The organism is Devosia sp. ZW T5_3 (assembly GCF_044987315.1).
GTDB lineage: Bacteria > Pseudomonadota > Alphaproteobacteria > Rhizobiales > Devosiaceae > Devosia.
Window position 1 is genome coordinate 167,980 of record NZ_JBJDRE010000003.1, and the last position, 113,226, is coordinate 281,205.

Here is a 113,226-nt window from a genome sequence, read left to right on the forward strand (position 1 = left end):
GCTGATCCTCCCGCTGATCCTGGTCTGCATCCAGAGCGTCAACAATGTACCCCAGGGCACGTCGGCCGCCTGGAAGGGCTTTACCCTACGCTGGTACGAACTGGTCTTCACCCAAGGCGGCTATACCGAAAGCTTTGTGGTTTCGGTGCAATTGGCCCTCGCGGCGACCGGTTTTGCCCTCGCCATCTCGCTGCCCGCCGCCTTCGCACTGACCCGCTTCCGCTTCCCCGGAATTTCGGCGCTATCCATGTTCTGGACCCTGCCTTTGTCGCTGCCCGGCGTCGCCATCGGCATCGGCATGCTGCGCCTGCTGCAATTGTTCTACACCGTGCCGACCTTTGTCGGCCTGATGGCCCTGCATGTCGTGCTGGTCATCCCCTTCAGCATCAGCCTGCTGGTTGCCTCGGTGCAGCAACTCGACCGCGCCCAGGAAGAAGCCGCTCAAAGCCTGGGCGCCGATGGCATCAGGCGCTTCGTGCTCATCGTCATCCCCGGGCTCATGCCGGGCCTCGTGGCCTCGGGCATCATGGCCTTCCTGATGAGCTTTGGCGAAGTCACCGTCACCAGCTTCCTCACCAATGCCCGCACCACCACCCTGCCAGTCCGCATCTATGCCGAAGCAACCTTCGTGCTCGAGCCCACCGTCTATGCGGTATCGGCCAGCATGATGCTGGTAACGCTCCTGGCGCTGGTGGTGATGAACCGCGTCTTCAGCGTCGATCGCCTGCATGTGCGCTGACGCCCGCTATTCGTAATAGATGCCGATACGGCGCTCCCCGATCAGCTCGACGCGGACCGGGGTCTGGTAGATTGCGGTGAGCACATCGCTGGTGATGATGGTTTCCGGCGGGCCTTCATGGGCGATCCTACCGTCCTTCATGCAGACGATGTGGTCCGAATAGACCGAGGCGAAATTGATATCGTGCAGCACCACCACGATGGTCTTCTTCAACTCGCGAGCGGCGCGGCGCAGCTGCTGCATCATGCTGACGGCATGCTTCAAATCGAGATTGTTGAGCGGCTCATCGAGCAACACATAATCGGTGTCCTGGCAGAGCACCATGGCAACGAAGGCGCGCTGGCGCTGGCCGCCCGACAGCTCGTCGAGGAAGCGGTCGGAAAGTTCGGTGAGATTGAGATAGCCGATAGCCGCGTCGATATGGGTCCTGTCCTCATGCGTCAGCCGGCCTTTGGTGTATGGATAGCGGCCGAAACTCACCAGGTCGCGCACAGTGAGGCGCGCGGTCATGTGATTGTCCTGCCTCAGGATCGAGAGCCTGCGCGCCAGCACGTCGCTCGCAGTGGTGATGACATCGAGCCCATCCACCGTCACGGTACCCCGATCCATGCTCATCAGTCGGCTGATCATCGAGAGAAGCGTCGATTTGCCGGCCCCGTTCGGTCCGATGATCGAGGTGATGCCGCTCCTGGGTAAGGTGAGCGAGACGCCGTCGACGACGCTGGTGTTGCCGTATTTTTTGGTGACCTCATCGGCGACGATCATCGTGCGGCCCTTCGCAGAACGAGAATGATGAAAACGATGCCACCCAGGAACTCGATGATGATCGAGAGCGCGGTGTCGAAGGCGAAGATGCGTTCCAGAATGGTCTGGCCACCGACAAGGCACGTGATAGCCAGCAGCGCCGCCGTCGGCAGCACATAGCGGTGGCGGCTATTGCCGACCAGCGAGTGGGCCAGTGTCGCGACCAGCAAGCCGAAAAAGGTGATCGGCCCGACCAGCGCCGTCGACACGGCAACCAGCACGGAAACCAGCATCAGGATGATGACCACCGTGCGCCGGTAATCGATCCCAAGGTTGATGGCATGGGACCGGCCCAGCGCCAGCACATCGAAAGTGTGTGCCAGCCGCATTGCGACCAGGCTCGCCAGCAGCACTATGCCGCTGGCAATGAACAGCAGCGTGGTATCGACAGTAGCAAAGCTCGCAAAGAAGGAATCCTGCAACACCTGGAAGGCGTTCGGATCGAGCATCCTTTGCATGAACTGGCTGAGGCTGCGGAACAGGATGCCGAAGACAATGCCAACCAGCACCAACAGGGTCAGATTGCGCTCCTCGCCCAGAAACAGCCAGCGGAACAGCAGGCCGGAGAACACCAGCATGACGACGATCTCGATGCCGAACCGCAATTGCGGATCAATGCCGGTCAGCGCACCGACCCCGAGAAAGAACACCGTCGCCGTGGTCAGCAACACATAGAGCGCATCAAACCCCATGATTGAGGGGGTGAGGATGCGATTATTGGTGACGGTCTGGAACAGCACCGTCGATATCGCCACCGAATAGGCGACAAGGCACAACGCCAGCAGCTTCCGCCCGCGGAAGGGAATGACAAAGCTCCAGCTGCCCTTGGCGCCGAGCACCATGAAGCAAACAATCGAGATCAGGGTCAGCGCGCCAAGGACCAGCAGCACGAAGGCCGGACGGGACAGCCCGCCGATACGGCGCAGACTAGGCGCGGGAACGGGAGTGGTGGCGGATTCAGGCATGGCGGCGTGTCCTCAACAGCAGATAGAGGAACACCGCGCTACCGATGACGCCGACCACGACGCTGATCGGGATTTCATAGGGAAACCGTATGATGCGGCCAAGGATGTCACAGGCCAGCACGAAGCCCGCCCCCATCACCACGACCCAGGGCACCGTTCGGCGCATATTGTCGCCAACCATCAGGCTCACGAGATTGGGAATGATCAGCCCGAGAAAGGGGATCGAGCCGGCGGTGACCAGCACGGTGGCGCTGACCAGCGAGACGATCACCAGCCCCAATACCATGACCCGCTGGTAGTTGAGGCCAAGATTGGTGGTGAAGTCCCGCCCCATGCCGGCGACGGTAAAGCGATCGGCCGCGATATAGGCGAGGATGGCGCAGCCAAACCCGATCCACAGCAGCTCGTAACGCCCGCGCAGAATGCCCGAGAAATCACCCATGTTCCAGGCGAGCAAAGACGGCAACAGCTCGAAGCGGTAGGCGATGAAGCTGGCCACAGCGCCAACGATGCCGCCCAGCATGATGCCGACCAGCGGCACCAGCATTACGTCACGCAACGGCACAGCGCGCAGGATGCGCAGGAACAGGGCCGTGCCGGCGAGCGCAAATCCCGCTGCAATCAGCATTTTGCCCATCAACGGCCAGCCGGGCACGACAAGGGTGGCCACAAGAAAGCCCAGGCCCGCCGACTCGGTTGTGCCGGCAGTCGAGGGCTCGACGAACCGGTTGCGTACGATCATCTGCATGACCAGACCCGCCACCGCCATGGCGCTGCCCGACAGGATAATCGCAAGGGTCCGCGGAATGCGGCTGATCAGTAGCACCTGCATCGGCCGGTCTTCCGGGCTGGCCGACAGCAAGCCCGGCAGCGAGATATTACTCACGCCGATGAAGAGGCTCACGATAGCGAGCGCGATCGTCACCGCGATGGCGAGGCTGAGCATGCGCACCGGCCGGCCTTCCATGTTGTGCACCGCCCGGCCCGCTATGCGCCGGCCGGGCGGAACAGGGGAATTAGCCGTTGAGGCCGGCGAGCACTTGATCGAGCATCAGCATCACGCCGGTATAGCCGTGCATGGTGATATAGGCGGCCTGGGGATCGAGATATATGATGTGGCCGGCCTGCGCGGCCTTGGTCTGGTTGATCAATTCGTTGTCGAGCAGCGCTGCCGCGGCGCCGCTCGATTCCCCAGTACCCGCATCACGGTCGACCACGAATAGCCAATCCGGATTGGTCTCGAGCACGAATTCAAACGACACGCCGTCGCCACCATGGTCGCCATCCTCGACATCGGGCATGGCCGAGGGAATGCCGAGCTGATTGTGGATCCAGGCGACGCGGCTATCGGGTCCATAGACGCCCAGATTGCCGGCATTGGTCACCAGCACCAGCGCATTGCCCTTGCCTTCAGCGGCAGCCTTCACCTCGGCAACCTTGGCATCGAGCGCTTCATTGAGTTCTGCGGCCTTGTCCTGCAGCCCGAAGATTTCACCAAGCTTGGTGAGGTTGCCCTCGATACCGCCGATAATGTCGGCATTGTCCGCCAGCGACATGTCGATCGTGGGCAGGATGTCTTTTGCCGTGCCATAGGCCTCGGCCGAACGGGCCGCAACGAAATACACGTCCGCGTCGGCGGCAGCGATCCCTTCGAAATCAGGCTCGAACAGCGAACCAATCCGCAGCGCGTCGGCAGGGACAGCCTCCTGCAGGTAACGCGGAGCGTTCGAAGCGGGCACGCCGGCAGCAACCACGCCCAAGGCGTGCAGATTATCGAAGGTCGCCCAATCCTGCACCAATACCTTGGTGGGAACACCCGACAAGCGGGTTTCGCCCTGGGCGTGCGCAACCACAATGTCCTGGCCAACGGCCGCCGATGTCGCGAGCACGGTGGCGGCGAGGGCGGCGAGCAAAACTGATTTCATGAGCCGTTCTCCTGTTGAATGAGAAGGCTCTACCTAATATGACAATGCTTATCAATTTTAAAACCCGCGACATTTGGGCTCAAGCGCGGATGGTCCAGCGGCGGGCATCCACCCGCCGTTGGAAGTCGTTTTACTGGGCGGGCGCAGCCGGCTCCAACTGGGCGGCAATGAACTTGAAATTGCTCCACCACCACCACGGACCTTCGTAGTAATTGTCCGCGGCAGGATAATTGGTCCAATAAGTCTCGTTGACCGGCACGAACTTGGAAGTGCCGAACATCTCGATCACCGGCAGGCCTTCCACCAGCTCCTTGAGAATTTCCGTGCCGGTCTCGACGATCTTGGGATCATCGGCCGGCATGGCACGAAGCCCGTCGATCAGTGTGCTCAGCTCCTCATCGACATAGCGGCCCTGGTTGGAGGATGTCGGCACGCCGTTATCGCGGACATAATCCTTGTGCCAGCCTTCCATCCGCACGAACAGGTCGGGCGTGATGGCGCAGGACGAGCCCCAATAGGAGCCAACCTCATAATCGCCGGTGTTCTCCGCGGTGAAGAACGCGCCAGCCTGCATCTGCTGCACCTGGGCCGGAATGCCGAACTGGGTCCACTCATTGGCGACCGCAAACGCGAGACGCTGTGACTCAATCTCGAAATCGGCGGGCGCCAGGATGTTGATGGTGAACGGGGTACCATCGGGCTTCATCCACTGGTTGCCATTCTTGGTAAAGCCGGCCTCCTCGAGCATTTTGGTGGCCTGCGCCGGATCGTGCTTCCACCAGCCGACCCCCAGCAGTTCGCGCAGTGCCGCGGGGTCTCCGGGAATATTCTCCACCCCCTCCGAGCGCAGCCGCTCGCCCAGACGCAGGGCATAGTCGGCATCGAACGGCTTGTAGCCGTCTTCCAGCGTGAACTCGCTGAGCCATTGGCTCATCGGCTGATGGTAGGTGTCCATGAGCACGGTGGTCGGCGGAATGGCGAGCGGAGACGCCCGCAGCATGCCCGAGAACGTGGCGATGCTGGCCTGCTCGAGATTGATCGCCAATGCCAGCGCCCAACGGGTCTTGGCATCGTCATATGGCGCCTTGGATGTATTAAAATGCATCCCGCGCTCGCATGGGTCATCCAGATTGGCATAGGGGAAATCGGTGAACCAGGCGCGCACCTTGTCGTTTTGCCCGCGCAGGATATCCAAGCTTTCCGGTGAAATGTCAGTCAGAATGTCGATATCATTGGCGGCCATGGCCAGCACGCGGCGCTCTTCCGTGCCGAAGCTGCGGAACAGCACATATTGCGCCTTGGGCTCGCCGATGATCTGCCCGACATCGGAATTCTGCCAGTCCTCGCGCTTCTCCCACAGGAACCAGGTTCCATTGGGGTCGTGGTCCTTATATTTGTAGGCACTGATGGAAACCGGCGGGAAATTCTGGAATGTCGCCGGGTCCTGCTTCTCCCAGATGTGCTTGGGCACGACATGGAAGGAGTTCCCATAGATCACCGAACCCAACACCACCGACAGGCGCGGGGTTGGCCGCGTGGTGGTGATCTCGACGCTGTTGTCGTCCACCTTGGTGATCGATGCGATCTGGTCGCTATAGGCGGCGCTATAGGCGAGCGCCGACGTATTGCGGATCATCTGGTCGGTGAACACCACGTCGTCGGCCGAGAACGGCTGGCCGTCGCTCCAGGTCAGGCCCTGGCGCAGCTTCACCTGGAACACGGTGAAGTCCTCATTGGGCACCGGCATTTCGGCGGCGAGGTCGGGAATCTGCGTCCCCTTGGCGGTGTCGATATCATAGAGCTGCGCACCGGCCAGCTGGTGATAACCCTGATTGATGGTCACGCCCTGCTGGTACATGTTCATGTTGGTCGGGTTGCCAACGCGGGCATTGAGCATGTCCACGACGAGCGTCTGTTCGCGCGGCGTGCCCACATCGGTCATCTGCTGCGCCCAGGCCGGCAGGGCCGAACTGGTGAGCATGGTGCCGCCGAGGGCCACCGCGAGTCCGAGGGCGAATAGTCTGCTTCTGGCGCCGTTGCGTAGGGAATTTTTCAACAAGATCTCCTCCTCTTGCTTGGTTAAGCGTGACGGTCAGTTTGGTGCATTGGCGCACCTGCCTGCCCGGTCGGGTTGGTTCGATATTTGGCGTCGATAGCAGCGAACTCGCCCCAGCGTTCCTCGACGGTTGGGATCGCGGCCATCAATTCGCGGGTATAATTATGCGTGGGATGGTCCAGGATGTCGGTCGGCACGCCGCTCTCCACCACCCGGCCGGCATTCATGATCGAGACCTGGTCGGACAGGTAATAGGCGGTCGAGAGGTCGTGCGTGATGTAGATGAAAGACACGCCCTGCTCTTCCACGATCTGGCGGAACAGGTTGACAATGCTCATGCGCAGCGACGCGTCGACCATGGACACCGGCTCGTCCGCAACGATCAGCTTTGGCCGCGGAATAAGGGCGCGTGCCACACTGATGCGCTGCAGCTCGCCGCCGGAAAACTGGCGGATATACTTGCCACGAATGCGCTCGAGGCTCAGCCCGACCGAACGCAGCGCACGGTCGCAAACCTGGTCCACCTCGGCGCTGCTATGGGCGATTTTAAGGTTGATCGCCGTCCTGCGCAGATAGTCCTCGATCGGCAGATAGGCACTGAATGCCTCGAAGGGGTTCTGGAAGATCGGCTGGACCAGCCGGCGAAATTCGAGGTCGTCGATGCGATCCTTGTGCCTTCCGGTCAACGGGCGGCCAAGCAGGCGAATGCTGCCCGCGCTGGGCTCGACCAGCCGCAGCACCATGCGGGCCAGCGTCGTCTTGCCCGAGCCGGACTCCCCCACGATGGAGAAGACCTGCGGCACCGCCGGCATGGAGAAGGACACATTGTCCACCGCCTTGAACCCACTGCCCGAGAACAGCCCGCCCTTGCGGTATTCCCGGCTGACGCCATCCACTTCGAGAATGGGAACGCCGCTCATGCGTGCTCTCCCACCATATCGGCCGAGCGCTTGCCATGCAGGCGCGGTAGCGAGGCGATGAGGTTCCTGGTGTAATCGTGCTGCGGATTGGCAAAGATCTCGGCCGTTGGCCCGGCCTCCACGATCTTGCCCTTGTACATGATCGCCAGCCGATCGGTGATCTGGTAATGCACGCCCATGTCATGGGAGACCAGCACCAGGCTATTGCGCTGGCGCCGCTGGATTTCGACCATCATCAGCAGGATCTTCTTTTGCACCACAACGTCGAGCGCCGTGGTGGGCTCGTCGGCAAGGATGAGGCGGGGATTGACGAAGGCGGCGATGGCTACCAGCACCCGCTGGCGCATGCCGCCGGAAAGCTGGTGCGGATAGGCATTGAGCACATTTTCCTCAAGCCCGAAGCCGGCCAGGAAATCCACGATCCGCTGCCTGAGCGCTCTGCGGCCACCCTGCCGCTCGCGATCGGGCAGCCCGTCGATCACCTGTTTCTCGATTTTCATCAGCGGGTTGAGCACGCTCATCGAACCCTGCGGGATATAGCTGATCTGGTCCCACCAGAGCTTGCCGAATTCACTCGAGGGCGCGTCGATCACCTGCCCGGTCCGCGCATCCTCGAAGCGTCCGCGAACGGTGCCGCTCTTGATCCGCAGTCCGGTAGAAAAGTCGCCATACACGGCCCGCATGAGCGTCGACTTGCCCGAACCGGATTCCCCGGCGATGCCCAGGATTTCGTTGTCATTGATGGTGAGGCTCACCCCGTCCACAGCGGTGACGAAACCGGACGTGCCGTAACCCACCGTGACATTGTCTATGCTGATCATACGCTCATCCTCCGGGTCGCGGACTGCATGGACAGGCCCGAGGACACGAGGAAAAGGCCGATGAACAAGAGGACGATGGACACCACGGGCGACCCGACCCAGACAAACTTGCCTGCCAGCAGCGCCTGATAGTTGATGGCCCAATAGATCATGGTGCCCAGCGTCGCCTGCTGGGCGCTGGAGAGCCCGATCACCGCGACGGCGCTTTCGGTTGAGATACCCACCAGCACGGTGTTGATGAAATTGGCCGCGGACCACCCCGCAATATAGGGGAAGATGTGGCGCACCAGGATGCGGACACTGGATTCCCCACTGAACCAGGCGACGTTGATGAACTCGCGCTCGCGCATTGTCAGCGCCACGGCCCGCACCTGCCGTGCCGGATACGGCCAGTTGAAGAGCACCAGGATGAGCCCGATGATCGGCAGCGCCAATTGCCCGCCGAACAGCGCCGCCATCAGGATCAGGATCGGCAGCGAGGGAATGCACAACAAGGCATCCATGAAGAACGACAGCACCTTGTCGAGCCAGCCGCCGGCATAACCGGCGGCCAGGCCGAGAAACACGCCGATGACGGTGGAAAGCCCGGCCACGATCAGCCCCAGCAGCAGCGAATTGCGCAGCGCATGGGTCAAAAGCCAGAACACGTCCTGTCCAAGGCTCGTGGTGCCCAGCAGATATTCGGCGCTGGGGTTCTGGTTGCGGGGCGCCGTGTACCAGACCAGGGGGTCCGATGGTGCGAACCAGGGCAATATCACGCCCATGACCACGAACACGGCGACAAGAAAGAGGCCGAGATACAGTCGAAATGGCGCATGGGTGAAAAAGCTGCGCATGGTCTATCTGTGCCTGATACGGGGATCGATGAGCGGGTAGATCAGGTCGATCACCATGGTCGCCGTGGCAACCGCGATGACCGAAAGGCTGATCGTGCCCATCAGGAGGTTGAAGTCGCCCTGCAGCACTGCCGAATAGATCAGCAGGCCCAGGCCCGGATAATCGAACAGGATCTCGGTGATCAGCGATCCGTTGAACATCAGCCCGATCTGCAGCGCCAGGAACGTGATCTGCGGCAGGATGGCATTGGGCAGCACATAGCGGGTGAGAATGCGCCCGTCGCTGAGCCCCTTGAGCCGGGCATAGCGCACGAATTCTTCTTCCCGCAGCGCTGTGGTCTGCGCCTTCACCGAGATCACCCACCAGCCAAACACCACGATGACGATGGACATGGCAGGCAGGAAGGAGTTCCAGGCAATGCTGGCGATCAGGTCCCAACTCCACGGCGCCCCGCGAATGGTGGTGGTCAGCGGAAAGATCTTCCACACATAGGAAAACAGGATCGAGAGCACGAGCGCCAGGATGTAGTAGGGGATCGGATAGAGGCAGATCGCAATGCCTTCCATCACCCGCGAACTGTTGCTGGTCGGGCGCCAGCCCGAGAGCAGCCCAACGAAATTCCCCAGCACCCACGCGATCAGCGTGGAGACTAGCAGCAGCCCGAAAGTCCAGGGCAGCGCGTTCCAGATCAGTTCCATCACCGGGGTCGGATACATCGATAGCGACGGTCCGAAATCGGCGGTGAAGACGATGCGCTTGATGAAGGCCCAATACTGTTCCAGCAGCGAGCCATTGAGCCCGAACGTGTCGGCAAGCGACTGGCGCAGCATGTCCACCTGCGCGGCGTCCATATAAGCGCCTTGGGAGGCGACCTTGGCCAGCATGGCTTCGACCGGATCGGTGGGCCCAAGCCGCGGCACGAAGAACAGCACGGTGAGCGCGAAAACGATCACCAATACATAGACCACGAGCCGCCCGGCAATGTAGCGGAGAAGGTTCATGGCCTAGATGACTTCGAGATAGTCGCGGTCGGGCAGCTGCGAGAATGGCGCGGTGGGCAACACCTGGTACCAGAAGGCGACCGAGGCGATGTCGTCCTGCAGCGGCAGGTAGCGCCGCTCCTTCTTCTCGGTGCGCCAGCCTAGTGCCTGCATGGTGACCCGCAGGTCGGTGTCGAAGCGGATCGGATCATGGATATGCCAGCGATACATGCCGAAGCGCATCTGGCTCTGGTAGACGCCATCGGGCCGCAGCACCTGCGGCAGCCCGGCATAGGGCGTGGTGAATTCGCGGTAGGCGCTCTCCATGGTCTCATCGACCACGCCGCCGTCGAAATTATAGGCGCCGCAGAAATAATCCTCGGTACCGGTGCCGCAAATGGTGGGGAATTGCTTGTCCCCGTCCATGAAGAATTTGATCTCGCCTTCGCCCCACCAGCCCGAATTATTGGTGCCCCAGGCTATGTAGGTGCCCACATAATGGCCCTTGCCCTGCACGCCATCGAGAATGGTGTAGTCCTGCTTGAACGGCAGCGGATTGGTGCGGCGGAACTGCGCATGAAAATAGGCGGCGTCCCCAGGCACCTCGGTCAGCGCATAATTCACCTGGTAATAGATGATGCCATGCTCGTCAGGATCGCGGTTTTCGATCGTGATGCGGGCGCGCTGGCGGAACGGCATCTGCCAGTAGCAATTGAAGGCGCGGCCCGGATTGACGCAGACCGCCAGCGACGTCACCTGGGCGAAGCGGTTCCAGCCCGAGCAGAAGAAGTCGCCCACCGGCGCCTCGACGGAGGGATGCTCCTGGTCGTCCCAGTAGATGCGCAGAATAAGGTCGCGCCAGCGCAGATTTGCCGTGGTCAGCCAGATCTGCTGGATGGCGCCCGGACCTTCGATATCGGCAAGCAGCCGGGTTTCACCGGGCTCGATACGGATGGATGGCGAAACCTTCCAGCCCTGCCCCAGGCCACGCGCGCAGCTGGCGCCGGTGCCCTCCGTCGCCATGCCGCCGCGGCCCTTCTCCCCGGTGAAGTTCTCGGGAGAGATCGAGCGGGTCCTGGCATCCGATAGGCGGTAGAGATTGCCGAGATTGAGGTCGAGGCCGGAAAAAGGTGCGTTCATGAATTTGCCAGAGTGAATGAGGTCAAAGCGGGGACGGACACGGGCCAGCCAAGCGCTGGCACATGGGTGAAAGGACGGCGCCACCGACGCTCGCAAAAACGTCGGGAGAGGCTGCCACTCGTGAATGATTAAGCTCGCGGAACCGCGGCTAAGCGCTGTCGAATAGGCTCATGCATCGTTCTCCCTGAAGGCGATTCGGCACTGCACTCATGTCAGTTTGGCCATCTGCCGCCGGGAATTGTTTCCCGACGAGCAAACCGTAGCACCAAAAAATCGGTTTGCAAATGCATTCACAAACCGATTTGCAAACTGCCCGCTTGGATGCTAGCGAATTAACCCATGACAACGATCTCCAAGGTTGCCGAACGCGCCGGCGTGTCCCGGACCACCGTGTCGCATGTGCTCAATCATGCCGACCGCGTGTCCCCGCATCTGCGCGAGCGCGTGATGCAGGCCGTGGCGGAGCTGGGCTATTTCCCAAATCCGCAGGCGCAGAGCCTGCGGACCGGCCGCACCAATATGGTCGCCATGCTCATCCCCGACATCCGCAACCCCTTCTATCCGGAGCTGGTCAAAACCGTGCAGACCGACCTGGAGGCGGTCGGCCTGGACACCCTGATCTTCAACACCGATGTCCCCGGCGGCCATAGCCAGGAGCATGTCTACGAATATCTCAGGCAAATTCGCAACAAGCGGGTCGATGGCCTGATCATCGGCGACTTTGCCCTCCACGGCATGCACGACGCCCTGTTGAGCATCGACATCCCCACGGTCTTTATCGGCAAGCTCCCCAACCAGGCCGTCGATAGCCTGCGGGTCGACGATGAGAGCGCATGCTACGACATGGGCAAGTATCTGGCAGAACGCGGTCACCGCCGCGTTGCGCAGATCACCGGCCCGCATTTCTTCAGCGAGGCGATGGACCGCGCCCGCGGTCTGCGCAATGGCCTACTCGATAGCGGGCTAGCGCCGGATGACATCCTGGAATGGGAAGGGACATTCCTGGCGCCATCCGGAATTGAAGGCATCGACTGGCTGCTAGAGACGCATAAGCAGGCCATGCCCACGGCACTATTCTTCGGCAACCACCTGATGACGCTCGGCGGCATCGCCCGCCTGTTCGACCACGGCATCCGCATCCCGGAAGACCTTGCCGTCGCCGTCTACGGCGACCAGCCACAGATGAACTATATCCGCCCGCACCTGACCCGCGCCGGGGTGCAACCGGCCCTGCAAGCCAACATGGCCACGCAGATGCTGCTCGAACGCCTCAACGGCACCTATAGCGGTCCTCCCCGCACCAAAGTGCTGACCGGTAGTCTTCAGAAAATGGACAGCGCCTAGCGGGGAGGAGCGGCACGCAGGTGAAATGCCTATTCACCGCCTCCGATAAATCCCAGCGCAATCTCGGCCAGCTGCGGCGAGATCATCGTGTAATGCGTCAGCCCGGGAATGATCGCCAGCCGGTTCTGGTTCATCCCCGAGCCATCCCAGCCCGCATCATGCTGGCCGCCACCCAATAGCTCGAAGAACTGAGCCATGTGGCTGGTCTTTATGGCGTCCCAATCACTATAAACCAGCATGGTCGGCATTTTGAGACTGCCAATCTCGGCGGAATAGTCAAAACCCCCGCGCATCATGTCGCCCACCTTGTCGAGCAGAATCGGGAAATGTTGCTCCGCATCGGGCTGTTCAGCGGCATAGGCATTGTAGAGCGGCGAGCCCACCATGCCGGCCGCCATCTCGCCGGTCATGGCGCGCATGCCTTCGGCATTATAGCTGTGCCAACCTTCGAACGCATAGGGCGCGGACACAACGATCAGCTTGCCGACCAGCTCGGGCCGATCGAGCGCCAGCCGCAGCGCGGTCGTCGCCCCCAGCGAATAGCCAAGCACGGCCGGATGATCCAATTTCAGATATTCGATCACGCCGGCAACGTCGGCGGCCATAGCCTCAAAGCTCATCGGCCGCTCGAACGGCGCTGTATGGCCATGCCCCTGCAGGTCGATGCCGATGACCTGGTGGTTCTCGGTCAGAGTCCCAATGATCGGCGCGAAACTGCTGGCCGACATCAGCCCGCCATGCAGCAGGACGATGGGCGTACCCTGCCCGTGCACCTCATAATAAATCTCGACGCCATTGACCGGCGCATAGCCTGATTGAACGGGAGTGGGCATGGTGGGAGTCTCCTCTGAGGTTTGAGCAAGGGCTGGATTGACGGCGGCGAATGCCGTCAGCGCGACAAGTGAGCGAAACAAGCGTGCGAACATGGTTTTCTCCATTCGAGCACGGGAGCCAGGCCACAATGGCCGGCTTTGACCACACGACGAGCAAACCAGCCGCAAATCGACATGCCCCGCCGTTTTTCCCGCCCGCCTGTGCTAGCCTCGTCCAAGAGCGGGTTTTTCGACACCGCCCAATAAAACAAGCAATTGCTTTTTTAATTTGCCAGATATAACAAGAACCAACTTGTTTATTCCAGGGAGGCTTATATGTCTGAAACTTCCAGCAGCGGCAGCTGGGCGGAGATCTTTGCGCCGCGCTATGCCACGGTCACGCTGATTCTGTGCCTTGGCGTTGCGCTCTTCGCCTTCAACGCCTTTCTCGCTGGCACGGCGCTGCCCACCGCAGTGTTGCATCTGGGCGGCATCGAACTGATTTCCTGGGCGCTGACGCTCTATCTGGTCTTTGCCATCATGGGTGGCGCCGGCGCCGCGCTGATCAAGCAACGCCTCGGCTCGCGCACCGCCTTGCTGGCCCCCAGCGCCGTGTTCCTCGTCGGCACGCTGATCGCTTCCAATGCCTCCACCATGACCGAAGTGCTGATCGGCCGCTCGTTCCAGGGCCTGGGCGAGGGCATCGTCGCGGCAATCTGTTTTGCGCTGATCCCCGAACTCTTCCCCTCCCGCCTCGTGCCCAAAGTGTTCGGCACCCAGGCCTCGGTCTGGGCCGTGGCCGCCTTTGGCGGACCGCTCGGCGCCGGGCTCTTGACCGAACTGGTCTCCTGGCGCGCCGCCTTCCTGGTCAATGTGCCGCTGGTGCTGATCTTTGCCGTGATGGTCATGTTCGTCGTACCCGGCAAATCCAGGGATGCCGATACCCAAAGCCCCGGCTTTCCCGGCATTCGCCTGCTCACCATTGGCGGCGGGATCATGCTGGTTGCCCTGGCCAGCATCGCCCCGCCGCTGCACGCAACGGCATTGCTGGTCGGCGCCGCATTGCTGCTCGCTGGCTCGGTCCTGCTCGATCGGCGCAGCCGCGTCCGCCTGATGCCGACGGGCGCCTTCTGGCCCAATTCGGTCATCGGCAGCGGCTTCTGGGTCGTGCTGCTCATGCCCATCGCCGGCGCCTCCGCGGCCGTCTATCTGGTGCTGCTGGTGCAGCAACTCTGGGGCTATGGCCCCACCCTGGCCGGCGCCATCGGTGCGGTCATGGCCGTGGCCTGGAGTCTCTCCGCCATCACCGTGGCCAATGTGCGCGAGCGCGAGACGCGCAAAGTGCTGATCCGCACCGGCCCTGCCCTCATCACGCTTGGCCTCCTGGGCGTGCTGGTTGGCCTGCTCACAAGCCAGATCGCGATCGTCCTGATCGCACAATTGGCGATCGGCGCGGGATTTGGCATCTGCAACGGCTATCTCAATCTGACGCTGATGGAATCGGCCACCGATGCCGACCGCGACCGCACCTCGGCCCTGCTGCCCACCACCCAATCGGCCGGCAATGCCATCGGCGCGGCTCTGGCCGGCGTGGCCGCCAATTCGGCCGGCTTTGCCACCGCCGTCACCGCCGACCAGATTCACCACGCCATCGTCCCGGTCTTCGTGCTCGGAGCGGCGGTGGCGGCCTTGTCCTTCGTCGCCGCCCTCCGCATGACCGGGCTGGTCGGCCGGCAGACCACGCAATCCAGCTTCGCCACGGCTCGCTAGGCGAGCCCGATCCAGTCCCCTCCCCCCTTGAGGGGCAGTGTTTCACTCCGGACGCGTTCAAGAATGCGGTGTCATTCCCGCGAAAGCGGGAACCTCCGTTCTGGGATGCGAGCCCAAGTAAACAGAGGTTCCCGCTTTCGCGGGAATGACATCGTGAGTGGTGCGAGTTCAAGATGAGCCCTCCCCCTCGAGGGGGAGAGCGGCAGACCGCGGCTCACAAACCACCTTGCAGGCCGGACTCAGTGAATGTTCCATCGGCACTTGCCGATGGATACGGGAATGTGCATGCTTGTGGCGGCCGCCTCCCGGCCCTGTTTGACCGCCACGAGCCCCCTATGCCCCAGCTTTTCTCGCCTGCCAGCCTGCGCGGCGTCACCCTGCGCAACCGCACCGTCGTCGCCCCCATGTGCCAATATTCGGCCAAGGATGGCTTTGCCACCGATTGGCACCTGGTGCATCTGGGACGCTTTGCCATTGGCGGCTTCGGGCTGGTGATCCTGGAAGCGACTGGCGTCGTGCCGGAAGGCCGTATCTCCTATGGCGATCTGGGCCTGTGGAAGGACGAACACATTCCCGCCCTCGCCCGCATCGTGCAATTCATCCAGAGCCAGGGCGCAGCGGCGGGCATTCAACTGGCCCATGCCGGCCGCAAGGCCTCGACACCCGTGCCGTGGCGCAACGGCTTTGACGAAACTGAGGCGGAAAAGCACGCCATCGGTTTCGAGAGCTGGACCCCGGTGGGCCCCAGCCCGCTCATCCATGCCGAAAATCGCAATTTCACCAAGCCCACCGAATTGGACGAAGCGGGCATCGCCCATATCGTCGAGGCCTTCGCGGCGGCGGCAGTGCGCGCCAACCAGGCCGGCTTCGACACGGTCGAAATCCACGCGGCGCATGGCTATCTGCTCAATCAATTCCTCTCCCCGCTCGCCAATAAGCGCACCGATCGCTATGGCGGCAGCCGGGAAAACCGCATGCGGCTGGTGCTCGAAGTGGCCGAGACTGTGCGCGCCGTCTGGCCCATGGACAAGCCCTTGCTGGTGCGCCTGTCGGTGAGCGATCATCACCCCGATGGCTGGCAGACCGAAGACAGCGTCGTGCTGGCGCGCGAACTCAAGGCGCTGGGCGTCGACGCCATCGATTGCTCGAGCGGCGGCTTTGATGGCGCCTCGATCAAGACCGGCCCCGCCTATCAGGTGCCGCTGGCCAAGGCCGTGCGCGACGGCGCCGACATTCCCGTCATGGCCGTCGGCCTGCTCGGCGGCGACCCCAAGGCCGATGACGCATTGATCGCCAAGGGCCACACCGATTTCATCGCCCTGGCGCGCGGCGCGCTCGATGATCCCAATTGGCCCCAGCATGCCCAGCAGAAGCTTGGCATCACCGATTATGATCTATGGCCCAACCAGACCAAGCGCGTGAAGGAATGGCAGCGCGTGATGAGCGCTATTGCCGAATAGCAACGCAGCCAACCTAAATTCGCCGTTTTTTCCCCGCTCCCTTGGCGGGCGCGGGGATAATCACCAGATGCATGGTGAGACACGGGAGAAGTGCCGGATGGATACCAAAGCTGCGATCATTGCTTTGCTGAGCGTTTGGGGCGTTGGCGCGGCAAGTTTGCCCGCCGCAGGCCAGGATGCCCAGGACGTCGAAGACGCCACCGACGATGCCGGGGAAACCGCCAACCCGCTGCTCAACAAGGTCTGGGTCCGCACCGATGACGATCCCTCGCGCCCCGGCCCGATGCAGATTTTCCTCGAAGACGGCACGCTGGTCTCCGACAGCTGCTGGGAAACCTATCGACTCTCCAAATGGCAGCAGGTGTCCGACACCGCCATCAGCTGGGACGAGGACGGCATGACCATCAATGCCGATATTTCCAGCGTCACCGCCACCGAACTGGTACTCAGCCTCAAGCTGGGCAGCGACGTACAGGAACAGCATTTCACGCTGGCCAGCGTGCCCTATGTGTGCCCGGACGTGGTGAAGTAGCTAGCCGCGCGGCGGTGCCTTCAGTTCCAGTTTCTTGATCGGCGAGAGCAGCGCCCCCGCGACAATTGCTGCCAGCAATTGCGGGGCCGGCGGGATTTTCGCCAGCACCGACACGAATAGGTCGCGGATCACCGGCAGCACGCGGCTATCGGATTGATAGAACGGCGTGAACATGGCGCTGAGCGCCTGATAAAGCCTGACATGGCCGCGCCGCAGCTTGGCGTAATGCGCCAGCGCCTTGCCCAGATCATCGGGATGCTCACGCAGCGCCAGGTGTAGCGCGCGGGCGTCGAGCAGCGCCATATTGGCGCCCTGCCCCAATTGCGGGCTGGCCGAATGGGCGCTGTCGCCGACAAAGGCCAGCGCCTCACCAACCGGCACCGTCATGGTGTGGTGGGCATAGCGCGCCAGGGTCATATCGGCAAAATCGTCCACAGCATCGAGATGGACTTGCACGCCCGGCCAGTGGCTGAGCACCTCCGCCTTCCAGGCGGCCAAGCCGTTTTGACGGATCGCTTCGTAGTCGTCTGGCTTGAGACTCCAGAAGAAAGCCGCCAGTGGCGGGCCATCAGCACTCGAACGCCCGATGGGCAAGACGCCGATCATGACGCTGGCCGCCCGGTAGCGCTGCGTCAGCGCCGTCGCCTCAAACCCTTGCTCATGCCAAGGGACAGTGCCCCAGATGGCGCCAAATGGCAGGCTGCGCGATTTGCCCTGCCCGGCGGAATGGAGCTTCAAAGGAGAGCCGCCACCCAGACAGTCGATCACCAGATCGAATGGCTCGGTACGCTGCTCCTCGGCCAGGATAACCGCGCGGCGTCCATCGGATAGATCGCTCAGGCCAGCAACGGCATGGCCGGTGCGGATGGGAATCCCCGCCGCCAGCACGGCGTCATGCAGCACGCTGAACAGCGCTGCGCGGTGAATACCAAGCCCGCGCCCAATACCCGGCAGGCTATTGTAGCGCACGTCGAGCACCACCCGGCCGGTGCGGGCGTCGGTGCCATGCAAGCGCTCGATGGGTGCGCCGAGCGCCTCTATGGCGTCCAGCAATCCGAGATCGTGCAATACGGCCTGGCCCGTGGGCTGCAGGATAAGCCCCGAGCCCAGCGGCTTGGGCGCGTCGAACCGCTCGAGGATGACCGGTCTGTGTCCTAACCGCCGCATATAAAGCGCAGTGGCGAGGCCAGCCGGCCCCGCGCCACAAATGGCGATATCCAGAGACGTCAACTACAGCACGACCTGCGTACCGATTTCCACGACGCGGCCGGTGGGGATATGGAAATATTCTGTCGCGTCGCTGGCATTGCGCGCCAGCCGGGTGAACAACCGATCCTGCAGATTGCGGATCAGGCCATTCTTCAGCCCGGGCTTCAGCGAGCGGCGGGACAAGAAGAAGGACGTCGACATGATGTCGAACTTCCAGCCCAGCTTGCGGGCCAATACCAGTGCCTTGGGAATATTAGGCGTTTCCATATAGCCGAAGGTGACGACGACGCGGCTGAACAGCTCATTATAGGCGTCGATGGTCACTTTCTCGTCGTCAGGCACGCGCGGCGAGGCCGAGGTGCGCACGGTGAGGATGACGTTCTGCTCGTGCAGCACCTTGTAGTGCTTGAGGCTGTGCAGCAGCGCCGTCGGCGCGCCTTCGATATCGCTGGTGAGAAACACCGCCGTACCCGGCACGGTATTGGGCTTCTTCTTGGAGAGATTGTCGACCAAAAACTGCAACGGCACTTCGTCGCGTCGGGTCTTTTCCGACAGGCGGCGCCGACCGGCCATCCAGCTCCACATCACGACGGCGACCAACGCGGCAACCACCGCCGGCACCCAGCCGCCCTGGAACAGCTTGGAGGCATTGGCAACGAAGAAAGCGCCATCGAGCATGGCAAAGAACACGCCAAAGCCGATCACCGCCAGCGGGTGCCACTTCCAGTTGCGCCACATCACCACCACTAGCAGCATCAGCGTCACGATCATCACGCCCGACACGGCAATGCCATAGGCATGCGACAAGGCGGCCGAGCTGCGGAACGCCACCACCAGCAGCAGCACGCCGACCATCAGCATGGCATTAATCTGCGGCATGTAGATCTGCCCGCTCTGGGTTTCGGAAGTGTGCTCCACCACCATGCGCGGCAGCATGTTGAGCGCGATGGCCTGCTGGGCCAGGCTAAACATGCCCGAAATCACAGCTTGGCTGGCGATGATGGTGGCCGCCGTGGCCAGTGCCACAAAGGGCACCAGCGCCCATTCGGGCTGCATTTCAAAGAACGGGCTCTCGACATTTTCGACGCCGACACGGAGCACGAAGGCCCCCTGCCCGAAATAGTTCAGCAGCAGGCACGGAAACACCATGCCGAACCAGGCGATGACGATCGGCTTGCGGCCGAAATGGCCGAGGTCGACATAAAGCGCCTCGGCACCCGTAACGGCCAGGAAAATCGCGCCGATGACCACAAAGGAAATGCCGATATGGGTGGCGAGGAATTCGAGGCCCAAAAACGGATTGATCGCCCACAGCACCACAGGATAATCCACGATATGGACCAGCCCCGATATGCCCAGCGTCAGGAACCAGATCGCGGTGACCGGCCCAAAAACAATCGACACCTTGGCCGTGCCGAACCGCTGGACCATAAAGATGCCGATGATGATGACGATGGTGATCGGCACCACGAAGCGCGTCAGGTCAGGCGCCACCACTTCCAGGCCCTCGACGGCTGACAGCACCGACATGGCCGGCGTAATAATGGCGTCGCCGAAAAACAGCGCCGCCCCCACGACCCCGAGCCCGGTAATCCAGGCCGGTGGATTGGTGAAGGTCTTGCGCGCCAGGGCGATCAGCGACAGCGTGCCGCCTTCCCCGTTATTGTCGGCGCGGGTAACGAAGAAGATGTATTTGACCGCCACGGTCAGGGTCAGCGCCCAGACGATCAGCGACAGCAGGCCCAGGATTTCGGTGGCGCTCGAGGCGGCGCCGGGGCGGATATGCATGGCCTCGCGGAAAGCATAGATCGGGCTCGTGCCGATATCCCCATAAACCACGCCGAGCGCCCCCAGAACGAGGACGGGCAGGTGCTTGTCAGGATGGGAATGTACGGCGCCGCTCGCATCGACTCCGGCGGTGTCGCCGGCAGCGTTCGTCTGCGTCATGAACCTTGTGCTCTCTTGATCAGGGCGGGCGCCGCTATACACCCGCCGCCAGTCACACACAACACCATGTCGCCACATTGGTTTCAATGCAACAGGGGCCGTCCCTTCTGGAACGGCCCCTGCTGGTAAACGAAGGTTTGGAGGTCTTCGTAAGGCTATTCGGCGGCCTGGGCGACAGCAGCGTCTTCGTCACGCGCGGCCTTGGTTGCCTTGGCCCACCAGGTCAGCTGGTTCAGCATGTCATTGGCGGAGTTGCCGATCGAGGCTTCGAGGTCAGCGATGGTCTTGGTGCCACCAAAACCGGGATGCACGGCAGCAAAGTCGGCACCACCGATATGCACGGCCGAACGGGTCGGAACCATCTGCAGCTCGACGCCGATATTGCGCAGGTGCTCGACGGCGCGCGCGCCACCAACCGAACCATAGCCCACAGCGCCGAACGGCTTCTTGTTCCAGTTCACATAGGCCTGGTCGAGAGCGTTCTTCAGGGCGCCGGTGATCGAGCGATTATATTCAGCGGTGACGAAAATATAGCCGTCGAATTCGCTGATCTTGTTCTGCCAACGAACGGCTTCCGGATTGGCCGAAGGCATCCAGGCATTGGAAGCCATTTCGTCAAAGAACGGCAGGTCGAAGTCGCGCAGGTCGACGATTTCAGCCTGCAATTCGGGGCGCTCGTTGACCTTGTCGGCGATCCACTTGGCAGGCAGTTCACCAAAGCGGGTCGGGCGGGTGGACGAGATAATGACGGCAATCTTGAGTTTGGACATTGGAGCCCTCCTTGGTAACAAATCGTAACTGAGGCGATATATGTGCCTTTAACGAAAGCTGGCAAGGAGGCACTATTTGGTGGTGCGGGGACATTGATTGTCCTTAGGCACATTTATGTAAGCATTGGTGTGAGCTGGATTTTTTATGGTTAGGACACCGAATCTGCCCTAATCAAGCCGCGCCGTCAGCTTATCCCTGACGCACTGTTCGACCTGCTATGACAGTGGTGCAGGACTAGGCGGCGATGAGGGGCGCCGGCAGTGCCGGCCCCCCAAGCTTATTCGGCGGCTGCCGCCAGCGGCGCGCGCGACCGCTTGATGGTTAGGCGCGTCAGCGCGAAGGCGACGATGGCACAGGCCGCAATGCCCAGCACCATGGGCCGTGCCGTGCCATCAAAGAAGCTGCCGACAATGCCCATCACCACCGCAGCCGTCACCAATTGCAGCGTGCCCATCAGCGCCGACGCCGTACCGGCAATGGCGCCATGCTCTTCGAGCGCCAGCACTGCAGTGGTCGGGATCACCAGGCCCAGGAAGCCATAGCCGACGAACAGCAGCGCGGCGAGCACGTCGAGCCGATCAACGCCCAAGGCAAAGACCGCGGCCAGTGCCACCATCACCAGGATGAAGCCATTGACCGCCGTGCGCACCACGGCATTGAGGCCATAGCGGCGGGTCAGCACGCCCGTCAGCTGAGAGACGCCGATGAACGACACCGCATTGATCGAGAACATGATGCTGTATTGCGTCGGGTTCAGCCCATAATGGTCGATCAGGATAAAGGACGAGTTGGCCAGATAAGCCATGAAGCTCGCCATCCCGAAGGCGCCGATCATCGACAAGCCCAGGAAATTACGGTCGCGCAGCAGCACGCCATAGCCCTTGATCGCGCTGCCGACGCTGCTTTCCAGCCGCGCCGAAGCCGGGCGGGTTTCCTTGAGGAAAAACGCCACCAGCAGAATGCCGAGCAGGCCAATGCCGGCCACGGCATAAAAGATCACGCGCCAGTCGCCGAACTGCACGATCAGGCTGCCGCCCAGCGGCGCCAGGATCGGCGACACCGAGAAAACCAGCATCAACAGGCTCTGCAATTGCGCGGCGTCCGCTCCGGTATAGCCATCCCGCACGATGGCGCGCGGCAATGCCATGGCGGCACAGGCGCCAATGCCCTGCACGAAACGAGCCACGACCAGCCATTCGATCGAGGGGGCAAGCGCGCAGGCAATGCCGCCGGCGGTGAACAGCGCCAGGCCGAAATACAGCGGCGGCTTGCGCCCGACCATGTCGCTGACCGGGCCGTAGAACAGCTGGCAGACCGCGATGGCCGCCATGAAAGCCATGAGGCTGGCCTGTACGCCGGCAGTGTCGGCACCAAGGCTGGCGCCGATAGCCGGCAAAGCCGGCAGATACATATCGATGGCGAAGGGACCGATGGCCGACAGCAAGCCGAGCACCAGCGCCGCGCGCAGGATTGTTGGGTTCATTTTCGAATACCTCTCGGCCGCCGCCGAAGCCACGAGCCGCACATTGGGAAAAAGCTGTTCGGCGCGGTGGGGAGGCACGGCAGCCGATGACGCGATATTGGACACAAGTGTAAAATCAGTCAAGCACCGGCGTCAAATATTTTTGACAATGTTGTAAAATTAGGCATTTCGTGTATGGTGAAGCCATGAGTCAGATCGAGCTGCTGCCCACCGAAAGAGCCTTTCCCCGCGCCGTCGCCAAGCGGCAGGCGATTCTGGATGCGGCCAAGCGCGCTTTTGTCCGCGACGGCGTCAGCGCTGCCGGCATTGATGCCATCGCCATCGAAGCCGGCGTCTCCCGACAGACCGTCTACAACCAGATCGGCGACAAGGATCAGCTCTTCATCGCCGTGGTCGAGGACGTCACCGCCCGCTCCAGCGCCTCGCTCATGCAGGTGCTGCACAGCTTTCCCGACAAGCCCGACAATCTCGAACAAGCCCTGACCGATTTCGCCGCGGGCCTGCTGGGCCGCTGCATGTGCGACATCGATGGCCGCGCCCTAGCTTCACTGATGGAGCGCGAAGCCCATCGCTGGCCCCATCTGTTCAGCGCCTGGAAGGAATATGGTCCCGGCAAGGACTGGCCGGTCATCGCCGCAGTCTTCGCCAAGCTCGGCCGCGACGGCTATCTCGACATCGACGACCCTAGCCTGGTCGCGCGCCATTTCATGGCACTGATCAACGCGGACCTCCCCAAGGATCAGGGCATGTGCACCCGCCCCACCGAAGCCGCAGTGCTCAAGGCCGCAAAGGCCGGGGTATCAACGTTCCTGCGGGCGTTTGGAAAGCGATAGCTGTCCCAGTAGAGCTCGCAACGCCCCCAGTAGACCTCATGGTGAGCCTGTCGAACCACGAGGTCGTGGCACGCTTCATTCCCACAACCACTAAGCTCGTCACCCACCCACTGTAGCGGGTCAGCGCGGGGATTGAAGGCCTCCCCTACCCCTCCAACACTTCCCGATACCGCCGCACCGCCTCCGGGAACCCCATCAGCAGCGCATCGGCCGTCAGCCCATGCCCGATCGAGGCTTCATCCACGCCCTTCACTGCGGCCTGAAACGCTGGCAGGTTCTCCAGCGTCAGGTCATGCCCGGCATTGAGCCCCAGCCCTGCCGCATGCGCCGCCGCAGCCGTATCGGCCAGCGCCGCCAGCTCCGCCTCGGCCCGCGCCGGATCATCATAGCACCCGCCATAGAGCCCGGTATAAAGCTCGACCCGATCTGCACCCGTGGCCTTGGCTGCGCTGATCCCCTTGGCGCCTGCATCGGGATCACAGAACAGCGAAATCCGCCGGCCCGGCTGCTTGAGCTTTTGCACCACCGAGGTCAGGAAATTGTTGTTGGCATGGAAATCCCAGCCATGGTCCGACGTCGCCTGCGCCGGATCGTCCGGCACTAGCGTCACCTGCTGCGGGTTGACCAGCTCGATCAGCGCGATGAAATCCTCGCTGGGATAGCCCTCGATGTTGAACTCAGCCTGCGGATATTCATCCCGCAATAACGCCGAAAGATCGAACACATCACTGCGCCGGATATGCCGCTCGTCCGGACGCGGATGCACGGTCACGCCGCTGGCACCCGCATCGAGCACCACCCGGGCCATGCCCACCACGCTCGGCCACGGCAGATCACGCCGGTTGCGAAGCTGGGCGACGGCATTGAGATTGACAGAAAGCAGGGTCATGGCAGGGACTCGAAAAATGCTATCCCTGCCATATACCAGACTGGGCGTGCCGCCCAATCGAACCTTGTGATGACAGCCATCAATAAGCGGCTGCCTACATCCCCTGCGGACCGCGCGAAATCGCCGCCAGCCCGGTCCGCACCACTTCCACCAGCCCAAGCGGCTGCATCAGGGCGATGAAGCTGTCGATCTTGGCCGGCTTGCCGGTGACCTCGAACACGAAGCTCTCGACACTGGCATCCACGATCTGCGCGCGGAAGGCGTCGGCCAGGCGCAGCGTTTCGGCGCGATGATCGCCCGAACCCGCCACCTTGATCAGCGCCAGCTCGCGCTCCAGCGAAGCGCCCTCGGCCGTCAGGTCATGCACCTTGTGCACTGGCACAAGGCGCTCGAGTTGCAGCTTGATCTGGGTCAGCGTCTTGGGCGTAGCGATAACGACAACGGTGATGCGACTAAGTCGCCGCCCGTGTTCCGTCTCACTGACGGTCAGGCTTTCGATGTTATAGCCGCGCGCCGAGAACAGGCCGACGACGCGAGCGAGAATGCCCGGCTCGTTATCGACCAGAACCGACAAAGTATGCCGCTCGATCTCCTGGGTTTCCTTGGTCAGGAAATAAGCCGAGCCGGTAGGCTGCAAATGTGCGTTCATTGTTTTGTTCCTCTGGGCTTTGGATCGTTGCACCGCCCCCGCCACCCCCACAGTGTCATTCCCGCGAAAGCGGGAACCTCTGTTTAGTGGCAGAGAAAACGGAGGTTCCCGCTTTCGCGGGAATGACCCAGTGAATGGTCACCGGGCTCCGTGTGCAATCACACCAACTGCCGTCCCTTCTCGTCGATGATGTCCCCGATATTGGCGGTATCAGGCAAAATGATCTCGTTATGCGGCTTGCCCGACGGGATCATCGGCAGGCAGTTTTCGTCCTTCTCGACCAGCACGTCGAACAGCACCGGGCCGTCATAGTCGAGCATTTCGGCGATGGCCGCATCGAGCTCGGCCGGGTTGTCGCAACGAATGCCCTTGCCGCCATAGGCCTCGGCCAGCTTGACGAAATCGGGCAGCGATTCCGAATAGGAATGCGCGTAGCGCGAGCCATGCAGCAGGTCCTGCCACTGGCGAACCATGCCCATGCGCTCATTGTTGAGAATGAAGATCTTGATCGGCAGGCGATACTGCACGGCAGTGCTCATTTCCTGCATGGTCATCTGCACCGATGCTTCGCCGGCAATGTCGATCACCAGCGCATCGGGATGCGCCACCTGCACGCCGACAGCGGCCGGCAGGCCATAGCCCATCGTGCCAAGACCGCCCGAGGTCATCCAGTGATTGGGCTTGTCGAAGTGGAAATGCTGGGCAGCCCACATCTGATGCTGGCCCACTTCGGTGGTGATGAACACCTCCTTGCCCTGCTTCCTGGTCGCTTCATACAGCCGCTCGATGGCGTATTGCGGCTTGATCACCGTCTCGGAATTCTTGTAGCCGAGCGAATCCACCGCGCGCCACTTCTCGATTTGCTTCCACCATGGCGCGATGGCCTCGGTGCGCGGCTGATTGGTCTTGGAGCGCCAGATGCGAACCATCTCGCCCAGCACGCGCTCGCAATCGCCGATGATCGGGATATCGACGCGCACCACCTTGTTGATCGAAGAGGGATCGATATCGACATGGATCTTGCGGCTATTGGGCGAGAAGGCATCGATACGGCCAGTGATCCGGTCGTCGAACCGCGCGCCGATATTGATCATGACGTCGCAGTCATGCATGGCGAGGTTGGCTTCGTAAGTGCCGTGCATGCCCAACATGCCCATCCATTGCGGATTGGAGGCGGGGAATGCACCCAGCCCCATCAGGGTCGAGGTCACGGGAAAGCCGGTGAGTTCAGCCAATTCGCGCAGATGCTTGGAGGCTTCCGGGCCGGCATTGATCACGCCGCCACCGGTATAGAAGATCGGGCGTTCGGCCTTGAGCATCAGATCGACAGCCGCCTCGATGGCGGCGGTGTCGCCATCCATCTGCGGGCGATAGCTCTGGTGGCGCAATGTGTCGAGGTCGGGCATGTAATAGTCGCCCAGCGCAAACTGCACATCCTTGGGAATGTCGATCACCACCGGGCCGGGGCGGCCGGTCGTGGCGATGAGGAAAGCCTCATGCATGATGCGCGGCAGGTCTTCCACGCGCTTCACCAGATAATTGTATTTGGTGCAGGAGCGGGTAATGCCGACCGTGTCGCATTCCTGGAAGGCGTCGCTGCCGATCAGCGTGGTGGGGACCTGGGCGGTGATGCAGATCAGCGGGATGGAATCCATCAGCGCATCGGTCAGACCCGTCACCGCATTGGTCGCGCCGGGGCCCGAAGTCACCAGCACCACGCCGGGCTTGCCGGTCGAGCGGGCATAGCCTTCCGCCATATGGGTCGCGCCCTGCTCGTGCCGCACCAGGATGTGCTGAACCTTGTCCTGCTGGAACATGGCGTCATAGATCGGCAGGGCCGCGCCGCCGGGATAGCCGAAAATGTGCTCGACCCCCTGATCGGTCAGCGCCTGTATCACCATTTCTGCGCCGGTCATCTGTTCGGCCATCGTAAAGTCCTTCCTAAAGTCCACTGCTTGGCCCGATCTCGTAGCGGCAAAAACCGGGCAATAAAAAAGGCCCCGTTCGGGACCTGTTTTCGGCGCACCAGCTATCGCGCGGGATTTTATCCCACGTTGCCGATGCGCCTGCCTACTACGAGAATGAGTGCCCGCACGGGACCTCTCCTTAAAATTACCGGGGCATTGATAGGTGCAAGCCGGCGCAGGTGTCAATAGCGCAGTGGCGAATGGCGAAACACTTAACCCATAACTTAATCGTTGACAGCCTCGATTACCATCACTTAAGGTTCAACTTAACAGTCAACGGAGAGGAACCACAAATGACCGAACGCTCCATCGCCCACGGCACCTTTGTCATCGAGCGCAAATACCCCGCCGATCCCGCCCGCGTCTTCCGCGCCTGGGCCGATCCCGAAATCAAGAAGCGCTGGTTCGCCGCCGGCAATGACACCAAGGTCTTCGAATTCCGCGAGGGCGGCCGCGAATTTGCCGAGGGCGACGGCCCCAATGGCGGCAGCTACAGCTACGACGTGACCTACCAGGACATCGTGGAAAACAACCGCATCGTCTATACCTACCAGATGAGCCTGGGCGGCCAGCGCATCTCCGTCTCGGTCGCCGCCGTCGAACTCTTCGCCGATGGCACCGGCACCCGCCTCACCGTCACGGAACACGGCTGCTTCTTCGATGGCCTCGACACCGTCGACCAGCGCAAGCGGGGCACCGAGTGGCTGATGGGCGAATTGGGCACCGAGCTGGCCCGCCAGCTGGCCAACTAGCCCTCCCCATTTCGGTCGACAAATGCTGCAAACAATTGTCCAAGGTGGGGACCCCATTCTGGACAATGCACCGCAGATGATTTCGGCCAGCCCAACCTCCCTGCCCCGTCGCGCTGCAGCGCCGCGAGCCTTGGCGTGAACCGGGCCCTGCTCATCCTCATCGCCGCCCTCTTCGTGGGCGCGGCGGTGCTCTGGGCCACCTGGTTCATTCCCGATGGCCCGCTGCGCTACCTGGCGGTGATCGGCGCAGCCGCAACCGCCTATATGGCGCTCAATGTCGGCGCCAATGACGTTGCCAACAATGTCGGCCCGGCCGTGGGCGCCAAGGCCATCACCATGGGCAGCGCCCTCGCCTTGGCGGCTGTGTTCGAAATCTGCGGCGCGCTGTTTGCCGGCAATGAGGTCATCACCACGGTCTCCCGCGACCTGCTGGTCTGGAATCACCAATTTGCCGACCGCACATTGATGCTGGCCATGATCGCGGCGCTGCTGGCGGCCGCCCTGTGGATCAATATCTCGACCCTGTTCGGCGCCCCCGTCTCCACCACCCACGCCATTGTCGGGGGCATTGTCGGCGCCTTCGCCGCAGCGGCCGGGCTAAACGCCGTCGCCTGGCCCGTGGTCGGCGCCATCGCCGTCACCTGGACCCTCTCCCCCATTCTCGGCGGCATCCTGGCCGCCGCCATTCACGCCGTCATCCGCAAGCTGATCACGCGGCGCATCGACAAGATCGGCGCCGCCCGGCTCTGGGTGCCGCTGCTGGTCGCCGCGATGGCGGGTGTCTTCGCCGCCTATCTCAGCACCAAGCTGCATCCGCAGGGCTGGCGCCCCGATGTCTACACCATCGCCGCCATTAGCCTGGCCACCGCCGCCCTCGGCTGGATCGTCGCCATGCCCTGGGTGCGCATGAATTCGCTGACCATGGAAAACCGCAAGAAGCAGGTCGGCCGCCTGTTCCGCCCGCCGCTGATTGTCGCTGCCGCCCTGCTCTCTTTCGCCCATGGCTCCAACGACGTCGCCAATGCCGTCGGCCCCTTCATGACCATCCTGACCGCGTTCAGCGCCTCGACGCGCCCGATCATGGGCGATATCGCCCCGCTCTGGACCTTGGCCATCGGCGCCTTCGGCATAGCCTGCGGCCTGGCGCTGTTCGGCCCGCGCGTCATCCACACCATCGGCGAGCAGATCACTAAGCTCAACGAAATCCGCGCCTTCTGCGTGGCACTGTCGGCCGCCGGCACGGTCCTGCTGGCCTCGGCCTTCGGCCTGCCGGTCTCCTCCACCCATGTGGCGGTGGGCGCGGTGTTTGGCGTGGGTTTCCTGCGCGAATATCTGGCCATGCGGAACATGCAGGGCGCCGCCGCGATCAATACGCGCTTCCTCGATCCCGCCTCGCTCAACGCCACCCCCGAAGAAGCCATTGCCCGCGAACGCCGCCATGACCGGCGCTATCTGGTGCGCCGCCTCAAGGTCGCGCGCATCGCCGCCGCCTGGGTCATCACCCTGCCCGCCGCCACCGCCATGGGCGCGCTGCTCTATTGGCTCGCCAGCCGGATTATTGGGTAGTAACCAGGTCCGCCATCAGCTGGCGATGCAAGCGGTCGGTTATCCTGGTCAAGGCACGGTCCCTGAGCAGTCGCTTGGCTTCCCCCGGCAACACCCAATGGCGCTTGCGCTGGTCCATCTCGTCCCAGCTGTCGAGCTGGTCTTCCACCAGCAGCGGATAGAGATCGACGTCCACCAACTGCCCCTTGTCGCTGATGCGATAACTGCCCAGCGACTCGGTGCCGATCACGCCGGTCACCCCGGCTTCCTCGAACGCCTCCTTGGCCGCGCTGTCCCAGGCCGTCATGCCGGTGCTGACCGAGCCCTTGGGAAAGATCCAGCGTCCCGTGCGCCGCGATGTCACCAGCAGGAACACGACCTTTCCGTCGCGCACCACATAGGGCACCGCGCCGGACTGGCGCAGCCCGGGCGCCGAATCGACCCTCGGATTCCATAGATTGAAAAATTCACGCAGCATGGCTTGGTTCTAGGGCAATCGCATCGGCGTCGCCAGCCAACAAAAAAGGGCCCGCAAGGGGCCCTTTCGTCAACGCAAACCGCCGCTTAGCTCAGCAGGGTCAGGTTCGTCGCCGAAACCTTGCCGTCGCGGCCGGTCTCGAGTTCGTAGGTCACCTTGTCGCCTTCATACAGGCCCTGCAGGCCCGAACGCTGGACGGCGGAGATATGGACAAACGCATCCTTTTCGCCATTGTCAGGCGAAATGAAGCCGAAGCCCTTGGTGGTGTTGAAGAATTTGACGGTACCGGTAATGGTAGCCATGGAGTGCATCCTCTTAATGAGTGCTCGCCGCTCGCGCGGCCAGGAGTTGAACACAGGCCTCTTTAAGACAGGCCCTGCCGAACGATTCACAGATCAGGAGGTAGCCAAGTTTCCGGCATGCCGGTCGTCAGATAGCGCAAGACAAGTGTAACGTCAGAGACCAAATATTGTCGCTATCGGATGCAAATTCAAGGCACTTCGCTCGATCGATGAAACACCCGGCCCAGGAGGGACTCCGGACCGGGTGCTTTTTGGCGCCTGGGGGCGCGTCGCAGCATGGGGCGATGCTGCAACCTCTATTTAGCCGCGCGGGCAGCTATCAACGTAGCGCGTGCCATTGGGGCGTTCGTAGACGCAGCGATTGCCGCTGCCTTCGACACGGCCAATCATATTGCCCGCAGCAGCGCCGACCACGCCGCCGACACCGGCACCAACGACAGTACCCAGAACGCTACCGGTGGTGGCAGCGCCGACAATGGCGCCTGCGCCCGCACCCACCGCAGCACCCTGCTGGGTTGGGGTGCACGCTGCCAGCGACAAAGCGGCGGCGGCGATGATCAGAAACTTATGCATGGAAACCCTCCAAAGATATTATCGACGACCAAATGCGCCGGACGGCGGAATGGTTCCTTCATGATTCCAGCTTTTTTGCAGCAAGCACAGTCATTGCCGCGAAAAGAGTGCACCAATTGCCACCAGAACCCATCCAAAGATCATGCCGGCGCCGCCCAATGGCGCCGCTCCGGGGAATGCGCCATGGCCCAGCCATTCGCGAATCCCCAGGTCTGCACTGAAAATCAACGTGCCCGCCGCGAGCAGATAGCCGGCGATACGAAGCAGGCTTCTATCCAGCCCCGCGCCGCACAAAGCCAGCAAAGCCGGGCCATGCGCCAGGCAGATGGTAGCGATTGCCGACAGGTTCCGGCTCTCCCCCGCATGCGACGCGGCGGCCGCCGAGATGACGCCCACGGTCCCGGCAACACCAGCGGCAAGCAGCAGGAGACGGCGTGGCAGGTCGGTGATTGGCTGCATGGCAATGGTTCCTTTTGCCGCCATGCTCTATCGCGCCAAGCAGGCTTCGTCTAATGCTGGCTGGCGATTGGGACGATATCAAATGAACGAGCACATCACGGCGGCGCCCGGCGCGGCCGCCAATGCCGCTCCGGCCGATTCGGGCTGGTGGGATGAACTGAAGGCCACGTTCACGCTGGCCTGGCCGCTGGTTATCGCGCAATTGGCCGCGACGGCACTGACCATGACCGACGTCATCATGCTCGGCTGGCTCGGGCCGCGCTATCTCGCGGCGGGCACGCTGGCGACCACCTTCCTCATGCCATTCCTCGTCGGCAGCACCGGCATTGTCGGCGCCGTGGCGCCCCTGGTCGCCCAGGCGCGCGGCGCACGCGACATCAAGGCAGTGCGCCGCATCGTGCGGCAAGGCTGCTGGGCCGCCATTGTTCTGGCGGTCTGCCTCATACCGATTCTTTGGCAGATCCGGCCCATCTTTGCCCTGCTGGGCCAGGATGCGGGCCTTTCCATCATGGCCGAACAATATATCCATGTCGCCGTGTGGATGCTGTTTCCCGCTCTGGGGCTTGTCGCCTTCCGCTCGCTGCTCTCGGCCTTTGCCAGCACCCGCATCATCCTGCTGGTCACGGTCGGTGGCGTCGTCTGCAACGCCTTGCTCAATTATGCGCTGATCTTCGGCAATTTCGGCTTTCCGCGGCTCGAACTTCGCGGCGCGGCCCTGGCGACGCTACTCACCAATGTGCTGATGTTCGCCGCACTCGCCGCCTATGTCCTGCGGCACCGCCGCTTCCGCCGTTTTCATCTGCTGGTCCGCTTCTGGAAACCGGACTGGTCGCGGTTCGCCGAGATTTTCCGCATCGGTACCCCCATCGGGCTGACGCTGCTCTCCGAGGTTGGCCTGTTCACCGCCGCCGCCCTGTTGATGGGCCAATTGGGCACCGACGAAGTGGCCGCCCATGCTATTGCGCTGCAATGCGCCAGCATGGCCTTCATGGTCCCCTTGGGCCTGGGCACCGCCGCCACCGTGCGCGTGGGCCTTGCCTATGGCCGCAACGATCCAAAGGGCATCCACCGCGCCGGCTGGACGGCTTTCGCCCTGGGCACCGGCTTCATGGCGCTGTCCTGCATCGTGTTTCTCACGCTGGCGCCCTTCATCGTCCGCCTGTTCCTCGATCCCAGCCATGCCGAAAATGCCAATGCGCTGGCGCTGGCCGCCAGCTTCCTCATGGTCGCCGGCGTGTTCCAACTGGTCGACGGCGCTCAGGTCGTGGCCGCCCACGCGCTGCGCGGCCTTAGCGACACCAAAATCCCCATGGTTCTGGCCTTTATCGGCTATTGGGCCCTTGGCCTGCCCGTCGCCTACATCCTGGGCTTCACCCTCAACTGGCGCGGCATCGGCATCTGGACCGGCCTCGCCGCAGGCCTGGCCTTCGTCGCCCTGGTCCTCGTAACCCGCTTCGCCCTCCGCGAACGCATCGGCCTGGTGTCCCGCGCGTCATAAGTTGCTTCTGCACCACTCAAGAACACGGTGTCATCCCGGCGCAGGCCGGGATCCATGCTGAAGATCATCCACCCACACCGTGGGAAGATGCGGACATGGATTCCGGCCTCCGCCGGAATGACATTATGGTTTGATTGAACGAACTCGGCGCCCGCTCGAGTTCCGACACCCCCACCCTTGACCCCTCCCCTCAAGGGGGAGGGAGACGATAGAGCCCTGAGCCCTCAGTTCCTGCGCCTCCCTCCCCTCGATGGGGAGGGACCGAGGGTGGGGTGATGGAGAGCCCCTATCCTCAAACCACCCGCCGCGGCCAATCCCCCATCCGGTTGCGAAACCAGGTCCGCTGCCGCTTGGCATATTGCTGGGTCGCAATCGTCGCCAACCGGATCGCCTCGCCCTCCCCCATCGCCCCATCCAGCCACGCACTGATTTCCGGCACCCCGATCGCCTTCATCACCGGCAGGCTGGGATCGAGCTTCCGCGCCCGCAGCGCCTCGACCTCGGCCACCGCGCCACTCTCGAACATAGCGGCAAAACGCGTGGCAATCCGCCCGCGCAACACATCCCGATCCGGATCGAGCACCATGCGCTCCACGGCAAAGTCACCAAGCAACCCAGCCTGCGGCTCATCCTGAAAGCTCGACAATGTCCGCCCCGTCGCCCGCTTCACCGCCAGAGCCCGGATCAATCGCTGCGGATCGGCCACCTTGAGCCTGCCCGCCGTGACCGGATCTTCCCGCTGCAATAGCGCCAGCCGCTGCGCGCCATCCAGCGCTTGAATCTCTTGTTGAACTTCAAGCGCAATGTCAGCCGAAATCTCCGGTACATCCGCGAATCCGTTTTGCAGAGCATCGAAGTAAAGCCCCGTTCCGCCAACGAAAAACAGCGGCCCCTCACTCGCCTCAATCACCGCCTTTGCCGCGCTCAGCCATTGCCCGGTAGAAAAACGCGAAGAAGCGGGCACCGTCCCATAAAGTCGATGGTCGGCCCGCGCCTCCTCTGCCACGCTCGGCCGCGCCGTAACCACCCGCACCGTGTCATAGACCTGCATGGCGTCGGTATTGACGATAACGCCGCCCTCCTGCTCCGCCATGGCGAGCGCCAGCGCCGACTTGCCGCTGGCAGTCGGACCCGCTATCAGAACGGCGCGCCTGCGGCCCGTCACGCTGCCCCCCAGAAAGTGTTGCCTACCATGCCGGTCCTCTGCCTCATCGCCAATCCCGCCGATTCCGAACTCGACCCGGCTCTGGCCGCGGCCGTCGTCAAACAGATCGGCGGCGAGCTCAATTGGCTCAATCACGCCATTGCCTGCGAGATCATCGAGCCGAAGTCAACCGATGCGCTGGCCATTGCCCGCGAAGTCATCGGCGCCCGGAAGGTCGATGCCGCTTTGGTGGACACCGAAGGCCGCCGCAAGCCGATCCTCGTCGCCGACATGGATTCCACCATGATCGAGCAGGAATGCATTGACGAACTGGCCGCCGCGCTTGGCATCAAGCAGCAGGTCGCCGAGATCACCGACCGCGCCATGCGCGGCGAACTCGATTTCGCTCAGGCACTGGATACCCGCGTCGCCCTGCTCAAGGGCCTGGAACGCAAAGTCATCGAGGAAGTGCGCCGCGAACAGATCACGCTGGCCCCCGGCGGCCGCGCCCTGATCCAGACCATGAAGGCCTATGGCGCCTATACCTCGCTCGTCTCGGGTGGCTTCACCTTCTTCGCCGACTATTTCGCCAAGCGCATCGGCTTCGACGAGGCCATCGCCAACGTCCTGCTCTTCGACGGCGACGTCCTGACCGGCACGGTGCAAAAGCCCATCGTCGACAAATCAACCAAGCGCGAGCGCCTCACCGCCCTCGCCGCCGAGCGCAACCTGCCGCTCAGCGCCACCGTCGCCGTGGGCGACGGCGCCAACGATCTCGATATGATCCGCGTCGCCGGCTTCGGCGTCGCGCTCCACGCCAAGCCCGCCGTAGCCGCCGAAGCCGGCATCCGCATCGACCACGGCGACCTCACCGCCCTGCTCTATCTGCAAGGCTATGGCGAAGAAGACATCGTGCGATGAAACTGGAAACCCCGCGACTGCTGCTGCGCGAATGGCGCGACACTGACCGCGAGGCCTTCGCCGCGATCGTTGGCGATCCCCACGTCATGCGGTTCTACCCCGCCACCCGCAGCCGCGCCGAGGCCGATGCGTGGATCGACAAAATGATCGCCGGGCTCGCCAATGGCACCGCCCACTTTCTGGCGGTAGAGCGCAAGTCGGATGGCGCCATGCTCGGCCTGACCGGCACAGCCGACATCAATTTCCCCATCCCCACCGAACCCAAACTCGAAATCGGTTGGGTCCTCGGCAAGGATTATTGGGGCCAGGGCTACGCCCCCGAAGCCGCCCGCGCCGCGCTCGATCACGCCTTCACGCAGCTGCGCGCCCCCGAAGTCGCAGCCTTCACCGCCCGGGTGAACCTGCCCAGCCAGCGCGTGATGCAAAAACTCGGCCTCGTCCGCGACCCGCGCGCCGATTTCGAACACCCCCGGATTGCCGAGGGCCATCCCCTGCGCCCGCATGTGCTCTACCGGATTGCCAATCCCAACACTTAAACCTTGCCCAAAAACAAAACCGGCGCCCTAGGGCGCCAGTTATTTTTAGGGACTTGCCGGCGGATTGGCCGGCGGCGTCGTTGTCTGGGTCGGTGTGGTATCGACCGGAGCCGGTTCCACCTCGACGGCCGGCGGGGCTTCCGTGCCGACCGTGGGGGCCAACTGCGAGCCGTCCTCCAGCGTCATGGTCGGCGCCACGCTATCCTCGATGCCCAGCCCGTCCAGGGCCGGCTCATTGCTGGTCGCCGGCGTTTCGGGCACCGGCGCGACCGGCAGCGGCGGCGCCAGATTGGGATTGGCCGCCGGGATTTCCCCATTGGAGCCGAAATAGCGGAAGAACTCGCTATCGGGCGACAACACCATGGTGGTCCCGGTACCAGTCAGCGCGGTGCGGTAGGACTGCATCGAGCGGAAGAATTCAAAGAATTCCTCATCCTGCCCATAGGCCGCGGCAAACAGCCGGTTCCGCTCGGCATCGCCCGTACCACGGATGATTTCCGCGTCACGAGTGGCCGCTGCCACGATTTCGACGGCCTGACGGTCCGCGATAGCGCGCAGGCTCTGTGCCTGCTCCTGGCCACGGGCTCGCAACAGGGCCGCTTCCGCCAGACGCTCGGCGCGCATACGCTCGAATGTGGTGGCCGAAACATCCTGATCGAGATCGGTGCGCAGAATGCGAACGTCGACCACTTCAATGCCCAGTTCCGCCATGTCCGGACGGATCAGGTCACGTGCTTCCCGCATCATCTGCGGGCGCTGTTCGGACAGGGCCGCATTGAATTCGCGCAGACCATAGACCTGGCGCAAAGCCGAGTCGAAACGCGTCCCGATACGGTCTTCGGCCACCGAAAGCTGGCCCAAGGCACGTTCACGGAACAGCCGCGGATCGGAGATGCGATAGGTCAGAAAGGCATCGACCTGGTAGAAGGCGTTACCCGAAACCTGCACCGTCATATTGGCGATGTCATAGCGCAATAGCCGGTTTTCGATGATCTGCACCGTATCCACGATATCGGTCGGGATCTTGAAATAGAGCCCCGGTTCGGTGCGGATATCAGTGATCTGGCCAAAGCGCATGACGATGGCCTGTTCGCGCTCGTTCACGATGTAGATCGAGGAGAACACGACATAGAGGGCGGCGAGAATGGCAACGCCAAGGATAATCAGACGATTGCTCATGGCTTAGTTCCCCGTCCCGGTCGCCGGCGGCGTGGTCGTTCTGGCGCCTGGGCGCAGTTCAGGCAATGGCAGATAGGGCACGACGCCCTGCCCATTGGCCCCGTTCTCGATCAGCACCTTTTCGGAGCCGCTATACACTTCTTCCATGGTCTCGAGGAACAGGCGCTTGCGGGTCACTTCCGGCGCATTGACATATTCGGCATAGATCGCGTTGAAGCGCTGCGCCTCACCGGTTGCTTCCTGCACCACGCGGTTGCTGTACGCAGCCGCATCTTCGCGCAGAGCCGCAGCACGGCCACGCGCATCACCCAACAGGGTATTGGCGTAAGAACGGGCTTCTTCCTGCAGGCGCGTTTCGTCCTGGCGGGCCCGCTGCACTTCGTTGAAGGCGTCGATGACTTCGGCCGGCGGACCGGCATTTTCGATCAGCACCTGCCCGATGCGCACGCCCAGCTGGTAGCTGTCGAGGATCGACTGGGTGATCTGCTGCACTTCCAGCTCGATACCACGGCGGTCATCGCTATAGATGTCCTGGGCCGGACGGCGGCCTGCCACTTCGCGCATCGCGCTTTCAGCGGCATTGCGGACCATTTCTTCGGGGTCACGCACATTGAACAGATAAGCCACCGGATCGCTCACCGACCACAGCGCCGAGAACTGCACATTGACGATGTTCTGGTCGCCCGACAGCATCAGCCCGCTGCCGCCATTGGAATTGGCGCGCGAACCGGACGCGGTTGCGGCACCGATCGTGGTCTGGTTCTCGGTCACCGTAACGCGCTCGACAGTCTCGATCGGCCACAGGTGGAAATGCAGGCCCGGCATGGACAATTCGGGCTTGGGCCGGCCAAAGCGCAGCTCGACGCCCACTTCCTGCGGATCGACCGTATAGATCGAATTCAGCCCCCAGAATGCCAGAACGGCGAGCACGCCGCCAATCAGCGCCCAGCGTCCGCCGGGTACACCGCCACGGAACTGGTCACGGCCGCGGTTGAGAATATCTTCGAGGTTGGGCGTATTGCCACCCCCTGGCCGGCGTGGACCACCACTGCCGCCGCCACCGGGCGCTTGCCCCCAGGGGCCGCCATTATTATTGCGGCCACCCCCGCCTCCGTTACTCTCCCACGGCATCGCAATCCTTTCAGGGATATGTTGTTTCGTCGTGGACATATATAGGCAAGCGCGCCACCCGATCAATGCACGCCGGCCTTATGTCGCTCGTACACTTTGACGCGGTAGCTGGCCTGGTCCTTTTCCATCGGGGTCACCGCCGGCTCATCCACAATCGCCCATTCTGCGGGGTTTATTGCGGGAAACCGGATGTCGCCTTCCGGTGAAAGCGCGATATGGCTGATATAAAGCCGGTCGGCCACGCCCATAAGCTGGGCATAAATATCACCGCCGCCGATGATCATGATCTCGTCAACACCGTCTTTTTCCGCAATTTCGCGCGCTTTTTCCAACGCGGCATCCACGCTGGAGACCACCAGCACGCCCTCCGGCTGGTAGCCCGCCTGCCGGGTCACCACGATATTGGTGCGGCCGGGCAAGGGCTTGCCCACGGTCTCATATTGCTTGCGCCCCATGATCATGGGCTTGCCCATGGTCATGCGCTTGAAAAAGGCGAAGTCGGACGGGATGCGCCAGGGAATGGTCTGCTCGCTGCCGATCACGCCATTCTCGGCGACCCCCGCAATCATGGCAATCTTGATGCTCATAGCGCCCCCAGCCGGACCAGCGCGTCGCCATCGACCCGCACCTTGGTCCACTCGTCCTGCATCACCCCGCCCTGCGCTTTATAGAAATCGATGCTCGGCTCGTTCCAGTCGAGCACCCACCATTCAAAGCGTCCCAGCCCTTCGGCTACGCAGCGCTGCGCCAGGTTGACCAGCAGGGCCTTGCCGATCCCCTTGCCGCGCAACGACGGATCGACGAACAGATCCTCGAGCCAGATGCCGTGCCGCCCCTGGAAAGTGGAATAAGTATAAAACCACAGCGCAAACCCGACCGGCTCGCCCTGCCATTCGGCGATCTCGCAGAACACTTTGGGATCGGCACCGAACAGGTCGCGCACAATATCGGCCTCATTGGCCCGCACTTCATGCTCGAGCTTTTCATAAGCTGCCAGCGCCCGCACGAAACCGACAATGGTTGCGGCATCAGCTGCAAGAGCCGGGCGAATGACCAGGCTCACCCTCAGAAATCCTCATGCCGCTGCAGGATAAGGATATCGAGTTCCTTTTCCGGGTAGAAATCGGTCGCCACCATTTCAAACGTGGTCGGCCCGGTCTTCTTGATGCCCTCGCCGCAGAACGACACCAGATTGGCTTCGTCGCCCTTGTCGACCACCAGCCGGAATTTGGGGATGTACCCGCCGCCCCAATTGCCGCCCGTCGTCAGAATGTAGGAAATCCAGCTCTCGTAGAACGGCGCCGCCCAGGGATCGTCCCCGCTCTTGACCGTCTTGCGCACGGCATTGATGAAGCTCTCATCCGTGCAATAGCGCGTCCGGTATTCAGCGGCCGGGTCGAACCCCTCATAGGGCTCGCTCAGGAAGCTGACGCCCGTCGTGCCGCCCACGCTGGGCTTGTAGCGATGCTCGACCTTGACGGTCTGCCCGGCCGGGAAATTGGCCTCCCAGGTATAGGTCGCCCGGTAGGTCCACATCGGATAATAGCTTTTTTCGGCGCCCTCGCTCTCGTCATACATATCGGGCACGAACATGCCCAAATGCAGCATTTCGGCCTTCGTCGCGTCATCCAGCGCGCTGGTTGCTTCGTTGGTCGATTGCGCAAACGACACCAGCGAAATGCCCTTTTCGCGCAAATAGTCCGCGCGATCGACGCCAGCCGCGATGGCATATTCATGCAGCTCAGCCTTGACCGGTTGGCCGTTAAACGTGGTCTGGAAGTGGAAGAGATTATCGTTCGGCCCATCGGGAAACGCGGTCGGCGACCACCAATCCGGCTCGATATCGGGCATGGGGAACGCCACCAGCACCTTCTGGTCTGTGTCGGTATTGTTCTGGAATTCATAGACGACGCGGATTTCCTCGCGCGAGATGAACAGCTCTTCGCTCAGCATCTTGATGTCGTCATTGATGACGAATTCCAGCCCGCCCGTGACCAATTGCGCCGCCGTATCATTCGCCTGCGCCGGCATCGCCACCGCGGCAGCGAGCATACAAACCAATCCCGAGAACACCCTCATGTCTCAAACTCCAAAAACACAAATTACGTAAGGGGTTAGCCCCTTGCTCAGATTCTCTGCCACCGGATGAACAGCAGCGCTATACGTAGCTGACGATGCTAGTCAGGCAGATGACTGAACCATTTGCGCTCCAAGGCAGCATCGAGATCAATGCTATTCTGGCGCGCAAACAGCAGCAGCATAGCTAGGACGTCTGCCGCTTCATCTTCCTTGGCTTGCTGCACGATATTTTGTGTGGCGCCCTTGAGCCGCCCGCGCCCACTGGCCTTGAGATGCTCGGCGGTGAGTTCGCCCAGCTCCTCCTGCAGCTTGAGGATGTACCAGTCCTGATCCCGGATAATTCCATTGCGCTCGGCATAGATGTCCGAAACACGCGCCGCCAATTCGCCGAGTTCGCTCAGGCTCCGGCTCATACGGCTATCGGTGCTTTGATGTTCGGATGGGGATCATAGCCAACGAATTCGAAATCCTCGAACACGAAGTCTTCCAACCGCTTCACATCCGGGTTGATCTTGAGCACCGGCAGCGGCCGTGGCTCGCGGCTCAGCTGCAGTCTGGCCTGCTCGAAATGGTTGGAATAAAGGTGCACGTCGCCAAAACTATGCACGAAATCGCCCACTTCGAGCCCCGTCACCTGCGCCATCATATGGGTGAACAAAGCATAGGACGCGATGTTGAACGGCACGCCCAGGAACGTGTCGGCCGACCGCTGGTAGAGCTGGCAGCTCAGCTTGCCGTTCGCCACATAGAACTGGAACAGGCAATGGCATGGCGGCAGCGCCATCTCATCCACCTCGGCCGGGTTCCAGGCCGAAACGATGTGGCGGCGGGAATCCGGCTTGGTCTTGATCGAGTGGATCACATTGGCGATCTGGTCGATCTTGCGCCCATCCGGCGCCGGCCAGCTGCGCCATTGCGAACCATAGACCGGCCCGAGATCGCCGTTTTCATCGGCCCACTCATCCCAGATCCTCACGCCGCGCTCCTGCAACCAGCGCACATTGGTCTCGCCGCGAATGAACCACAGCAGCTCATAAATGATCGATTTGCGATGCAACTGCTTGGTGGTCAGCAGCGGAAAACCCTGCGCCAGATCGAACCGCATCTGATAGCCAAACAGGCTGCGCGTGCCGGTACCAGTCCGGTCGGACTTGTCCGTGCCGTGTTCAAGAATATCGGAGAGAAGTTTCAGATAGGGCTGCATGCCAACATCCTACTTCGATTCGCTTTGGCCCGCCGCAACTGCAACGCGGCTCTCCACCAGCCGCGTCAGCAGGTCGATCTGCTCCTGCTGCTTGGCCAGCAATGAGCGCAGATCGTCATTGCGCATCTGGTCGACCTTGTCATGCAGCGCCATGATTTCGATTTCGGCTTTGAGGTTGCATTCGTAATCGTGGCTGGTCACCAGCCGGTCCTTGGCTGCCTGCCGGTTCTGGCTCATCATGATCACCGGCGCCTGCACCGCCGCCAACATGGATAGCAGCAGATTAAGGAAGATGAAGGGATAGGGGTCAGGCGCCTCCCCGCGCAGCAGCAGATTGCCCAGCACCCAGCTCAGCAGCACCACGCCGAAAATGATCAGGAAGGTCCACGAACCGCCAAAGGATGCCACCCCATCGGCCAGCCGCTGGCCGAAGGTCGATTTCTCGTCGAACACCGCGCTGGTATCCTGCGACAGCGCCCGCTTGCCCAGCGCCTGTTCCAGCACCTGTCTTTCGCGTTTGGTCAGCGTCTGCTCGCCCTTGCCCAGAAACCGTTCGGCGGCATGAATGAGTTTTTCGGTTGATGTGTCGGTCATGGCTGGCTCTCGTGCTGTGCTTGACCAGCCTATACCGATTTGCTGGGCTGTGCCGCACTGCATCGCGGAAGCTCGGTAGTAGAATACCACATGTCCTGCTGACATCGGGTGTCAGCGCATTGCCCCAATGATAAACCGAAACGAAGGAGAGCCAACATGAGTGTGCAACACATTAATCCCGAAGGCATGTACAAGAGCCCGGTTTTCTCGCAGGGCATTATCCTGCCGGCGAATGCCCGGATCCTGTTGATCGGTGGCCAGAACGGCGTCGATGCCAATGGCCAGATCGTCGGCAAGGGCGATGTCGTCAAGCAGACTGCCCAGGCGCTGGCCAATCTGCAAAAGGTGCTCGACGCCGCCGGCGCGGGTCTGGAAGACCTGGTCAAGGTCACCATCATCATGCAGCAGGATATCGACCTCAACGCCGCCTTCGGCGAATGGATGAAAGTCTGGGGCCAGAGGAGCAACCCGCCCACCGTCACCGGCTTCCGCGTCGCCGCCCTCGCCAACCCGGATGTCCTGATCGAGATCGAGGCTCAGGCGGTCCTCAAATGAGCCCCCGGCTTCGCCCCCTGCGTCCGCGCGAGACCATGCCCGACTTCGTCAGTGCCGCGCTCGATGAACGTGGCCTGCGCGAAAAATATGATGCGCGCCCACCCTATCAGCGCAACGACTACCTGCTCTGGATCAACAAGGTCAAAACTGAAAAAACCAGGCAGAAGCACCTGGCGCAGATGCTCGACGAGCTGGAATCCGGCGGCCTCTATATGGGGATGCAGTGGAACGGGTGAAGTGTTAGCCGATACGCGCGTCGATGCTAACAGTCCGCTAACCAATTCGCCCTGTCGGTGAACGATTGCATCCCCGCCCCGGTGTGCCTATATAGGAATTGCTCGCAAGAGCTATGGCGATAAACTGTCATCGTAATAAACCTTTCGGACCCGGGGGCAGTACCCGGCGCCTCCACCATCTAGCCCGCCAAAGGGCCAGCCAATGGGGGCGAAACAGGATCGACGAGGGCGTAAAGGGTGTGCTTTTGCTCGGTGAGGTACCACCGTTATCGGTCCAAAACTTATAGTTGCAAATGACAACCATAAGGCTCCAGTCGCTCTCGCTGCGTAAGCAGTGCTAGCATTGGGAAATTAAGTCCTCCGCTCCTAGCCGGGCGACAGGCGGGGTCCGCAGGCACCTGGCAACAGAAGCCTGCACCTAACATAGCCCCAATCGCCTAAGCGTGACGCCTTTATCCTTGAATTCTCATGGAACGTGAGGCTGATATGGGCCATTCGGGATTCGCTCCCCAAGGCGCAAGAAGGGTAATTATGGCCGAAGATCACATGCGATACGACATTCTCGCCCAGGAAGCCCTGCGCGGCGTCGTGCGCAAGGTTCTGGCCGAAGTTGCCAAAACCGGCCTGCCCGGTGACCACCACTTCTTCATTTCCTTCGTCACCCGCGCCCCTGGCGTACGCCTGAGCGAGAAATTGCTCGGCCAGTACGACAAGGAAATGACCATCGTCATCCAGAACCAGTATTGGGACCTCAAGGTCAACGAGACCGGCTTCGAAGTCGGCCTGTCCTTCGACGGCATCCCCGAAACGCTGGTCATTCCCTTCTCGGCAGTCAAAGGCTTTTTCGACCCTTCCGTGCAGTTCGGCCTGCAATTCGATCCGGCCACAGCAGCCCGGGATGATGGCCAGGAAGACAATGCCGACGACGCCCTTGAGCACGCGGCCGGCCCAACTGCCGCCGGCGACGACGAGAAGCCCGGCGAAAAGGTCGTGAGCCTCGACGCCTTCCGAAAAAAGCCGTAACGCCGTCCGGGGCATGGAAAAGCGCTCGCTCTCCATTGCCGGCCATCGCACCAGCATTGCACTCGAGCCCGAATTCTGGGCGGCGCTAGGCGAACTCGCCGCCAGCCGCGGCCAGACCATGGCCGGTCTCATCAAATCCATCGACGAAACCCGCCAGACGACAAACTTGTCCTCGGCGGCACGATTGGCCGTGCTCAAATGGTATCAGGACCGCGCGGCCGCTAGTTCAGCGGCAGAGTAAGGGGCCGGTTGACCGGCGGCGCTGTCGGCAGGCCCAGATCAAGTGGATTCTGTACCTGTGGCGGGGATGGCGCTGGTTGAGGCTGGGTTTGCTGCTGCAATTGCTCCAGTTCAAGCCGCCGCGCCTCTTCTGCCGCCTGCCGCGCGGCTTCCTCCTCAGCCTGACGAGCCGCTTCCGCCGCGGCGCGCTGGCGCTGTTCCTCGATCAGCCTATTGCGCTCCTCGGCCGCCGCCCGCTGCCGCTCCGCATCCTCGGCACGCAGGACTTCGAGACGCTCGACCTCAAGTTCATTGGCGCGCACCTGAATGGCCGCGATCAGCGTATCCAGATCGAGCGTCGACACCGGCGCCAGCACAGTACCCGATAGCTGGGTGCCGATCCGCGCCGTGTCGGCCGAGATAAGCCCATTGGCATCATCGAGCCCCAGCGGAGTCAGCGCAAACCCGCCCTCAAGGCCAAGCGTCGCAAGCTGCACATTGATGTTGCCGGCCAGCCGCCCGCCCTGCCCTTCCACGATGAAATTGGCCAGCCGCGCCACCCCACCTGCCATGGTGAAGGCGCCGGTTGCCTGCCCTGCAGTAAACGGCCCCTGCTGCAGGGCCACGCCGATGACGCTGGCCATTGCATCGGGGTCCATATTGAGGGCGTCATCAAGCCCTGATGCGGCATTGAACACGCGGGGATCGAGCTGGTTCACCGCCAGGTCGGTCAGTGTAAAATTGCCTTCGCCGGTCATGGCGCCAAACACCGAAGCCAGGCTCGCGCCGGTTCCTTCAAAGCGCACACCGCCCTCGACGGTCCCGCCCACCATCGCCGCCATGGTGGGCGACGCGATGGCATTGACCGGCACACCGGCCAGAGTGAGCCGGCCGCTAACGGTCTTGTCGAGCAAAGCGCCGGCACAGCATACCGACAGATCGAGCGTCGCCTTGCCGCCGCCCAGCCCCGCTTCGAACCGGGCGAGGCGCAGGCGGGTCTCGTCCCAGCTCAATTCAAAACTGGCATCGTTCATCCGCGCCACGCCGCCCGCCGAGACCACTGGCGCGGTAATGCTGACGGAACCCCGCGTCTGGCGCGGCGCATCGCCGGATGCGATCGGTCCTTCCGGCCATACGCTATCGCCCGGAACGAGCGCGGCAGGGCCAAAGACCGCGGTGGACAGGCCCTCGATGGAAATCTCATCAATGGCAAAATTGCCCGCCACTGCCGCCGCATTATTGGTGCGGGACAGGGAGAGCTCGCCGGTAAAGCCGGTTGCGCCGGACGTGCCCTGCACATTGGTCAGCCGCGCCAGCCGCTCGCCTTCGAAATGCAGGTCGGCCGTGCCCTTGGCCATGGGCAGGCTGAGATCGCGGCCACCGGCGATCTCAGCCAGCCCGCCAGCATCGGCCAAATCGACATTGAGTTGGCCCGTGCCCTGCAATTCGGCATTGGCCCCGAACACCAGATTGCCAGCAAAACCAACACTCTCGCTGCCGAGGCTAGTGGTAATGCTGCCATTGAGACTATTGGCGGGCGTGCCTTCAAGGCCAATGGCCACTAGCATGGAACCCTGCCCCGCAAACAGGTCGGCTTCGCCCAGGCCGATCTGGCGCGTCAGACCGGCAGTGTCGGTGGATTCCAGCGTCGCTGTAACCCGCAATGGCGCGGTGAAAACCGCTGCCAAGCCGCCACCGAGCTGCAGGCGCGCATCGAGATTGGCGGCGCCAAGCGTGCCATCCAGCGTGAGTGTTTGCCCGTTCTCGCCCGCCGGCGCGCCAAGATCAAAGGCAATGTCGCCGGGCAAGGACAACGCTAGGAAATTGCGCCAGTCCGTCGGCGTCTTCAGCCCATCGTAAAGCGCCAGGAGCGCCGGCGCATCGCCCGCGCTGACTTTGATATTGCCCTTGCCCACCAACTGCGGCGCGGCCAGCGTGCCGGTAAATTGGCCCGCAGCATCGAAGCCGACACCGCCCAGATCATCGGCAGCAAGTCGCGTGAACTCGATCCCGCCGGCGGTCCACATACCCTCTGCGACAAGGCCGGAGCCATCCAGCCCAAACAGCAGAGCGCTTTTCCCGCTGAGTGCGAAGCTGCCCGTAGGGAAGCTGATGCCGAAGGTAGGGCTGGCGCCTATATCGGGCAGCAGCGCGCCGACTAGTGTGCTGCCGCTGGCGCCAAGATCATCGAAATGGCCCACCACGTCGAGCCGCTTTTCTCCACCAAAGCCCAGGCGCAATTCCACCGCATGGGTATGGCCATCCAGCGTCAACCGCCCATCGGTCAAACCAAACGCGTCGCCGCCCAGCATGATGCGCCCGCCCAGCCGGCCTGGCTGGTTGAACAGCGGATTGCTCTCCAGTGGCTTGCGCCATAGCGCAGCGAGGCCATCGAGCCTGGTACTGTCGAGCGAGGCCTGGCCGCGGAATGCCGGCGAGCCGTTCTCGTCGCTCAGCGTGCCGCTGGCCCGCAATTCGGTTTCGCCCGGCAAGCCGGCGATGAATTGCTCGATCTGCCAGGTCCGCCCATTGGTGCTGGCATCGACTCGCACATTGCGCAGGGCAAAGCCGCGCAGGCCGATCTCAGCCAAGTCTACTCCGACCCGGCCGGGAATGGGCGGAATGATCGGCGCGGGCAGTTCTGCAAGCAAGCGGACCGCCTCATAGGGCTGGGTATTGGCGTCTTCCTTGGCATCGCGCGGCGGCAGCGTGAACACCCCGCCCGAGATCACCGCGTCAAAACTCTGCCGCGTGCCCAATTGAATGCTGGCTGCGCCGGTCAGCCTCGTGCCGGCCCGGTTCTCGTCGGGCCGCAAGGTATAGCCCGTCAGCACCACCCGATCGGTCGAGGCCGTGATTCGGCTTTCGAGCACCAGATCGCCGTGGATTTCGTCGGCATTCTGTGCGGTCGCCGGCTTCTGGCGATAGGTCATCGCCCCGTCGAATTTGGGCGCCATGCCCGCCGTCAGCAAGCCCTCGACGGCAAACGAAAAGGCATCGGATTCCGGCCTGACCGCCGCCGTGACCCGGCTCGATCCGTCGCTGGCGAGGGGCGCCGAATTGAACCGCGCCGTGTAGCGCCCGCCGCCATAGCTGCCCGAACCCTGGAATTGTAGCGGCCCGGCAAGACCCGAAAGCTTGAGCTCGCCGTCCACATCGCTGGCCTCATAGGTCTTGCCCGCCCGGCGATCCATCAGCCGAACGGTGGCATCGATAATGCTGGCCTGCGCCAATCCGACCCCGGTTCCCGTGCCGTTCGGGGCAAATCCGCTGCCAAACAGGCCGCTTTCGTCGATCGTGAAATCCACCACCGGCTCGCGCAGCACCAGCCGGGTGACGTTGTAATGATCGCGCAGAAAATCCATCAGCGAGAATTCGGCTTCGACCGCGCCGACCGTCGCGGCCGGCTCATCGGCCGATCCCACCAGCACATCGGTAAAATTCAGCCGCGGCTGCGGCAGCAGCGAGAATTCGATATCGCCCCGGATGATCACCTTGGCGCCGAGCACCCCGCCGGCAAGCTCTTCCATACGCTCGCGATAGTCACCCCATTGGATGAAACGCGGCGCTATGAATGCCCCGGCGAGCACGAAAATCGCGAGCAGGCCAACGATGATATAGATGCGATTCAGCACGGTTACGCGTAGGTCCGGGTTTGCGCGCAGAGTTTAGGCACTTGCGCCCCCTAAGCAAGCCCGCCATTGCCTTGATTCACGCTATGAAATTGTCGGGCCAAAGGCGCCCAATATCACGGCTTTGCGAGGGACCATGCAAAACGGCCGGGCACAAGGCCCGGCCGCTGCCGCAAAACGTTCGCCGAAGACTAAAGCGCGCCGATCGACCAGAAATAGGTCTCGCCCGAGCTGTCATCGACGCCGTCATTGTCGGTGATGACATAGCCCACACCGGCGGCGTCCACGGCAAAGCTCTCCACCTTGTCGACCACATAGCCGTTGAGGCTCTTGAGGTCGGGGATGAAGTCGCGGACCAATTCCTTGCTGACGACCGGCAGTTCGCCACCCAATTCGACACCGGCGAGGTCAGCAACCGGCACGCGATAGAGCCCCTTGAGCTGGGCCTTGTCGCCAATCTGGTTGTCGCGCTCGATGACGTAGACATAGTCGCCATGCGCGGTGATTTCCGACAGGCCAACCCAGGCCCCTTCGGCCGGCGTTTCGAGCGGATAGGCAACGGCGCCCCATTCCTCGGTCGAAGGCTTGTAGCTGACAAGCTTGACCTGACCCTTGGGATCATCCTTCCATTCGCGCTGAATGGCGATCCAGAGGGTCATATCGTCACCCTCGCCAATGGCGGTGATGCCTTCCGAACCCGAACGGATTTCATTGGCCAGCAATTCGGCCGGAAACGGGATCTCGGCTTCGATTTCGCCTTCCGCGTTCACATGGAACAGCGCATGCGGCGTGAGCTCGGACGTATCGCCCTCCGAAGCCAGCCAGAAACCGCCTTCCCCATCCAGCGTGATGCCTTCGAGATCAAGCTTCTGTGCCGGATGGCCGCCGCGGGTCACCACCGTCTTGGCAATGATGCGGGCCGGCTTGGACGTCGCGTCGATCGTGTAGATAGCCGGCTCGGCGCTCAGCGCGCTGTCGCTGACAGCATAAAGAATGCCGGGCTTTTCAGCATCGCCAACGGCGCCCGAAATGGCAGCCCAGCCGAACGGCAGACCGTTCTCGTCATTGTCCGAAACCAGCTGGGGATAGGCGGCTTCGCCCTCGGCCAGCTCATAGACCATGACATGAGAGCCAATGCCGCCATCTTCGCGCAGGTCAACTTCGTTGGCGGTCACGATCAGATTGCGGACAGGAATGGCAGTGATGCCTTCCGGGGAAATGCCCGATGGAATGGTCTGCACATATTCTGGCTCGGCGCCGGTATCCTTGTAGATCGCGACGAGCGAGGAGCGCTCTTCGACCACGAAGATATATTGCTGCTCGCCAAAACTCGCGACTTCCAGACCTTCGGGCTCAACGCCCTTCTTGTTGCGCGCATCGGGATAATGGCCAAGGCGAGCGGCATCGAGATCGAGTGCATTGGCCGAGTCATAGACGACACTGCCGTCGCGGTTGAAAATCGAGAAACTGCGCGAGCCACCGTTCCAATCGCCCTCATTGGCCACGACCAGGCGGTCAGCATCCAGCCACTTGATGGCGTCGGGTTCGCGCGGCACATCGCTCGTTTTGCCAGTGAAATTGAGCGCGCCGTCCTTCTTGGTATCGACATTCTCGACCGAAACCGCGCCTGCGGAGAAGCCGCCAGTGACCGTACCGGTCTTGCCATCGATGATGGCAATCCAGTTGTTTTCCTGCAGGGTGACAGCGATTTGGTCATTGTCGTTGAAATCGACGAATTCGGGCTCCGGGTCCTCGCCGCCGACATCGGCAATGCCGGTCAGCTCAACCGTCTTGAGGGTCTTGGCGGCAACATCGAAAATCACCACAAAGCCAGCCGGCAGTTGCGGGAGATCGCCGTCATTGACCTCCTCGTCGCGCTCATTCTCGATGGCGACGGCAATCAACGTGCCGGCGGCATTATGCGCCACCGAATCCGGCTGACCGCCCAGATCATATTCGGCATCGACGGCCTTGCTGGCGATGTCGACAACGACCAGCTTGCCGGAAGGCGCAGCGAAGCTCTCCGACGTATTGACGCCGACATAGGCCTTGTCGCCAATGATGGTGACCGAAGTCGGCTCGCCATCGAGCGACAGGAAACCGAGGTTTTTGGGAGCCTTGGCGTCAGTCAGATCGACAAAGCCAATGCCGCCTGCCGGGCTGTCCGAGTAAATAAGGGTCAGGCCGTCATCGCTGGCGGTGATGATCTCGGCTGAGGTCGCCTCGGCGTCGGGCGCATTGAGCGCGACGGGGAAGCTGGCAATACGATTGAACACTTGTTCGGCATGGACCGAAACCACCGTCGCCAACAAGGCGGCCGTGAGTGCGGCAAGAAATTTCGTGGAATACATGGATCAAGCCCCTGTTGAAGTCCAAGGCCTGCCCTAGGCCGCATGCATAAAACTTCGATGACAGGGACATGACAGTGCTGTGACGCCGCGCTCTTCTATACAGCGAGCCCCGCGCCACCTATATTGCACCGTGAACAAAAGAAGATTCGTCAATACCCCCACGGCGCAGCCAGCTCCCGGCGCGACGTGATGGAAAGGCCTTAGATGCCCGGCAATACCAACAATACCGAACGCCCGCCTGCCGGGTCGATCACCAGCCAATTCGGCCGGCGGGAAACGCCTGCCTATCTCGATGGCCTCAATGAGGAACAGCGGCTTGCAGTGGAGACCATTGATGGTCCGCTGCTGGTACTGGCCGGCGCCGGCACCGGCAAAACCCGCGTGCTGACGACGCGCATTGCCCATATCATCAATACCAATCGCGCCTGGCCGTCCCAAATCCTGTCGGTGACCTTCACCAACAAGGCCGCCCGCGAGATGAAGGAGCGGATCGAAAAGCTGGTTCCCCGCCTCGAGGCCATGCCCTGGATGGGCACGTTCCACTCCATCGGCGCCCGCATCCTGCGCCAGCATGCGGGCCTGGTGGGTCTGACCAGCAGTTTCACCATCCTCGATACCGACGATCAGATCCGGCTCATCAAGCAATTACTGGCCGCCGAGGATATCGACGAGAAGCGTTGGCCCGCCAAGCAGTTTGCCGGCATGATGGATGCCTGGAAGAACAAGGGCCTGCTGCCCAAGGACGTTTCGCCGGCCGAAAGTGGCGGCTATGCCAATGGCCGCGGCGCCAAGCTCTATGCCGATTACCAGGCCCGCCTGAAGGTGCTCAACGCCGCAGATTTCGGCGACCTGCTGCTCGAATGCATTCGCCTGTTCAAGGAAAACCCTGACGTGCTGGCGGAATTCCACCGCAAGTTCAAATACATGCTGGTGGACGAATACCAGGACAGCAACGTCGCCCAATATCTCTGGCTGCGCTTGCTCGCCCAGGGCAAGCCGGCCAGCGAAGCCAATATCTGCGTGGTGGGCGACGACGACCAGTCCATCTATGGCTGGCGCGGCGCCGAGGTCGACAATATCCTGCGCTTCGAGAAGGATTTCCCGGGTGCCAAGGTGATCAAGCTCGAGCGCAATTACCGCTCGACCTCCAATATCCTCAAGGCTGCCTCCAATCTCATCGCCTTCAATGAAAGCCGCCTGGGCAAGACGCTGCAGACCGATGTGGGCGAAAGCGGCGAGCTGGTTTCCGTCACCCAGGTGTGGGATTCCGAGGAGGAAGCCCGCACGGTCGGCGAAGAAATCGAGCAATATCAACGCGCTGGCGAGAGCCTCAATTCCATGGCCATCCTGGTCCGCGCCTCCTTCCAGATGCGCGAATTTGAAGAGCGCTTCATCACGCTGGGGCTGAATTACCGCGTCATCGGCGGCCCGCGCTTTTACGAGCGCAAGGAAATCCGCGACGCCATCGCCTATCTGCGCCTTGTCGCCCAGCCGGCCGACGACCTGGCGCTGGACCGCATCATCAACACCCCCAAGCGCGGCCTCGGAGACTCGACGGTGCAGTTGCTGCATAGCGCCGCCCGCGCGGCCAACGTGCCGCTGCTCTCAGCCATCCGCATGCTGGTCGACACCGAGGAGCTCAAACCCAAGCAGCGCACGACCCTGCGCAGCCTGGTTTCCCAGTTCGAGGACTGGACGTTCCACGCCCAGACCTTGAAACCCTTCGAGCTGGTCGAACGGATCCTGGAGGAGAGCGGCTATACCGACATGCTCAGCGCCGACAAGTCGGTGGAGTCCGAGGGCCGCAAGGAAAACCTCAAGGAACTGAGCCGCTCGATGGAAGAGTTCGACACCCTTGGTGGCTTCCTCGAACACATCGCCCTGGTGATGGACCGCGACAGCACCGAGGCAAGCGACGCCGTCACCATCATGACCCTGCACGGGGCCAAGGGGCTGGAATTCAACACGGTTTTCCTGCCCGGCTGGGAGGAAGGCACCTTCCCCAGCCAGCGCTCGATGGACGAAAGCGGCCGCGCCGGGCTCGAGGAAGAGCGGCGTCTGGCCTATGTCGGCATCACCCGCGGGCGCAAACGCGTGCGTATCTCCGCCGCCCAGAACCGCCGCATCCATGGCCTGTGGCAATCGGCCATTCCCTCGCGCTTTCTCGATGAATTGCCCGCCGATGCCGTCGAGGTGACCGATACCGGCTCCTCCTATGGCGGCTACGGCTATGGCGGGGGCGCCACCAGCCGCTTCAACAAGGCCGACCCCTTCGAAAGCGTCTACGAAACCCCCGGCTGGCAGCGCGCCCGCGCCCAGCAGGCGAGCCGCAAGGGCGGCGGCCCGATGACCATTGACGGCGATCTCGTCGCCCGCTCGGTCGACTTGGGCAACGACAAATCCGCCTTCAGCTTCGGCGAACGCGTCTTCCACCTCAAATTCGGCTATGGCGCGATCGCCGGGATCGAGGGGAACAAACTGACCATCGACTTCGAGCAAACCGGCCGCAAGAAGGTCCTGGATAGCTTTATCAAGAAGGGGTGAGACACTCGCTCCTTTTGGCCAAGCCGTCCTCTGCCTTCTCGTCCCAATTGTGCTCTGCTACAACTTCGAGCGCACCCCAGGTTAATAGGTAAACCGAGCAATGATCGTCAGCACCACGCCCACGCTGGAAGGCCGCCAGATCCGCGAATATCTGGGCATCGTCACCGGCGAAGTCATTGTCGGCGCCAATATCTTCAAAGACCTGTTCGCCGGCATTCGCGATATCGTGGGCGGTCGCGCCGGTGCCTATGAATCGACGCTGCGCGATGCCCGCCGCCAGGCCTTCAGCGAGTTGGAATCCGAAGCCAAGCGCCTGGGCGCCGATGCGGTGGTGGGTGTCGACATCGACTATGAAGTCGTCGGCCAGGGCGGATCCATGCTGATGGTGTCCGTGTCCGGCACAGCCGTCAGGTTCTAGAGCCCAATCCCGCCCAACGGTTCGGTTTCAAACCGCTCGCCAAAGCCGGCTATGAGCGGCTTGGCCTTGGCAATGGTTGCTTGCACCTGCGGCAATTGGAGCGAGGCGCCATGGCTATCCTTGTTGTCCCACACTTCGGTGATCCAGATGCCGTCTTCGCTCGCCGGATCGCGGGCGATCACATAGCTGATGCAACCGGGCATGGCGCCATTGCCCTCCAGCATGATGGCCAGCAATTCCTCGCGCTTGCCGGGCGCCGCCAGCATCTTGCCGATCAGACCGTACATTGCCCATCTCCTCCGCTAAGGCTTGATCAGACCACCGCTGTAACGCAAGCCATAACCCTTTGTTCCAGAACAATAAATTGTTTCTTCGCCAGAGAACAGATCGACAGCCCCTGTGGACTTATCCACGTATTCCCCGTGCGGACCAACCCAAGTAAAACCGCCGAGAAAGCGCCCCTCGGCATACATGGCCGACAGCGCGACCTTGATGGTCTCCCCTGCCCGCTGCGCATCGATCAGGTCCGGCCGCAGGATGAAGCCATGATAATTCATGGCCCAGACCGGCTCGGCATCGAGCCAGATGGTTTCCTGCCCCAAAAAATCGGTGCCGCCGAAATAGCTGTCGCGATAGCGCCATGGCCCTTGCGACCAGACCAGATCATGCGAACCCTGCCGGCTCGACGCGGATTTTTCGCCGCCGCCGACGTAACAGGCCTGTTTGGCAGCCACCACGACTGCATTGAGCGCATTCAAATCCATTTTTCCACCCGAACAAAGCATGAACGAATGCCTGGTATTCGTCAAGGAAATCGTGGCGCATTGACTTGTTTCGGCCGCTGCCGCAACAAGGGGCCGATTAAATGAAAGCCCTGCCCATGTCCGTCGACCAGCTCTCCGCCCCGCTCACCAAAGAACAGGCCTATGCCCTGGTCGATGCCGTGATGGAGCGGGACGACCTGGCGCTGACCGCTTCGGCGCATGAGAATGAAGAGACGGGCGAATGGTTTTTCGAGGCCACGTGCGACAGCCCGCCCGATCTTGAATCATTTTCTGAGCTGGCCCGGCAAACCCTTGGTGGGGCAGTCGATTTTTCCGTTTCGCCAATCGATCCCGATTTCAATTGGGTGGCTAAATCGCTGGAGGGTCTGGTCCCGGTGATCGCGGGTGGCTTCTATGTTTATGGCAGCCACGAGACCGGCCCCATTCCGGGCGGGCTGACGCCAATGCGGATCGACGCGGCGCAGGCATTTGGCACCGGGCACCATGAGACGACGACGGGGTGCCTTGAGGCCATCGACAAGGTGCTCAAGCGCCGCCGGCCGCGGGTTTTGCTCGACGTTGGTACTGGTACCGGTGTTCTGGCGATTGCCCTGGCCAAGCGGCTGCGGCTGCCGGTTATTGCCAGCGATATCGACCCCATTGCGGTGACGACCACCATTGAAAATGCTCAACAAAATGGCGTTGGCAAATTCATCATCGGCATCGAGGCGACCGGGCTGACCAATCCGACCATTGCCGGCAATGCGCCCTATGACCTGATCGTGGCCAATATTCTGGCCGGGCCGCTGACGGCACTGGCACCGGCCATGGGGCGGGTTGCCGGGCGCGGCGCGACGATCATTCTGTCGGGGATTTTGCAGCATCAGGCGCGGGGCGTGATCAATGCCTATCAGCGCCAGGGCATGATCCTGATCGAGAAGCTGCAGCGCAAGGATTGGACCACGCTGATCCTCGAAATGCGCTAGCGCAAGGTGCGCATTCCTGCCGCTCGTGCTAGCGGACTGTTAGCATCGAGACTAGCACTTGGCGGTTTCAGGCCCCAGAAAAGCAAAATCCCCGAACTCGCGTCCGGGGATCAATCAGATCGTCAGCAGTAAACTGCAGCGGCCTTACGGGCGCTTTGTGAATGCGCCGATCAGCTGGTGCTGCATGCGATAGCTGACCTGACGGCTCGACTCGCGGCCACGGGCGTCGATAACGGCTCCCAGTGCCTTGCGGAAATCATTCTTGCTCTCGGTCATCTCAGTCTCCATGCATGTCGGCGATCTATTGCCGTCGACAGGAGCTTATCTAGTCCCTCCCCCCGGCTTTGGTTAGGGGGCAAACGGCAAGCCAGCCATGTCAGTTTCGCAAGCCCCGTTACCACCACGTTAATTTGCCGTTCAGACTTCGCAGCGCGGCAACCTCTGGTTAAGGTGTCGCGTGAGCCGAACAGGAACGACGCCATGACCGACCAGACTTTTCCGCCAGCCATCTTCCAGAGCTTTGAGGAAAAGGCCGACCCCAAAAATGTCGCGCCCCGGCTCAAGGCACTACGGGCGGCCATGGCCAAGGCGGGGGTCGACGGGTTCCTGGTGCCGCGTGCCGATGCCCATCGCGGCGAATCGGTCCCCGCCAGCGAAGCGCGGCTGGCCTATCTCACCGGCTTTACCGGCTCGGCCGGCATTGCCATGGTGGGGAAGAAGAAGGCAGGCCTGTTCGTCGATAGCCGCTACACATTGCAGGCGCCGGCGCAGACCGATACGGCCAAGGTGAGTGTGCACGAAGTGCTGCAAGGCGGGTTGCCGGTGGAGATCGGTGATTATGTGCCCAAGGGCGGCACCATTCGCTACGATCCCTGGCTGCATACACCGGGCGAAATCCGCGATCTGCAGGCCAAGCTGGGCAAACGGGCCAAGCTGATGCCCGGCCCCAATCTGATCGACGCAATCTGGAACGATCGGCCCGGCGCGCCGGTCAGCGCCATCGAAGTGCTCGGGCACAACCGGGCCGGCAAGACCGCGCCGGACAAGATTGCCGATATTCAGGCGAGCTTGAGCCAGGACGGCGCCGACGCGGCCGTGCTGACGCTGCCGGAATCGATCTGCTGGCTGTTCAATATTCGCGGGCGCGACGTGCCCAATACGCCCTTCGTACTGGGCTTTGCCGTCGTGCCGCGCAAGGGGGAACCCTCGCTTTATCTCGACCCGGCCAAGATCACGCCGGAGCTGAGCAAGGCGCTTGATGGCGTGGCCAAGGTGGTGAGCAGCAAGAACCTGCCCAATGCATTGGCCAAGCTGGGCAAGGACAAGAAGGCGGTGCTGATCGATCCGGCGACAGCGCCCGAAGCCATTGCCGCGACGCTCAAGAGCGCGGGCGCGGCGCTGATCGAAAAGCGTGACCCGGTGCTGCTGCCCAAATCGCGCAAGAACGAGGCCGAATTGGCCGGCATGCGCGAGGCGCACAAGCTCGATGGCGCGGCTTTGGCCAAGTTCCTCGCCTGGTTCGATGACCAGGCGCCGTCGGGCACGCTGTCCGAAATCGGCATCGTCACGGCGCTGGAGGCCTTTCGCCGGGAAGACGAGACTTGTGTGGATGCCAGCTTCGACACGATTTCGGGCGCGGGCGGCAATGGCGCGATCGTGCATTACCGGGTGACCGACAAGACCGACCGGGTGCTCAAGCCGGGCGAGCTGATGCTGGTCGATAGCGGGGCGCAATATCTGTCGGGCACGACGGACATTACCCGCACGATGGCGACGGGCCCGGCCACAGACGAACAACGCGACCGCTTTACCCGCGTGCTCAAGGGCATGATGGCCGTTTCCATGGCGCGCTTTCCCAAAGGCACGTCGGGCGCCCAGCTCGATGTGCTGGCGCGGCAATTCCTGTGGCAGGATGGGGTGACCTATAATCACGGCACCGGGCACGGCGTGGGGGCGTATCTGGGCGTGCATGAAGGCCCGATCGGGATTTCCTCGCGCTATACGCTGCCGCTCGAAGTGGGCAATGTGCTGTCCAACGAGCCGGGCTATTACAAGACCGGCGAATACGGCATCCGCGTCGAGAACCTGATCGTGGTGGTGGAGAGCGCCAAGCCGGGATTCCTGGAGTTCGAGACGCTGACGCTGGCCCCGATTGACCGGCGGTTGGTGGATGTTGGGATGCTGACGGCGGGTGAACGCGATTGGCTCAATGCGTATCACCAGCGGGTGTGGGCAGAGATCGGGCCAGGAGTGACAGGCGCGGTGAAGGAGTGGCTGAAGGGGGCGACTGCGGCGGTTTGAGGGGCCGGGCATCGGGGCTCTCATCTCACCCCACCCTGGCCCTCCCCATTAAGGGGAGGGTGAGCCCGATGGGTGGGGATGGATAGGGTCCCAGATCTCCCAATCAACCACAATGTCATTCCGGCGCAGGCCGGAATCCATGTCCGTGGCGACCCGCACACGTCCAGCGCCGGGATGGCCTTCAGCATGGATTCCGGCCTACGCCGGAATGACACCGTGGGTGATTTGCAAAAATCACGACATAACCACCGCTTTCCCTCGGCTCGGGACAGCACAGAGCATGTGGTTGCGGCGAGTGGCCCTCGGGTCGAGCCCGACGGAGAGCGGTGGGGAGGAGGGATTGAGGACTTCCAAGCGGTGGGATTGCGCCACGGATCGCTCAACAAACCGCAATGTCATTCCCGCGAAAGCGGGAATGGCGCCGTGGGTGGTGTTAGCTTCGCGCCCTAAAACCCCAGCTGGTCGTAGGTCAGTGCCCAGCTCAGCAGCCAGTGGTCTTCCTTGCCGAGCGAGGCCACGTCGTCGACCAGCCAATTACCGTTTTCGCGCACCATGGCGATGCTGAGCAGGCGGGGCTGGTCGAAATTGTGGTAGCTGACATTGACCACCGAGCGATCATCCAGCGTGGTCGGTTCGCCAATGGCGAGATCGAACAGCAGCGCATTGGCGTCGGGCAGGAATGGATTGAACACCGCGGCGGGGGTGAATTGCTCGCCCTTCATCGCATTGTCGTCGGTGAATACCTTGTTTTCGACGGCCTGATCGAAAATGGCCTTGAGGCGGGGCGAATAATAGGCGGTGGGATCGCCCGCCGTGCGGCCCGGGCCATAGCCGTCGAAAATCGCGGTGACCAGCGCCTTGGGATCGCTGAATGCCTCGGCCGCCTGCCCTGCCGCCATGGGCAGCAACATCGCCGCAGCCAGCACACCTGCCATCAATCGCATCATTTTTCCTCGCGCCTCGATTGGTCCACGGCTAGCGGTCGGTCGCGGCGCGGTCGTGATCGCGCCATGGCCGATTTGCGGCGGGGAGATTAACTTTTGGCAAGGCTGGCCGGACGAGACGTTCCAGTAGACCTCATCCTGAGCTTGTCGAAGGACGAGGTCGTGGCACTCTAGTCTCCACTCGCTCGACCTCGTGGTTCGACAAGCTCACCATGAGGTCTTCTGGGGTCGCCAGCTAATTGGTGGCGCTTGCCGCGTCGGCGAAGATTTCGCTGAGGCGGTATTGGTTTTCCGGATTGTTGGAAACCACGTCGTCGATCCGCCAGCCGCCGTCTTCGAAGACCAGATCATAGGTCAGCTGCTGGGGCTGGTCGAAATTGCGGAAATCGACATCGACAATGGCCGTGTCGCCATCGATCTGCGGCTCGCCAATGGTCAGGTCGGTCAGCTCGTAATCCTGCCCGTCGATATAGGGATCAAAGCTCAGCGCGCCCATTTCGCCCGCCGGGGTGGAATCCGCATCGGCATCGTAGAGCGCCTGCAGCGCGGCGGAGCGGAACGGGGTCTCGTCCTCGTAGAATTCGCCCGAGATATAGGGCGCGTAAAAGGCCTCGAGCAGGTCTTGCGGCGTGTCATAGGTCTGCGCGGTGGCCAGGCTTGTCAGGGCAAGGAACAGGCTCGCGGCCAGGGGGACGAGGCGCATCTTCATTCTCCAGAGTGGGCTCAGTTGAACCAGAAGGCGTAATTGAGCCAATTGGTGCCGAAGACACGATTGGCCTCGGCAAAGCTGGCGGCATCGGCAATGGGCCCGTCCTTGAGATAAGGCAGGGCACCGGAGCCGGTGAGCAGCATGATGATATCGGTGCGGGTGGTGGTTTCAAAATAGGCTTTGAGATCAAAGCCCTGCTTGAAGCGCCAATGGGGCACCAGCAGGTTGCCATCGAGCACTTCGTCAACCGTGTCGAGCGTTGCCATCCAGGCATCGACGGTTTCCTGCGTCACTGGCATATCGGGGAAAAGCGGGGTCTGGCTCGGGGATGGCACCAATTCGCGGTTGTCGTCGGTCTCGGCCAGGATGGCGTCCCAGTTCTTGCGGGACAAGGCGGTGATCGACTTGAGGCGGGTGAGCACGCCGGCGAGACGGGCCGTGTCGAGCACGGGGAAATTCATGGTGTGGATGGCCGCGACCATGTCAGCAATGCCGGCATCGCTATTGGCATCGAGGAACAGCACGCCGCCGCTCATATAATCCTGCATCGGCAGGCCGGATTTGGGGAAGACCTGGTGCAGATAGGCATTGAAGAAATCGGAGAAATCATGCGCCAGGATCAGATCGATCGGCGCGGCGGCGACCTGGCTGTAGCCGGCGAACCAGAGCGAATCGGCGCGGTCAAAGCCGATGCTGGTATCCTGGGGCGTGGGCGGCGTCTTGGTCTTGCCGGGCGGCGGGCCATCGGGCGCGGGAATATCAGCAAATTCACCGACGCTATTGAGCAGCGTCGCGAGCGTTTCGCCGTCGTCATGCTTGCCATCGCCATTGAAATCCACCCGCACCTTGAGCGGATCGATAGTGAGGACATAGTCGCCCGCTTCCCCGCCTTTTTCGAAGGCGGCGCGGGCTGCGTCGAGATCGAGAAGGAAATCTCCGAGCACGGTGCGCAGGCCCAGATAGGTCAGCGGTTCGGGATTTGGATTGGCGGGGGCGAGGTCCTGCTGCGTGCCCAGGCCGAACAGCATGCCGGCGGCCGTGGTGCCGGGGACGGTAGCGCCATAGCGGTAGAGATCCTGCGCGAAGCCCTCATAGGCACCGACCAGGGTCAACAGACCCAGGGCAAAGCAGGCCTCCTGGTTGCCGCCATCGCAATCCTCACTCGTAGCGGGAATGGATTGCGCGGCATTGCCGGCATAGAGCTGGTCGCGCGCCAGATCACCCGCTTCGCTCGCCATGGCCGGCACGGCAAGACCGGCCAGGGCGGCCAGCACCAGGAACTGCTTCATCAATCCTCCCTCGCGGGCCTATTTGCCGACCCGCTCGAACCAATCGTCTTCGCTGATCACCTCGACGCCCAGCTCTTCAGCTTTCTTCAGCTTGGAGCCGGCGCCGGGACCGGCCACCAGGATATCGGTTTGCGCCGATACCGAGCCGGCGACTTTGGCACCCAACCGTTCGGCCATAGCCTTGGCTTCGGATCGTGACATTTTTTCGAGCGAACCGGTGAACACCACGGTTTTTCCGGCGACGACGCTGTCGGCGGAAACATTGACCACATGGGACTTGGGGTGAACCTGCTGCAGCAGCCGCTCGAGCACATCGTCATTGCGCTCATTGCCGAAGAAATCCACCAGCGCCTCGATCACCGTGCCGCCAATGCCGTCGACGGACGGGAACACGGCCTTGGGGTCCTCGGCTGCGGCGGTTTCCTTGCCGACCCGGATCAGCTCTTCCATCGTCGAGAAGGTGCGGGCCAGCACCGAGGCGGTGGTTTCGCCAATATGGCGGATGCCCAGGGCGAAGATGAAGCGGTCCAGCTCGGGCTCGCGGCGCTCGTCGATGGCCTTGAACAGCTTGTCGAGGCCCTCATAATTGCGATCTTCGACGCTGCGGACATTCTTGCGCGTCTTGCCCGAGGCGGCTTCGCGCAGCTTGGCCTGTTCCTCGCGCCGCTCGGCCAAAGCCTGCTGCACGGCGGGGCGGCGCTCGTGCAGCGTGAAGATATCGGCCGCCGTCCGCACCAGGCCCTTGGAAAAGAACAGCTCGATATTCTCGGCGCCCAGCCCTTCGATATCGAGCGCGCCGCGCGACACGAAATGGCGCAGCCCTTCCACCGCCTGGGCGGGGCAGATCAATTCGCCGGTGCAGCGGCGGCGGGAATCTTCCTTGCCGGTCTTTTCGTTGATCTCGCGCGTCGCCGGCGAGCCGCAGACCGGGCATTCATGCGGGAATTCGTACGGCACCGCGTCGGACGGGCGCTTTTCCAGCACCACGCGCACGATCTGGGGAATGACGTCCCCGGCCCGCTGGATGACCACGGTATCGCCGATGCGGATATCCACGCCCTCGCGGATCGGCATTCCGTTGCTGTCAAAGCCCTTGATATAATCCTCGTTGTGCAGCGTGACATTTTCCACCACCACGCCGCCCACCGTGACCGGCTCGAGCCGCGCCACCGGGGCCAGGGTGCCGGTGCGGCCAACCTGGATGTCGATGCGCTTGACCGTTGTACTCGCCTGTTCGGCCGGGAATTTATGCGCCACGGCCCAGCGCGGCTCGCCGGTGACGAAGCCCCAGCGGCGCTGCAATTCGAGCTGGTCGACCTTGTAGACGACGCCATCGATATCGTAGCCGAGCGAGGAGCGCTGTTCCTCGATCAGCCGGTATTGCGCGATGAGCTCGTCCACCGATTTGGCGCGTACCATGAGCGGGCTGACTTGAAAGCCCCATTCGGCAAATTTCTGCACCGCATCATATTGGGTGGCTGCCGGATCCTCGGTGGTAGCACCCCAGGCATAGGCGAAGAATTTGAGATTGCGGCTGGCGGTGACCGAGGCATCTTTCTGGCGCAGCGAGCCGGCGGCGGTGTTCCGCGGATTGACATAATCCTGCCCGCCAGACGCCGCCGAGCGGGCCTTGAGCGCCTGGAACTCGGCATAGGTCATATAGACTTCGCCACGGATTTCGATGCTGGCCGGCCAGCCCGAGCCTTTGAGCTTTTGCGGAATGTCCTTGATGGTGCGCAGATTGGCCGTGATGTCCTCGCCGACCGCGCCGTCGCCGCGCGTGGCGCCGCGCACGAAGACGCCATTCTCATAGAGCAACGAGGCCGACAGCCCGTCGATCTTGGGCTCGGCGGTGAAAGCGATGTCGAGATCCCGATCGCGCTCGAAGAAGCGCTTGCCGCGGGTGATGAAATCGACCACGTCCTCGTCGGTATAGGCCTTGGCCAGGCTGAGCATCGGCACGGCGTGGCGCACCTTGGCAAAGCCCTCTGCGGGCGGCGCGCCGACCGACATGGACGGGCTATCCTCGCGCACCAGATGGGGGAAAGCTTCCTCGATGGCGTCATTGCGGCGCCGCATGGCGTCATAAGCCGCGTCGGTGATCTCGGGCGCGTCATTCTGGTGATAGGCAATGTCGGCGGCAGCAATGGCCGCAGCCAAACGCGCCAGCTCGGCATCGGCTTCCGGCTCGGTGAGCTCGTCGACGGGTTTGGTGGATAGGTCGGTCATCAGGATCTCGGCGGCAACGTTACTGGCATGAAGAGGATACCCCCTCCTAACCTCCCCCTGATAGGGGGAGGAACCGCCCGGTGGAAAGGCACAATCTGGCCCCAAGCACGATCTGTCCCTCCCCCTTTTCAGGGGGAGGCTAGGAGGGGGTATCCTACCCCACTTCGCTCAATAGCTTGCTGGCGGCGGCGCGGGCTTCGTCGGTGATGCTGGCGCCGGCCAGCATGCGGGCGACTTCTTCCTTGCGGGCGGTGATGTCGAGCGGCTTGACGTGGGTGCGCACGAAGGCGCCCTCCTCTACCGCCTGCTTTTCGATGAGCAGGTGGCGCTGGGCGCGGGCGGCCACCTGGGGGGCGTGGGTGACGGCAAGCACCTGCACCTTGCCCGCGAGACGCGCCAGGCGGCGGCCGATGGCATCGGCGACAGCACCACCGACGCCCGTGTCGATTTCGTCAAAGATCAGCACCGGGGCCGAGCCACGATCGGCCAGCACCACTTTGAGCGCCAGGAGGAACCGGCTGAGCTCGCCGCCCGAGGCCACCTTGAGCAAGGGGCCGGCGGCGGTGCCGGGATTGGTCTGCACATGGAAAGCGATCTGGTCGAAGCCAGCGGCGGCGATGCGGTGCTTGTCGACCTGATGATCGACGATGAACTTGGCCGAACCCAGCTTGAGATCGGGCAATTCGGCCCCGACCGCCTTGCCGAGCGCAATGGCGGCCTTGGCGCGACCTGTGCTGAGCGTTTCGGCCGCCTTGCGATAGATTTCCATCGCCTTGGCTTCCGCTGATGTCAGCGCCACCAGCTTGGTTTCGCCATTCTGCAAGGTTTCGAGGTCGGCGGTGTATTTGGCCAGCACCTCGATCAGCCCTTCGGGCGTGGTCTGGTGTTTGCGGGCGGCAGCGCGCAAGGAGAACAGGCGCTCTTCGACAGATTCCAGTTCGCCGGGATCATAGGCCATTTCGCGCTTGAGCTCTTCGAGCGCATCGCTGGTGCGGTCCAGAGCAATCAGGGACTGGTCGAGCGCATCGACAATGGGCTGGAACTGGGTGCCGCCGCTATCAATCTTGCGCAAGAGGCGCCGCATCAGGGCCGCCAGGGCCGGCGCGGGGGCAGAGGGCCCATTGAGGATTTCATCGGTCTCGGTGACGTCGGCAGCCGATTTTTCGGCCTGCTGCAATTGCTGGCGGCGATCGGCCAATTCAGCTTCTTCGCCGGGTACCAGCTTGAGTTTGCTCAGTTCCTCGACGGTATGGCGGGCATATTCCTCGGCGGCGAGTGCTTCGGCCACCAGAGCCTTCTGCTCGGCAACGGCTTCCTGCGCTTCGGTCAGCGCCTGCCAGGCATCGCGCACGGCGGCTACCGGCTTTTCCAGCTCGCCAAAGGCATCGAGAGCGGCGCGATGAGTGGCGACATCGACCAGTGCGCGATCATCATGCTGGCCGTGGATTTCAACGATCTGGCTGCCCACGCGCTGCAACAGCGCCGCAGAGACCGGCTGGTCATTGATGAAGGCGCGGGTGCGGCCATCGGCAAACTGCACGCGGCGCAGGATTATGTCTTCATCATCGGGAATGGCATTGTCGCGCAGGGCGGCACGCGCGGGATGATCCTGCGCTAATTGCAGCACGGCGACCACCTGCCCGCTATCGCAGCCAGTGCGCACCAGCGAAGCATCGCCCCGCCCGCCCAGAGCCAGCGTCAACGAATCAAGCAGAATGGATTTACCGGCCCCGGTCTCGCCGGTCAGCACGGTCATGCCGCCATCCAGCGCGAGATCGAGTTGATCGATCAGGACGATGTTGCGAACCGAAAGCGCGTTCAGCATGCGCGGACTAGTCCCTAAGACGCCAGAACATCGAGCGGCAACAGCTTCACCAAGTGACCCCATGATGAGCCCGTCGAGCCACGGACTCTGGTAGCACGACCGCGGCCTTCGGCAAGCTCGGGATGCGGTCTACTTCCACTTTTGCCCCGACTTCTACAATAGACGAAGGCGCGCCAGCAAGCTAGCGCGCCTTAGAACAAAATAGCAACATTTATGTTTAGCGGCGGACAGCGGCCAGCCAGCTACCAGTATTCATCTCGGGGGCCAGACCCTGCTTGCCCAGCAAGGCGAAGGCTTCCTGATACCAGGTGCTGGACGGATAATTGTGGCCCAGCACGGCGGCAGCAGTCTTGGCTTCGTTGACCAGGCCCAGCAGCAGATAGCCTTCGGTCAGGCGATACAGCGCTTCCTCGATATGGGTCGAGGTCTGGTATTCCTCGACAACCGTACGGAACCGGTTGATGCCGGCCAGATATTGGCCATTGCCGAGATAATAACGGCCAACCGACATTTCCTTGCCCGCCAGCTGATCATAGGCGACCAGCAGCTTTTCCTTGGCGTCCTGGGCATATTCGGACTTGGGATAGTTCGAAATGATCAGGTTATAGGTGTCGATGGCATCACGCGACAATTGCTGGTCGCGGGTAATGTCCTTGATCTGGCCGAAATAGGAATTGCCCTTGAGATAGAGCACATAGGCCACGTCCTTGCCGTTCGGATAGATGGCAAGGAACCGGTCGGCGGCAAGAATGGCTTCCGAGAACCGACCGATTCGGTAGTTCGCGTAGACCTGCATCAGCTTGGCTTTTTCGCTCAAGGGGGATGTGGGGTGCTGACGCTCAAGCTTTTCGAGATGCCCGATAGCCGTGACGTAGCGCTGCTGATCCATATTATCGAGCGCCTGCTGGTACAGCGCCTCGGCCGGAATGATCGGCTCTTCCTTGGCCTTGGGCGGCCCAAACAGGTTCAGGCCCGAACAGCCGGCGAGCACCAGGACCAGAAAGCCAACCGTGAAAAACCGGGCGGCCCGGCTGGTGAAACCACCAATAGCATCAACTGTCACGAACTGCCCCGTCTCTATCAGGAAACCGCTATGTGCGGCGTAGTTAGCAAATGGTTCAAAACTGTGGCGCTGCAACTGACCCCTCGGGATCAGCGCACGGACCGCAAGTAGTGATTGATCTCTAACCCATCAGGCTGATCGTCGAAAGCCTCGAATTCGAGCGGCAAATCTTCCGCACTGACGATTTCATAATTGGCTTCGCTGGAAAACAGCCCCGTCAACACATGTGCGTTAAGTGCGTGGCCGCCTTTATAGGAGCGGAACCGCCCCCAGATGGGCAGGCCACCCAGCGACAGATCGCCAATGGCGTCGAGCAGCTTATGGCGCACGAACTCGTCTTCGTAGCGCAGACCGCCCGGATTGAGGATGCGGTCTTCATGCAGGGTGATGGAATTATCGAGGCTGGAACCCAGGGCATAACCGGCCTGGCGCAGGATCTTGGCATCGCGCACGAAGCCGAAGGTGCGGGCGCGCGAAATGTCTTCATAGTAACGGCGCGGCGTCCAATCGAAGATCATCCGCTGGCGGCCGATGACCTTGGAGTCGAAATCGATCTCGAGATCGAACGAGCGGCCATTATAGGGCTCAAGCGCGGCGAAGGCGTCATTATTGCGCACAGTGACGGCGCGCATGATCTTGAGAAACTTGCGCTGCGCCGGTTGGATTTCGAGGCCAACCTGCAGGATGGCGTCGGCGAAGGGGCGCGCGCTGCCATCCAGAATCGGGCATTCCCCGCCATCCAGCGTGATCAGCGCATTATCGACGCCCATGCCCGAAAGGGCCGAGGTGACATGCTCGATGGTGGCGACGCTGACGCTGTCGCCCAGATCCAGCGTGGTGCACAGGGTAGTGCGCGAAATACGCGAAAAATGCACGGGAACGGGCGGTGTGGTGCGGCCTTCACCCAGTTCGCGGCAGATCAGCAGACCACTATCGGGCGCGGCTGGGCCGAGCGTGAGGGTCACGGGTTGCGCGCTATGAACACCATAGCCCGCGAACGAGATCGGCGCCGCTAGGGTACGCTGGCGCGTGGTTAGTTTTGACATGCTTGAAGTTACTCCGACCCAAGCCCTGGGACGATTGGCTACTCTATTATCCAAAAAAAACTCGGTGCGGAAGCCGCACCGAGCTACGTTTCATAAATCCGTCAGCAGAGTGTTAACCGTGCTTGCGGAGGAATGCCGGGATTTCCAGATGTTCCTTCTGCGGCGCGGGAGCCGGCTGGCGCCCATGCAGGTCAAGACGCCCCTGGGCTCCTTCGACCGGCGGGGAAACCCGCGAAGTCCTTGCCGGGCCGGCCTCAATGGCGCTGCGGGCCGCCGCATCATCGGCGCTGGAATAGGCAGTTTCGTCGCGTTCTACCGGCTGGGACTGGCCCAGATTGAGACCGACATTGGAGGCCAGGCGCTTGAACAGCGCACGGGCATTGCGGGGCTCGGCATCAGGACGTTCCTGCTCCTGCTGTGTCCGGCGCGCAACAACCGGCAGCTCTTCAGTGCGCGGCATGCGGCGCTGACCATCGGGACGGGCAGCGTGCGAGGGCACATAAACGCTGGGTACGGGCTCATCCTGAACCATGGAAGGCTCATCATCGTGGATCGAGTCGGCAGCCGGGATATAGGGCTCGACGAATACGCCATCGTCTTCATGAGCGTAGCTCGGCGCAGGCGCGTCGAAGGTGATGGCTTCGGCAACGGCAGCCTCGACCTGGTGCTCGATAGCCTGGCTGGTGGTCGGCGCCGGGGTGGCGACAGCGGCGCGCTCGGCAGCGACACGGGTCGGCTCAACCGGCACATGGCGGCGCACTTCGAGCGGGGTGCGCGAAGCATGCGGCTTGGCCGGCTCGAGCGCCTGCACCATGGTGGCATCGGTGCCGGTGGCCACGACGGCAACGCGGATCGTGCCGGTCAGGTTCGGATCGAAAGTCGCGCCCAGGATGATGTTGCAATCCACATCGACTTCCTCGCGGACGCGGCTGGCCGCTTCGTCGACTTCATAGAGGGTCAGGTCGGGACCGCCGGTGATGGAGATCAAGAGGCCGCGGGCGCCCTGCATCGACACATCATCGAGCAGCGGATTGGCGATGGCGGCTTCTGCGGCGTGGCGGGCACGATCTTCGCCCGACGCCTCGCCGGTGCCCATCATCGCCTTGCCCATGCCGCGCATCACGGCGCGCACGTCGGCGAAATCGAGGTTGATCAGGCCTTCCTTGACCATCAGATCGGTGATGCAGGCGACGCCGGAGAATAACACCTGGTCGGCCATCGAGAAGGCGTCGGCAAACGTCGTCTTTTCATTGGCGACGCGGAACAGGTTCTGGTTGGGGATGACGATCAGCGTATCGACATGGCGATGCAGCTCATCAATACCGTCCTCGGCCAGACGAGCGCGGCGATTGCCTTCGAAATTGAACGGCTTGGTGACGACGCCAACGGTCAGGATGCCCTGCTCGCGCGCGGCGCGGGCCACGACGGGCGCTGCGCCGGTACCGGTGCCACCGCCCATGCCGGCAGTGATGAACACCATATGCGAGCCCGAGAGGTGATCATTGATCTCGTCCCAGCTTTCTTCGGCTGCCGCGCGACCCACTTCGGGGTGCGAACCGGCGCCCAGGCCTTCGGTAACGCCGACGCCGAGCTGGATGATCCGCTGCGCCTTGGAGAGCGCGAGAGCCTGCGCATCCGTATTGGCGACGACGAAGTCCACACCATCGAGGCCGGATTCGATCATGTTGTTGACGGCGTTGCCGCCGGCGCCGCCGCAACCGAATACGGTGATGCGGGGCTTGAGTTCCTGAATATCCGGGATGGTGAGGTTGATGGTCATGGATGGCCTCATAGTGGCTTGATTGGTTAAGGTTTACCCCCCAATTCGTTAACCGCGTCCTAACAATTGTCTCACCGGTGTTAACGTGATCGCAAAATGCGACACCAACCATTCTCCCATTGCGGAGTTGTTAACCACGCCGGCCCGACAGCCGATTGACACGTATAACCGAAAAGCTCTATAACAAAATGGTTATGCAATGAGGAGACTGCAAAATGACCGACATCATGCCCTGCCTGTGGTTCGATAACCGCATTGACGACGCTATCGAATTTTACACCAGCACCTTCAAATCGGCCAAGGTGCACGAGGTGAAGCGGCAGGACCCCAAGGGTCCGGTTTTCACCGCCATCATCGAACTGGAGGGGCACAAATTCATGCTGCTCAATGGCGGCCCGACCTTCAAATTTACTGAAGCGGTGTCCTTCATGATCAATGTCGATGGGCAGGACGAGGTCGATTATTTCTGGGATCGTCTCACCGCCGATGGCGGCGAAGAAAGCCAATGCGGCTGGTGCAAGGACAAGTTCGGCCTGTCCTGGCAGGTGGTGCCCAAGCAGATTTACGAGACCGTATTGGGCAAGGACCCGGCTGGCTCGCAGCGGGCCATGCAGGCCATGATGAAGATGGGCAAGCTGATCGTTGCCGACCTGCAGAAGGCCTATGCGGGCGCATAGACCGAATTGCCTCTGCTGCTGCGATGTGGTCCTTTGCCGCAAACGGGGAGAGGACAATGGACCAGCACGAGCTGATCGCGGCGGTTAAACAAGCAATGACCGGCAAGGAGGCCATTCGTGGCCTCTTTCTGGCTGGCAGCTATGGTCGGGGAACGGCAGACGCCTGGAGCGATGTCGATCTGGTCGCGCTGGTGGAGCCGGAACACCATGCCGCAATTGCTGCCGATTGGCGGCAGACGCTGGACGCGATCACCCCGATCGTGTTCTGGCAGGAATTGCCCCGCGGCGGCCTGCTGCTCAATGCTGTCTCGGAAGAATGGCTGCGCTGTGACCTGAGTATCGTCGCCCCCGACAATTTCGGTCGGCGGGCCAAGAATACGGTCAAGCCGCTGGTCGACCGCGACGGGCGTTATGATAGCTTGCCGGATATGTTGCCGCCGAAGCAGCCGGACGTTGGTACTGTCAAATATCTCATCCACGAATTCATTCGCATGCTGGGGCTGATGCCCGTCGGCGCCGGACGGGGTGAGTACGTGACTATGGTGCTCGGGGTCGGCATGATGCGTGACCATCTGGCAGCATTGCTGATGCAGGATGTGAGCAATCCCGATCCGGGCGGCATACTGCATCAATCGACGCTGCTATCGGCCGGTGACATGGCCTTGCTTAAGTCCCTGCCCTATCCAGGGCCGGAGCGTGACGCGGTGATCTCAGCTAATTTCGCGATTGCGCGGGAATTCATGCCGCGGGCGCGGGCCATGGCCAAGCGGCTGGATATCGTATGGCCGGAGGCGTTCGAGGCGGCGACGCGGAGGCGGTTGGCGATAACCCTTGGCGAAGAAGCCGAGCGGGGCTGGTAGCCGCGAAACTGAACCCACGGAGGAGCGACCATGTTGCAAGCATTCTTTATCGCCTGGCTCGGGGTCTGTGCGGCGCAGGCATCGCCCGGACCCAATCTGATGGCCGTCGCCGACGTTGCGCTGGATCAGGGGCGGCGACCGGCCCTGTTTGTTGTCACCGGCATCGCGACAGGGTGCCTCGCTTGGGCGCTACTGACCGCGCTGGGCCTTGGCGCACTGTTCGCGGCCTATCCCATGCTGCTGACGGTGCTGAAATTCGCCGGCGGCGGGTATCTGCTTTATCTGGGCATTCGCGCCCTGTGGTCGATGCGTAAGGGTCGGGGTTTGATGGTCACCGCAAACACGGGCCAGTTGTCCGACCTGGCAGCGTGGCGGCGCGGGTTCGTGGTGGTGATGACCAATCCCAAGGCCGCGCTGATGTGGTCGGCCATCGCCACATTCCTGCTTGGAGCGGGGCTGTCGCGCTGGGAAGTACTGCTGTTCGGCCCCATCGTCGCCATCACGGCGCTGACCATCTATGGCACTTACGCGCTGCTGTTCTCAACCGGCATGGCGACAAGCGTCTATGACCGTTTCGCCCGGATCATCCAGGGCGTGTTCGGCGTGGCATTCGGCGCGCTGGGCGGAGCGCTGGTGTGGTCGGGCCTGCGCGATCTGCGCAGCTAGAAGCTCGTCCGCAGCCAATACCCCACGCGGGCGAAATAGCCGTCGGTGCCGGTGAGTTTGCGGCTGCCGCGGGGTTCGGCATATTCCTGGGAGCAGACCTGGGGATAGACCAGCATGCCGGCGACGGTGGCAAAGGCGGCGCCCTTGGCCATTTCGGGCAGGCCGGCAATGCCCATGGGGCGGCCATTGCGCACGTTCCGCGCCAGGATGCGGCGGGCAACTTCGGGCAGGCCGGTCATTTCGCTGGCGCCGCCGGTCAGCACGAAACGGCGGCCGCAGACATCCATCATGCCGGTGGCCTGCATGCGATCGCGAATGGCGGTGAGGATTTCTTCGATGCGCGGGCGCATGATGCGGGTCAGCACCGAACGGGCCACCTGCCCCGGCGCTTCGTCGTGGGTGGCGCCCACCGGCTGGATCGCGATCATATCGCGCTCGTCAGCCTGGCCGGGCAGTACCGAGCCATAGAAGGTCTTGAGGCGCTCGGCATCGGCCACGCTGACCGAGAGCTGGCGGGCGATATCGAGCGTCAGATGATGACCGCCAATGGCGATGGCATCGGCATAGACCAGATGGCCGTCGTTGAACACGGAGACGGTCGTGGTCGCGCCACCGAAATCAACGCAGGCGACGCCGAGCTGGGCTTCGTCATCGACCAGCGTGGCAAGGCCGGAAGCATAAGGGGTGGCGATCAGGGCTTCGATCTGCAGGTGGCAGCGATGCAGCACCAGTTCGAGATTGCGCATGGCCAGGGTTTCCGAGCTGACCACGGCGACATCGACGCCCAGCTTTTCGCCCACCATGCCCTTGGGATCGCGAATGCCCTTCTGGCCATCCAATGCGTAACCGATGGGTAACGCGTGAATGATGGAGCGCTCGGGACGGACCGAACGTTCGTTGACGGCGCGCAGCACGCGGTGAATGTCGGCTTTTTCGACTTCCAGACCATCCAGCGACACGGCGGCGGAGAAAGTCTCCGAGCCAAGGCGCCCGGCAGTGACGTTGACGATGACGCTTTCGAGCGTCAGGCCCGCAGCGCGTTCGGCCATGCCGACGACGGAGCGAATGGCGTGTTCGGCCTTTTCGATATCGGTGACGACGCCGCTCTTGACGCCGGTGGAGGGGCCATAGCCGAAGCCGATGACTTCGACCTGATGCGAGCGGCCGCGCAGGGCCTTGCCCTCGGCACGCGGGGTGAGCCGGGCTATGACGCAGCAAATCTTGGTCGAGCCGATATCGAGCACCGCGACCAGCGTGGTCTTGCCGGGTTGAACGGGCCGCAGACGGGAGGTCATGGCGTCGGTCATCATCGCTTTTTGGTTTCTTCTACGGCAGGTGTGGTCGGGCGGAGGGCGACGAGATTGTCGACGCGCAGGTCGATCACGGTGATATCGCGATCGAGCAATTTGTAATCGGCTTCGTACATGGCGAGCTTGCGCAAAGCCTGGGCGACGCCCAGCTCGGGCAGTTGCACGCGCAGGCCGGTGTCGTAAATCATGTCCCAGCGGCGGTCGGCGATGCGGGAGAGAGCCAAAAGGCCAGTCTTGAGGCCGGGGAATTGATCGAGCGCCCGGATCATCACCAAGGCGTCGTCGGCGGCGCCATCGCCGATCACCAGCGGCAGGTCGCCATAGGCGCCCTTGTCCTCGCCGATCTGCTCGCCCTGCCCATCGACCACAAAGGTCACGCCATCGACGCGCCAACGCGCAATGGGAGTCTTTTCGGTGATAGTGACCAGCACATCGCCGGGATAATTCTTGCGCACATTGACGGTCTCGACCGAGGGGAGCTCGGCAATGCGCTGGCGGGCGGCTTCGACATCGAAGCTGACGGTGGAGGTTTTGGGCTGCACGCCCAGGGCGTCGAAAATGTCCTGCTCGCTGGTCAGCGACTGGCCGGTGATGGAAATCTCGCCAATGGCAAAACCGGCATCGGCGAATTCGCCCTGCGCAATGCCGCCCAGCGCGGAGACGCCCATGCCCAGCGGTTCACGGATCTGATAGATGACGCCGATCACGGCCAGCAGGGCAATGGCCGAGCAGGTGCGCACGATGGCCTTGCGGTGCAGCACCCAGGCGCGGCCGAAATTGTTGATGAGCTTGCGCCGCGGAGAGCGGACAGGAACAGGCAATGCACGGGGATTGACGATCCGCGCGCCAGCGAGAAAAGCCTCGCTTTTTACCTGTTGCAACTCGCGTCCTCCACCATCCAGGAGACCAGATCTTCAAACGAATGCCCGGCATATTTGGCCTGCTCGGGCACCAGGGATGTCTCGGTCATACCCGGCTGGGTATTGATTTCGAGACAGACCAGTTCGCCATCTTCGCCCACCGCGTCATTGTAGCGGAAGTCCGTCCGCGACACGCCCCGGCAGCCAAAGGCCGCATGTGCGGCAAGGCTCAGTTTTTGCACTTTGTCGTAAATTTTCGGTTTCAGCTGCGCGGGAATAATGTGAACCGAGCCGCCTTTGGCGTATTTGGCTTCGTAATTGTAGAAGCTCAGCTCGGTGACGATCTCGGTGACACCCAAAGCCACGTCGCCCATCACCGCGCAGGTCAGTTCGCGCCCGGGAATATAGCGTTCGACCATCACCTCTTCGCCCGAATTCCAGCTCTCGCCCAGGATTTCCTGCGGCGGCTGATTGGCACCCTGCTTGACGATGTGGACGCCAAAGCTGGAGCCATCGGCAATCGGCTTGATGACATAGGGCGTTGCCATGGCGTGGCTGCGCGCCGCTTCCGCCCGGGGCACTATGACATGGTCGGTGACCGGCAGGCCCGCGGCCTTGAGCACGATCTTGGCCTGGTGCTTGTCCATGGCCAAAGCCGAGGCCAGCACGCCCGAATGGGTGTAGGGCAACTGGATCAGCTCAAGAAAACCCTGGATCATGCCGCTTTCGCCGAACGGGCCATGCAGCGCATTGAAGGCCACGTCGGGCTTGAGATCAGCCAGCACATTGGCAATGTCGCGGCCGACATCGACTTCGGTGACGCGATAGCCGGCGCGACGGAGCGCCGCGGCGCATTCGGTGCCCGAGCTCAGCGATACCTGGCGTTCATTGGACCATCCGCCCATCAGGACGGCGACGTGTTTGGTCATGGGGAAGTCCGATCGTCCTGAGAAAACATAAGAGAGAGACCCCTCATCCGCCTCTGCGGGGCACCTTCTCCCTCAAGGGGAGAAGGAGGGCATTGAGTTTTGGCAATGCGGCCAGCGGCCATCACACCGCTCCGGTAAACACATCGCCATCGAGGAACTCGCGCACCTCGCGGCCGGGCTCGAAATGGCCCATGCGGCGGATTTCCCATTTGAGCTCGATGCCCGAATGCGCCCGCACCTTGTTGCGCACGGTCTCGCCCAGGGTTTCGATGTCATGGGCACTGGCATTATCGATATTGAGCAAGAAATTGGCGTGCAATTCGCTCATCTGCGCGCCGCCTATGGTCAGGCCCCTGCCCCCGGCCGCGTCGATCAGCTTCCAGCTCGAATGCCCATCGGGATTCTTGAAGGTCGAGCCGCCCGTCTTGGCCTTGGTGGGCTGGCTGGATTCGCGCTTCTCGGTGATTTCGCGCATGCGTGAAAGGATATCTTCGCGCTCGCCGGCAAAGCCCTGATACACCGCGGAGGTGAACACCGCGCCGCGCGGGCCGTTCGACTTGCGGTAGAGATAGCCCATATCGGCATTGGTGAGAGTGATGATCTCGCCCTGCCGGGTCACGGCACGCAGCTCGACCATGCGGTCGCGCGTTTCGGTGCCGTAGCAGCCCGCATTCATATAAAGCGCACCGCCAATGCCGCCGGGAATGCCGCGATAAAAACTCAGCCCATCAATGCCGGCTTCGGCAGCGGCCGTGGCCACCTTGACGTCGGGCAACGAGGTGCCGACGCGGATCTTGTGGTCATCGAGGATTTCGACCTGGCCGAAGGCCTTGCCGGAGAGCTTGATGACCACGCCATCAATGCCGCCATCGCGGATCAACAGGTTCGAACCCAGCCCGATCACCGTCATGCGGATATCGGCGGGTAGGTGCTTGAGGAAATAGGCGAGGTCTTCCTCGTCGGCCGGGGTGAAGAACAGCTGGGCCGGGCCGCCGACGCGGAACCAGGTGACTTCGCTCAACAGCTGGTTGGGAACCAGCCGGCCGCGAACCCCGGCGATCCAGGGCTGGAACTGGGGGATGAGGTCGGGATAGCTCACTGCACGTCCTTTCCCAAAAGCGTGGCCAATTCGCCCGGCAAGGCGGCGGCCCATTGGGTGATATTGCCGGCGCCCAGGCACACGACATAATCGCCATCCGCCGCCCGGCCGGCGATCAGCTCAGCCAGGTCTTCGGGACGATCGAGCACGCGCGCATCGCGGTGGCCGCGGGCGCGGATGCGGTTGACCAGCTCGTCATTGGTCACGCCGGGAATGGGCTGCTCGCCAGCGGCATAGACTGGGGCGACGATGACGGTATCGGCATCGTTGAAGCAGGCGGCGAAATCGTCGAACAGGTCATGCAGGCGGCTATAGCGGTGCGGCTGCACCACCGCGATCACGTCGCGCTTGGTGGACTGTCGGGCGGCGCGCAATACGGCGGCGATTTCCACCGGGTGGTGGCCATAATCGTCGATGACGGTAATGCCACCGACCATACCGGTCTTGGTGAAGCGGCGCTTGACCCCGGTAAAGCCCTTGAGGCCCTTACGGATGGCTTCGGCGGGCACATGCAGCTGATCGGCCACGGCAATGGCCGCGGTGGCATTGAGCGCATTGTGGACGCCCGGCATGGGCAATTGCAGCCCATCGATACGCAGCTGGGTGAGGCGGATGCGGTCGCGGATTTCGACCGCGAAATGGCTGACGCCATCGATGGTTTCAAGATCAACCAGCCGCACATCGGCCTGCGGATTGCGGCCATAGGTGATGACGCGGCGATCCTTGATCTGGCCGACTAGCGCCTGCACTTCGGGATGATCGAGGCACATCACGGCAAAGCCGTAAAAGGGCACGTTCTCGACGAAATTGTGGAAGGCCTGCTTGACCCCCTCGAAGTCATGATAGTGATCGAGGTGTTCCGGATCGATATTGGTGACCACGACCACATCGGCGGGCAACTTGACGAAAGTGCCGTCGCTCTCGTCGGCCTCCACCACCATCCACTCGCCCTCGCCCAGGCGCGCATTGGTGCCATAGGCATTGATGATGCCGCCATTGATGACGGTGGGGTCCAGATCTCCGGCATCGAGCAGGGTCGCGACCAGCGTGGTCGTCGTGGTCTTGCCATGCGTGCCGCCAATGGCGATGGCGTTCTTGAAGCGCATGATTTCGGCCAGCATCTCGGCGCGGCGCACCACCGGCAGCGCGCGGGCGCGGGCAGCGACCAGCTCGGGATTGTCTTTCTTGATGGCCGAGGAGACGACGACAACGGCGGCTTCCCCGAGATTTTCAGCCTTTTGGCCGATCTCGATGCGGATGCCCATGTCGCGCAGGCGCTGCACATTGGGATTGGCAGCGGCATCGGAGCCCTGCACCACATAGCCCTGATTGTGCAGGATTTCGGCAATGCCGCTCATGCCGATGCCGCCGATCCCCACGAAGTGGACCGGGCCGATATTGCGGGGCATTTTCATGAGACTTGTTCCATTTCCGTAGTGCCCTTCCCGGCGAGAGTCTCGGCGATATCCGCCAGCTTCTCAACGGCGCGGGGCTGGCCCAGCGCACGGGCGGCGGCGGCGGCCTTGGTGAGCGTCGCCGGGTCGGTGATGAGGTTGGTGAGGCGAGTGCCTAGCGATTGCGGCGACAGCGTGGCCTGCTCCGCAATCCAGCCGGCGCCGGCGCTGTCGACGACCAGGGCATTGTTTTTCTGGTCGGCGTCCAGCGCGCCGGGCAGCGGCACCAAGATCGACGGCCGCCCGATGACGCAAAGCTCGGTAATGGTCGAAGCGCCCGAGCGGCCAATGACCAGATGGCTCTTGGCGATGCGCTCCGGCAGGTCGCCGAAGAATGGCGCCAGTTCAACATTGACCTTGGCCTGCCGATAGACTTCGGCGACCCGATCGAGGTCCTCGGCGCGGCATTGCTGCACGATGCGCAGGCGCTGGCGGATCTGTTCAGGAATAAGAGCAATGGCTGCCGGCACGATGTCGGACAATGCCTTGGCGCCCTGGCTGCCGCCGAAGACCACGAGATGAATGGGTCCGTTTTCGTCAAGCGCCGGATAGGGCATGCCGGCCAGCACGCGCACACGATCGCGCACGGGATTGCCGGTGACTCGCTTTTCGATTTTCAGCGTGTCCGCGAACTTGGTTTCGGCAAAGCTCAGCGCCAGCACGTCGGCAAAGCGGCCCAGCGCCCGATTGGCGCGGCCCATCACGGCGTTCTGCTCATGCAGAATACCCGGAACACCCAAAAGGCTCGCCGCGACGAAAGGCGGGAAGGTCGGATAGCCGCCAAAGCCGATCACCGCATCGGGCCGGCTTTTGCGCAGCTTGCCCATGGCAACGGCAATGCCGCCCAGGATTTTGAACCCGCCGGCGAGGAACTTGATGGGATTGCTGAGCGAGGGCGTGGCGGAGGGCACGATATGGACCTGCGTGGCCGGAAAATCCGCGCCATAGCTTTCCACGCGATGATCGGTCATCAGCTCGACCAGATGCCCGCGCCGCGTCAATTCCTGGGCCAGCGCCATGGCCGGGAAGAGATGCCCACCCGTGCCACCCGCCATGAGGATGAACTTCTTCATTCAGCTGGTGCCAATGCGCTCTTGTAGACGGGCAGACCTGTGACCATTCGCTCCTCGGGCTTGGTGCGCGTGAGGGCCAGCATCAGCCCCATGCCGAAGGCAATCGCGATCATCGACGTACCGCCATAGCTCACGAATGGCAATGTCATGCCCTTGGGGGGAATGAGGTTGAGATTCACCGCCAGATTGATGCCCGACTGCATGGCGAACTGGATGGCCAGGGTCGAGGACGCCAGCCGCGCAAAGAGGCTGGTCTGGCGCTGCGCACCCATCATGGCGCGGATGACGATGAAGGCGATGAGCGTCACCAGCACCATGCAGAAGATGATGCCGAACTCGCCGGCGGCGGCCGAGAAGACATAGTCGGCATGCGCGTCGGGGATGAGCTTTTTGGCGATGGATTCACCCGGGCCACGGCCGAACCAGCCGCCTTCGAGCAGCGACTGCAAGGCGCGGTCGATCTGGTACGTATTGCCGCCGCCCTCTGGGTTGAGGAAGGTATCGATGCGGCGCGACACGTGCGGGAACAGCAGATAGGCCCCACCCAGCAGGCCACCGGCGCCCGCCGCCAGGCCGAAAATGATCCACCACGAAATGCCGGAAATGAACAGCAGCGTCGCCCAGGTCGCCAGCACCAGGGCCGTTTGCCCGATATCGGGCTGCAGCAACAGCGCGGCGACGATGGAGAACATGACCATGGTGGCGAGGATTTTGCCGGGCACATTCTTGTGCACCATGGATTCTGAGAACAGCCACGCGCCCAGCACGGCAAAGGCCGGTTTGACGAATTCGGATGGCTGCACCGATTGGCCGGCGAACGATATCCAGCGCCGCGCGCCCTTGACCTCGGTGCCGAAGCGCAGAGTGGCCCAGAGCAGGACGAGGCTGACGACCAGGGTAACCAGCGCCGCGACGCGCGCCTGGCGGTGGTTCATCAGGGACGTGCCGATCAGTACCGGCAAGGCCAGCAGGCAGAACATGGCGTGGCGGATGATGAAGAACCAGGGCGATAGCCCGATGCGCTCGGCCACCGGGGGACTGGCGGCGAAGCTGAGCACCATGCCGCAGGTCATCAACAGGATCAGCGCGCCGAGCAGTTCGCGGTCGATCGACCACCACCATTCGGCCAAAGGGGTCTTTTCTGCGCGGGAAAACATCATGGGCGAGCCGGTTCAGCCGGCCTCCTGACAGATAAAATTCGTTTCGAATTGTATCTCGCCGATGGTTACCGATTTCCCACCGCTTTTGCGTTTTGCGAATCGAGAGATGGGACACCGACACACACCCATCGTCATCACCCGGCTTTTCCGGGTGATCCATGTCTCAGCGCGCGCGGAAAGCTGGATTGCCCGGATAAACCGGGCAATGACGCTGTGGGGGATTGGGGCAGCAGGCAATAACTACTGCAGGATCGCGATGTCGGTCAGCGAGCCTTCGATACCCTCGATGGCACCAATTGAGGTAGCGGCGCCGGTTTCGAGATCGACGGTGTGGAGCGTGTTGTCCACGACGAGATAGGCGGTGTTGACCAGGTCTGCGGTCGCGGCGATATCGAAGGCGTAGCTGGTGCCGCCCTCGATGCCGAGCTTGCCGATGGCGGCCAGCACACCGTCATTGGGCTTGGTCTGCTGGATCAGCGCGACAATGGTTGTGTCGATATCGAACATCTTGGTGGCTTCGGGCTTGCCGACCGAATTGGTATAGGCCGCGGCGACGATGGCCGGAGTTTCCCCGGCATGCATATCGGCGTCCTCATATGCGAGCGAACCATCGACCGTGACCATGCCATCATCCGGATTGACGCGGAAATTGGTGCCATCGGCGGCCATCAGACGCAGGCGATCGGCCATCGGGTTGAAATCGACAATGGCGCCGTCAAAGCTCGGGAGCTTTTCCGACAGGGGGAAGGTGACAGTGGCAGCGCCGGATGCAGTATCGATGGTGACGATCTCGCCGGCGGTCGACACGCCATAGAGCTTCTTGTCAGCGGGGCGAACATCGATGCCGGCCAGGCCGTCGATGCCGGTAACCTCCATCGTGCCGCTGACGGCCAGGGTTTCGGTATCGAACATCACCAGCGTCTTGCCACCGGCCAGGCCGACGGCGGGCGCCGCGGCTACGGCGGCGGCGGATGCAGTGAGGATGGTGGCGGCAAGCAGACTATGCAGGGAAATCCGGGACAGTGCGATCATGGGAACGTCTCCTCGTTTCTGGGCGCCTTGATGCGCCGGTTACAGAGGGACTACCCGCCGCAGCAGGCGTCTGGATGCAGCGGCGCGAAATTTTCTTGTGCCGCATCCAAAAAGGGCGGGCCGCGTGTAATCGACATGGAAGGGGAATTCCCCCATGTTGCTGCTCATGCCCGATGTGACCAATGCCGATGACCTGATGCGCCGCATCGCCAAGGGCGACAAAGCGGCGCTGGCCGACCTGTTCTCCGCCGAAGCCGGCCGGCTGATCGGCATTGCCCTGCGCATCCTGCGGCGGCGGGACCTGGCCGAGGAAGCCGTGCAGGAGACGTTTATCGCGGCGTGGCGGCGGGCCAGCCAGTTCGACCCGGCGCGTGGCTCGGCGCAAGGTTGGCTCACCACAATCACCCGCAATCGAGCACTCAACATGCTGCGTGATGGATCGCGCATGGAATATCACGATGGGGAAGTATTGGCCGATCTGGGCGACCGCAGCGCCGAAGCGATGGCGGCATTCGAGGCATTGGCGGACCGCGACGCGCTCAAGCATTGCCTGGGCCAATTGGACGAGCCCAAACGCCGGGCGATCCTGTTGTGCTACGTCACCGGCCTCAACCATGGTGAGGCGGCCGCGACTATGAATGCCCCGCTGGGTACGCTCAAAGCCTGGATACGGCGGGGCACCATTGCCCTGCAGGAGTGCCTGTCATGAATCAGGACCAGATGGCACAGGCCGGACGCTATGTGCTGGGACTGCTCGAAGGAGCAGAGCTTACGGCATTCGAGGTGGAGCTGGCGCGAGACGCGGAATTGCGGGCGGCCGTGGACCGGCTGCAAGCCAGTTTCCGTGCGCTTGACGATACGGCGAAGCCTGAGGCGGCAGGTACCGAACTCTGGTCGGCCATCGAAAGGCGATTGGATGAACCGCTGGCTGAGAACGTGATGCCCCTGCCCTCGCGGCGAGTATCGATCGCGCAATGGATGAGCATGGCGGCCGGTGTCGTGGTGGCGCTGGGACTGGGGTATTTCGCCGGCAATCTGGGATCGCGCCAGCCGCAGCCTTTGGTGGTGGCGGTGCTGGTCAACCAGACCGATGCGGCGCCGGGAGCCATCGTCGAGGCCTTTGCCGATGACAGGGTGCGGCTGGTGCCGCTGGAAGATTTCGTCGTGGCTGCAGATCAGGTGCTGCAGGTCTGGACCTTGCCCGACCCGGCAACCGGGCCGGTCTCGCTGGGCACTTTCACTGACCCGCACACCATCTGGCTGACCGGGCCGCAATTGCCCACGCCCAAGGAAGGGCAGCTCTATGAAATCACGCTGGAGCCGGCACCGGGCTCGCCCACCGGCAAGCCGACCGGGCCGATCCTGGTCAAGGGCTTTGCCAAGACGCCGGTTTAGCGCAGCTTGAGCGAGCTGAGGCCGATCAAAGCCAGGACGAAGGAGATGATCCAGAAGCGGATCACTACCTGGCTTTCGGTCCAGCCCATATGTTCGAAATGGTGGTGGATCGGCGCCATGCGGAACACGCGCTTGCCGGTGAGCTTGAACGAGGTGACCTGCACGATCACCGACACAGTTTCGAGCACGAACAGCCCGCCGATGATGGCAAGGACGATCTCATGCTTGGTGGCGACGGCGATGGCGCCCAAGGCGCCGCCCAAAGCCAGCGAGCCGGTATCGCCCATGAAAATCTGGGCCGGCGGGGCGTTGAACCAGAGGAAGCCCAGCCCTGCCCCGATCAGTGCGCCGCAGACGACTGAAAGTTCACCAGTGCCGGGCACATAATTGAGCAGCAGGTAATCGGAGAAGTTCACGCTGCCGACCAGATAGGCGATCAGCGCGAAACAGGCGGCGGCAACCATGACGGGGACGATGGCCAGGCCATCGAGGCCATCGGTGAGGTTGACCGAATTGCCGGCCGCCATGATGACGAAACCGCCGAACAGAATGAAGAAATAGCCCAGGTCGATCGCCAGACCCTTCACGAACGGGAACAGCAGCGAGGTGGCATAGGGCTCGGGGCCCAATTGGGAAATGGCGTAGCAGGCAATGGCCCCGATCAGCGCTTCAAGCGCCAGGCGCTGCCGGCCGCCAAAGCCCTTGTGGCTCATGCGCTTGACCTTGAGATAGTCATCGTAAAAGCCGATGGCGCCGAAGCCCACCGTGACCAGCAGGACCACCCAGACATAGCCATTGGTGAGATTGGACCACAGCAGGGTTGAAAACACCGCGCCGGAGAGGATCATCAACCCGCCCATGGTGGGTGTGCCCTTCTTGGTCAGCAGGTGCCCCTGGGGACCATCTTCGCGGATCGGCTGGCCCTTGCCCTGGCGCAGGCGCAGGCCATTGATCATGGCCGGACCGAACAGGAAAACGAAGAACAAAGCCGTGATCACCGCGCCCGCTGTGCGGAAGGTGATGTAGCGGAACACGTTGAAGGCCGAGACCGCATCGCCCAGCTGACCGAGAAAATAGAGCATGAAGGAAGCGTCCTCGCTGGCTGGGGTTTATGGTCCGGAGAACTTGCTGCGGATTTTTTCGACGATGCCCGACAGCCCCACGCCGTTGGACCCTTTGATCATAACTGCGTCGCCATAGGCAAGATCGCCGAGCACGATGTCCGCGATATCCGCAGTGGTATTTGCGTGAGCGGTGACGCGCCCTGCCCCCAAAGCTTCGGCCAGCGCGGCCATGCCGGTGCCCACCAGATAAATGCGCTCGGCACCCGAGCCGATCACCGCATTCTTGAGGCTGGCATGGAGCGCCGGTCCCTGCGCGCCCAATTCGAGCATATCGCCCAGGATCAGCACCTTGCGGCCGCCGGGGGCTTTTTGTTCGGTGAAGACATCGAGCGCCGCGCCCATCGAAGCGGTATTGGCGTTGTAGCTTTCGTCAGTCAACACCAGCGGCTTGTCGGCCGGTCCGAACACCAGCCGCTGGCCACGGCCGGGCTGGGCGCCGAAGCCGGCCAAAGCGCGCAGGGCCACATCGGGTTCGACGCCGGCAATATAACCGACGGCCATGGCAGCGACGGCATTGGCCAGCATGTGGCGGCCGGGCACGGCGAGGGCCAAGGCGTGGCGGTCCCCGCCATGCAGCACGGTAGCAAAGCTGTGGTCGGCGGCCGATTGGACATCCACGATCTGCCAGTCGCAGCCGCGGCCAAAGCCATAGGTGATGACATTGGCGACGCCCGCCGCTGCGGCCGCATCGAGCAGCACCTGCAACTGGGGATGATCGGCATTGAGCACGGCGGTACCACCCGGCTCCAGCCCCTCGAAAATCTCGGCCTTGGCGGCGGCAATGCCCTCAAGCGAGCCGAAGGCTTCGAGATGGGCCGCGGCAACATTGGTGATGACAGCGATATGCGGGCGCACCAATTGGCTGAGCGGACGGATTTCGTCGGGGGCATTCATGCCCATTTCGAATACGCCGAACTGGGTGGCCTCGGGCATGCGAGCCAGCATGAGCGGCACGCCCCAGTGGTTATTGAAGCTCTTGATCGAGGCATGGGTCTGGCCTGCGGCCTCGAAGACCATGCGGATGGCTTCCTTGGTCGTGGTCTTGCCGACGCTGCCGGTGACTCCGACGACGACGGCGCGGCTGCGCTCGCGGCTGGCAATGGCGATGTCGCGCAGGCCCTGCAGCGCGTCGGGAACCACGATGCGGCCGGGGCCTTCGCTGCGGCCTTCGGAGACGAGTGCCGCGACCGCGCCGTTTTTCAGCGCAGTCTCGACAAAGTCATGACCGTCGAAGCGGTCGCCCTTGATGGCGACGAAGAGCGCGTCGGGGCCGAGTTCACGCGAGTCGATGGAAATCGAGCCAATGGCGTCCCCGGTCACCGCTTCGGCGCGACCGCCGGTGGCGGCCAGCAGGGCTTGGACCGTAAACAGATGTGCCATCAGAGCCCCTTGATTGCCTCCGCCACCACTCCATGGTCGGAGAAATGATGTTTGGTCGTGCCGACGATCTGGTAATCCTCGTGGCCCTTGCCGGCCACCAGCAGGACATCGCCGGGTTGCAGCGATTTGACGGCCGCGATGATGGCTTCCCTGCGGTCGCCGATTTCCTTGGCGCCTTTGGTAGCCGCAAGAATTTCCGCGCGGATGGTCGCAGGGTCTTCGGTGCGCGGATTGTCGTCGGTGACAATGAGGTCGTCGGCCATGCGCTGGGCAACTTCACCCATCATGGGCCGCTTGCCCTTGTCCCGATCGCCACCGGCACCGAACACCACGCGCAACTTTCCCTTGGCATATGGCCGAAGCGAGGCAAGCGCGGATTCCAGCGCCACCGGCTTGTGGGAATAATCCACAAACACCGCCGCGCCATTGTGTTCGGCCACCAGTTCCAGCCGCCCCTTGGCGCCGACCAGCTCGGACAAAGCCGGGAAAGCATCGGACTTATCGACGCCGGTCGACATGGCGAGCGCCGCGGCGATCAGGGCATTGGACACCTGGAATTCGCCGGTCAGCGGCAGGTGGAAACTGAGCTTTTCCCCGACATGGCGCACTTCGACGCGCTGGCCATAACCTTCGGGCTTGATGGAGAGAATTTCGATATAGGCGCCCTCACGGCCCACCGTCAGCAGCGTCGCGCTGGCGCTGAGCGCGGCGAACATGAAGGGCTCGTGCTCGGAATCATCGACATTGACCACGGCGGGGCCGCTATCGACCAAGAGGTCGGTGAACAGCCGCAGCTTGGCGTTGCGGTATTCATCCATGTCGGCGTGATAATCGAGATGATCGCGGCTGAGATTCGTGAAAGCCACGGCCTCGAAGTGGATGCCGTCGAGCCGGCGCTGATCGAGACCGTGGCTCGAGGCTTCGAGCGCCACATGGTTGATGCCCTGCGCCTTGAGCGCGCGCATCGATTGATGCAGCGTGCGGGAATCGGGGGTGGTCAGACTGCCCTCGATCAGACGGTTGGCGGTTTCGACGCCGATCGTGCCGATGCTGGCGCCGGGAATGCCGGCATAGGTCCAGATCTGGCGCACGAAAGAGGCCACCGAGGTCTTGCCATTGGTGCCGGTGACGGCGACGGTGATTTCCGGCTGCGGCTCGAAAATACGCGAGGCGGCACGGGCATAGGCGGCGCGCACATCCTTGACCACAATCACCGGCACGCCCGGATCGCCAACCGGGGCAATGTCACTGATGATGGCGAGCGCGCCGCGCCGGACCGCCTCATCGACATGCTCATTGCCATGCGAGTGCGTGCCCGGCAGGGCAAAGAAAATATCGCCCGGCTCGATCCGGCGGCTGTCCGAATTGAGGCCAAAGACTGCGCCCAGGCCCTTTTTGGGGCGGGCGCCGGAGCCTTCGAGCAGCTGCGTTACGCTAAGTGACACGGGGGTGAATCCTTCTGGATTTCAACGATAGGCGGAAGGGACGAAGTCGTCGATGATCGGGGAGAAATCGGGCGCAATTCCGAGCATGGGTGCGACGCGCTGCACAATGCGGCCGGTCACAGTGCCGGCATTCCAGCCCGCCGTGGTGCCCGATTGCGGATTTTCGGCCTGCGGCTCGTCCACCATGATCACCATGGCATATTGCGGATTTTCCATCGGGAAGGCCGAACCGAAAAAGTTGGTGACCTTGTTGGACGAATAGCGCCCATCGACCACTTTTTCGGCCGTGCCGGTCTTGCCGCCAACGCGATAGCCCAGGGCTTCCTTGTTCATCTGCGAGCCCGACCCGCCGGCCCCAATGGCATTGAGGCGCATGAGGGCGCGGATATTGGCGCTGGTTTCGGGCTGGATCACCCGGCGATACAGCGCTTCGGCCTCGGCCTCGGTACGCTTGTAGAGCGTGGGCGCGATGTAATTGCCGCCGTTGACGAAAGCCGCATAGGCCGTGACCATATGCAGCGGCGACACCGACAGGCCGTGGCCGAACGAGGCCGTCGCCGCGCCCACTTCGGACAGGGTCTTGGGCACGGAGGGCAGACGCATTTCGGGCAGTTCGAACGGCACGCGCTGATCGAACCCCATAGTGGAGAGGAAGGCCCGGAAATTGTCCTTGCCCATGGCCTGCATGACGCGGATCGTGCCGATATTGGACGAGAATTTATAGACTTCCGGCAGAGCCAGAATGCGGTGCTTGCCGTGGAAATCGTCAATAGTGAAGCGGCCGAAGCGCACGCCAAAACGGGCGTCGAACTGGTCGGTCATGCTGACCGCGCCGCTATCCATCGCCCCGGCCATGGTGACGGTCTTGAAGATCGAGCCCGGCTCGAAAATGCCCGCGGTGATGCGATTGAAGCTGTCCTTGACCAGCGCCGTCTTGGGGTCGTTCGGATTAAAATCGGGCAGCGAGGCCAGCGCGATGACTTCCCCGGTATGGATGTCGAGCATGACGCCAGCCGCAGCGATGGCCTTGTAGCGGCTCATGGCGTCGACCAATTGCTCGTGCATGACATGCTGCACGCGCATATCGACCGACAGTTCCACCGGCGCCAGGGCATTGCCACGCGCCAGGCCCAGTTCCTGCAACAGCGCGACATTGTCGTCGTCCATGTGCTTTTCGATGCCGGCAATGCCCTGGTTATCGATATTGGTCGAGCCCAGGATGTGACTGGCCTCGGTCATGCCGGGATAGAAGCGCTTGGATTCGGTGAGAAATTCGATGCCGGGAATGCCCAGCCGCATGATGCGTTCCTGGATGGCCGGCGACAGTTCGCGCTGCACCCAGACAAAGCCCTTGTCGCCGGTGAGGCGGTTGCGCAGCCAGGTCTCGTCGAGATCGGGCAGAACGGTGCGGAGCTTGGTGACGGCCTCTTCCACATCGATGATGCGGCGCGGTTCGGCATAGAGCGAGGGCACGCGAATATCGACGGCCATTTCGAGACCATTGCGGTCGAGGATCGGTGGCCGCGTCGCGGTGATGATGTCGCGCGCCTGCCCCTCGATGGTAGTATCGGGCACGACCATGCCCAATTGCAGCAGCCGCCCGCCCACGGCGCCAAAGCCCAGCACCAGCGCCAGCACCATCCAGCGGATGCGGGCCTGGGTGAGATTGCCGCGAATTTTACGGCCGCCATCCAGCGCGATTGTGGGCGAGAGATCTTCGGCGGTCACGGCCATTATTCGATCCCCTCGAGTTCAAGGATGGCATCGATGGGATCGATACCGGCCTCGAGCGATTGGAACAGGGCATCCATCTCGGAATTGTTGGGCTTGACCGGTCGCATGGGAATATCCTGGAAGGCGCCGAACTGTTTCTGCTGCACCGGCCCGATCGCCAGCGCCACCTGATGCCGCTTGACGATGGGGTCGATATGACCGGGCTGGTTCAGCACCGCCCAATCGGCCTTGAGCAGGGAAAGATCGCCTTCCTGGCTTTCGATCTGCGCCGCCAGCGCGGTCCGCTCGCTGGCCGTGTGCTCGATGGAGAATTTGAGCGTGTAAACGCCAGCCAGCATGATCACGCTGGTAAAAATCAGGATGATGTTGAGACTGCGGATCATGCCGTGCCCCTCACGACCGGCACCCCGAGCCCGGCGAACTTGACCGCGCGCGCCGGCGCATCCGAACGGGTTCCGGCCCGCAGGATGGACGAGCGCGCCCGCGGATTGCGGCTCAACTCGGCCTCGCCGGGCTTGCGCGCCTTGGCGACATCGATCCAGCGCAGGGCTTCGCCCTGGGTCTGCGGCAGGTGACGCGACTGGGCGGGGCCGCCTTTTTCGGGGTCGAAGAAGCGTTTGACGATGCGGTCTTCCAGCGAATGGAAGGTGATGACGACGAGCTTGCCGCCTTCGCTCAGCAGGCGCTCGGCGGCGAACAGCCCTTCGACCAATTGGTCGAACTCGCCATTGACCGCGATGCGCAAGGCCTGGAACGAGCGGGTTGCGGGATGGGCGTCACCGGGCTTGCGGCCGATGGATTTTTCGATGATGCGGGCCAGCTCCAGCGTGGTCTTTATCGGGGCAGTTTCACGCGCGGCGACGATGAACTGGGCAATGCGGCGCGATTTGCGCTCTTCGCCAAAGGCATAGAGCAGGTTGGCCAGCGCCTCGACTTCCAGCCCATTGACCAGATCGGCGGCACTCTCGCCCTCCCCGCTCATGCGCATATCGAGCGGACCATCGCGCATGAAGGAGAAGCCGCGTTCCGCCTCGTCCAGTTGCATGGAGGAGACGCCGATATCGAGCACGACGCCATCAATGGGACCATGCTCGGCGGCGAGGGTATCGAGTTCGGAGAAGGTGCCGGGCACGAAGGTCATCTGGCCGGTAAATTCGGCCATGAGCACATCGGCAAAAGGGCGCACGCTGGGATCGCGATCGATGGCCACGACATGGGCGCCGGCCTGCAACAGCGCGCGCGAATAGCCGCCGGCGCCAAACGTGCCGTCGACGATGCGCTTGCCTTTCAGCGGCGCCAAGGCCGCCAGCACCTCGTCCAGGAGGACGGGGATATGCGGGCCAGCATTTTGGCTGGTTTCGGGCACAGAACGCTTGCCCATAAAGGCCATTACTCCACTGCCGGCCGGAACCGGTTCGTAAACTTCCCGCCACTTTGACCAAGGACGTTTAAGATTCTGTTTCCCATTTTGCGGTGGTGGGAAATTTAGGGGTGTTTTGAAACAGCCCTACCCCGTGCGGAGGAGAGCACCCAGAAAGGTAAACGCCAGTTGACCTGTAAGCCGGGTTCTGTAGGGCCGCGTTTCCGCGACGTGGTGACCATTCATCTGCGACGCCTGTTACCAGACGCCTGTTGCAACCAACCCGGATGATCTGGCCTCAAAACAGGCTGGAGCCGAAGCCCCGCGTCATCCCTATTTGGTCTTGCTCCCGGTGGGGTTTACCGTGCGGCTTCCATTACTGGTCACCCGGTGCGCTCTTACCGCACCCTTTCACCCTTACCCCGGCATGCCGGGGCGGTTTGCTTTCTGTGGCACTTTCCCTAGGGTCGCCCCCGCCGGGCGTTACCCGGCACCGTGTTTCGAAGGAGCCCGGACTTTCCTCCAGCGGACAGTTACCCATCCGCCAGCGGTCACCCGGTCAACTGGCTGGCGCGTTTGTGGTGCAGAGACGCGGTGGCGTCAAGCCAGCAGTGGCGCGGGCCGCGGTTTGGTGATGGCCTGATAGGCCAGATTGATCGCGGTCATCCTTGCCGTGGCCACATCGATCAGCTCTTCGGGAACGCCCTTGGCAATCAACCGATCGGGATGATGCTCGGACACCAGCAGGCGATACACGCGGCGCACTTCTTCGGGCGGCGCATTGGGCGCCAGGCCCAGCACCACATAGGGATCGACCCCATCGGCCAGCACGACATGCTGGCTGGCCATCTGCTCGAACCGCACATCGTCAAAGCCGAAAATGTCGCTCACCGACTTCAGGTAATCCAGCTCCGCCTCATGCACCATGCCATCGGCCGTCGCGATGAAGAACAGGCTATCGAGCACATGTTCCAGCGTTTCGGGGCTGGTGGCAAAGAAACGCGCAATCTTGCGGGCATAGCTTTCGTAGCCGGCCACATCCTGCTTGGCGAGATTGAACAGCCGCTCCACCTGCGGCTCCTGGCCCTGGGTGATTTCGACCGTGGCGTTGAAGGCGCGCACTTCGGACGCGGTCACAATGCCGTCAGCCACCGCCATCTTGGCGGCCAGCGCGATCAGGGCGAGCGTAAACGCCGCGTCCCGTCCGCCGGGCAGCCAGGTGTCGGGGTCAAGCATATTGGCGATGGAGCCGGCAACACCGGTTCGTTGGCTGAACGACCCCAGGAACTGGGACAGTTTTTGCCAAACATCCCGGTTTTCTTCGGCTTTGCGCACGCAGCACAGCATGGTGACGTCTTTCACGAAGCGACCACGCCACGGGGAATCCGAGCGTGATATGCTGGACCAGCATATCCTTCGCAACGCGTCCGGTCCATTGCCGGGCGTGCATGGCAGCTTACATCAATTGATGAATGGCAGGAAAATCGGCGGATCGATCGGCCCGACATAGCGGTCATAGACCTCGGGGGGCGGCGCTTCATCGAGATAGAACCCGCCGGGGCGGTAATCACTCGGGGCTTCGGCTTGCTGCTGGCGATTGGCGAGGAATTCGGACAGCGGACCGCTTTCCCAATCCTGCAGGTCATCGGCTGTGACGGCCACCGGCGGCGCATTGCGGCTGACCGATGGGGGAATGAAGACCTGGTCGGAGGGCGACGGCGCCCGGACGGCCACCGAGGCGGGTCGCATGGACAGCGGCATGGGCACCGGCGCGACCTTTTGGGGTGGCAGCGAGGCCACCTGCACCGGATCGGTTGCGACAGCCGCTGGAGCGGCCGGCGGCGCGATCGGCGGACGAGCGGGTTCTGCCGCGGCCGTGGCGGGTGCTGGCACTACCGGGGCAGTCGTCGGCGCAGCCGCGGCGGGTGTTGCCGGAGCGGTTTCTTCGGCGCCGCCAGTGATATAGCTGGGCAGCTTCTTGCCCGATTGCAGATAGGAATTGAGCGGATCGGCCGGATTGGCGGCTGCTGCGGGTGCAGGGGCCACTGGCTTAGCCGGGGCCACCTCAGCCACTTTGACCGGTTCGGCCGGGCGCTGCGAAGCAGGCGCCGGCACGGGCGCAACCGGCTCGATGACGGCGACCTGCGCCGTGGGGCCATTGCCCAGGAATTGCGCGGACAGCAAGTCGGCGGCTGGAATACCGACGACGATTAGGGCACCGGCCCAGGCCAGGCCATTGGTAATGCGGCGATCGATCTGCATGGTCTTTCACGTCCCGATTTGCTTCGCCCTCCGTGGAGGGAAAGAGCCGGAATTGATGGCGGTTTTATGGAACCGCCCTGCTCCGTCTCAATGCTGCCCGTAAGCTGAATGGGACCTGAATGACGCTTTTTCAGGCCACCGACCCACGGGCGGCGACCTGATGGCACCAGAACATGGTGAATGCAAGGTTAATCCGGCCGACGCCCAAGAATGCGCGCCAGCGCCAAAGCCAGGTTCGAGCGGTTCATCGTATAGATGTGGAACTCGGTGACGCCCTCATCCAATAACTCGATCACCTGCTCGGCAGCGACCGCCGAAGCAACCAACGCATGGGTTTCCGGGTCCTCATCCAGCCCGGCGAAACGCTCGGCCAGCCAAGCCGGAATCGAGGCGCCACAACGGGATGCGAAATTGGAAATCTGCTTGAAGCTGTGGATCGGCTGGATGCCGGGCACGATCGGCGCGGTGATGCCGGCGGCGCGGGCGCGGGCGACATAGCGTAGGTAATCGGCATTAGAGAAGAACATCTGTGTGATGGCGCGGGTCGCCCCGGCGTCGAGCTTGCGTTTCAAATTATCGATATCGACCTGCCAATCGGCACTTTGGGGGTGCTTTTCGGGGTAGGCGGCGACGGAAATATCGAAATCGCCGATCTTGCGGATGCCCGCAACGAGGTCGGCGGCATTCTGATAGCCCTGCGGATGCGGCGTAAACGGCTGGCCGACACCCTCCGGCGGATCGCCACGGAGGGCGACAATGCGGTTGATGCCCGCTTCCTGATAACCGCGCACGACGGCGTCGACTTCGTCACGGGTGGAACCGACGCAGGTCAGGTGTGCTGCGGCGTCGACGCCGGTATCGGTTTTGACCGAGGAGACCATGCGGAGGGTGCGCTCGCGCGTAGAGCCGCCGGCGCCATAGGTAACCGAGACGAAGCGCGGCTGCAGCGGGGCCAGTTTATGGATGGAGTCCCAGAAGCGCTCCTCCATCGCATCGGTCTTGGGCGGGAAGAACTCGAAGGAAAGCTGCAGGTCGGGGCGCTGCTCGGCGATCTTCCGGCTGGCACGCGCATTGTCATCGATCATCTTGGTATCCATTCACGTCTTGTCGCTGAGGCGCCAGAGGCAGACCGTCAGGCCATTGTCACCATTCTCGCCGGGAAACTCGCGCACCGCTTCGACCGAGAGATCGGCGGCAGCAGCCCAGAGACTCATTTGCGCCTGCGACAGGCCAAGCCGGCGATGGGCATGTTCGGTGCGCAGGAATTCGAAATCGTGCGGGGCGAAATCCACGATCAGCATCTCGCCACCGGCTTTGAGCAGGCGTCGCGCCTGCGCCAGCATGCGGCCCGGATCGTCGAAATAATGCAGCACCTGATGGATCACGATCACATCGGCCGAACCGGTGGCGGTATCGAGATCGGCAATATCGCCAAGGCGGACCTGGGCATGGGCAAGACCCGCCGCAGCCAGGCGCGACCGGGCCACGGCCAGCATTTCGCGGCTCGAATCGATGCCGATGCCACGCTTGTAGAAGTCGGCGAGCAATTCCAGCATGCGGCCAGTGCCGGTGCCCAGATCAACCAGCAGGCCAACCGAGCGGCCACCCAGCGCCTCGACGATGCCGGCTTCCACCGCCTCTTCGGGCACATGCAGTTTTTTGAGCAGATCCCAGCTACCGGCAACCTTGGCAAAATATTCAGCCGCCTGCGCCTGCTGGGCGGCACGCACCGCCACCTGCCGCTCGATATCGCGGCGGCGTTCGGGATCGCTGGCGTCGAGCCGGTCGATGGCCCATTGCGCCAGCGCCGCGCCGTCACCTGACTGCGCCAAGCCATAATAGGCCCAGGCGCCCTCGGCATTGCGCTCGATCAGCCCGGCATCGGCAAGCAGCTTGAGATGGCGCGACACGCGAGGCTGGCTCTGGCGGAGAATTTCCGTCAGGTCCTTGACCGAATGATCGCCATCGGCGAGCAATGCCAAAAGGCGCAACCGGGTCCCCTCACCCGCCGCCTTCAGCACCCCCACTAATGTCGCCAGCTCAGCCATCGCCCCTCACGAGATATAAAGATGTCTTTATATCTATTTTGAAGCGGAGGTCTAGGGGAAGTGGGTTGCGGCTCGGCTTGATGATGTAGATCAACCGATCTATATATATCGGCCACACAATCTACATTAGTGAATGCCATGGCCCTCAACGTCAACAACAAGCAGGCGGATGAGCTGACCCGCAAATTTGCGCAGATCGAAGGCGTGGGACTAAGCGAAGCAATAGTCATTGCCATGCGCGAGGCCATTGCCCGTCGGAGGGCAAGCGAAACACCTCGCCAAACCGTGGAGCGGGTGTTGAGCAAGCATGGCATTTCGAACAGCGCCAAGGCACGCCAGCCGTTGCCTAGATCCGCCTATGATGAAATGTGGGGCGACGAGGACGGGCAATGACCCTGTTCGTCGACGCCTCCGCGCTCGTTGCACTGCTCTCGGCAGAACCGGAGGCAGAGCGCGTCAGCGACGCCATTGCCGCAGCCGAGAGACCATTCACCTCGGCACTGGCCATTCTGGAATCCGCGCTCGCTCTATCGCGGCCCGACAAATGGAACCTGCCCGTCGACCAGGTGCAAACGGTGATACTGGAGGTGCTGGAGGAACGCGACATCGTTCTCAAGGACCTGCCCGAGCCCCTCACCGCCGTGCAGCTCTCGATTGGCGCGGCGGCCCGATTTCGTCGGGGCCGCCACGGTTTGAACTTGGCGGATTGCCTGCATTATGCCTGCGCCAAGCATTATGGCGTTCCGGTGTTGGCAACGGATAACGAGTTTCGCCAGACCGATCTGGCGGCTGTTCCTTAAGGGGTGAGTGCCCCCTACGCCACGCTCGCACGCTCGTCACTGGCGGCGCGTTTGCGGAACGCGTGGGCGCGCCAGAGTTCGAAAATTCCGGTGGCTTCTTCGCGGTCAAGGGCTTCGAAGCGGGATTTGACCATGGTCTTGTCGGCCTGGGATGGCAGGTCGCGCCAGGGCAGCGTGGCGACGATGGCTTCGAACAGTTCGGGCGTCAGGCCCGCGGCACGCAAGGCGACGGTGATCGCCACGTAATCCTGGCTGGCGAGCCATTTGACGAAGACTTCGGGGCCGACGCGCAGCACGACGGTCAGGGCGGCGGCGGCATGGTGGCCATAGCCGAAGCGAGCGAAACGGGCCAGCGCGCGGTCATCGAGCTGCTTGCGATCGCTGAGCGCCTTGACCTGGTTATAGGCCACTTTCCACTCATTGGCCGAAAAGCCGGCGCGGTTGCGCATGCGATTGTAGACGACGGCATTGACCTTGCCGGCAGCGACCGGATCGAGCGACTTGTCTTCGTCAAGCGTCTCGAGAACCTTGCTGGCGACGGTGTCGATCTCCCCGCGCAAGGAACCCCAATCGAGTTCGGGACGACCGCGCAAATCGGCAGCGATTTCCGCGTCGGCAGTGGCTCGGGCGACCAGCTTTTCCAGCGTCGCCTTGTCGAATTCGGCATTGGTATTGCGCACCAGGCGAGCGATCGAAGAGGTCTGGCCGTGCTCGACAATGGCTTCACCTACTCGCTCTGGCACATTGGTACGGCCGGCAATGGCGATGCGATGCTCTTCGCTCTGCTTGCCGATAATGTCGATCAGATCGTCATCGGACAGCACATTGGAGAATTCGAGCAGCGGCTTGGCGACTTCGATATCGTCATTGGCCAGCTTGACCACCACCGTGCCGGGGGCCCGTTCCAGAGGAGCCAGCAGCTTGGCGACGTGGATGCGGGCTTCGACCTCGACCAGTTCGGCGAGCTGACACAGCACCTCGTCATATTGGGCGACCTGCTCGTCGTCGCAGCGATCCGACACATAGCTGAACAGCTGCGCCATATTGCGGAAGAGCTGCTCGCGTTCGGCGTGATCGTTATCGCCGTTGAGCACTCGAAAGCTCGAAAACGCCCGCTGGCCCTGGTCAAGTTCGGTCATAACGTTCCCCGGCTCCTGCCGCATAAGTTCAACAGCGGCACCCTGGACCGGCAGGTTCTTGCGCCGGCTGAAAGCAACAGCGCGGATTTGATTCAAATTTTAGGCGATCACTTGCCCGTTACCGACCACCATGATTGGATCACGCTGTTTGAGGAGGATTTTTCATGCGTATCATTGCACTGACGACAATCTTCGCCGCGCTCAGCATTGCCCCGGTTCTGGCGGATGACGTGCCGGCCAATCTGAATGGTCATTGGGCCATCGACGGCGCCTGCGACAATGCCGACAACTCCGTCCATATCGAAGGCAATATGCTGGCCCTCGGCACCGGCGAGCCGCTTGCTGTCGTGTTTTATCCTGATGACAGCCCCTCGGGCAACGGCGCCATCCACTGGGAAGAAGAAGGTTCGGTCGACAATTTCGAATATGTGCCCGACAGCGACGAGCTGATCTACAATGCCGAAGGCTACGGCATGGGCGACGCCAAGCCCTCGCTCTACAAGCGTTGCAAGAGCTGATGTGACGGGGCCGGCCCCTTGGGACCGGCCTTGCTTTTTTTGGCCTATTCGGCCGCGGCGCTTTCCTGATCGGAAATGGCGTCCTTGGGCCTGGATGCCAGTGCTGCACGGGCAGCGCGGATACCTTGGGCATAGGCCGGGTCGATCAGGTGGAAATGGGCCAATTGGCGCTCGATGATCTCGTCGGGCACGCCATCCATGGCGGCGGCGAGATTGTCGAAGAGGCGCCCCTTCTGGGCGTCATCGAACAGGTTGAACAGCGCACGCGGCTGGCCGTAATCGTCGTTGCCTTCGCGGTGATTGTACCGGTCGGCATCGCCCACGATACGCAGCGGCGGCTCCTTGACCGACTTGTCTTCCACCGGACCGCCAAACGAATTGGGTTCGTAATAGGCATCGGGGTGGCCGGTCTTGATGCCGCCATAGACATTCATCTGCCCATCGCGGTGATAGTGATGCACCGGCGACTTGGGTTGATTGACCGGGATGCTCTCGTAATGCGTGCCCAGGCGATAACGGTGGGCGTCGGCATAGGAGAAGACGCGGGCCTGCAGCATCTTGTCGGGCGAATAGCCGATGCCGGGCACCTTGTTGGACGGCGAGAAGGCCGCCTGTTCGATCTGGGCGAAGTAATTGTCGGCATTGCGGTTCAGCTCGACAATGCCCACTTCGATCGGCGGATAATCGGCATGCGGCCAGACTTTGGTCAGATCGAAGGGATTATACGGGGTCTTGTCCGCGTCGGCCTCAGGCATGATCTGCACTTCCATGCGCCAGCGCGGGAACTCGCCACGCTCGATGCCGCCGAACAGCTCTTCCTGATAGGTTTCGCGGCTCGCTCCGATGATCTTTTCGGCTTCGGCATTGGTGTAGTGCTTGTGGCCCTGCAGGGTCTTGAAGTGGAACTTCACCCAGAAGCGCTCACCTTCGGCATTCCAGAACGAATAGGTGTGGCTGCCATAGCCGTTCATATACATCGGGGCGACCGGCAGGCCGCGATCGGAGAACAGGGTCGTAATCTGGTGCAGTGATTCCGGGCTCTGGCTCCAGAAATCCCACATTGCGGTCTTGGAGCGCAGATTGGTCTTGGGGTGGCGCTTCTGAGTGTGGATGAAATCGGGGAATTTCAGCGGATCGCGCACGAAGAACACGGGGGTATTGTTGCCCACCAGGTCCCAATTGCCTTCTTCGGTATAAAACTTGAAGGAGAAGCCGCGCACGTCGCGCTCCGCATCGGCCGCGCCCATTTCGCCGGCCACGGTAGAAAAGCGGATCAGCAGGTCCGTCTTCTTGCCGACTTCGCCGAACACCTTGGCGATGGTGTATTTGGAAATGTCATTGGTGATGGTCAGCGTGCCGAAAGCACCCCAGCCCTTGGCATGCACGACGCGCTCGGGAATGCGCTCGCGATTCTGGTGCGCCAGCTTTTCGAGCAGCTGATAATCCTGCAGCAGCACGGGGCCGCGGGCGCCGGCAGTCTCGACATTCTGGTTGTCGGGAACGGGCGCACCGGCACTGGTGGTGAGGCGGGGTTTGTCGATCATTGCTGCAATCTCCCTGGAATAATTCCAAACTGCGGTGGTTTTGCCCTTTCGCCAGCGATTAGGCAAATTGATTGATCCTTTTATTGTGATAAGCTGAGCCTATTATGAGCTTCACCGTCAAACAGCTGCGCTATGCCATTGCCGTAGCCGAAACCAACCATTTCGGCCGTGCCGCCACGGCCTGCAATATCAGCCAGCCGGCCCTGAGCCAGCAGATCCAGGCCATTGAGGAATTCTGCGGCACTCCGCTGTTCGATCGCCTCAACCGCGCGGTGCGACCGACTCCGTTCGGGCGAGAATTTATCGAGCGGGCACGACGCGTTGTTGACGGCGCCGACGCGCTGGCGGCCTTTGCCATGGGACAGGCGGGCACACCCGACCGGCCCATTCGTTTCGGGCTGATTCCAACCGTGGCGCCCTATCTGCTGCCCGAGATTTTCCCGGCGCTGACGGCAGGCCTGCCGGGGCTGGATTTCGCGGTGAGCGAGAACCGCACCGAGGCGCTGATTGCCGGGCTGGTGGATGGTAGTCTCGATATCGCGCTGATCGGCACGGATGCGCCGGACCACGGGCCCAAGCTAACCAGCGCCGCGCTGTTCGACGATCCCTTTGTGCTGGCAACCAGCCGGGATGAGGAAACCGCCGCGCCCGTGGCACTATCGACATTGGCGCCGGACCGCATTCTGCTGCTCGACGAGGGCCATTGCTTCCGCGACCAGACCATCGCCGCCTGCCGGCTGGACAGCGATCCATCGGCCCGCACCTTTGCTGCCACATCGTTATCGACCATCGTGGAATTCGTGGCCAATGGTCAGGGGGTGACGCTGCTGCCCCAGATTGCGCTGCGCAAGGAAGCGACCGATCCGCGCATCGCCATTCACCAATTGGTATCGCCGGGCGCCGGACGGCGGCTATCACTGGTGTGGCGCGAGGCAACGCCCTTTGCCGACACCTTTACGCAGATCGCCGCGATCATCCGCGAAACGCGTGCGGGCAAGGCAGCGCGGGCGGCCTAGACGGTCACCCGGCGGTGCCTACCGGAGCAATGGGTTCCTCCTTGTAGCCATTCGTGGCGCCGCATACCTTGCCGAGCCTGGTCCCGCCCATCCCGGAAGGGGCCTCACAAGGAGGCGACGATGCGGAGCAAGCTTGGTGGAGCCCTCGTGGCTGTGGTGATCGCCTTGAGCACACCCATGACGTTCGTGGCGCAGGCTCAGGAGGCCGTCGTTGAGGCGTCCAACAAGGAAGCGCTGTTCACCAGCCCCGATCCTCTGCTGAACGCTAACAAGCAGGTGGTCTATCACATCATGCGCGACCTGCTGGAAGCCAACAATTGGGACAAGGCGGACCAGTTCCTGACCGAACGCTACATCCAGCACAATCCCAACGTGGCATCGGGCCGCGATACGGTGGTCAAATTCTTCACCGAGATACTGAAAATCCCACCCACGCCAATCCCGGAAACGTTGAAAACCCCGGTGGTGTTTGTGAGCGCCGAGGGCGACTTGGTGACCGTGGCGACGGTGCGCACCGAAAAAGACCCCAAGGACGCTACCAAGACCTATACCACGACCTGGTATGACACCTGGCGTATCCTGGATGGCAAGGCCGACGAACACTGGGATTCTGCAGTCAAGCAGTAGCGTCTGTCATTTCGGCCTAGCCCCGCGCGCGGCGGCGGAAGCTGTCATAGCTGAACACGGCTAGCGATACCCAGATCAGCGCGAAGCTGGCGAGGCGCACGCCATTGAGGTGTTCGTGGAACACGATAATGGCGACGAGGAATTGCAGCGACGGCGCCAGATATTGGAACATGCCAATGGTGGTAAGGCGCAGGCGGCGGATGGCATAGGCAAAGAGCAGCAGCGGCACGGCCGTCGCCGGGCCGCTGAAGACCAGCAGCAGCATGGTCTGCGGATCGGCATGCACACCAATGCCGTTATGGGCGAGATCGTAGGCGACATAGGCCAAGGCAAAGGGCGCGATCAGCAGCGTTTCGGCAAACAGGCCCGCAGCGGGGCCGAGCGCCGCGGTTTTGCGGAAGAAGCCATAAAAGCCGAATGAAAGCGCCAGGCCCAGCGCGATGAACGGCACGCCGCCCAGACCGGCCGCCTGAATGGCGATGGCGATGACGGCGATCAGGATCGCAATGGCCTGCATCCGGTTTTGTCGCTCGCCCAGCATGACCATGCCGATGGCGACATTCACCAGCGGATTGATGAAATAGCCGAAGCTGACTTCGAGCACCTGCCCGGTTTCCACCGCCCAGACGAAGAGCAGCCAATTGCAGGCCAATAGAGCTGCCGACAGCAGCAACACGCCACTCTTGCGCCAGTCGGTGAGCAGGGTCAGCACTTCGCCCAGCTTGCCCATGACGCCCAGGATGATCGCCAGGAGCAGCAGCGACCACAGGGTGCGCTCGGCCACGATCATCACCGAGCCGACATTGCTGAGCAGGCCGAACAGGATGGGCAAAAACCCCCACAGCACATAGGCACCAAGCGCGGCAAACACCCCATTGCGGGTCTCGGCCGCGGCGATCGGGATAGCTGCGTCGGGCGCGGTTTGGGGCGAAGTCATGATGCACTCCCACGCCTCGTAGGGAGGCGGTCGGCCCCTTGGTAGCAGCCGATGGCGGCCTCGACCAATGACAGTTTTTGATCGGTGGGCTGCGCAAAGCTGATGGGCGAGGCAAACCTTTTGCGCGCCGGGGCGTTCTGCTCAAGGGGCGGCTGAGGCGTCGCCCCTTGCTGACCATTCACACAAGGAGCAGACCATGAAGAAGACCGTAACCTGGATTCTGATCGCCGATGGCACGCAGGCCCGCGTGCTGGAGCATACCGGACCAGGCAAGGGACTGCGCCAGGTGGATGGACTGGACTTTGCCATCGACCCGCTGATGGCGCAGGAAATCGTCACCGACAAGCCGGGCCGCAGCCATACCTCCACCGGCCGCAGCGCCATGGAGCCCAAGACCGATCCGGTGGAACACCGCGAAACCGTCTTCGTCAAGTCGCTGGCCCGCATGCTCGACCGCAAGCAGCAGGAGGGCGAATTCGATCGCCTGGTGATCGCCGCTGCCCCGATTGCCCTGGGCGAAATCCGCCGGGCCATTTCGCCGGGGGTGAAAAAGACCATCCTGGCGGAACTGGACAAGGATCTGACCAATCTGCCGACGCCGCAGCTGGATAAGCACCTGGATGGGATTATTGCCGTTTAGGATCAGGAGGTTGGCTGGGATAGCGGAATCAGACCGATAGGCACTGGATTCATGCTGGAAAGCAGATGAATCAAAACATGAGGTGGCCGGGCGATGTCCCGGCCAGCTTGATTCAGAGAGTGAGGAGAAGGCGCCAGGCCGTTATTTCTCGTCGGCCTCATCCTCATCCAAATCCTCATCATCGCCGTCCCCGCCTATCGCATCGAGGAATTCCAGCAGCATGGAATTGACCAGGTCCGGGCGCTCGATGCTGGGGATGTGGGCCACGCCTTCCAGCACGGCGGCGAAGGCGTTGGGCATTTCTTCGGAGAGATAGTCGTGCCGCTCGATCAGCGCGGTGAAATCCTCGTCGCCGACCAGTAGCAGCGTGGGCGCGCCCACCTCGGCAACGCGGCGCCAGGCGCTGGGGCGTTCCTCTTCCAGGGTCAGCGGCGGCTTGTTGAGGGCCAGCGCATTCATGTCGAGAAAGAGTTCACGCGCCGGCCCGCTGACGCGTCCGCTCTGGGCGCGCGGGCCATCGAGCCATTCATGGGCCTGTACGCGATTGAGCATGTCCCAATCGCCCCGCTCATAGGCATCCTCCTCAGCCGCCTCGATCATCCGCTCGACATCGGTGGCAGTCCAGGGCGAGCCGGTGATCGAAGTTCCAATCAGCACCAGGCCGATGATCCGGCCTGGATGGCGCAGGGCAAAATCCACCGCGAGCCCGCCGCCCATGGAACAGCCGACCAGCACCGCGGCATGGATGCCCAGGCGATCGAGCACGGCTTCCAGATCATCAAGATGGTTGAAGGCCTCGTCTGCCGAAACCGTCTCGCCATAACCGCGCCGGTCATAGGCAATGGCGTGCCAGCCCTCGTCAGCCACGGCCTGCATCTGGCTCAGCCACATGCGCTTGTCGCACACACCGGCATGCAGGAAGACGACGGCAAGCCCCTCCCCCATTTCCAAGCCGGCAAGGCTGGCCCGACCGATGTCGAGCGCGAATGGCTCTGCTGACACGGCTATTCTCCATGTTGGTTGGGCAAGCCGTAGCGCATCGGCAGCGCGAGGCAAATACTGGGGCAGCGTCCAATGCAAACGCCGCCCCTGCTCGTTTACCGCGTCAGCGGCTTATACGTGGCGCGCTTGGGGTTCACCGCGTCGGCGCCGAGGCGGCGGACTTTGTCGGCTTCGTAGTCAGCGAAGTTGCCTTCGAACCATTCCACGTGGCTATTGCCTTCAAAGGCCAGCATGTGGGTCGCCAGCCGATCGAGGAACATACGATCGTGGCTGATGATCACGGCGCAGCCGGCGAATTCCTCCAGCGCTTCTTCCAAAGCAGCGAGGGTTTCGGTGTCGAGATCATTGGTGGGCTCGTCAAGGAGCAGCACATTGGCGCCGCTCTTGAGCATCTTGGCCAGGTGCACGCGATTGCGCTGCCCGCCCGAGAGATTGCCCACCTTCTGCTGCTGGTCGCCGCCCTTGAAGTTGAACGAGGACGTATAGGCGCGCGAATTGACTTCGCGCTTGCCCAGCATCAGCACTTCATCGCCTTCCGAGATTTCTTCCCAGACGGTCTTGTTCGGGTTGAGGCTGTCGCGGCTCTGGTCGACATAGCCCAGATGCACGTTTTCGGCGACGGTGATCGACCCCGCGTCAGGCTTTTCCTGGCCGGTCAGCATCTTGAACAGCGTGGTCTTGCCGGCGCCGTTCGGGCCGATAATGCCCACAATGCCGCCCGGGGGCAGCTTGAAGGTCAGGTTGTCGATCAACAGCCGATCGCCGAACGACTTGCTGAGGCCTTCGACGTCGATGACGTTGTGGCCCAGCCGTTCGCCGGCGGGAATGATGATCTGCGCCGTGCCGGACATGGTGCGGGCTTCGTTGATCTTGACCAGTTCGTCATAAGCCTTGAGGCGCGCCTTGGACTTGGTCTGGCGGGCCTGGGGAGACTGGCCCATCCATTCTTTTTCACGCTCCAGCACCTTGGCGCGGGCCGCATCCTCGCTTTTTTCCTGCGCGAAGCGCTTGGCCTTGGCGCCGAGATAGGCCGAGTAATTGCCCTCATAGGCAACGCCGCGGCCGCGATCGAGCTCGAGGATCCAGCCGGTGACATTGTCGAGGAAGTAGCGATCGTGGGTGATGATCAGCACGGCGCCGGCAAACTCCCGCAGGTGGCGTTCGAGCCATGCGGTGGTTTCGGCGTCGAGATGGTTGGTCGGCTCGTCGAGCAGCAGCAGGTCGGGTTTGCTCAGCAGCAGCGCGCACAGCGCCACGCGGCGGCGCTCGCCGCCTGACAGCGTGGTGACGTCGGCATCGCCGGGCGGGCAGCCCAGCGCTTCCATGGCGACTTCGACCTGCGATTCGAGATCCCACAGATTCTCGGCGTCGATCTTGTCCTGCAAGGCGGTCGCCTCGTCGGCCGTCTCGTCCGAATAGTCCATCATCAGCTCGTTATAGCGATCGACGATGGCCTTCTTTTCCTTGACCCCGGTCATCACGTTGCCGAGCACGTTCAGCGCCGGATCGAGCTCGGGCTCCTGGCTCAGGTAACCCACCTTGGCGCCCTTGTCGGCCCAGGCTTCGCCCTGGAACTCGGTATCGACGCCGGCCATGATCTTGAGCAGCGTCGATTTGCCCGAGCCATTGGGACCCAGAACGCCGATCTTGGCATCGGGGTAGAAGGAGAGATGGATATTGTCCAACACCTTCTTGCCGCCGGCATAGGCTTTGGACATTCCGTGCATGTGATAGATGAACTGGCGAGCCATAGGCTTGCGGACCTCTTCGCGGCTGATCGTGAATTTGGCCGTCTATGTAGGGCAAGCCGGGCGGCGGGGCAACGGGGCTGGCGACGCGCAATGCACTGGGCTAGGCTTGCACCGCCATTCCCTCCATTTCCCGGGTGAACATCGTGACCTTCAGTTTTCCACGCCGCGGCCGTAGCTTGGCCGCCGGCCAGCGCTCGGAACTGACCATTATCGACCGCGATGGCAATGCGAACATCATCTTCACCGCCAACGAAGTGATCGAGGCGCCCAACTGGTCGGCGGATGGGCAATGGCTGGTGTTCAACGCCGGCGGTCGGCTGTTCCGCATCGCGGCGGCAGGTGGGCAACCCGAGCAGATCGATACGGGTGAGTTGAGCGATCTCAACAATGACCATGTGCTGTCGCCCGATGGAACCAGCATCTATGTGAGCTCCGACGATGGGCATCTTTATGCGGTCCCGTTTGCCGGTGGCACGCCGCGCCGGGTGTCCAACGAGCATCCCACGCCGTTCCACTATTACCTGCACGGCATTTCGCCCGATGGCCGTACGCTGAGCTATGTCGCCATCGAGCAGCGCAATGGCGAACGGCAGGTCAATGTCTTCACCATCCCCGCTGCCGGAGGGCCGGATACACGACTGACCGACTTGACCATGCCCAATGACGGGCCGGAATATTCCCCGGACGGTCGCTGGATCTATTTCAACTCCGAACTGGCCGCGAGCCGCCCCGGCCACGCCCAGATTTTCCGCATGAACGCCGCCGATGGCAGCGGGCTGGAGCAACTGACCTTTGATTCCTTCGTCAACTGGTTCCCGCACCTGTCGCCGGATGGCTCGGTGGTTGCGCTGCTCAGTTTCCCCCAGGGCACGCTTGGCCACCCCGCCGACAAGGATGTGTTGCTGCGGCTGATGTCGCCCGAGGGCGGGCAGGTGCGTACGCTGGCTAGCTTTTTCGGCGGCCAGGGCACGATCAACGTCAATTCCTGGGCGCCCGATAGCCAGCGGCTAGCCTATGTGGCCTATCCACTGGGATAGCATGCGGCTTTTCCACTGCTGACGAACAATTGCTTCCGCGATCGGGGCGAACTCGTCTACCCATGCCGCATCGATTTTCCGGGAACCTGCCGATGATCTTCAAATCCGCCATGGCGTTCGCCCTGACCGCACTGCTGCTCGCGCCTGTTCTGGCCGAGGAGGCCGTGCAGCCCGAAGCGGCGGTGGCCGAGCATTTCGTGCTCGACAACGGGCTTGAGGTCGTGGTGATCCCCAATCATCGCGCGCCGATCGTGACCCATATGGTCTGGTACAAGGTGGGCAGTGCCGATGAGGCGCCGGGCAAGTCGGGGATTGCCCATTTTCTCGAGCATCTGATGTTCAAGGGCACGGCGCGCCACCCGGCGGGCGAACTCGATCGCTTCGTTACCGAAATCGGCGGCAGCGGCAACGCGTTCACCACCACCGATGTGACGGCCTATTATCAAGTCATTCCGCCCGACGCGCTGGCCGATGTGATGGATTTCGAGGCGGACCGCATGCGCGGCCTGATCCTCACCGAGGATGTGATCGGCTCGGAACGCGATGTGGTGCTTGAGGAGCGCCGCATGCGCACCGACAGCAATCCGCAGGCGCTGCTGCAGGAGGAGGTCAACGTCACCCTGTTCCAGAACCATCCCTATCGCATTCCCACCATTGGCTGGATGCATGAGATGGAACAGCTCAACCGTGCCGACGCGGTGGCGTTCTACAACCAATATTATGCGCCCAATAACGCGGTGCTGGTGGTGGCCGGCGATGTCGATGCGCAGACGGTTCGCACCCTGGCCGAAGCCAGCTATGGCGCGGTGCCGCGCGGTCCTGACCTACCGCCGCGGGTGCGCCCGTCCGAGCCCGAGCACAATACCAAGCGCACCGTGACCCTAGCCGACCCGCGCGTCGGCATCCCCAGCTTCAGTACCTCCTGGATCGTGCCCACCTATCGCACCGCCGAAGATGGCGAGGCCGAGGCGCTGGACCTGCTCTCGGAAATCCTGGGCGGGGGCAGCCGCAGCCGGCTCTACCAGCAGATCGTCAAAACCGGCATCGGCGCTTCGGCCGCCACCCGCTATGATGGCGGGGCCTATGACCCCAGCACCTTCACCCTCTATGGCGCGCCGCAGCCGGACAAGGCGCTGGCCGATGTCGAGGCGGCCATCTCCGCGCAGGTCACGCAGCTGATCAAGGGTGGCGTCACCCAGGCCGAACTGGATGCGGCCAAGGCGCGTTACGTGCGCTCCATCATTTTCGCCCGCGATGTGCAATTCAGCATGGCCAATATCTATGGCGCCGAGCTGGCTAATGGCGGCAGCATCGACAATCTCACCGAATGGCCCGACCGCATTCGCGCCGTCACCATCGAGCAGGTGCAGGCCGTGGCCGCGAAATATCTCGACCCGAACCTTGCCGTGACCAGCTATCTGCTGCCCAGCGACGCCGGAGCCCAAGAATGACCTATTTGCCCATGCTCCGCCGTCCACTCGCAATCCTTGCCGCGCTGTTGACGCTGCTGCTGGCCCTGCCCGCACAGGCCGAAGTGCAATTCCAGCAAGTCACCTCGCCCAAGGGCATCAAGGCCTGGCTGGTGGAGGACCACTCCCTGCCCCTGATCACCATCCGCTTTGCCTTTGAAGGCGGCACCACGCAGGATCCCGTGGGCAAAGAAGGGCTGGCCAATCTGATGACCGCCCTGTTCGACGAAGGCGCGGGGGATCTGGACAGCGAAGCCTTCCAGATCGCGCTGGATAATGTCGGGGCGGAAATGGGCTTTGCCGCCGACAACGACGCCCTTTATGGCTCGATGCGCCTGCTCAGCGAGCAGCGCGATGAAGCGCTGGACCTGCTCAAACTGGCGATCGAGGCGCCGCGCTTTGATCAGAACCCGATCGATCGCATGCGCGCGCAGATCGTCGCCGGTATCGTGGCCTCCGCAAAGGACCCGGGCAAGGCAGCGCAAACACTGTGGGCACAGGCGCTCTATGGCGAACATCCCTATGCCCGCCGCCGTGAGGGCAATCCGGAAACACTGGCCAGCGTGACGGCGGACGATCTGCGGGCGCTGCACAAGGCCATTTTCGCCCGCGCCAACCTGCATGTCGCCATCGTCGGCGATATCGACGCGGCAGATGCCGCGCAGGTGCTCGACATGCTGTTCGGCGCCCTGCCCGAGCAGCCGGCGCTGACACCGGTAGCCGATATCGAACCCGTGCTCGGCAAGGACCTCGAGGTCAATTACGACCTGCCGCAGACGGCAATCTACCTCGCCTATCCCGGCATCAAGCGCGATGCGCCGGACTATTTCGCCGCCTATCTGATGAATGAAATCCTGGGCGGCCGCAGCATCCTGTCGCGCCTTACCGCCGAAGTGCGCGAACAGCGCGGACTGGCCTATAATATCAGCTCGGCCCTGCTCAATTTCCAACACACCGAAATGCTGATCATCGGTACGGCCACCCGCCCCGACCGGGCCGAGGAAACACTGACTGTGGCGCAGGATGTCATCGCCCGGTTGGCCAAGGATGGGCCGACAGCGGCCGAACTGGCCTCGGCCAAGAAATATGTGATCGGCTCCTATCCCATCAACGAGCTGAACTCATCGAGCGCGATCGCCAATACCCTGGTCGGTCCCGACCTGCGCAACCTGGGCATCGACCACCTGACGCGACGAGAAGAACTGATCGAGGCGGTGAGCGTCGAGGACGTCAAGGCGGTCGCCGCCAAGCTGCTCACCGTCAAGCCGACGACATTGCTGATCGGCCCACAGGCCCAGCCAGCGCCTTAGGGCAAACACGCCAAGGCCCGGCAGTGCCGGGCCTTGGACAAATGCACAATCGGCTGGTTAGTAGACGTAGACCGTCAGTTGCGAGCCGGAGCGTTTGACCGCGAAGACACGGTCTGGCCCGAAGCTGGCGCGGCTGAGCGAGGTGCTGATCAGCGCGTCGTTCATGACGGCGTTCTGCAAGGCCGGGCCAAAGCCCGAGCCGTCCAGCTGGCCTTGCAGCCAGACCCGGATTTCCGGGCATACGCCGACACGCTGGATCTGCACATTCGAGGCACGGGCCCAGGAAGCATCCACGCGGGTCGAGCGCACCAGGCGTACCAGCTGGTTGGGAGACTGGCCGGCACAGGCCGCATTCGCGAAGCCACCGGCCCCGCCGCCGCCGGGCAGGATGCCGCCGGGGCCACCAGGACCTCCGGGACCGCCAGGTCCGCCGGGGCCACCAGGACCTCCCGGCCCGCCAGGATTACCCGGTCCGCCGGGGCCTCCCGGCCCGCCTGGGTTGCCGATCCCGATGCCGATATCGATCAGGCTTTCGCCGCCGATATTGGCAGTAGCCCTCACCGTATTATTGAGCAGGTTCGCCTCGGCATCCACGAGACCGCCGCTGCCCCCGACCCCCACATTGGCATTGGCGATCGAGCCGCCATTGCCGACATTGGCATCGACACCCAGCAGGCCGCTATCCCCGCCGCTACTGACAGTGGCCGTCGCCAGTGGGTCGGAGCCGCCCACATTAACGTCGAGCACGCTGTCGTTGCCGCCCAGACCGACATTGACGAGACCGGAATCCGAAGCAGACCCCGAGCTGATATTGACCAAGCTATTATCATCGCCGCTGCCCAGAATACCTCCAAGCAAACCTTCGGAGAAGGCAGGCACCGCCGTGCCGGCAAGCAAGATGCCGGCAAGAACTGTTGAAACAACTCTCCTCATCGCATTTTCTCCTCGTTACAGCCTTGTTGGCCGCATAGAAGAGACGCGGGGCCGAAGGTTAAGTTTCGGACTTGGACGATCACATAATTTCATGCCAAACGTCTGGTAAATCTCGATTTTCTATTTTCATTAACTCTTCTAAAATTTTGAATACAGGACAATAAAAAAAGGACGCGAAACCGAGGTTTCGCGTCCCACCGGAGACACCACAAAGGAGCGTCAGCCTCTGCGGCAGTCCACCGAAGGTTGGCGCATCGAAACGGCGACACGCCAAGCCTGGGCCCGTCATTGGCGGGCTCGGTAAACTAACGGGGTTGGCAAGCATGGGTTCCCGCGCGAGGAAAGACGTGATCGGCTGATCAATCCTCCAATGAGGATTGCAGCACATGGGTGGCGCGGATGGCCGCCGAGGCGCGGTTTTCCACCCCCAGCTTGGAATAGACCTGTTCGAGGTGCTTGTTCACCGTGCGCGGGCTGAGCCCAAGGATGTCCCCAATATCGCGGTTGGACTTGCCGCGGGCGATCCACAGCAGCACTTCGCTTTCGCGCTGCGTCAGGCCGAACTGGCGGCGCAGAATGCCATCCTGGTTCTCGTCGCCAGGGGTGAGCAGGCGGAACAGATATTCGTCAGCCCCGATCATGCCCAGGCACATCAGCTGGATGCGCGCGCCATTGCCCGGCTCAAGCATCAGGCTGTCACCGGCAATCGAATTGGCGCCGGCACGGTCGTCGAGCCAGGGCCGGACCTGATTGGCGATGAAACTCGACGCATCCATGCCAGGCATGGTGCGCTCCAATAGCTTGCCCGCCTGCGGCGTCGCCCATAGCGTGACTCCACCGCTGGACAGAGCCATCAAATGCCGGCCAGCGGCGTCGAGCGCCACACGTGCACTCTGCGCCCGGCGGGCATTGGCCAGATGCACGCGGATGCGGGCGCGCAATTCATCCAGATTGATGGGCTTGGTGAGATAATCCACCCCGCCCACATCGAGCGCATGCACGATGTGCTCGGTCTCGGTCAGCCCGGTCATGAAGATCACCGGCACCTGCGCTACGCTCGACATCGCCTTGAGGCGCGTGCAGGTTTCAAAGCCGTCAAGGCCGGGCATCACGGCATCCATCAGGATGATATCGGGCACGATCTTGCCGGCAATGCTCAGTGCCGCCTCGCCGCTGCGGGCCAAGAGGACCGTAACGCCTTCGGCCTCCAGAGCCGTGGTCAGGAAGCTCAGCGACTCGATGGAGTCGTCGACCACCAGAGCAATATATTGCTTCTCAACTTCGCTCATTTTCGCCCACGCTGTTGAGGATCGCGGCATAGCCGTCGAAATCGTAGGTCTCGATCTGCTGGCGCAAAGCCGCGACCAGCGGACCATGGCGCGGATCGTCGGCCAGGGCCGAGAGCCGCGCATCGATGCCCCGGACATGGCCGATCTCGCCCAGCGCCAGTAGCTCGCCAACCACATCGGCGCCCGGTGAAACAATGTCGGCCGCCGGGGTCACCGGCGCATCCATAGCCGCTTGATCTTCAACCCAGCTGATGCCCAGATGCGCGCCAAGCTTGTCGAGCAATTGCCCGTAATTCAGCGGCTTGGCCATGCTGTCACTGTGGCCCGTGTCGGTCGTGGGCTGGCCCAGGCCATCGCCAATATTAGCCGAGAGCATGATGATGGGCGCGCCCTGCCCGCCATCGCGCAGCTTTTCCACCAGCTCCCAGCCATTCATTCCGGGCATCAGGATATCCACGAAGAACAGGTCCGGCTTGATGGCCTCGACCAGGGTGAGGCAATTGGGACCATCGACCGCCGTCAGCACGGTGAAATCGAGCGGCACCAGCAATTCGCGCATCATTTCGCGGTGTTCGGCATTGTCGTCAACCACCATGATGGTGCGGCGCGGCCCGCTATAGGTGCGGATGCGCAGCTCTTCATGCGGCTTGGCGGCGGGGCGTTCCACACGCGCCAGCATCAGTCGCACCTTGAAGGTGGAGCCTGTGCCAGGCGTGCTCTGCACCTGGATTTCCCCGCCCAGCGTTTCCGCCAGCAGCTTGGTGATAGTGAGTCCCAAGCCCAGCCCCGGCGTCAGCCGATTGCGCTCGGCCTCGCCGCGCACGAAGGGCTCGAACACCCGGCTAAGATCAGCCTCGCCAATGCCGTGGCCGCTATCGGTGACGGTGAAAGTGGCGACCTGCGAGCGATAGGCAACCTCGAAGGAGACAAAGCCGGTGTCGGTGAACTTGATGGCGTTGGACAGCAGATTGACCAGAATTTGCCGCAGCCGCTTTTCATCGGTGCGCACGAATTGCGGCAGGTTGGGCGCGACCTTGTAGCGGAATTCCAGCCCCTTGGCTCCGCCCTGCAGCCGGAACATCTCGCGGATCTGGCTGAGGAAATCGTGGATATTGACCTCGTTGGAATAGACCTGCAGCCGCCCCGCCTCGATACGGGAAATATCGAGCAACCCGTCGATCAGGCCCGACAGGTGCTCGGCGCTGCGGCGGATGACCTTGACCGAGGCGCGGCGCGGGGCCGGCACGGTCTCGTCGCGTTCCAGGATTTGCGCATAGCCCAGCACGGCATTGAGCGGGGTGCGCAATTCGTGGCTGAGGCCCACCACATAGCGGCTTTTGGCCTGATTGGCGGCTTCGGCGACTTCCTTGGCCTTTTGCAGGGCGGCATCGGTGCGGTTATGGGCGGCGATTTCCTTCATCAGCAGGGTGTTCTGGCGCGAGCTTTCTTCCTCGGCCACAAGGCGACTGTCATGCGCCAGCACCAGGAACCAGGCGACGATACCCGCCACCACTGCAAAGACGAAGAAGACGACGAGGATCGTGCCGCCCACCACTTCCTCGGTGTCAGGTGCGGCGCCAGCAGCGAAATAGTAGATCAGGCCGAGGATCGACCCGATCAGCGCCAGCGAAATGCAGAACGATATGCCATAGCGGCCCAACCGGCTTTGCAGCTTGTCGATCGCCCAATCGGGCAGGATGCTGGCGGCGACGGCGCGGGTCTGGGCGCGAAAATGCGCATTGGGCTTGCACATGTCATGGCAGCGCGCATCGAGCGAACAGCACAGCGAGCAGATCGGCGCCGCATAGGCGGGGCACCACGCCATGTCCTCGGGCTCGAAGGGATGCTCGCAGATCGAGCAGGTGACTGATTTGAGGTTCTGCCACTGCTTGCGGGGCTTGCGCGCCAGATAATATTTGCCCTTGGTCGCCCAGGCGATGGTGGGCGAGGCGATGAGGGCCACGACCAGCGCGATATAGGGCGCCAAAGCCGCAGCCATTTCGCCAAAGGCGCCGAAATGAGCCACCAGCGCCACCACGGCCGAGAGTAGCATGGAGCCCAGACCCACCGGGTTGATGTCATAGAGATGGGCACGCTTGAACTCGATGCCGGGCGGGGCGAGGCCCAGCGGCTTGTTGATGAAGAGATCGGCGGAGATCGAACACAGCCACGCCATGGCGATGATCGAGAAAATGCCCAGGGTCTCTTCCAGCAGCCGGTAAATGCCCAGCTCCATCAGCAGCAGCGCGATGCCGACATTGAACAGCAGCCAGACCACGCGGCCGGGATGGCTATGGGTCAGCCGCGAGAAGAAGTTCGACCAGGCGAGCGAGCCCGCATAGGCGTTCATCACATTGATCTTGAGCTGGCTGACCACCACGAACACGGCCATCAGCAGCAGCGCCACCACCTCATTGGGGATCATGTAGCCAAAGGCGATGGAATACATGTAGCCCGGCTCGGAGGCATGTTCCGGCGACACACCCGACGACAGCGCCAGATAAGCGAGGAACGAGCCGGCCAGCAGCTTGGGCGCGCCGACCACGACCCACCCTGCCCCGGCCAGAAATATTGCCAGCTTTTGCCGGAGCTTCGGGCTGCCATCGGCCGGCAGGAAGCGCAGGAAATCGACCTGCTCACCAATCTGGGTCATCAGCGCCAGAATCACGGCCGAGGCGGCACCGAACTTGGCGACATCGAACGGCGCAATGCTGCCCGCCACGCCTTCGGGTTGGCCAAGGCCACCAAAGGCGCGCCACAGATCGAACTTCTCCCAATCCATGAAGGCGATGAAAAAGAACGGCGCGATATTGAGAATGATCCAGACCGGCTGGGTCCAGATCTGGAACCGGCTGATCATCCGCACGCCATGCGTCACCAGCGGAATGACGATGATGGCGCTGATGATATGGCCGATCCACAGCGGAATGCCGAACGCCAATTGCAGGGCGCTCGACATGATCGAGGCCTCGATGGCGAACAGGATGAAGGTGAAGCTGGCATAGATCAGCGAGGTGATGGTCGAGCCGATATAGCCAAAGCTGGCGCCCCGGGTCAGCAGGTCGATATCGACGCCATGCCGCCGAGCATAGCGCGAGATCGGCACCCCAACCAGCAGGATGGCGATGGAGGCGACCAACACCGCGATCATCGCATTGGTCGTGCCATAGGAGAGCGTGATCGCCCCGCCAATGGCTTCGAGCGCCAGGAACGAGATGGCTCCTATCGCGGTTTGCGAAATGGTGTCGCTGGAATATCGGCGCGCCGATTTTGCGGTAAAGCGCAGCGCATAGTCTTCCAGCGTCTGGTCGGCGACCCAGCGATTATATTCGCGCCTGATCGGAATAATTCGCTGCCGCGCCATGGGCCCTGTCTAATTGTTAATCGCGTTACGGGACTGCCCAAAAAACTATCGTTGTTATCTCTGCCACGCAATGCACCGCAAAGCCAAGCCAGCCCTGCATTTTTCACCACCTGACCCGCGGGCGCCCCCACCGGGTTACGTCAATCGACGTATACGCCCGCGTTAACAATGGTCCCAAGGTCAGCATCCGTGACCCATCGCCGCCTGGGGGCGTGTTGGGCAAGCGAAATGAATGAGGGACAATAATGACAACTGGAAAACGCCTGCTGCGCACGCTCATGGCGCTGGGCCTGATGGCCGGAACCGCCCTGCCAGCCGTGCCGGCACTGGCGCAGGAAGACACCATCAAGGTGGGCATCCTGCACTCACTTTCGGGCACGATGGCAATCTCGGAAACCACGCTCAAGGACACGATGCTGTTCCTGATCGACGAGCAGAACAAGAAGGGCGGCGTTCTGGGCAAGCAGCTCGAGCCGGTCGTTGTCGATATCGCTTCGGATTGGCCGCTGGCCGCTGAACTGGCTCGCCAGCTGATCGAAGTCGACAAGGTCGACGTGGTGTTCGGCTGCTGGACTTCGGTGTGCCGCAAATCCGTGCTGCCGGTGTTCGAGGAACTGAACGGCTTGCTGTTCTACCCCGTGCAATATGAGGGCGAAGAAAGCCAGCGCAACGTGTTTTACACCGGCGCCGCGCCCAACCAGCAGGCTATTCCGGCCGTCGATTACCTGGCCAACGAAGAAGGCGTCGAGCGCTGGGTTCTGGCCGGCACTGATTATGTCTATCCGCAAACCACCAACAAGATTCTTGAGCAATATCTCAAGGACAAGGGCGTGGCCGCTGAAGACATCATGATCAACTACACCCCATTCGGGCATTCCGACTGGCAGACTATCGTCTCCGACATCAAGGCCTTCGGCTCGGCCGGCAAGAAGACCGCCGTGGTCTCTACCATCAATGGCGACGCCAACGTACCGTTCTACCGCGAACTGGGCAACCAGGGTATCGACGCGGCCGATATTCCGGTCGTCGCCTTCTCGGTGGGTGAAGAAGAACTCGCCGGCCTCGACACCGCGCCGCTGGTGGGGCACCTCGCCGCCTGGAACTATTTCATGTCGGTCGATACGCCCGAGAATGAAGAGTTCATCGCCGCCTGGCAGGCCTTTATCGGCAGCACCGACCGCGTGACCAACGATCCGATGGAAGCCCATTATATCGGCTTCAACATGTGGGTGAAGGCCGTGGAAGCTGCCGGCACCACCGATAGCGATGCTGTCATCGACTCGATCATCGGCGTCGCCGTGCCGAACCTGTCGGGTGGCCTGGCCTCCATGGCGCCCAACCATCACATCACCAAGCCCGTGCTGATTGGCGAAATCCAGGACGATGGCCAGTTCGACATCGTCTACGAAACCCCGGGCCTGGTGCTGGGCGACGAGTGGAGCGATTTCCTGCCCGAGTCCAAGCCCCTGATCGCCGATTGGCGGGCACCCCTGTCCTGCGGCAATTTCAACACCGCCACCATGACCTGCGGCGGCGCGACCACCACCCCATAAGCTGAAATCCCGGGGAAGGCGGCACACGCTGCCTTCCCTGTTCTTGCCGTCTAACACCTGGAGAATGCCGATGTCCGTCAAGCGCCTGTCCGCCGCATTGCTGGCGCTGTTCATGCTGCTGACCGCCATTGTGCCCAGCCTGGCCCAGCCATCGGATGCCGAACTCACCACCCTGATCGACGCTCTGGCCCCCGGCGACTACGCTGACCGCGAAGCGGCCATTGCCGCGCTTGTCGCCACCGGCGATACTCGCGTCTCCCCCATTCTCAATACCCTTTCCGAAGGCGACCTCTATGTCGTCGAATCGACCGGCCGCGTCGTCTATGTGGAGCGCCAGGGCGATAATTACGCCACCACCGATCCGCTGACCGGCGCCGAGCTGGGCGAAGTGGGCCGCCGCGATGCCGAGAAGGTGCGCGTCAACAACAACCTGCGCCGCGTCATCCGTTCGGCCATCGGGCAAATGACGCTGCTCAGCGACAATCCCGCAACGCGCCGTGCCGCCGCCCAATCGATCATGCGCGATGCCGACCCGGTCAACCTGCCGCTGCTCGACGAGGCTTTGGCCGCCGAGACTGATCCCAGCGTCAAGACGCTGATGCAAACCGCCCGCGCCTTTATCGTGCTGCAAGACCCCGCCGCCAGCATCGAGGACCGCGAGGCCGCTGCTCCCGTGGTCGCAAAATCCGGCGACAGCTCTGCCATCACCGTGCTGCGCGGCGCGCTAGCCAATGCCCCCGATGCGCTCAAGGCCGATATTCAGGCCAGCCTTGATGGCCTCAGCCGCGATGCAGCGGCCTGGGGTGCAGTGCAGAACGTCTGGTACGGCATATCGCTCGGCTCGGTGCTATTGCTGGCGGCCATTGGCCTCGCCATCACCTTCGGCGTCATGGGCGTGATCAACATGGCGCATGGCGAAATGGTCATGCTGGGCGCTTACGCCACCTTCATGACGCAGGCGCTGATCCGCCAATATGCGCCGGGACTGGCCGAGTATTCGCTGGCCGTCGCCCTGCCCGCGGCGTTCCTCTTTACCGCGCTCGTTGGTATCGCCATCGAACGCGGCGTGATCCGCTGGCTCTATGGCCGCCCGCTCGAAACCCTGCTCGCCACCTGGGGCATTTCGCTGATCCTGCAGCAATCGGTCCGCACCATCTTCGGGCCGACCAACCAGATGGTGTCCAATCCAAGCTGGATGTCGGGTTCGGTCGCCTTTTACGGGCTGTCGATCACCTGGAACCGCTTCTGGATCGTCATGTTCGCCATC

The 113,226-nt window shown here is 62.5% G+C and carries 105 protein-coding genes and 2 other RNA genes (2 of these 107 cut by a window edge); 36 read left to right on the plus strand and 71 right to left on the minus strand.

Annotation, left to right across the window (positions count from 1 at the left end):
* Window positions 1-739, plus strand: the final stretch of a protein-coding gene (locus ACI3KW_RS04980; RefSeq protein WP_404847172.1) for an ABC transporter permease. Its footprint begins 956 nt before the window's first position; 739 of the gene's 1,695 nt are visible here — the last part of the coding sequence; its start codon lies off the left edge, out of view; its stop codon occupies window positions 737-739.
* A gap of 6 nt (window positions 740-745) precedes the next feature.
* Here the strand turns inward: ACI3KW_RS04980 and ACI3KW_RS04985 are convergent, their stop codons facing one another.
* The 10 genes from ACI3KW_RS04985 to ACI3KW_RS05030 all read right to left on the minus strand — a co-directional run bounded on the left by ACI3KW_RS04985 (window position 746) and on the right by ACI3KW_RS05030 (window position 11,187).
* Window positions 746-1,504, minus strand: a complete 759-nt coding sequence (locus ACI3KW_RS04985; protein WP_404847173.1) for an ABC transporter ATP-binding protein — start codon at window positions 1,502-1,504, stop codon at window positions 746-748.
* Entirely contained in the window at window positions 1,501-2,508 is a 1,008-nt protein-coding gene (locus ACI3KW_RS04990) for an iron chelate uptake ABC transporter family permease subunit (protein WP_404847174.1), read from the minus strand. The genes ACI3KW_RS04985 and ACI3KW_RS04990 overlap by 4 nt, the downstream gene beginning before the upstream one ends.
* Window positions 2,501-3,460 carry an ABC transporter permease gene (locus ACI3KW_RS04995; RefSeq protein ID WP_404847301.1) on the minus strand — a complete coding sequence of 320 codons (960 nt, stop codon included), beginning with the start codon at window positions 3,458-3,460 and terminating at the stop codon, window positions 2,501-2,503. Before ACI3KW_RS04995 ends, ACI3KW_RS04990 begins: the two co-directional genes overlap by 8 nt.
* Before the next feature lie 64 nt (window positions 3,461-3,524).
* On the minus strand, window positions 3,525-4,433 hold the full coding sequence (locus tag ACI3KW_RS05000; RefSeq protein WP_404847176.1) for a siderophore ABC transporter substrate-binding protein: 909 nt from the start codon (window positions 4,431-4,433) through the stop codon (window positions 3,525-3,527).
* Window positions 4,434-4,563: 130 nt separating this feature from the next.
* Window positions 4,564-6,489: an ABC transporter substrate-binding protein gene (locus ACI3KW_RS05005; protein WP_404847177.1), complete on the minus strand. Its 1,926-nt coding sequence runs from the start codon at window positions 6,487-6,489 to the stop codon at window positions 4,564-4,566.
* Between the two features lie 23 nt (window positions 6,490-6,512).
* A complete protein-coding gene (locus ACI3KW_RS05010) occupies window positions 6,513-7,409 on the minus strand; it encodes an ABC transporter ATP-binding protein (RefSeq protein ID WP_404847178.1) in 897 nt (298 codons plus the stop codon).
* Window positions 7,406-8,230 carry an ABC transporter ATP-binding protein gene (locus ACI3KW_RS05015; protein ID WP_404847179.1) on the minus strand — a complete coding sequence of 275 codons (825 nt, stop codon included), beginning with the start codon at window positions 8,228-8,230 and terminating at the stop codon, window positions 7,406-7,408. Before ACI3KW_RS05015 ends, ACI3KW_RS05010 begins: the two co-directional genes overlap by 4 nt.
* Window positions 8,227-9,066 (minus strand): ABC transporter permease, encoded by an 840-nt coding sequence (locus ACI3KW_RS05020; RefSeq protein WP_404847180.1) that lies wholly within the window; start codon window positions 9,064-9,066, stop codon window positions 8,227-8,229. The genes ACI3KW_RS05015 and ACI3KW_RS05020 overlap by 4 nt, the downstream gene beginning before the upstream one ends.
* Before the next feature lie 3 nt (window positions 9,067-9,069).
* Window positions 9,070-10,068 carry an ABC transporter permease gene (locus ACI3KW_RS05025; RefSeq protein WP_113123839.1) on the minus strand — a complete coding sequence of 333 codons (999 nt, stop codon included), beginning with the start codon at window positions 10,066-10,068 and terminating at the stop codon, window positions 9,070-9,072.
* 3 nt (window positions 10,069-10,071) lie between these two features.
* Window positions 10,072-11,187: a glycoside hydrolase family 172 protein gene (locus ACI3KW_RS05030; RefSeq protein WP_404847181.1), complete on the minus strand. Its 1,116-nt coding sequence runs from the start codon at window positions 11,185-11,187 to the stop codon at window positions 10,072-10,074.
* Window positions 11,188-11,526: 339 nt separating this feature from the next.
* Between ACI3KW_RS05030 and ACI3KW_RS05035 the strand changes: the two genes are divergently transcribed.
* Entirely contained in the window at window positions 11,527-12,531 is a 1,005-nt protein-coding gene (locus tag ACI3KW_RS05035; protein ID WP_404847182.1) for a LacI family DNA-binding transcriptional regulator, read from the plus strand.
* Between the two features lie 29 nt (window positions 12,532-12,560).
* Here the strand turns inward: ACI3KW_RS05035 and ACI3KW_RS05040 are convergent, their stop codons facing one another.
* On the minus strand, window positions 12,561-13,364 hold the full coding sequence (locus ACI3KW_RS05040) for an alpha/beta fold hydrolase (protein WP_404847183.1): 804 nt from the start codon (window positions 13,362-13,364) through the stop codon (window positions 12,561-12,563).
* A 315-nt stretch (window positions 13,365-13,679) separates the two neighbouring features.
* Here ACI3KW_RS05040 and ACI3KW_RS05045 point away from each other — a divergent pair, with 315 nt between their 5' ends.
* The 3 genes from ACI3KW_RS05045 to ACI3KW_RS05055 all read left to right on the plus strand — a co-directional run bounded on the left by ACI3KW_RS05045 (window position 13,680) and on the right by ACI3KW_RS05055 (window position 17,105).
* Window positions 13,680-15,113, plus strand: a complete 1,434-nt coding sequence (locus ACI3KW_RS05045; RefSeq protein WP_404847184.1) for an MFS transporter — start codon at window positions 13,680-13,682, stop codon at window positions 15,111-15,113.
* A gap of 335 nt (window positions 15,114-15,448) precedes the next feature.
* The gene (locus ACI3KW_RS05050) at window positions 15,449-16,573 is read left to right on the plus strand and encodes an NADH:flavin oxidoreductase/NADH oxidase (RefSeq protein ID WP_404847185.1); all 1,125 of its coding nucleotides are present in this window, start codon (window positions 15,449-15,451) and stop codon (window positions 16,571-16,573) included.
* 97 nt (window positions 16,574-16,670) lie between these two features.
* Complete coding sequence (locus ACI3KW_RS05055; protein ID WP_404847186.1) at window positions 16,671-17,105, plus strand: hypothetical protein; 435 nt, start codon at window positions 16,671-16,673, stop codon at window positions 17,103-17,105.
* Here the strand turns inward: ACI3KW_RS05055 and ACI3KW_RS05060 are convergent, their stop codons facing one another.
* From ACI3KW_RS05060 to ACI3KW_RS05075, 4 genes are all read right to left on the minus strand, one after another.
* Window positions 17,106-18,335 carry an FAD-dependent oxidoreductase gene (locus ACI3KW_RS05060; protein ID WP_404847187.1) on the minus strand — a complete coding sequence of 410 codons (1,230 nt, stop codon included), beginning with the start codon at window positions 18,333-18,335 and terminating at the stop codon, window positions 17,106-17,108. It lies immediately after the preceding gene.
* Window positions 18,336-20,261 carry a potassium transporter Kup gene (locus tag ACI3KW_RS05065; protein WP_262166816.1) on the minus strand — a complete coding sequence of 642 codons (1,926 nt, stop codon included), beginning with the start codon at window positions 20,259-20,261 and terminating at the stop codon, window positions 18,336-18,338.
* Window positions 20,262-20,416: 155 nt separating this feature from the next.
* Window positions 20,417-21,031, minus strand: coding sequence for an NAD(P)H-dependent oxidoreductase (locus ACI3KW_RS05070; RefSeq protein WP_113123847.1), 615 nt, complete (start codon window positions 21,029-21,031; stop codon window positions 20,417-20,419).
* A gap of 278 nt (window positions 21,032-21,309) precedes the next feature.
* Window positions 21,310-22,515 carry a multidrug effflux MFS transporter gene (locus ACI3KW_RS05075; RefSeq protein ID WP_404847188.1) on the minus strand — a complete coding sequence of 402 codons (1,206 nt, stop codon included), beginning with the start codon at window positions 22,513-22,515 and terminating at the stop codon, window positions 21,310-21,312.
* A 185-nt stretch (window positions 22,516-22,700) separates the two neighbouring features.
* Between ACI3KW_RS05075 and ACI3KW_RS05080 the strand changes: the two genes are divergently transcribed.
* Complete coding sequence (locus ACI3KW_RS05080) at window positions 22,701-23,348, plus strand: TetR/AcrR family transcriptional regulator (RefSeq protein WP_404847189.1); 648 nt, start codon at window positions 22,701-22,703, stop codon at window positions 23,346-23,348.
* 145 nt (window positions 23,349-23,493) lie between these two features.
* On the opposite strand, the gene ACI3KW_RS05085 is transcribed toward ACI3KW_RS05080, so the two are convergent.
* The 3 genes from ACI3KW_RS05085 to ACI3KW_RS05095 form a co-directional block, all read right to left on the minus strand.
* On the minus strand, window positions 23,494-24,237 hold the full coding sequence (locus ACI3KW_RS05085) for a pyridoxine 5'-phosphate synthase (RefSeq protein ID WP_404847190.1): 744 nt from the start codon (window positions 24,235-24,237) through the stop codon (window positions 23,494-23,496).
* A gap of 94 nt (window positions 24,238-24,331) precedes the next feature.
* Window positions 24,332-24,886: an acetolactate synthase small subunit gene (ilvN, locus tag ACI3KW_RS05090; protein WP_035101021.1), complete on the minus strand. Its 555-nt coding sequence runs from the start codon at window positions 24,884-24,886 to the stop codon at window positions 24,332-24,334.
* A 158-nt stretch (window positions 24,887-25,044) separates the two neighbouring features.
* Window positions 25,045-26,814, minus strand: coding sequence for an acetolactate synthase 3 large subunit (locus ACI3KW_RS05095; RefSeq protein WP_113123851.1), 1,770 nt, complete (start codon window positions 26,812-26,814; stop codon window positions 25,045-25,047).
* Window positions 26,815-27,146: 332 nt separating this feature from the next.
* Here ACI3KW_RS05095 and ACI3KW_RS05100 point away from each other — a divergent pair, with 332 nt between their 5' ends.
* Window positions 27,147-27,605 (plus strand): SRPBCC family protein, encoded by a 459-nt coding sequence (locus ACI3KW_RS05100; RefSeq protein WP_404847191.1) that lies wholly within the window; start codon window positions 27,147-27,149, stop codon window positions 27,603-27,605.
* A 135-nt stretch (window positions 27,606-27,740) separates the two neighbouring features.
* On the plus strand, window positions 27,741-29,171 hold the full coding sequence (locus ACI3KW_RS05105) for an inorganic phosphate transporter (RefSeq protein WP_404847192.1): 1,431 nt from the start codon (window positions 27,741-27,743) through the stop codon (window positions 29,169-29,171).
* On the opposite strand, the gene ACI3KW_RS05110 is transcribed toward ACI3KW_RS05105, so the two are convergent.
* The 4 genes from ACI3KW_RS05110 to ACI3KW_RS05125 all read right to left on the minus strand — a co-directional run bounded on the left by ACI3KW_RS05110 (window position 29,161) and on the right by ACI3KW_RS05125 (window position 30,962).
* The gene (locus ACI3KW_RS05110) at window positions 29,161-29,628 is read right to left on the minus strand and encodes an NUDIX hydrolase (protein ID WP_404847193.1); all 468 of its coding nucleotides are present in this window, start codon (window positions 29,626-29,628) and stop codon (window positions 29,161-29,163) included. The genes ACI3KW_RS05105 and ACI3KW_RS05110 overlap by 11 nt on opposite strands.
* An 86-nt stretch (window positions 29,629-29,714) precedes the next feature.
* Window positions 29,715-29,930 carry a cold-shock protein gene (locus ACI3KW_RS05115; protein WP_113123855.1) on the minus strand — a complete coding sequence of 72 codons (216 nt, stop codon included), beginning with the start codon at window positions 29,928-29,930 and terminating at the stop codon, window positions 29,715-29,717.
* Between the two features lie 300 nt (window positions 29,931-30,230).
* Complete coding sequence (locus ACI3KW_RS05120; protein WP_035101029.1) at window positions 30,231-30,503, minus strand: glycine zipper domain-containing protein; 273 nt, start codon at window positions 30,501-30,503, stop codon at window positions 30,231-30,233.
* Window positions 30,504-30,593: 90 nt separating this feature from the next.
* Window positions 30,594-30,962 carry a DUF423 domain-containing protein gene (locus ACI3KW_RS05125; RefSeq protein WP_404847194.1) on the minus strand — a complete coding sequence of 123 codons (369 nt, stop codon included), beginning with the start codon at window positions 30,960-30,962 and terminating at the stop codon, window positions 30,594-30,596.
* Window positions 30,963-31,044: 82 nt separating this feature from the next.
* Here ACI3KW_RS05125 and ACI3KW_RS05130 point away from each other — a divergent pair, with 82 nt between their 5' ends.
* Complete coding sequence (locus ACI3KW_RS05130) at window positions 31,045-32,460, plus strand: MATE family efflux transporter (protein WP_404847195.1); 1,416 nt, start codon at window positions 31,045-31,047, stop codon at window positions 32,458-32,460.
* Between the two features lie 292 nt (window positions 32,461-32,752).
* Here ACI3KW_RS05130 and miaA read toward each other — a convergent pair whose 3' ends face one another.
* Window positions 32,753-33,625: a tRNA (adenosine(37)-N6)-dimethylallyltransferase MiaA gene (gene miaA, locus ACI3KW_RS05135; RefSeq protein ID WP_404847196.1), complete on the minus strand. Its 873-nt coding sequence runs from the start codon at window positions 33,623-33,625 to the stop codon at window positions 32,753-32,755.
* Between the two features lie 27 nt (window positions 33,626-33,652).
* Between miaA and serB the strand changes: the two genes are divergently transcribed.
* Together serB and ACI3KW_RS05145 are read left to right on the plus strand one after the other, a co-directional pair.
* Window positions 33,653-34,525 (plus strand): phosphoserine phosphatase SerB, encoded by an 873-nt coding sequence (serB, locus tag ACI3KW_RS05140; protein WP_404847197.1) that lies wholly within the window; start codon window positions 33,653-33,655, stop codon window positions 34,523-34,525.
* Complete coding sequence (locus ACI3KW_RS05145) at window positions 34,522-35,061, plus strand: GNAT family N-acetyltransferase (RefSeq protein ID WP_404847198.1); 540 nt, start codon at window positions 34,522-34,524, stop codon at window positions 35,059-35,061. Before serB ends, ACI3KW_RS05145 begins: the two co-directional genes overlap by 4 nt.
* 45 nt (window positions 35,062-35,106) lie before the next feature.
* On the opposite strand, the gene hflC is transcribed toward ACI3KW_RS05145, so the two are convergent.
* From hflC to ACI3KW_RS05185, 8 genes are all read right to left on the minus strand, one after another.
* Entirely contained in the window at window positions 35,107-36,240 is a 1,134-nt protein-coding gene (gene hflC, locus ACI3KW_RS05150; RefSeq protein WP_404847199.1) for a protease modulator HflC, read from the minus strand.
* A gap of 3 nt (window positions 36,241-36,243) precedes the next feature.
* The gene (hflK, locus tag ACI3KW_RS05155) at window positions 36,244-37,371 is read right to left on the minus strand and encodes an FtsH protease activity modulator HflK (protein WP_262166791.1); all 1,128 of its coding nucleotides are present in this window, start codon (window positions 37,369-37,371) and stop codon (window positions 36,244-36,246) included.
* Between the two features lie 62 nt (window positions 37,372-37,433).
* Window positions 37,434-37,958 carry a dihydrofolate reductase gene (locus ACI3KW_RS05160; RefSeq protein WP_404847200.1) on the minus strand — a complete coding sequence of 175 codons (525 nt, stop codon included), beginning with the start codon at window positions 37,956-37,958 and terminating at the stop codon, window positions 37,434-37,436.
* Entirely contained in the window at window positions 37,955-38,434 is a 480-nt protein-coding gene (locus tag ACI3KW_RS05165) for a GNAT family N-acetyltransferase (RefSeq protein WP_404847201.1), read from the minus strand. Before ACI3KW_RS05165 ends, ACI3KW_RS05160 begins: the two co-directional genes overlap by 4 nt.
* 2 nt (window positions 38,435-38,436) lie before the next feature.
* Window positions 38,437-39,423 carry a DUF4424 domain-containing protein gene (locus ACI3KW_RS05170; RefSeq protein WP_404847202.1) on the minus strand — a complete coding sequence of 329 codons (987 nt, stop codon included), beginning with the start codon at window positions 39,421-39,423 and terminating at the stop codon, window positions 38,437-38,439.
* Between the two features lie 125 nt (window positions 39,424-39,548).
* Entirely contained in the window at window positions 39,549-39,863 is a 315-nt protein-coding gene (locus ACI3KW_RS05175; protein WP_404847203.1) for a phosphoribosyl-ATP pyrophosphohydrolase, read from the minus strand.
* Window positions 39,860-40,654 (minus strand): thymidylate synthase, encoded by a 795-nt coding sequence (locus ACI3KW_RS05180; protein WP_404847204.1) that lies wholly within the window; start codon window positions 40,652-40,654, stop codon window positions 39,860-39,862. Before ACI3KW_RS05180 ends, ACI3KW_RS05175 begins: the two co-directional genes overlap by 4 nt.
* Before the next feature lie 9 nt (window positions 40,655-40,663).
* Complete coding sequence (locus tag ACI3KW_RS05185) at window positions 40,664-41,248, minus strand: DUF1003 domain-containing protein (protein ID WP_404847205.1); 585 nt, start codon at window positions 41,246-41,248, stop codon at window positions 40,664-40,666.
* 156 nt (window positions 41,249-41,404) lie between these two features.
* Here ACI3KW_RS05185 and ACI3KW_RS05190 point away from each other — a divergent pair, with 156 nt between their 5' ends.
* The 5 genes from ACI3KW_RS05190 (at window position 41,405) to ACI3KW_RS05210 (ending at window position 43,303) form a co-directional block, all read left to right on the plus strand.
* On the plus strand, window positions 41,405-41,803 hold the full coding sequence (locus ACI3KW_RS05190) for a RidA family protein (RefSeq protein WP_262166782.1): 399 nt from the start codon (window positions 41,405-41,407) through the stop codon (window positions 41,801-41,803).
* Entirely contained in the window at window positions 41,800-42,039 is a 240-nt protein-coding gene (locus tag ACI3KW_RS05195) for a YdeI/OmpD-associated family protein (protein ID WP_404847206.1), read from the plus strand. The genes ACI3KW_RS05190 and ACI3KW_RS05195 overlap by 4 nt, the downstream gene beginning before the upstream one ends.
* A 61-nt stretch (window positions 42,040-42,100) precedes the next feature.
* Window positions 42,101-42,458: a transfer-messenger RNA gene (gene ssrA / locus ACI3KW_RS05200) on the plus strand.
* Window positions 42,459-42,570: 112 nt separating this feature from the next.
* Window positions 42,571-43,062, plus strand: a complete 492-nt coding sequence (locus tag ACI3KW_RS05205) for an SspB family protein (RefSeq protein ID WP_404847207.1) — start codon at window positions 42,571-42,573, stop codon at window positions 43,060-43,062.
* Between the two features lie 13 nt (window positions 43,063-43,075).
* A complete protein-coding gene (locus tag ACI3KW_RS05210) occupies window positions 43,076-43,303 on the plus strand; it encodes a ribbon-helix-helix domain-containing protein (protein WP_113121785.1) in 228 nt (75 codons plus the stop codon).
* On the opposite strand, the gene ACI3KW_RS05215 is transcribed toward ACI3KW_RS05210, so the two are convergent.
* Window positions 43,284-46,916, minus strand: a complete 3,633-nt coding sequence (locus tag ACI3KW_RS05215; RefSeq protein ID WP_404847208.1) for an AsmA family protein — start codon at window positions 46,914-46,916, stop codon at window positions 43,284-43,286. The two genes, ACI3KW_RS05210 and ACI3KW_RS05215, sit on opposite strands and share 20 nt — an antisense overlap.
* Before the next feature lie 188 nt (window positions 46,917-47,104).
* Window positions 47,105-49,264, minus strand: a complete 2,160-nt coding sequence (locus tag ACI3KW_RS05220; RefSeq protein WP_404847209.1) for an esterase-like activity of phytase family protein — start codon at window positions 49,262-49,264, stop codon at window positions 47,105-47,107.
* 204 nt (window positions 49,265-49,468) lie between these two features.
* Between ACI3KW_RS05220 and ACI3KW_RS05225 the strand changes: the two genes are divergently transcribed.
* Both ACI3KW_RS05225 and ACI3KW_RS05230 read left to right on the plus strand, forming a co-directional pair.
* Complete coding sequence (locus tag ACI3KW_RS05225) at window positions 49,469-51,808, plus strand: ATP-dependent helicase (RefSeq protein WP_404847210.1); 2,340 nt, start codon at window positions 49,469-49,471, stop codon at window positions 51,806-51,808.
* 100 nt (window positions 51,809-51,908) lie between these two features.
* The gene (locus ACI3KW_RS05230) at window positions 51,909-52,226 is read left to right on the plus strand and encodes a heavy metal-binding domain-containing protein (RefSeq protein WP_262166770.1); all 318 of its coding nucleotides are present in this window, start codon (window positions 51,909-51,911) and stop codon (window positions 52,224-52,226) included.
* Here ACI3KW_RS05230 and ACI3KW_RS05235 read toward each other — a convergent pair.
* Window positions 52,223-52,513, minus strand: a complete 291-nt coding sequence (locus ACI3KW_RS05235) for a putative quinol monooxygenase (protein WP_404847211.1) — start codon at window positions 52,511-52,513, stop codon at window positions 52,223-52,225. The genes ACI3KW_RS05230 and ACI3KW_RS05235 overlap by 4 nt on opposite strands.
* A gap of 15 nt (window positions 52,514-52,528) precedes the next feature.
* Window positions 52,529-52,990 carry a DUF5680 domain-containing protein gene (locus tag ACI3KW_RS05240; RefSeq protein ID WP_404847212.1) on the minus strand — a complete coding sequence of 154 codons (462 nt, stop codon included), beginning with the start codon at window positions 52,988-52,990 and terminating at the stop codon, window positions 52,529-52,531.
* A 101-nt stretch (window positions 52,991-53,091) separates the two neighbouring features.
* Here ACI3KW_RS05240 and ACI3KW_RS05245 point away from each other — a divergent pair, with 101 nt between their 5' ends.
* A complete protein-coding gene (locus ACI3KW_RS05245) occupies window positions 53,092-53,976 on the plus strand; it encodes a 50S ribosomal protein L11 methyltransferase (protein ID WP_404847213.1) in 885 nt (294 codons plus the stop codon).
* Between the two features lie 144 nt (window positions 53,977-54,120).
* On the opposite strand, the gene ACI3KW_RS05250 is transcribed toward ACI3KW_RS05245, so the two are convergent.
* Entirely contained in the window at window positions 54,121-54,252 is a 132-nt protein-coding gene (locus ACI3KW_RS05250) for a hypothetical protein (protein ID WP_262166763.1), read from the minus strand.
* A gap of 204 nt (window positions 54,253-54,456) precedes the next feature.
* On the opposite strand from ACI3KW_RS05250, the gene ACI3KW_RS05255 reads away from it, so the two are divergent.
* Entirely contained in the window at window positions 54,457-56,277 is a 1,821-nt protein-coding gene (locus tag ACI3KW_RS05255) for an aminopeptidase P family protein (RefSeq protein ID WP_404847214.1), read from the plus strand.
* A gap of 446 nt (window positions 56,278-56,723) precedes the next feature.
* Here the strand turns inward: ACI3KW_RS05255 and ACI3KW_RS05260 are convergent, their stop codons facing one another.
* From ACI3KW_RS05260 to ftsZ, 8 genes are all read right to left on the minus strand, one after another.
* A complete protein-coding gene (locus ACI3KW_RS05260) occupies window positions 56,724-57,212 on the minus strand; it encodes a hypothetical protein (RefSeq protein WP_404847215.1) in 489 nt (162 codons plus the stop codon).
* A gap of 244 nt (window positions 57,213-57,456) precedes the next feature.
* Window positions 57,457-57,924 carry a DUF3828 domain-containing protein gene (locus ACI3KW_RS05265; RefSeq protein ID WP_404847216.1) on the minus strand — a complete coding sequence of 156 codons (468 nt, stop codon included), beginning with the start codon at window positions 57,922-57,924 and terminating at the stop codon, window positions 57,457-57,459.
* A 20-nt stretch (window positions 57,925-57,944) separates the two neighbouring features.
* Window positions 57,945-59,219 carry a hypothetical protein gene (locus ACI3KW_RS05270; RefSeq protein ID WP_404847217.1) on the minus strand — a complete coding sequence of 425 codons (1,275 nt, stop codon included), beginning with the start codon at window positions 59,217-59,219 and terminating at the stop codon, window positions 57,945-57,947.
* A gap of 18 nt (window positions 59,220-59,237) precedes the next feature.
* Window positions 59,238-61,448: an NAD-dependent DNA ligase LigA gene (ligA, locus tag ACI3KW_RS05275; RefSeq protein WP_404847218.1), complete on the minus strand. Its 2,211-nt coding sequence runs from the start codon at window positions 61,446-61,448 to the stop codon at window positions 59,238-59,240.
* A 154-nt stretch (window positions 61,449-61,602) separates the two neighbouring features.
* A complete protein-coding gene (gene recN, locus ACI3KW_RS05280; protein WP_404847219.1) occupies window positions 61,603-63,273 on the minus strand; it encodes a DNA repair protein RecN in 1,671 nt (556 codons plus the stop codon).
* A gap of 217 nt (window positions 63,274-63,490) precedes the next feature.
* The gene (locus ACI3KW_RS05285) at window positions 63,491-64,336 is read right to left on the minus strand and encodes an outer membrane protein assembly factor BamD (protein ID WP_162740237.1); all 846 of its coding nucleotides are present in this window, start codon (window positions 64,334-64,336) and stop codon (window positions 63,491-63,493) included.
* 89 nt (window positions 64,337-64,425) lie between these two features.
* Window positions 64,426-65,382 (minus strand): UDP-3-O-acyl-N-acetylglucosamine deacetylase, encoded by a 957-nt coding sequence (lpxC, locus tag ACI3KW_RS05290; RefSeq protein WP_113121800.1) that lies wholly within the window; start codon window positions 65,380-65,382, stop codon window positions 64,426-64,428.
* A 112-nt stretch (window positions 65,383-65,494) separates the two neighbouring features.
* Window positions 65,495-67,162, minus strand: coding sequence for a cell division protein FtsZ (ftsZ, locus tag ACI3KW_RS05295; protein ID WP_113121801.1), 1,668 nt, complete (start codon window positions 67,160-67,162; stop codon window positions 65,495-65,497).
* A 215-nt stretch (window positions 67,163-67,377) separates the two neighbouring features.
* Between ftsZ and ACI3KW_RS05300 the strand changes: the two genes are divergently transcribed.
* From ACI3KW_RS05300 to ACI3KW_RS05310, 3 genes are read left to right on the plus strand one after another with little or no spacing between them, the layout of a single operon-like run.
* Window positions 67,378-67,839 (plus strand): VOC family protein, encoded by a 462-nt coding sequence (locus ACI3KW_RS05300; RefSeq protein ID WP_404847220.1) that lies wholly within the window; start codon window positions 67,378-67,380, stop codon window positions 67,837-67,839.
* A gap of 56 nt (window positions 67,840-67,895) precedes the next feature.
* On the plus strand, window positions 67,896-68,699 hold the full coding sequence (locus tag ACI3KW_RS05305; RefSeq protein WP_404847221.1) for a nucleotidyltransferase domain-containing protein: 804 nt from the start codon (window positions 67,896-67,898) through the stop codon (window positions 68,697-68,699).
* A 30-nt stretch (window positions 68,700-68,729) separates the two neighbouring features.
* The gene (locus ACI3KW_RS05310) at window positions 68,730-69,365 is read left to right on the plus strand and encodes a LysE family translocator (RefSeq protein WP_404847222.1); all 636 of its coding nucleotides are present in this window, start codon (window positions 68,730-68,732) and stop codon (window positions 69,363-69,365) included.
* Here ACI3KW_RS05310 and ftsA read toward each other — a convergent pair.
* The 8 genes from ftsA to ACI3KW_RS05350 form a co-directional block, all read right to left on the minus strand.
* A complete protein-coding gene (ftsA, locus tag ACI3KW_RS05315; protein ID WP_404847223.1) occupies window positions 69,362-70,660 on the minus strand; it encodes a cell division protein FtsA in 1,299 nt (432 codons plus the stop codon). The two genes, ACI3KW_RS05310 and ftsA, sit on opposite strands and share 4 nt — an antisense overlap.
* Window positions 70,661-70,671: 11 nt before the next feature.
* Window positions 70,672-71,556, minus strand: a complete 885-nt coding sequence (locus ACI3KW_RS05320) for a cell division protein FtsQ/DivIB (RefSeq protein ID WP_262166738.1) — start codon at window positions 71,554-71,556, stop codon at window positions 70,672-70,674.
* Window positions 71,544-72,464, minus strand: coding sequence for a D-alanine--D-alanine ligase (locus tag ACI3KW_RS05325; protein ID WP_404847224.1), 921 nt, complete (start codon window positions 72,462-72,464; stop codon window positions 71,544-71,546). Before ACI3KW_RS05325 ends, ACI3KW_RS05320 begins: the two co-directional genes overlap by 13 nt.
* A gap of 121 nt (window positions 72,465-72,585) precedes the next feature.
* Window positions 72,586-73,563, minus strand: coding sequence for a UDP-N-acetylmuramate dehydrogenase (murB, locus tag ACI3KW_RS05330; RefSeq protein WP_404847225.1), 978 nt, complete (start codon window positions 73,561-73,563; stop codon window positions 72,586-72,588).
* Window positions 73,560-74,978, minus strand: a complete 1,419-nt coding sequence (gene murC, locus ACI3KW_RS05335; RefSeq protein ID WP_404847226.1) for a UDP-N-acetylmuramate--L-alanine ligase — start codon at window positions 74,976-74,978, stop codon at window positions 73,560-73,562. Before murC ends, murB begins: the two co-directional genes overlap by 4 nt.
* A complete protein-coding gene (murG, locus tag ACI3KW_RS05340; protein ID WP_404847227.1) occupies window positions 74,975-76,090 on the minus strand; it encodes an undecaprenyldiphospho-muramoylpentapeptide beta-N-acetylglucosaminyltransferase in 1,116 nt (371 codons plus the stop codon). The genes murC and murG overlap by 4 nt, the downstream gene beginning before the upstream one ends.
* Entirely contained in the window at window positions 76,087-77,247 is a 1,161-nt protein-coding gene (locus ACI3KW_RS05345) for a putative peptidoglycan glycosyltransferase FtsW (RefSeq protein WP_113121881.1), read from the minus strand. Before ACI3KW_RS05345 ends, murG begins: the two co-directional genes overlap by 4 nt.
* A gap of 243 nt (window positions 77,248-77,490) precedes the next feature.
* The gene (locus ACI3KW_RS05350; protein WP_404847228.1) at window positions 77,491-78,282 is read right to left on the minus strand and encodes a DUF4394 domain-containing protein; all 792 of its coding nucleotides are present in this window, start codon (window positions 78,280-78,282) and stop codon (window positions 77,491-77,493) included.
* Window positions 78,283-78,436: 154 nt separating this feature from the next.
* Here ACI3KW_RS05350 and ACI3KW_RS05355 point away from each other — a divergent pair, with 154 nt between their 5' ends.
* Together ACI3KW_RS05355 and ACI3KW_RS05360 are read left to right on the plus strand one after the other, a co-directional pair.
* The gene (locus tag ACI3KW_RS05355) at window positions 78,437-78,991 is read left to right on the plus strand and encodes a sigma-70 family RNA polymerase sigma factor (RefSeq protein WP_404847229.1); all 555 of its coding nucleotides are present in this window, start codon (window positions 78,437-78,439) and stop codon (window positions 78,989-78,991) included.
* Window positions 78,988-79,677 (plus strand): anti-sigma factor domain-containing protein, encoded by a 690-nt coding sequence (locus ACI3KW_RS05360; protein WP_404847230.1) that lies wholly within the window; start codon window positions 78,988-78,990, stop codon window positions 79,675-79,677. The genes ACI3KW_RS05355 and ACI3KW_RS05360 overlap by 4 nt, the downstream gene beginning before the upstream one ends.
* On the opposite strand, the gene mraY is transcribed toward ACI3KW_RS05360, so the two are convergent.
* From mraY to ACI3KW_RS05415, 11 genes are all read right to left on the minus strand, one after another.
* A complete protein-coding gene (mraY, locus tag ACI3KW_RS05365) occupies window positions 79,674-80,759 on the minus strand; it encodes a phospho-N-acetylmuramoyl-pentapeptide-transferase (RefSeq protein WP_113121812.1) in 1,086 nt (361 codons plus the stop codon). The two genes, ACI3KW_RS05360 and mraY, sit on opposite strands and share 4 nt — an antisense overlap.
* 27 nt (window positions 80,760-80,786) lie before the next feature.
* Window positions 80,787-82,181 (minus strand): UDP-N-acetylmuramoyl-tripeptide--D-alanyl-D-alanine ligase, encoded by a 1,395-nt coding sequence (murF, locus tag ACI3KW_RS05370; RefSeq protein ID WP_404847231.1) that lies wholly within the window; start codon window positions 82,179-82,181, stop codon window positions 80,787-80,789.
* Window positions 82,181-83,626 (minus strand): UDP-N-acetylmuramoyl-L-alanyl-D-glutamate--2,6-diaminopimelate ligase, encoded by a 1,446-nt coding sequence (locus tag ACI3KW_RS05375; RefSeq protein ID WP_404847232.1) that lies wholly within the window; start codon window positions 83,624-83,626, stop codon window positions 82,181-82,183. Before ACI3KW_RS05375 ends, murF begins: the two co-directional genes overlap by 1 nt.
* 21 nt (window positions 83,627-83,647) lie before the next feature.
* On the minus strand, window positions 83,648-85,360 hold the full coding sequence (locus ACI3KW_RS05380; protein WP_404847233.1) for a peptidoglycan D,D-transpeptidase FtsI family protein: 1,713 nt from the start codon (window positions 85,358-85,360) through the stop codon (window positions 83,648-83,650).
* On the minus strand, window positions 85,360-85,743 hold the full coding sequence (locus tag ACI3KW_RS05385; RefSeq protein ID WP_035101130.1) for a hypothetical protein: 384 nt from the start codon (window positions 85,741-85,743) through the stop codon (window positions 85,360-85,362). The genes ACI3KW_RS05380 and ACI3KW_RS05385 overlap by 1 nt, the downstream gene beginning before the upstream one ends.
* The gene (gene rsmH / locus ACI3KW_RS05390) at window positions 85,740-86,741 is read right to left on the minus strand and encodes a 16S rRNA (cytosine(1402)-N(4))-methyltransferase RsmH (protein WP_404847234.1); all 1,002 of its coding nucleotides are present in this window, start codon (window positions 86,739-86,741) and stop codon (window positions 85,740-85,742) included. Before rsmH ends, ACI3KW_RS05385 begins: the two co-directional genes overlap by 4 nt.
* 160 nt (window positions 86,742-86,901) lie before the next feature.
* An RNA gene (rnpB, locus tag ACI3KW_RS05395) (RNase P RNA component class A) lies at window positions 86,902-87,287 on the minus strand.
* A 33-nt stretch (window positions 87,288-87,320) separates the two neighbouring features.
* Entirely contained in the window at window positions 87,321-88,082 is a 762-nt protein-coding gene (locus ACI3KW_RS05400) for a TerB family tellurite resistance protein (RefSeq protein ID WP_404847235.1), read from the minus strand.
* A gap of 99 nt (window positions 88,083-88,181) precedes the next feature.
* On the minus strand, window positions 88,182-88,982 hold the full coding sequence (locus ACI3KW_RS05405; RefSeq protein WP_404847236.1) for a hypothetical protein: 801 nt from the start codon (window positions 88,980-88,982) through the stop codon (window positions 88,182-88,184).
* A gap of 188 nt (window positions 88,983-89,170) precedes the next feature.
* Entirely contained in the window at window positions 89,171-90,067 is an 897-nt protein-coding gene (metF, locus tag ACI3KW_RS05410) for a methylenetetrahydrofolate reductase [NAD(P)H] (protein WP_404847237.1), read from the minus strand.
* A gap of 12 nt (window positions 90,068-90,079) precedes the next feature.
* Entirely contained in the window at window positions 90,080-91,030 is a 951-nt protein-coding gene (locus tag ACI3KW_RS05415) for a metalloregulator ArsR/SmtB family transcription factor (RefSeq protein ID WP_262166709.1), read from the minus strand.
* Window positions 91,031-91,168: 138 nt separating this feature from the next.
* On the opposite strand from ACI3KW_RS05415, the gene ACI3KW_RS05420 reads away from it, so the two are divergent.
* Window positions 91,169-91,423, plus strand: a complete 255-nt coding sequence (locus tag ACI3KW_RS05420; RefSeq protein ID WP_404847238.1) for a type II toxin-antitoxin system VapB family antitoxin — start codon at window positions 91,169-91,171, stop codon at window positions 91,421-91,423.
* A complete protein-coding gene (locus tag ACI3KW_RS05425; RefSeq protein WP_404847239.1) occupies window positions 91,420-91,830 on the plus strand; it encodes a type II toxin-antitoxin system VapC family toxin in 411 nt (136 codons plus the stop codon). The genes ACI3KW_RS05420 and ACI3KW_RS05425 overlap by 4 nt, the downstream gene beginning before the upstream one ends.
* Window positions 91,831-91,844: 14 nt before the next feature.
* Here the strand turns inward: ACI3KW_RS05425 and ACI3KW_RS05430 are convergent, their stop codons facing one another.
* A complete protein-coding gene (locus tag ACI3KW_RS05430) occupies window positions 91,845-92,969 on the minus strand; it encodes a DUF2336 domain-containing protein (RefSeq protein WP_404847240.1) in 1,125 nt (374 codons plus the stop codon).
* Between the two features lie 164 nt (window positions 92,970-93,133).
* Between ACI3KW_RS05430 and ACI3KW_RS05435 the strand changes: the two genes are divergently transcribed.
* Window positions 93,134-93,487 (plus strand): hypothetical protein, encoded by a 354-nt coding sequence (locus ACI3KW_RS05435; RefSeq protein WP_262166704.1) that lies wholly within the window; start codon window positions 93,134-93,136, stop codon window positions 93,485-93,487.
* 44 nt (window positions 93,488-93,531) lie between these two features.
* Here the strand turns inward: ACI3KW_RS05435 and ACI3KW_RS05440 are convergent, their stop codons facing one another.
* Window positions 93,532-95,031, minus strand: coding sequence for a catalase (locus ACI3KW_RS05440; RefSeq protein ID WP_404847241.1), 1,500 nt, complete (start codon window positions 95,029-95,031; stop codon window positions 93,532-93,534).
* Between the two features lie 104 nt (window positions 95,032-95,135).
* Between ACI3KW_RS05440 and ACI3KW_RS05445 the strand changes: the two genes are divergently transcribed.
* Together ACI3KW_RS05445 and ACI3KW_RS05450 are read left to right on the plus strand one after the other, a co-directional pair.
* The gene (locus ACI3KW_RS05445) at window positions 95,136-96,047 is read left to right on the plus strand and encodes a LysR substrate-binding domain-containing protein (protein WP_404847242.1); all 912 of its coding nucleotides are present in this window, start codon (window positions 95,136-95,138) and stop codon (window positions 96,045-96,047) included.
* 120 nt (window positions 96,048-96,167) lie between these two features.
* Window positions 96,168-96,674: a nuclear transport factor 2 family protein gene (locus ACI3KW_RS05450; protein WP_404847243.1), complete on the plus strand. Its 507-nt coding sequence runs from the start codon at window positions 96,168-96,170 to the stop codon at window positions 96,672-96,674.
* A 16-nt stretch (window positions 96,675-96,690) separates the two neighbouring features.
* Here the strand turns inward: ACI3KW_RS05450 and rarD are convergent, their stop codons facing one another.
* Complete coding sequence (gene rarD, locus ACI3KW_RS05455; RefSeq protein WP_404847244.1) at window positions 96,691-97,611, minus strand: EamA family transporter RarD; 921 nt, start codon at window positions 97,609-97,611, stop codon at window positions 96,691-96,693.
* Between the two features lie 196 nt (window positions 97,612-97,807).
* On the opposite strand from rarD, the gene ACI3KW_RS05460 reads away from it, so the two are divergent.
* Window positions 97,808-98,251: a host attachment protein gene (locus tag ACI3KW_RS05460; RefSeq protein ID WP_113121825.1), complete on the plus strand. Its 444-nt coding sequence runs from the start codon at window positions 97,808-97,810 to the stop codon at window positions 98,249-98,251.
* A 141-nt stretch (window positions 98,252-98,392) separates the two neighbouring features.
* On the opposite strand, the gene ACI3KW_RS05465 is transcribed toward ACI3KW_RS05460, so the two are convergent.
* On the minus strand, window positions 98,393-99,253 hold the full coding sequence (locus tag ACI3KW_RS05465) for an alpha/beta fold hydrolase (RefSeq protein WP_404847245.1): 861 nt from the start codon (window positions 99,251-99,253) through the stop codon (window positions 98,393-98,395).
* A 95-nt stretch (window positions 99,254-99,348) separates the two neighbouring features.
* A complete protein-coding gene (gene ettA, locus ACI3KW_RS05470) occupies window positions 99,349-101,004 on the minus strand; it encodes an energy-dependent translational throttle protein EttA (protein ID WP_113121828.1) in 1,656 nt (551 codons plus the stop codon).
* A 143-nt stretch (window positions 101,005-101,147) separates the two neighbouring features.
* Here ettA and ACI3KW_RS05475 point away from each other — a divergent pair, with 143 nt between their 5' ends.
* From ACI3KW_RS05475 to ACI3KW_RS05485, 3 genes are all read left to right on the plus strand, one after another.
* Complete coding sequence (locus ACI3KW_RS05475; protein ID WP_404847246.1) at window positions 101,148-102,041, plus strand: TolB family protein; 894 nt, start codon at window positions 101,148-101,150, stop codon at window positions 102,039-102,041.
* Between the two features lie 92 nt (window positions 102,042-102,133).
* On the plus strand, window positions 102,134-103,492 hold the full coding sequence (locus tag ACI3KW_RS05480) for a M16 family metallopeptidase (RefSeq protein WP_404847247.1): 1,359 nt from the start codon (window positions 102,134-102,136) through the stop codon (window positions 103,490-103,492).
* Complete coding sequence (locus tag ACI3KW_RS05485; protein WP_404847248.1) at window positions 103,489-104,820, plus strand: M16 family metallopeptidase; 1,332 nt, start codon at window positions 103,489-103,491, stop codon at window positions 104,818-104,820. Before ACI3KW_RS05480 ends, ACI3KW_RS05485 begins: the two co-directional genes overlap by 4 nt.
* A gap of 57 nt (window positions 104,821-104,877) precedes the next feature.
* On the opposite strand, the gene ACI3KW_RS05490 is transcribed toward ACI3KW_RS05485, so the two are convergent.
* The 3 genes from ACI3KW_RS05490 to ACI3KW_RS05500 all read right to left on the minus strand — a co-directional run bounded on the left by ACI3KW_RS05490 (window position 104,878) and on the right by ACI3KW_RS05500 (window position 110,406).
* The gene (locus ACI3KW_RS05490; protein WP_404847249.1) at window positions 104,878-105,753 is read right to left on the minus strand and encodes a hypothetical protein; all 876 of its coding nucleotides are present in this window, start codon (window positions 105,751-105,753) and stop codon (window positions 104,878-104,880) included.
* A gap of 359 nt (window positions 105,754-106,112) precedes the next feature.
* On the minus strand, window positions 106,113-107,042 hold the full coding sequence (locus tag ACI3KW_RS05495) for a response regulator (protein WP_404847250.1): 930 nt from the start codon (window positions 107,040-107,042) through the stop codon (window positions 106,113-106,115).
* Complete coding sequence (locus tag ACI3KW_RS05500) at window positions 107,029-110,406, minus strand: ATP-binding protein (RefSeq protein ID WP_404847251.1); 3,378 nt, start codon at window positions 110,404-110,406, stop codon at window positions 107,029-107,031. Before ACI3KW_RS05500 ends, ACI3KW_RS05495 begins: the two co-directional genes overlap by 14 nt.
* Window positions 110,407-110,684: 278 nt before the next feature.
* Here ACI3KW_RS05500 and urtA point away from each other — a divergent pair, with 278 nt between their 5' ends.
* Together urtA and urtB are read left to right on the plus strand one after the other, a co-directional pair.
* Window positions 110,685-111,959: an urea ABC transporter substrate-binding protein gene (gene urtA, locus ACI3KW_RS05505; RefSeq protein WP_262172024.1), complete on the plus strand. Its 1,275-nt coding sequence runs from the start codon at window positions 110,685-110,687 to the stop codon at window positions 111,957-111,959.
* A 70-nt stretch (window positions 111,960-112,029) separates the two neighbouring features.
* Window positions 112,030-113,226, plus strand: the 5' portion of a protein-coding gene (gene urtB / locus ACI3KW_RS05510; protein ID WP_404847252.1) for an urea ABC transporter permease subunit UrtB. Its footprint extends 432 nt past the window's final position; only the first 1,197 of its 1,629 coding nucleotides appear in the window; the start codon lies at window positions 112,030-112,032; the stop codon falls past the right edge of the window.

What these genes read in the sequence shown, in the direction of transcription:
- ACI3KW_RS04985 (WP_404847173.1), bottom strand. Translation starts at nt 1,504, where the DNA reads ATGATCGTCGCCGATGAGGTCACCAAAAAATACGGCAACACCAGCGTC.
- ACI3KW_RS04990 (WP_404847174.1), bottom strand. Translation starts at nt 2,508, where the DNA reads ATGCCTGAATCCGCCACCACTCCCGTTCCCGCGCCTAGTCTGCGCCGT.
- ACI3KW_RS05000 (WP_404847176.1), bottom strand. Translation starts at nt 4,433, where the DNA reads ATGAAATCAGTTTTGCTCGCCGCCCTCGCCGCCACCGTGCTCGCGACA.
- ACI3KW_RS05010 (WP_404847178.1), bottom strand. Translation starts at nt 7,409, where the DNA reads ATGAGCGGCGTTCCCATTCTCGAAGTGGATGGCGTCAGCCGGGAATAC.
- ACI3KW_RS05015 (WP_404847179.1), bottom strand. Translation starts at nt 8,230, where the DNA reads ATGATCAGCATAGACAATGTCACGGTGGGTTACGGCACGTCCGGTTTC.
- ACI3KW_RS05020 (WP_404847180.1), bottom strand. Translation starts at nt 9,066, where the DNA reads ATGCGCAGCTTTTTCACCCATGCGCCATTTCGACTGTATCTCGGCCTC.
- ACI3KW_RS05025 (WP_113123839.1), bottom strand. Translation starts at nt 10,068, where the DNA reads ATGAACCTTCTCCGCTACATTGCCGGGCGGCTCGTGGTCTATGTATTG.
- ACI3KW_RS05030 (WP_404847181.1), bottom strand. Translation starts at nt 11,187, where the DNA reads ATGAACGCACCTTTTTCCGGCCTCGACCTCAATCTCGGCAATCTCTAC.
- ACI3KW_RS05035 (WP_404847182.1), top strand. Translation starts at nt 11,527, where the DNA reads ATGACAACGATCTCCAAGGTTGCCGAACGCGCCGGCGTGTCCCGGACC.
- ACI3KW_RS05040 (WP_404847183.1), bottom strand. Translation starts at nt 13,364, where the DNA reads ATGCCCACTCCCGTTCAATCAGGCTATGCGCCGGTCAATGGCGTCGAG.
- ACI3KW_RS05045 (WP_404847184.1), top strand. Translation starts at nt 13,680, where the DNA reads ATGTCTGAAACTTCCAGCAGCGGCAGCTGGGCGGAGATCTTTGCGCCG.
- ACI3KW_RS05050 (WP_404847185.1), top strand. Translation starts at nt 15,449, where the DNA reads ATGCCCCAGCTTTTCTCGCCTGCCAGCCTGCGCGGCGTCACCCTGCGC.
- ACI3KW_RS05055 (WP_404847186.1), top strand. Translation starts at nt 16,671, where the DNA reads ATGGATACCAAAGCTGCGATCATTGCTTTGCTGAGCGTTTGGGGCGTT.
- ACI3KW_RS05065 (WP_262166816.1), bottom strand. Translation starts at nt 20,261, where the DNA reads ATGACGCAGACGAACGCTGCCGGCGACACCGCCGGAGTCGATGCGAGC.
- ACI3KW_RS05070 (WP_113123847.1), bottom strand. Translation starts at nt 21,031, where the DNA reads ATGTCCAAACTCAAGATTGCCGTCATTATCTCGTCCACCCGCCCGACC.
- ACI3KW_RS05075 (WP_404847188.1), bottom strand. Translation starts at nt 22,515, where the DNA reads ATGAACCCAACAATCCTGCGCGCGGCGCTGGTGCTCGGCTTGCTGTCG.
- ACI3KW_RS05080 (WP_404847189.1), top strand. Translation starts at nt 22,701, where the DNA reads ATGAGTCAGATCGAGCTGCTGCCCACCGAAAGAGCCTTTCCCCGCGCC.
- ACI3KW_RS05085 (WP_404847190.1), bottom strand. Translation starts at nt 24,237, where the DNA reads ATGACCCTGCTTTCTGTCAATCTCAATGCCGTCGCCCAGCTTCGCAAC.
- ilvN (WP_035101021.1), bottom strand. Translation starts at nt 24,886, where the DNA reads ATGAACGCACATTTGCAGCCTACCGGCTCGGCTTATTTCCTGACCAAG.
- ACI3KW_RS05095 (WP_113123851.1), bottom strand. Translation starts at nt 26,814, where the DNA reads ATGGCCGAACAGATGACCGGCGCAGAAATGGTGATACAGGCGCTGACC.
- ACI3KW_RS05100 (WP_404847191.1), top strand. Translation starts at nt 27,147, where the DNA reads ATGACCGAACGCTCCATCGCCCACGGCACCTTTGTCATCGAGCGCAAA.
- ACI3KW_RS05110 (WP_404847193.1), bottom strand. Translation starts at nt 29,628, where the DNA reads ATGCTGCGTGAATTTTTCAATCTATGGAATCCGAGGGTCGATTCGGCG.
- ACI3KW_RS05115 (WP_113123855.1), bottom strand. Translation starts at nt 29,930, where the DNA reads ATGGCTACCATTACCGGTACCGTCAAATTCTTCAACACCACCAAGGGC.
- ACI3KW_RS05120 (WP_035101029.1), bottom strand. Translation starts at nt 30,503, where the DNA reads ATGCATAAGTTTCTGATCATCGCCGCCGCCGCTTTGTCGCTGGCAGCG.
- ACI3KW_RS05125 (WP_404847194.1), bottom strand. Translation starts at nt 30,962, where the DNA reads ATGCAGCCAATCACCGACCTGCCACGCCGTCTCCTGCTGCTTGCCGCT.
- ACI3KW_RS05130 (WP_404847195.1), top strand. Translation starts at nt 31,045, where the DNA reads ATGAACGAGCACATCACGGCGGCGCCCGGCGCGGCCGCCAATGCCGCT.
- serB (WP_404847197.1), top strand. Translation starts at nt 33,653, where the DNA reads ATGCCGGTCCTCTGCCTCATCGCCAATCCCGCCGATTCCGAACTCGAC.
- ACI3KW_RS05145 (WP_404847198.1), top strand. Translation starts at nt 34,522, where the DNA reads ATGAAACTGGAAACCCCGCGACTGCTGCTGCGCGAATGGCGCGACACT.
- hflC (WP_404847199.1), bottom strand. Translation starts at nt 36,240, where the DNA reads ATGAGCAATCGTCTGATTATCCTTGGCGTTGCCATTCTCGCCGCCCTC.
- hflK (WP_262166791.1), bottom strand. Translation starts at nt 37,371, where the DNA reads ATGCCGTGGGAGAGTAACGGAGGCGGGGGTGGCCGCAATAATAATGGC.
- ACI3KW_RS05160 (WP_404847200.1), bottom strand. Translation starts at nt 37,958, where the DNA reads ATGAGCATCAAGATTGCCATGATTGCGGGGGTCGCCGAGAATGGCGTG.
- ACI3KW_RS05170 (WP_404847202.1), bottom strand. Translation starts at nt 39,423, where the DNA reads ATGCTCGCTGCCGCGGTGGCGATGCCGGCGCAGGCGAATGATACGGCG.
- ACI3KW_RS05175 (WP_404847203.1), bottom strand. Translation starts at nt 39,863, where the DNA reads ATGAGCCGGAGCCTGAGCGAACTCGGCGAATTGGCGGCGCGTGTTTCG.
- ACI3KW_RS05180 (WP_404847204.1), bottom strand. Translation starts at nt 40,654, where the DNA reads ATGCAGCCCTATCTGAAACTTCTCTCCGATATTCTTGAACACGGCACG.
- ACI3KW_RS05185 (WP_404847205.1), bottom strand. Translation starts at nt 41,248, where the DNA reads ATGACCGACACATCAACCGAAAAACTCATTCATGCCGCCGAACGGTTT.
- ACI3KW_RS05190 (WP_262166782.1), top strand. Translation starts at nt 41,405, where the DNA reads ATGAGTGTGCAACACATTAATCCCGAAGGCATGTACAAGAGCCCGGTT.
- ACI3KW_RS05195 (WP_404847206.1), top strand. Translation starts at nt 41,800, where the DNA reads ATGAGCCCCCGGCTTCGCCCCCTGCGTCCGCGCGAGACCATGCCCGAC.
- ACI3KW_RS05205 (WP_404847207.1), top strand. Translation starts at nt 42,571, where the DNA reads ATGGCCGAAGATCACATGCGATACGACATTCTCGCCCAGGAAGCCCTG.
- ACI3KW_RS05210 (WP_113121785.1), top strand. Translation starts at nt 43,076, where the DNA reads ATGGAAAAGCGCTCGCTCTCCATTGCCGGCCATCGCACCAGCATTGCA.
- ACI3KW_RS05220 (WP_404847209.1), bottom strand. Translation starts at nt 49,264, where the DNA reads ATGTATTCCACGAAATTTCTTGCCGCACTCACGGCCGCCTTGTTGGCG.
- ACI3KW_RS05225 (WP_404847210.1), top strand. Translation starts at nt 49,469, where the DNA reads ATGCCCGGCAATACCAACAATACCGAACGCCCGCCTGCCGGGTCGATC.
- ACI3KW_RS05230 (WP_262166770.1), top strand. Translation starts at nt 51,909, where the DNA reads ATGATCGTCAGCACCACGCCCACGCTGGAAGGCCGCCAGATCCGCGAA.
- ACI3KW_RS05235 (WP_404847211.1), bottom strand. Translation starts at nt 52,513, where the DNA reads ATGTACGGTCTGATCGGCAAGATGCTGGCGGCGCCCGGCAAGCGCGAG.
- ACI3KW_RS05240 (WP_404847212.1), bottom strand. Translation starts at nt 52,990, where the DNA reads ATGGATTTGAATGCGCTCAATGCAGTCGTGGTGGCTGCCAAACAGGCC.
- ACI3KW_RS05245 (WP_404847213.1), top strand. Translation starts at nt 53,092, where the DNA reads ATGAAAGCCCTGCCCATGTCCGTCGACCAGCTCTCCGCCCCGCTCACC.
- ACI3KW_RS05250 (WP_262166763.1), bottom strand. Translation starts at nt 54,252, where the DNA reads ATGACCGAGAGCAAGAATGATTTCCGCAAGGCACTGGGAGCCGTTATC.
- ACI3KW_RS05255 (WP_404847214.1), top strand. Translation starts at nt 54,457, where the DNA reads ATGACCGACCAGACTTTTCCGCCAGCCATCTTCCAGAGCTTTGAGGAA.
- ACI3KW_RS05260 (WP_404847215.1), bottom strand. Translation starts at nt 57,212, where the DNA reads ATGGCAGGTGTGCTGGCTGCGGCGATGTTGCTGCCCATGGCGGCAGGG.
- ACI3KW_RS05265 (WP_404847216.1), bottom strand. Translation starts at nt 57,924, where the DNA reads ATGCGCCTCGTCCCCCTGGCCGCGAGCCTGTTCCTTGCCCTGACAAGC.
- ACI3KW_RS05270 (WP_404847217.1), bottom strand. Translation starts at nt 59,219, where the DNA reads ATGAAGCAGTTCCTGGTGCTGGCCGCCCTGGCCGGTCTTGCCGTGCCG.
- ligA (WP_404847218.1), bottom strand. Translation starts at nt 61,448, where the DNA reads ATGACCGACCTATCCACCAAACCCGTCGACGAGCTCACCGAGCCGGAA.
- recN (WP_404847219.1), bottom strand. Translation starts at nt 63,273, where the DNA reads ATGCTGAACGCGCTTTCGGTTCGCAACATCGTCCTGATCGATCAACTC.
- lpxC (WP_113121800.1), bottom strand. Translation starts at nt 65,382, where the DNA reads ATGTCAAAACTAACCACGCGCCAGCGTACCCTAGCGGCGCCGATCTCG.
- ftsZ (WP_113121801.1), bottom strand. Translation starts at nt 67,162, where the DNA reads ATGACCATCAACCTCACCATCCCGGATATTCAGGAACTCAAGCCCCGC.
- ACI3KW_RS05300 (WP_404847220.1), top strand. Translation starts at nt 67,378, where the DNA reads ATGACCGACATCATGCCCTGCCTGTGGTTCGATAACCGCATTGACGAC.
- ACI3KW_RS05305 (WP_404847221.1), top strand. Translation starts at nt 67,896, where the DNA reads ATGGACCAGCACGAGCTGATCGCGGCGGTTAAACAAGCAATGACCGGC.
- ACI3KW_RS05310 (WP_404847222.1), top strand. Translation starts at nt 68,730, where the DNA reads ATGTTGCAAGCATTCTTTATCGCCTGGCTCGGGGTCTGTGCGGCGCAG.
- ftsA (WP_404847223.1), bottom strand. Translation starts at nt 70,660, where the DNA reads ATGACCTCCCGTCTGCGGCCCGTTCAACCCGGCAAGACCACGCTGGTC.
- ACI3KW_RS05325 (WP_404847224.1), bottom strand. Translation starts at nt 72,464, where the DNA reads ATGACCAAACACGTCGCCGTCCTGATGGGCGGATGGTCCAATGAACGC.
- murC (WP_404847226.1), bottom strand. Translation starts at nt 74,978, where the DNA reads ATGAAAATGCCCCGCAATATCGGCCCGGTCCACTTCGTGGGGATCGGC.
- murG (WP_404847227.1), bottom strand. Translation starts at nt 76,090, where the DNA reads ATGAAGAAGTTCATCCTCATGGCGGGTGGCACGGGTGGGCATCTCTTC.
- ACI3KW_RS05345 (WP_113121881.1), bottom strand. Translation starts at nt 77,247, where the DNA reads ATGTTTTCCCGCGCAGAAAAGACCCCTTTGGCCGAATGGTGGTGGTCG.
- ACI3KW_RS05350 (WP_404847228.1), bottom strand. Translation starts at nt 78,282, where the DNA reads ATGATCGCACTGTCCCGGATTTCCCTGCATAGTCTGCTTGCCGCCACC.
- ACI3KW_RS05355 (WP_404847229.1), top strand. Translation starts at nt 78,437, where the DNA reads ATGTTGCTGCTCATGCCCGATGTGACCAATGCCGATGACCTGATGCGC.
- ACI3KW_RS05360 (WP_404847230.1), top strand. Translation starts at nt 78,988, where the DNA reads ATGAATCAGGACCAGATGGCACAGGCCGGACGCTATGTGCTGGGACTG.
- mraY (WP_113121812.1), bottom strand. Translation starts at nt 80,759, where the DNA reads ATGCTCTATTTTCTCGGTCAGCTGGGCGATGCGGTCTCGGCCTTCAAC.
- murF (WP_404847231.1), bottom strand. Translation starts at nt 82,181, where the DNA reads ATGGCACATCTGTTTACGGTCCAAGCCCTGCTGGCCGCCACCGGCGGT.
- ACI3KW_RS05380 (WP_404847233.1), bottom strand. Translation starts at nt 85,360, where the DNA reads ATGGCCGTGACCGCCGAAGATCTCTCGCCCACAATCGCGCTGGATGGC.
- ACI3KW_RS05385 (WP_035101130.1), bottom strand. Translation starts at nt 85,743, where the DNA reads ATGATCCGCAGTCTCAACATCATCCTGATTTTTACCAGCGTGATCATG.
- rsmH (WP_404847234.1), bottom strand. Translation starts at nt 86,741, where the DNA reads ATGGGCAAGCGTTCTGTGCCCGAAACCAGCCAAAATGCTGGCCCGCAT.
- ACI3KW_RS05405 (WP_404847236.1), bottom strand. Translation starts at nt 88,982, where the DNA reads ATGCAGATCGATCGCCGCATTACCAATGGCCTGGCCTGGGCCGGTGCC.
- metF (WP_404847237.1), bottom strand. Translation starts at nt 90,067, where the DNA reads ATGATCGATGACAATGCGCGTGCCAGCCGGAAGATCGCCGAGCAGCGC.
- ACI3KW_RS05415 (WP_262166709.1), bottom strand. Translation starts at nt 91,030, where the DNA reads ATGGCTGAGCTGGCGACATTAGTGGGGGTGCTGAAGGCGGCGGGTGAG.
- ACI3KW_RS05420 (WP_404847238.1), top strand. Translation starts at nt 91,169, where the DNA reads ATGGCCCTCAACGTCAACAACAAGCAGGCGGATGAGCTGACCCGCAAA.
- ACI3KW_RS05425 (WP_404847239.1), top strand. Translation starts at nt 91,420, where the DNA reads ATGACCCTGTTCGTCGACGCCTCCGCGCTCGTTGCACTGCTCTCGGCA.
- ACI3KW_RS05430 (WP_404847240.1), bottom strand. Translation starts at nt 92,969, where the DNA reads ATGACCGAACTTGACCAGGGCCAGCGGGCGTTTTCGAGCTTTCGAGTG.
- ACI3KW_RS05435 (WP_262166704.1), top strand. Translation starts at nt 93,134, where the DNA reads ATGCGTATCATTGCACTGACGACAATCTTCGCCGCGCTCAGCATTGCC.
- ACI3KW_RS05440 (WP_404847241.1), bottom strand. Translation starts at nt 95,031, where the DNA reads ATGATCGACAAACCCCGCCTCACCACCAGTGCCGGTGCGCCCGTTCCC.
- ACI3KW_RS05445 (WP_404847242.1), top strand. Translation starts at nt 95,136, where the DNA reads ATGAGCTTCACCGTCAAACAGCTGCGCTATGCCATTGCCGTAGCCGAA.
- ACI3KW_RS05450 (WP_404847243.1), top strand. Translation starts at nt 96,168, where the DNA reads ATGCGGAGCAAGCTTGGTGGAGCCCTCGTGGCTGTGGTGATCGCCTTG.
- rarD (WP_404847244.1), bottom strand. Translation starts at nt 97,611, where the DNA reads ATGACTTCGCCCCAAACCGCGCCCGACGCAGCTATCCCGATCGCCGCG.
- ACI3KW_RS05460 (WP_113121825.1), top strand. Translation starts at nt 97,808, where the DNA reads ATGAAGAAGACCGTAACCTGGATTCTGATCGCCGATGGCACGCAGGCC.
- ettA (WP_113121828.1), bottom strand. Translation starts at nt 101,004, where the DNA reads ATGGCTCGCCAGTTCATCTATCACATGCACGGAATGTCCAAAGCCTAT.
- ACI3KW_RS05480 (WP_404847247.1), top strand. Translation starts at nt 102,134, where the DNA reads ATGATCTTCAAATCCGCCATGGCGTTCGCCCTGACCGCACTGCTGCTC.
- ACI3KW_RS05485 (WP_404847248.1), top strand. Translation starts at nt 103,489, where the DNA reads ATGACCTATTTGCCCATGCTCCGCCGTCCACTCGCAATCCTTGCCGCG.
- ACI3KW_RS05490 (WP_404847249.1), bottom strand. Translation starts at nt 105,753, where the DNA reads ATGAGGAGAGTTGTTTCAACAGTTCTTGCCGGCATCTTGCTTGCCGGC.
- ACI3KW_RS05495 (WP_404847250.1), bottom strand. Translation starts at nt 107,042, where the DNA reads ATGAGCGAAGTTGAGAAGCAATATATTGCTCTGGTGGTCGACGACTCC.
- ACI3KW_RS05500 (WP_404847251.1), bottom strand. Translation starts at nt 110,406, where the DNA reads ATGGCGCGGCAGCGAATTATTCCGATCAGGCGCGAATATAATCGCTGG.
- urtA (WP_262172024.1), top strand. Translation starts at nt 110,685, where the DNA reads ATGGCGCTGGGCCTGATGGCCGGAACCGCCCTGCCAGCCGTGCCGGCA.